Here is a 115,343-nt window from a genome sequence, read left to right on the forward strand (position 1 = left end):
GAATCGAACCCGCATCATCAGCTTGGAAGGCTGAGGTAATAGCCATTATACGATGTACGCACATCGTCTTAACGAGAGTGATAATGCCACATCTAACTGAAAACGAAACCTTTTTCTTTCATTTTTATTCTAAGTGCTCGCATAACCACCACTCCGCTAGTTTTTCAATCATGTTCGGCGTTTTCAGAGTGAATAAAATGTGACTAAACTCTCGTTAAACGGAGGGCGAGAAACAATGGAAAATCCCCCGCTATTTCTGTGACAAATTCGGTTTGATTTATAAACCAGTTTGTTGGTGTTAGCTTGTCATAAAACCCATACAAATTAAGGAATTTGGAGTGTTAACATAAACTGATTTTTAATCATGTTTTGGCGTCCATTAATAACAATCTGAATGCATAAATTTAACTTATTAGTCGGTCAAAACATTCAGTAAACTAATCCCAAATGAGTAGAGTTATAGAGACTTCTAAGCCTTTGCAGAAAAAAGTAACGAGTTCAGTTGATAATTCACGCAAAAGCCTCGTCATTCCGTCTGTCGTTTGGTACATTTGCCGCACATTTTGTCTCCCCTAAAATACCCATGCCTTCTCAGTTCCGAATTAACAAAATTGTTGAAATTGGTGATACTCTTCACCGCAGTGGTTGCGCTCCGTATAAGCTTGAAAAATATACACAATATTATGCTAAAAAGCATGGTGTGGATGTGATGATCCAAGCAACGCCAACCGCGATTAATTATCAGTTTCCAGACGATAACAACGCTGTGATTCTAAAGCGTCTAAAGCCTGCGTCGATTAATCTGAGTTTGTTGGCCAATACGATCATTCGTATTAACCAACCGAGTAGTGAGCCTGTACCAGAGCCTGTCGGTTACTCTAAATTCGTGACTGCACTTGCCAATATGGGTATTCCGCCTGCTTATTTGATGCTGGTGGGCAGTACGTTGGAAGCGGTGGGCTTTTCTGCGTTATTGGGTTTGATGGTTTGGGTATGTCAGCAAGTTCTTCATTCACGTCGTGCTATCGCGGTTGAATTCATCTCGGCACTGTTAACGGGTATTTTCGTGGCGTTTTTGGCAAGTACAGGTTTACCGATTCCTGTGTGGGCGTTGTGTATCGCCTCGATTGTCTTGTTTGTCCCCGGTTTATCCATAGCCAACGCATTAGAATGTTTGGCGTTTAATGACTTGGTTTCTGGTACCAGCTTGCTAGGGCAGAGCGCCTTAACCCTGATTAAGCTGTTTGTAGGGATTATCATGGGGCTCAACATCGGTGAAGCGATATGGGGACAAGCGGTCTCCATCGACTATACCAATGCGGTACCGATGTGGATGCACATATCTGGCTTGGTGCTGATCTCTGTTTCTATCGGTGTGATGTTCAATGCGCGACCTAAAGACATCTTACTTGGTTTACCAGTAGCGGTTCTCGGTATGTGGGGCCCGTTCTATCTAGGTTTTGATAGTGGTTGGGTTGTCGGTACTTGGGTTACGACGGTTCTTATTACTTTGTACGGAACTTGGATTGCTAAAAAGATGGAGCTCACGGGCTCTATTTATATCGTGCAAGGGATCATCATCTTGGTTCCGGGTAGCCGAGTATTAGTGAGTGCCAGCCAATCGGTGTTTGAACAATCGATTCTGCCTATCCCGAGTATTGGTTTGTCGGCGTTATTCATGTTCTCTGCAATCGTGGCAGGGCAAATCACCGCTTACTCGATTTACTCACCAAAAGTCGAACGTTAAGCCGTTCCGCTTTTCAAACCTTTAAACAAACACAGCTTAGCGGCTGTGTTTGTTCGTTTTAGGTACTGCTCTTTTTTAAGACAATTAGCTCTCCGTAAAACTTGTTAGATTTATGCTCGCTAAGCCTGACAAGAGCCATTAAAATGGAACAAATTCTATTTAAATGAAGTATTAACGTATGTCCTTACCTCCTTGTCCGCAATGCCAATCTGAATATGTCTACCCAGACCAAAACAACCTAATCTGCCCTGAGTGTGCCTATGAGTGGAATCCAGAAGAAGAGCGTTTAGAAAGAGAAGCCGCGCGTGTTAAGGACGTAAATGGCGTTGTATTGGAAAGTGGCGATAAAGTTACCTTCATTAAAGATCTAAAAATTAAAGGCAGTTCTAGCGTACTGAAAATCGGCACTAAAGCCGTGATTCGACGCATCAACGAAGGCAAAGATCACCAGCTAGATTGCAAGTTGGATGGTGGCGGTGAAATGTTGGTTACGGCGAAGTACGTTAAGAAGCAATAGTCGATAATCGGTCAAAATTGCGAGTTGCTACTGAACTAAATAGCGTAAAACCGGCGGAGAATTAACATCATATGGACATGGTTAAAGCTGCTCTTTCGCATTCAACGGCCTTTCATTACTATGTGAACGCCTGTGTTGAAGATGGGTTAGATATTTACACGGGCATTTCTGATGGCAGTGATGCCTATTTAGAAAGACGAATTGCTTATTCAAAAGGTGGGGGTTTGCCAGAAGGGTGGACGCCTGCTTCTACTTATTTTTGTTTCGAGTCTGGACGTATTCTTGGAGTGATAAGAGTTCGTCATGGCACCAGTCCGTACATTCACGATGTCATCGGACATATCGGCTACGAGACTTTGCCACAAGCGAGAGGGCGGGGTATCGCAAGTCATATGTTGTCTTGGGTTCAACGGTACGTATTGTCCGAAAGCGCTATTATTACGTGTGAGAGGGGCAATATAGCTTCGCAAAAGGTCATTGAGAAGTGCGGTGGACAATTCCTGAGTACCTTTTATTCAGAGCAAGATAAACACGAAGTCTTACGTTACCAACTAGAACCAAAATGAACATTTAAGCGTGGCATCTTTTGGTTTGATCGGGGTTACTATGTCCCGGTTTAAACGAAAATGAAGCCATAGCCAATTATTGTTGGAGGTATTTTGAAGTATTCAACAAGACCTGCTCAGTCATCAGATTATGAATTTCTGTTCGAGCTTAAGAAGGCCGCTGAGTTTGAACCAATCAAGGCCGTATTTGGCTGGGATGAACAAATTCAACGAGATATACACGCCGAAGAGTGGGCAGAAGAACGCCCTGAAATCATTGAATATCAAGGTAAAGCGATTGGTAGTGTGTTGTTGCAAGACAAAGGCGAGCACTTCTATTTTTGCCGATTCTTTCTACTGCCTGAATATCATGGCAAAGGTATTGGCAGCCAAGTTTTAACGGATTGCTTAGCTCAAGCAGCCAAACTCAATAAGCCTGTGGAGTTGTGTTATTTACAAGGTAATCGAGTTGGGGAGTTGTATTTAAGGTTTGGCTTCGAAATCACCTCGCAAAACGATCAGTTTGTCTATATGTGGCGTGAATAGACACTCATTCAAAATGATCACACCGTGTCGGTAACTTGATAGGCACCTGACACTTATCTAACGTAAAACCTTGTAAAGCTCCCTATGCTTGATGACTAAGCGATTACACTTAGAAAAGATCGAGCGTAAGGGAGTGTGCAATGAATTATTACCCGACTTCAAAAATCGTGGGTGAACAAAGGTTTGGCTTTGGGCCAAAACTAGGTCAAACAACCTATTATTCTCCTGTAGAACAGTTGGATAAAAAGCCATTCGTTCACCAAGCTATACAAGACTTACCGAGTACTGAATCTACTCTGATTAAAGTAGGAGAGAATCGTGTACAACGAATGAAGGCCAAGGGTGACGAACAACAGATGCAAGCCACGAAGAAAGAAGCGCAGTCTTTTCTTCGAACGCAGTATCGACAACAAGCTCAAGCTCGCCACCTACAAAGTGTTGAAACTCCTTATGGTTTTCAAGAGCGCATCATTCAGTTTTGGAGCAATCACTTCGCCATCTCGGTCGATAATCGAAAACTGATGCCCTTGGCCGCCAGCATTGAAAACGATGTGGTTCGCCAGCATTGGAATGGTAACTTTGGCGAGATGCTGATGGCTTCTTCTAAACATCCTGCGATGCTTCTGTATCTCGATAATCAACTCTCGATTGGTCCCAATTCAAAAGTCGGAAAGCGCCGTAATAAGGGGCTCAATGAGAACCTCGCTCGTGAGATCTTAGAACTCCACACTCTTGGCGTTGACGGTTCTTATACTCAGCAAGATGTTATTGCTTTAGCAAAAGGCATTTCAGGCTGGGGCATTAAATTCAAATCTCCTGATGCTGGTTTTCGATTCGCTAATAATCTGCATGAGCCAGGAAGTATCACACTGCTTGGAAAGTCCTATTCTCAATCCGGGGTCTCGCAAGGAGAGTCGTGTTTAAAAACCTTAGCGACCCACAAAGACACTGCTGCGCACTTGGTTGATAAGCTTTGCCAGCATTTCATTGGCGACATATCTAAAGAACTCTCAGAGCAAATGGTTGCTGAATATCTGAAAGGCGAGGGAGATTTACTGCCTATCTATCGCTTGTTATTGAACAGCGCTGAGGCGAGTAAACCTAACCCTAATCGTTTTAGACTGCCGAAGGAGTGGCTGTTTGCCGTTCTTCGTAGTGCCGATATTTCTTTAAACGAGAAACAGGCATTCAATGCACTCAACAATTTAGGGCAGCCTCCTTTTAAACCGGGTTCACCTGCAGGCTGGTCGGATCAAGACAGAGACTACAATAGCCCTTCGGCGTTGACTCAACGTATGCAAGTTGCGAATAGGCTTGCGTCTGCTGCAATAAAATCGGCTAAAGCGTCAGGAGTTAAGCCGAAAGCGGTAGTGGATAAAGTGATCGCGGGTTTATATGGCGATGCTATTGATGAACACACCCAAATTGTATTGAACAAAGCCGACAGCGCTGCAATGCAACTTTCCCTGTTGTGGCTAAGTCCGCAGTTTCAATATCGTTAGGAGTGGGTATGAAAAAGTCAGATTGTTCTCAGAATAAAGCGCCACATAGTATTAACCGCCGCCAGTTCATGGGTATTGCGGCGGCTGTTGGCGTCAGTGCGATGCTGCCATTTCCAAGCTTTGCCAAAACAGGTTCAGACAATATCTTCATTTGGGTATCACTGCGTGGCGCGATGGATGGTTTAAATGTTGTAGTGCCGCATGCCGATCCGGATTACTCTAATTTGAGACCCAACATCGGATTAAAACCTGAACAGCTAGTGAAGTTGGATGATTTCTTTGGGCTTCACCCATCCCTAAAGCAATGCCATCAATGGTATGAGAGTAACGAACTCAGCTTTGTACACGCTTGTTCAACCGCTTATCGCGAGCGCTCACATTTTGATGGACAGAAGATATTGGAGAATGGCACTTCCGACCCGTTTAACACCGTAGGGTGGATTAACCGTTTACTCACGTTGAGCTCAGAAAAATACGATGGAATAGCGATTGATTCGGGCTTACCACTCATCATGCAGGGCGAATCGACCGTTGCAAGTTGGTACCCAAACCGCTTAAAAACACGTGATAAACAAACGGAACTGCTGGAAGAGTTGTTTCAAAGTGACCAAATGCTGTCTTCAAACTTTGAAAGTGTCATGAAGATAGATCAACTGGTGGGCGACCAAGGTGTCGGCAAACAGTTTAAATCATTGATGGGTAAAACAGGCGACATATTGTCGGCTGATAACGGACCAAACATCGCAGCGTTAGAACTCGGTGGGTGGGACACTCACGCCAATCAAGGCAACGTAAATGGACGGTTGAGTAATCAGCTTAAAACTTTGGATGTTGGGTTAGCGGCTCTCAAAGCTTCACTAGGTGATCGTTGGCAGAAGACAGTGATCATCGCGGCCAGTGAATTTGGTCGAACAGCAAAAGAAAACGGCACCAAAGGCACCGACCACGGCACTGGCAACGTCATGTTTGTTGCGGGTGGTGCGCTGCCATCGTTGAAAGGAGCGGGTGGTAAGGTTATTACCAATTGGCCGGGCTTGAGCCAAAGCCAGCTATATGAAGGCCGAGACCTTAGTCCAACGACTGATATGCGTTCGGTTATCAAGGGTGTGCTCAACCGACATTTATCGATAGAAGTGAAACAACTCAACGCTATCTTCCCTGATAGTGCCGATATTAGACCGATGAATCTTGTTTAGAGTTTTACCAAGACCCAGTTAGATGCGATTCAGTCGTTTGAATCGCTCTCTATTTGTGACTCGCTTGTTTACGATTTAATCGCCAACAGTGCTCCGAACGTCACTAAGCCAAATCCACATGCTTGATTAAGCCTTTTCTTTGCTCTCAATAGATGCTTTTGCAATGTATTCGAAGTAAACAGCATAGCGACAACGCCAAACCATAAACCGTGAAGAACGATCATGTAAAGCCCATAGCCGAGCGCGACATGCTGGTTTTCTGCATCAGGTGAGATGACTTGGCTGAAGATGCTCAAAAAGAACAACATGGTTTTTGGGTTGAGCACGTTACATAAGAAGCCTTGGGCTAAATAGCACCAAACACTGGTGCTTTGCTTTGCATCTTCCATCGGTGCAAGCTTGTTGTACGCACTCAAGATACCTTTTAGCCCTAGATAAATAAGGTAGGTTGCACCTGCGTATCTAATCATGTCAAACAGCTGCTCATTCTGTGAGATTAAGTAACTGATCCCAAGCATTGAATAACTGATGTGAGCACAAATCGCTAAACTCACACCGATTGCAGTCCAAATCCCTGCTTGTCTTCCTTGATTGACACTGTTTTTCAAAACTAAAACGAAATCAGCGCCTGGACTAATAACAATCAATAGTCCCAATACTGCTAGGCTTAACCACTCCATAATGACTCCTACTCTTTATATTTGATGAGCCAGCATTGTATGGTTTTTTATTGCTGCCTATAATCGAAATGAATTCCACCTATCTGTGAGAAAAAATCATACATGAGACATTTGAAAGCATTTCATATTTTCCACGTAGCAGCGCATTCGAGTAGTTACAGTGAAGCGGCGGATAAACTCAATATCACACATGGCGCGGTGAGTAAGCAGATCAAGGTATTGGAAAATCACTTATCCCAAGTTTTGTTCTACAAACAGGGCAGGAATGTGTGTCTCACCAAAGAAGGGGAATTACTCAAAGGTTACACAGAACAAGCGTTCCAAGCCTTGGAGACTGGAGTCCATAAGCTTAATCAGCTGAATCATCAAGCGTTGGAAGTTTCATGCGAACCCACATTGACCATGCGTTGGTTAATGCCTCGACTCGGTGATTTCTATAACGAATCCGGAATTGATGTTCGATTGTCGACTGCTGGTGGGCCTGTGAACTTGAATGCGACAGGGCTCGATATGGCGATTCGCCGAGATGACTTTAAATTAACCGAGCGTTACGAACAGATACCACTAGTTGAAGAGTGGGTAGGCCCTGTGTGTTCCCCGGGTTATTGGCAGCAGGTAAAAGATAACTTAGATGATGTGAAATTACTGCACAGCAGTACACGGCCAGGTGCTTGGAGTCATTGGGGTGCTATCACTATAGATAAAGTTAATGGTGGAGAGTGGTCAAAAGCTCGAGCGAACCAAACATTTGCACACTTCTACTTTTGCTTTCAGGCGGCTGTCGATGGGTTAGGCATAGCGCTTGGGTCTTATCCACTTGTCGCCGACGATCTTGAAAGAGGTAACTTGATCGCGCCGTTTGGCTTCGTACCTTCTGGTCACCAGTACATATTGCTCACGCAAGATAGCAACCATGAAGAGCCAGAAAGCCCGTTTGTTGTTTGGCTGAAGAATGAGTTATCGCAGTGTGTTCCAACTTTATAGGAACGACATCCGACCTAGAAGTGTGCTTGTCTTATGTCAGGCTCTAGTTCGTTGTTGTGGAAATCACTCAATAGGCAAAGACAGCACGCCACCATTGAGTTCGACTTGTTTTAGCCATTCGGTTGGAATTTCGCCATCTCCTTCGTAGAAACACGCCGCTAATACCGCGCCAATTACAATCGCACGACCGCAGCTGTCACCACCACATAAGATGTTGTCGCGAATGCCTTGTTGATAACTCTGAGCACCTGCAATAATGCGAATCAGCAAGGGGAACGCGGCACTCAGTTCACAATGCAATCCAAACTTCTTCGCGGCATCTGTAATCGAAAGCTCAGGATCAGCCAGTGCTTCGTCGATTTGATCGTGTATGAACTTGCTACAAGTTTGTCGCACCATTTCTACCGATTGCAGTGGAGAGTTGCCTTGAATTGCCGCTTGAACCAATAAGGTGATGGCTTGTGCCCATTCCACGGCTTTGTCGTTGTTGTTGGTCACTCGTACCGCACTCTCTACCATTGCCGGTAAGGTGTGAGAGGTGTAAGTACACGCCACTAAAGGAATTAGCTTTGAAACAGCAGGTAGCTGGGTGTCATCAGCGCCACAGGCTGTGATTGGAGCTTCTGTTAGCTCTAGTTTATGTATGTTCAGCAAGCTCATACGAGTCGCTTTATCAATGTAACCTTGCCAACTGCCACCAAAATCAAACCAGAAACGGAAGTGCTTAATGTAACTCGCTTCGTCGTAGTGTTGATTATCGGCTAGGCTATCGACCATCGCCAATAACTGAGCACCGTATTGTGATTGGTCGCCAGCGGTTTTACCTTGGTGGGCGAAGTAGCCTTTGTCTTGATAATCGAACTGGTTTGGTGAGCGAAATTCTGGTTCAAAACCCGCCACGTGCAAGATCCTCTCTTGGTCATACAACCAATGCAGCCCCATGGAAGCGGCGTCTCCAACCAATGCGCCGACAACGGCGTAAAAAGCTCTTTCTTTATGATTGTCCATGTTGAGCGATGTCCTTGAGAAGAATCAACGTAGTTCGATACGTTAAGTATAGTGATTAGACGAGTATTTTGCTGTGTTTCTAAGAATAAATATGAAGGAATAAATCCTGATTGGTCAATAACTTAAACCAATCAGGTGAAATGGATAAGGGCGATGAATAGTCTGGTGAATTCGTATTTTTGATTGGTGGTGTTATTGATGGTTGAGATAGGCACTAGAGCGCTGCTCAATCACTTTGAAAAGACGTGAAAGCGCAAAGCACAAAGCAAAATATACGAAGCCAACAATGAGCCAGATCTCAAAGATCAAACCTGAAGAGTTTGCCATTTCAGTACCAACAAACGTCATCTCTTGGATAGAAATCAGAGACACAATCGACGTGTCTTTAACCAAGGAGATTGCTTGGCCAGCCAAAGGCGGTGTGATGGCCGTTAATACTTGCGGGCCAACCACAAATCGATACTTAGACAACGCCGATAAGCCGAGTGAATCGGCCGCTTCCCATTGCCCTTTAGGAATACTTTCTAAGCCAGCTCGAATCACTTCTGCGATGTAAGCCGAAGAGAGCAAACCAATACAGATAACACCAGACGCCAAGTTTTCCCAAAGGTTAGCAGGACCAAACAGAAAGGCTTGAACAGCGTTAATCTCGCCGTTGTGTTCACGTAAGATACTTTCTAAACCAAGTAATGGAATCAGTTGGTTAGAAACGAAGAAATAGAATATGAAGACAAAAACCAGTGGTGGAATATTTCGAACCAGTTGGATAAAAATCAGTGCAGGCGTACGAAAGAAAGCAATTTTAGAGTGCCTAGCAACGCCAAGTAATGTGCCAAAAGAGAGTGCTAAAACCATGCTCCAAACACTCAAGCGCAGTGTCGCGATCAAGCCTTGGAAAAAGTAAGGAATATTGCCTTGAGAAGGCGGAATGAAAATCAGGGTAAACGCATCTTCCCAGCGCCAATGGTAGTTAATACCAACAGCGGAACGATAATAAAGCCAACCTGCGAACGCGAAAATGATCGCAAACAACACTCCATCTAATAGATTGAGGCGTTGATACCAAGGCTTCGTGTGAAGGTTGGGCTTGGGCGTTGATAATGCGCTAGTACTACTCACGTCATTCCTGTTTAAACAATGATAATTAATATGCTGTGAGAGTGGCTATGAGTTTATAGCTATCTCGGGTGTTTCTTAAAAGACAGTACCAGCAAGGTACTGCCTTGATTGGTTCTTTAGCGTCTAATTGGCAGTTGATTACTGACCTTGAGCAATCTGGTCTTGCCAATCTAGAGTAGAGAACCAGTACTCGTAACGCTCTTTCAACCAACCGTCTTCAGTACGTGCTTTGATCCACTCGTTGAAGAATTCTGTCTTGTCAGTTTCACCTAGGCGAACTGCAAATGCTTCATTACCTTTTGATAGGCGTTCTTCGAATGGAATAAATAGCGTGTCTGCGTTTTTAATCGCTTCGTGTTCTGGTTTCGGGCTAGACGCGATAACCGCGTGTGCGTTGCCGTTTAATACTTCTTGGAATGCTTGAGCATCGTCATCGAACTGTAGAACTTTCGCTTTAGGGAAGGTTTCACGAGCTACTTGCACTGTGAATGCACCACGACGCGCTGCAATTTTTACACGGCGAGAATCAAAATCAGAGATTTGTGTAAAACCTTCTGCTAGCTCTTTATTCGCTGCCAGTTGAACGCCAGAGTGCGAGTAAGGTTCAGTGAACAATACGCTTTTAGCGCGAGCTTCAGTGATAGACATACCGCCAATGATTACATCAAACTTGTTCGAAAGTAGAGAAGGAATAATGCCATCCCATGCCGTCGGTACGAATTCAACTTTCCAGCCAGAATCTTCAGCAAGACGTTTTGCTACATCGATTTCAAAGCCAACAAGATCGCCTTGTTTGTTACGCATCGCCCAAGGAACAAATGTCGACATACCAACGCGTAGAGAGCCACGTTCGTTTATTTTGTCTAGGTTAGGCGTTTCAGAAGCAAGTGCAGGCAAACTGACGGCAAGCGCAAGTAGGGCTGTAATTGCGGTTTTAAATAGCTTCATGCTGATAAATCCTTATTGTGTTCGCCAGTTAGCTCCGAGCTTATGCTCAAGCCAAGCTGCAACGGCAGAAAGTGAAAGTGTAAGTGCAAGGTAAATGATCGCCACAGAGAACCAAATCTCAAATGGCATCGCGGTTTCAGAAACTATGTTTCTGGCTTCGGTTGTTAGGTCAAAGATAGCCATGACACTCACAATCGAAGAGTTTTTGATAAGAGAGATCACTTCATTAGTCAAAGGTGGCAAGGTGCGTTGCACCACCTGAGGAAGAATCACATCCCAGTAAGTATAGGTCTTTGATAAACCCAAAGATTGAGCTGCTTCAAATTGTCCTCTCGCAATACCATTTAAACCAGCACGGAAGATTTCGGCGGTGTAAGCACCTTGGAAAAGTGCCAAGGCCAAAACGGCAGTGCTAAAACGATCCAGCCCTAACACGGGGCCAAACACAAAATAGAGCAAATAAATTTGTACTAATAACGGCGTGTTACGAATCAACTCAACATAGCTGGTGGCCAAGGTGCGTCCAACCACAGAATTTGAGTTTCTCAATAGCGCCGTCGTTAAGCCGATGATCAGTGTCGCGACCAAAGAAATCAGAGAGATATTGATGGTAACCAGTAGCCCTTCAACTAACTCTGCAGGCCACCATTCGCCATCTTCATAGAAAGCAATATAGTCCGGCACGCGCTCCCATTGCCAGCTGTATCCCATGGTTTGTGCGCCAGAATCGAGAATCCAGACAATAGCGGCCACTAGTACAACAATTTGTATTAGAGCGGAAAGGGCTGGTTTAATAATTCGAATCAACATCAATAAGTCAGGATCTGATTTAGGAACGCTTGAGTACGTTCATGTTGAGGGTTTTCAAAGAGCGCTTGTGGGGTATTCGATTCCACAATTTGTCCTTCATCCATGAAGATAACGCGGTCGGCCACTTGTTTTGCAAAGCCCATTTCGTGGGTGACACACACCATGGTGATGCCTTCGCTCGCCAGTTCAACCATCACATCGAGTACTTCGTTGATCATCTCCGGATCAAGCGCTGAAGTGGGTTCATCGAACAAGAGTAATTCCGGCTTCATACACAGAGAACGGGCGATAGCCACACGTTGTTGCTGGCCGCCAGAAAGTTGCACTGGGTATTTGTTGGCTTGTTCTGCAATGTGCACACGCTCGAGATAGTGCATTGCTATCTTTTCGGCTTCTTGTTTGCTTTTTTTAAGCGTACGAATTGGAGAAAGAGTAAGGTTCTCAAGCACGGTAAGATGGGGGAATAAATGAAAGTGCTGAAACACCATTCCGACTTGGCCCGGTGTGTTGAACTTACTCGGGAGCACTTGTTCTAGCACGGAAAGTTCGCCACTTTCGAAAGGTTCTAGCTGATTGATGCAACGGATCAAGGTTGATTTACCCGAACCAGACGGCCCGCAAATCACCACTATCTCTCCTTGTTCAATATTTAAATCGATACCCTTTAGGGCATGAAAATCACCATACCACTTGTTAAGTGACTTAAACTTAACCATTTCCTTGAGATTGTTCAAATCGTTGTTCATACCTAGTAAAGAGACAGGTTTACCTTAACAATATAGAAATATGATTGCACATAAAATTAGGGACTTATGAGAATTTAATAGCATCTTGTAGGGCAAATTAAAAAGCAGCGCTCAAAATGAACGCTGCTTCTGTTGTACGAAAGAAAAAAGTAATGGGTTCAGTCAGATGTGAAAATTCATCGTTGTATGACCACTATCTTTACTTTCTCTCTATTTTCCCGATTCTTAGTGAATCGCAGACTCTAGAATCTCACGTGTTTTCTCTGACGTGATTGCTTGATTCTCACCAAGTTGTAGGTAGCCGTGTGATTCAAGTTGAGCGACAACATTGTCAATCGCCGTTGCTTTGTTTGTTTCGTAGCCGTCAAACATGGTTGCTACGTCTAGGCTGTGGTAGAACGCTTCGATTGCAGCGATTGTGCGTTCTGCTAAATCAGCACCCGCTTCTAGGCCAAATACGTTACGACCCATTTGCTCTAGCTTGCCACGTTTTGCTTCGATTTGGTTACGAAGTAGTGAAGGTTGAACAATCGCAAGCGAACGTGCGTGGTCTACGTGCCATAGTGCTGTGAATTCGTGGCCAATCATGTGAGTTGCCCAATCTTGAGGAACACCCGTACCAATTAGGCCGTTAAGCGCTTGGTTTGCTGTCCACATTAGGTTTGCACGCCATGCGTCGTTGTCACGCTCGTCGTATTGCTTACCCAGTACAAGTAGGTTCTTAAGCAGTGTTTCCGCGTAACCGTCTTGAACCATCGCGTCTGTTGGCATCGTGATGTATTGCTCACACACGTGTACCCACGCATCAACTAAACCGTTGATCAATTGGCGCTCAGGTAGAGACTTCATTACATCTGGATCCATAACCGCAAACTTAGGCTGTACTGCAGGGTTCATGAATGCCAGTTTCTCTTGAGTCGCTTTACGCGTGATTACCGCGCCCATGTTAGATTCAGAACCTGTCGCAGGAAGAGTCAGTACCGCGCCGATTGGCGTCGCTTCAGTTACTTGGTGTTTGCCCGTTAGGATATCCCAACCGTCGCCGTCGTATTTAGCCGCTCCAGCAACGTATTTAGAACCGTCGATTACTGAACCACCGCCAACAGCGATAATGAACTCTACGTTTTCTTCTTTAACAAGAGCGACTGCTTTGTCTAGCGTCTCTTTGGTTGGGTTTGCTTCAACGCCAGAGAACTCAATCCAAGAGTGATCTTTTAAAGACTCTACAACTTGGTCGTAAACACCGTTGCTCTTGATTGAGCCGCCACCATAGATGACTAGTACTTTCTTTGAAGTATCAACCGCTTGGCTGATAGCGTTGATTTGGCCTTGACCGAAATGGATAACAGTAGGGTTAACGTAAGTAAATTGCATCAGAGATTCCTTGTGTAAAGCGAAATTTGTTATTTTGGTTTATTGCTCAATTTCTATATTTGCATATTAGTACAGTAATCTAGGTCAATGAAGAGCTGTTCCTCCAAATAAATTGCCTATTTCTACAAACTTGATATTCTTCCTCTGCTTTAGCTTACTTACTCTTAGCACTTAGAATGGAAAGTCGCCACTTATGAAAACACTCGCTCAGTTATTACAGTCTTATGTTGAACACAAAGGTTGGGATGACCTTGAAGGGATCAGAGAAACTGAAATTAGCGGTGTGTGGTTGTATCGAAGCAGTGGCGGGAATCAGCGTCAGCCATTTACTTACCAGTCTGGCATTATCATGCTCGGACAGGGCAAAAAGAACATCTACATTGGTGAAAGGCCAGTGACTTACGCTGCAGGTGATTATCTTGTGGTGGGTGTGCCAATGCCGTTAGAGTGCGAAGCCTTGCCTGTTAATGGCGAACCATTGCTTGGTTTGTCGATAAGCATTGATTCTCAACGTTTGCATAGCTTAGTCAAAAAGCTCGAAGACCAAGGCTTTCTAGAGAGCTACTGCAACAAGCATAAACAGAACTCGAGTGGCTTAGAATCGACGCCGATGGAAGAGCAAATGCTAGAGAGCTTTACCCGGTTGGTGAAAACGCTGCATTGCGACATTGAAGCCAATATATTGGGCGATGCGATGGTGACAGAGATTGTCTACCGCGCATTAACCGGTTCAGAAGGGCGTGTGCTGTTTGATTTAGCTCATCATGATGGCCATTACGCACGTGTCGCTAAAGCGCTGTCTAAAGTGCATGAAGAATACGACCAAACCATCACTGTTCAATCGCTGGCTGACGAAGCCAACATGAGCGTGTCTGCCTTCCACTATGCATTCCGTAATGTCACTTTTGAATCACCACTGCAATATTTGAAGAAGGTTAGGCTCAACAAAGCGAAAGAGCTGATTCAACTAGAAGGCCTTCGTATTAGTGATGCTGCACGTCGAGTCGGTTACTCCAGCCCATCTCAATTTAGCCGCGAATTTAAGCGCCACTTCAATACTACTCCAAGAGCGGTTTAGTTCTTCTTTCAACGAAACTATGTGTTGAGAGCTATAATGCCAAAAGCTATGGTGACGATTGCTCATATTTGTTGAATTATATGAGTAAATGTATCTAATCATAGGCATTGTTAGATTGTAGGTATTTGATTCTCGAATATATTATTAACGTACTTATATAAAATAAGCTCTCGAAAATAATTAATTAAATAGCCTAAGAGTTTATGCACAGGTATAGGGGAGAAACTCACTAACTTAGCTATTAACGAAGTTTTAGTGTGAACAACCTATCAAATATTATCTAAAATTCTGGAATTACTCACCGTACTATCAGAGAGAGTATTCAGGATTATTGAATAGACTTAAAATTAAAGATAATTTAGCAGTTGATAAAGCCTAGTACGACGGATAATTAGTCGTTTGATGACTAATTATTCTGTAACTTGCTGATTTATAGTCAACTGAGAGTCTGATGGATATCACGTTTACCCTAAAATAATTCACTTAACATGGCGCTACTTTAATCATTCTTCCAAATACGATTGTTAAATATAAATACGTATACCTATTTTATTTAAAGGATAATACCGATGAGTAGCGATATCATTAAAATTTCAAGAAACACTGAAAACGCACCAATTAATTCTGTATCTACACAAACGGTCGCTTTTTCTCATTATAATAACTTTTCTGCTCAACTTCCGATTGACCCTAAAACGGGTGAAATAGTCATCGGTGATATTAAAGATCAAGCAGCACAATGTTTGAATAATATTAAAGCGATTGTTGAAAGCATCGACCATGTTATGGATGATGTCGTGAAGATTAATGTTTTCGTTAAGAATATTTCTGATATCGATGCTATTGATGAAGTTTACAAAAACTTCTTCCACAACAGCCTTCCAACACGCACTGTCGTGGGTGTCACTGCACTGCCAAGCAGCGATGCGCTGGTTCAAATGGATGCTCTCATTTCTAACGGTGAAGGCACTAAACCACAAGCTCCTTGCGCGCTAATTAAGGTCTCAAGAAATACGGATAACGCACCTCAAAGTGCTGTGTCTACGCAGACTGCAGCCTTTTCTCACTACAACAATCTTTCAGCTCAGTTGCCTATAGATGTAGCCACAGGTGAGTTGGTTGATGGTGGTATCAAAGCGCAAACAGCGCAATGTCTATCAAACATTAAAGCTATTTTAGAAAGCATCGGACACGTCATGAATGATGTGGTTAAAACGACTATCTACCTAAAAAATATCGCAGATGCGGAAGTGGTAAATGAAGTATGTGCTAAATTCTTCCCAAGCTACGTTCCTGCTCGTACTGTTGTTAACGCAGCTGAATTACCAATGGGTGCTTTAATTCAAATTGATACATCCATTTCACATGGCGACGGTACACCGCCGCAATTACCAGAAGACACTCGCTTACTGGTTATTGAAACCAATAATACTGTTTCTGCACCATTCATGCCTTATTCGCATACTGTTGCTTTCTCTCACTACAATCATATTTCAGCCCAATTACCTTTAGATCCGAAAACAAATGAAATCGTTGCTGGCGGGGTAAAAGAACAAGCGGAACAATGTTTAAACAATATTAAGGCGATAATTGAAAGCGTTGACCATAGCATGGACGATACGGTGAAAATTAATATTCAACTTAAGGATATTTCAGATATTGATGTGGTAAACGAAGTCTACACCACATTCTTTAATGCTGAGCTGCCTGCAAGAACGGTAGTAGGGGTTTCAGAAATCCCAATGAATGCTTTAGTACAAATTGATGCTGTCGTTTCTAACTGTGAAAGGACACCTCCACAAGACGTTGTTGCATAAATCAATTGAACCCTTCTCGATAATATCGATCAGATCTCGGTTTAGCTTCCAAATAGGGAGCAAACTCAACAGGCCGAGATCTGATCCGTTCACTTCATTACTCAAGTCCATCGAAGCGACACACCTAAGCTTATCCCGTAAACATGGTATTTATAAGGTTGAAGTGTTTTAATATGAAAAACAGACGCTTAACGTAATAAAGAAAACCAGTTTATGCAATTTCGAGCCATTTTACTGCTATGCCTTACCCTAATAGGGTGTTCGTCCAATCAAGAGTTGGTACCCGACCCAACAACCATCACGCTATTTTATGGTGATACATCCATCGCCGCAGGTGTTTTAGAGGATAAAACATTCAATTCAGTCCTTGCCGATAGGGTTGAAAGCGTTACGTTTTCGGGCTCAATATCAAAGAAAGACTCTGGCTATTTTGTCGATATGTTAGTGATTCGAGAAACAAAAGAGCCACGTTCAACACGACAGCTTAACACCTCGCTTCTAATGAAACCGGGAGAGTTAGTAGATGTTGGCGGCGTGAATAACGATGTGTTCAGGGTAATCCTCGAGTAACAAAAATAAAGTGTTCAATTAATCTGATTTTTTGCTTTACCTCAACCTAACTTCAAGTCTTAAGCTTCTCTTACTGATTAAGAAGGAGCTTATTATGCAAAATAACTACGTAAAAGAACTCGCCGTTAAAACTTACCAAGAAGACCTTCAAAAAGAGTACGTTAGATCTAAAGCTCAGCCATTCCACGCCCCAAGTTTTATCGGTGGGGTGCTGTTGTCAGTTGTGCTGGTAGGACTGTTTTAATTTATGCAGAATTTCTGATCCATTGCCAACTCTCAACATATCTATTTGCTGCACTTTAATGGCTACGGCACAATCTCTTAGGTTGAATTGTGACGCTAATGTCGAGAGGAAGTGAAGTATGGCAAGTCCAAGAGTATTAAAGTCACAGATTACTGATATTACCTGTGGCGAGAATGTCACTATCATCGAGCCAAGTAACGTTTATGGCTGTGAGCTTAAAGATGATGTGTTCGTTGGCCCCTTTGTTGAGATTCAAAAGAACACCGTGATAGGTGCGAGAAGCAAGATTCAATCTCACACCTTTATCTGTGAGTATGTGACCATTGGAAGTGACTGCTTTGTTGGTCACGGAGTCATGTTTGCCAACGACTTATTCAAAGAGGGCAAGCCAGATCCTAATCCTGAAAGTTGGGGGCGTACCTTGATAGCTGACAACGTCACGATCGGTTCTAACGCTACGGTTCTGTCTGTCAGCATTTGCGAAGGTGCAGTAATCGGCGCGGGCAGTGTGGTAACGAAAGACATCACCGAAAAAGGTATCTACGCAGGTAACCCAGCCAAGAAATTGAGAGGTTTACCGTAACCGTATTAATAAGCCGTGGTTCATGAATCATAAGGTGCGGCTTTTTAGGGAAACATTAGAGTATTTGTCATGGATGTATTTTTACACTTACTTCAACCGAATGACGCGAGTGCGCTTTTGGATTTTGAGGTCGAAAATCGAGAGTGGTTTGAGCAATTTATTCCAGTTAGGGGTGATAGCTTCTATTCAAATGCAGGTGTGACCGAGCAAATCACCAGCTTTCTAACTGAATACGAGAATGGTGAGATGATTCCTATGTTGATCAAAGATGCCAATGGCACTGTCTGTGGAAGAATCAACATCCGCGATATCGACCAGATCGCCCATAGTGGAGAGCTAGGGTATCGAGTAGGTCGTTCCTTTGCTTCAAAAGGCATTGCGTCTAACGCAGTAAAGCAGTTTCTACTCTATTTGGAGGAACAGACCAACCTTAAATATGTTGATGCCTATGCGTTAGTGGGCAATATCGGTTCCAACAAAATCTTATCCAATACCGGTTTTGAATTGGTCGAGTATGTTGAGAGCTACGCGGTGTTTAAAGGAGAACATCAAGATGCTAATTTTTATCGTAAGGTTTTAGCTGACTAGGTGACTATCAGTGCCTTATACATTAGAAGCTGGCAGCGTCCTTCTAGCCAGCTTCGAGTCTTTTTATTTAAAGGTTTAAGGTTACTTCTAGGTTTGGCCACTTCTAGATTTACGGTTACTTCTGAGGTTTGTTATGTTCGATTACGCTAATCGCGATAGCCAAAAACAGGATATCTTTCACTAGGAAGAAGTTAGTGACTAAGATGCCATCCGATACTTTCCAAGCGTTTGGCGTTGTAACCAGGAAGCTAAGTGTCACAACAAAGATAGCCGATGCAGCAATGCCTGAGTAGAAAGCTACTGTCGGCTTCTTAAATCCAACGATCAATCCAATCGCGACGATGATCTCCGCGCCACCCACCATGTTAGACACAGCTTGTACTGAGAACAGATTGTAAAGCCAGTTCATTGCAGGATGGTTTGCGATTAAAGGCTCGATAAGCATTGATTCGGTTGGCGTAAACTTGTAAATACCAATCCAAGCTAACACCAACGCTACGCCAATCACGCCTAGGTTATATCCCACATTACTCTGTTTTAAATCATAGGTTTGAACATGCATAAAAGTACTCAATTTAATAAACTCCCTGAATATGACCGCAATAGCTCAGATTAAATTTCGCATTGAGAATAATAATTAATATATTTATCTAAAAACTTAATAGGTAGCGACTTATTGTCTCGATAGGAACTCAAAGGCTAGTGATGTTGAGAACCAAAGCAATGGGTAGGCGATAGTGCTGTTCAAAAGGTAACGCGAGCTTTCTAATTTTTGTTTTCAATATTCATGATTTGGATTAGATTACGCTGATGTTCACCCTAATTATAAGAAGAGTATAACCAGTGAAAATTCATAGAATTAACCCGACCAAACGTTGGTCTGATGTAACTGTTTTTAACGGTATTGCAAGCTTTGTGGAAGTGGCAGAGACGGATACAACAGCAGGAATTAAGAGTCAGGTTCAGCAAATCTTCGAACAAGCCGAAGAAATGATGAGTTTGGTAGACAGCGACAAATCTCGCGTATTGTCAGTGACTATTTATCTCACGGATTTCGCTAACTTTGATGCACTCAATGAAGTTTGGGAAGCGTGGTTCCCTGAAGGTTGCGCGCCAAGCCGTGCATGCGTGAAAGCAGAACTTGCTAATCCTGAGCTACTGGTTGAGATGTCGTTTATGGTTGCTGCGGGTGAAAAGTTTCAATAAGCCGAACTATCGATTGAAATAAGCTTCGTAGATAGAAGTAACGAACAGATAAAACAAAGCCACTCAGGTGAATCACTTGAGTGGCTTTTTAGTGTTCTACGCTACCCGAAACTAAATCGGGTCAGGTATTAAGCGATACCTTGATCTCTTGCCATCTGCTTCGCGATCTTCGGCGCGTGCCATAGACACGGGAGCAAGATAAACGATACCGGAACCGCTGTGATTACAATGAACGACTGTAGAGCGGAGATGCCGCCTGAACCCATCGAGATAAGTGTGATCGCTACCGCACCCATGATGATACCCCAGAAGGTACGTACCGCTGCGTTTGGCTCTGTCGTACCCGTCATTACCACACTGATGGTGTAAGTCATTGAGTCACCTGTTGTCACGATGAACGTGGTCGTCAGCATCAGGAACAGAATTGCAATCAAAGTCGGGAACGGCAGTTGAGCGGTAATGGCCAGTAGCACAGCAGGAAGGTTAAAGCCTTCGAATGCACTAGAGATCACACCTGGGTTCTCTAATTCAAACGCTAGACCACTACCACCAACGATGCTGAACCAGAAACACGTTACAAGCGGTGCAACGATGCTAATAGAAACGATCATTTGGCGAATAGTACGGCCACGTGAGATACGAGCAATGAAGATCGCCATCATTGGGCCATAACCTAAGAACCAACCCCAGAAGAACACAGTCCAGCCACCTAGCCATGCTGTATCTTGGCGGTATAGCGCCATTGGGATGAAGTTATCAACCATTTCGCCCATACCTTGCAGGTAGCCATCAACGATGAAGCTCGTTGGGCCAACAAGAAGGATGTAGCCGATTAGACACACAGACAAGATGATGTTGTAACGGCTTACCAGTTGGATACCTTTGTTCACGCCGCTCAAAGCAGAAAGCGTGTACATTGCGATAGCAAAGATAATAACAACACTTTGAGTTGCAAAGCTGTCTGAAATGCCAAACAGTTCGCTCAGTGCGTAGCTGATTTGTAGGCCAAGGAAGCCGATAGGGCCGATAGTACCTGCGGCTACAGCCACGATGCTGCATGCGTCGACAACGTTACCAACCCAACTGTTAATCGCTTTGTCGCCAAGTACTGGGTAAAGCAGAGTGCGAGGCTTAAGAGGAAGGCCTTTGTCGTAATGCAAGTGCATTAACACGATGGAAGACAAACCACCTAAGATTGCCCATGCAAGGAAACCCCAGTGCATGAAAGATTGTGATAGAGCATTGAACGCCATCGCTTGAGGATCTGCGTTGCCATACAGTGGCGGAGCTGAAACAAAGTGAGCGATAGGCTCTGCGGCTGCCCAGAACACACCACCGCCGGCTAGCAGCGTACATAGGACGATAGACATCCATTTAAAGGTGGTCATTTCAGGTAGGGCAAGCGTTCCTAAGCGAACGTGGCCGGTGCGACCTAGTGCAAGCACTAAACCGATAATGAAGTTGAGAAGTAGTAGGACTTGCCAGAAAGCACCGAACCACTTAGTTGAATAACTAAAGCCGATGTTTACAAGTTCGGACAACACGGAGGTGTTGGTGAAGGCTAGGATGACAAAGAGGGTTAAAAAACTGCCACTAAGCCAAAAGACTGGGTTTCCGAGTTCCAGTTTTTCACCCAAAGATTGAGCTTTATTGAAATCGATAGAAGTAGATTCTGCGTTGATGTTTTCGTTGGCGACTTGCGTCAAGTTGGACATTATTTCTTCGCTATATTTGGCTCTTTCGAGCCTATGTATTTCTCCCACACTTGCATTGGAAATGTGAGGTTCGTCAAAAAAATCCGCGATACTACCACAATTGTTAAGAAAAAGTGGGCAAATTTAGAAAAGAAATCAGTTCTACGGCGAAATCAATCCCTTTTGGTTAGTTTTAAAACGAAATTTCAGAACGAACAAATAAAGCAGATATGAATAGAGTTTTGTAATTAAGGATACGAATTAGGCGATATTTTTTAGCGTACCGAAATAAATTTAATATTAGTTGTTCGTGCAAAATAAGTGTCGACTCATTGCATGCTATAAACAAATTAATGCGAGTCATTTTATAAATATCGAATATTTTAGGTGTTAAATTGGCACTGTTACCTACAGTTGTTTTGCGAAGAGATTTAAGTGATGAGAAATATGACACTTAAATTAAGCATATTGAAACAATAACTTAAGGGACAGCTAACATGCACCTAAACCAAGGAAGAGTGGCCAAGAAAGTTTTTACACTCAGTACTCTCACCGCGTCATGCTTAATGGCGTTCAATAGCTACGCGGCTGTGGATTGTTCAACGTTAGAAGCGTGGGATTCCGCCACGGTGTACACCGGTGGTGATCAGGTTTCACATGACGGCAGCGCGTACTCAGCGAATTACTGGAATCAAAATAACAACCCGAGCCAATTTGAGGGTGACTATGCACAATGGAAAAAGATTGATGTGTGTAGTGGTGGCGGAGGTGGCGGTACGCCAAATGAAGTACCAACGGCTTCATTAACGGCACCCTCTGCTTCTGACGTGATTACTGAAGGCGATAATGTTGTATTGAGTGCAACAGCACTAGATTCTGATGGCAGTGTGGCTTCGGTTGAGTTCTTTGTTGATGGCGCATCTGTTGCGGTAGTCACAGCGGCACCTTTCGAAGCGACTTGGGCTGCAACGTCGGGTAATCATCAGGTTTCTGTTGTTGCAACGGATAATGAAGGCGCAGCAAGTGTTGCAAGTGCGGTTTCTGTTTCTGTTGATTCAGCACAACCAGGGAATGAAGCACCGACAGTTTCAGTTGCACTTTCAGTGACATCTGTTGATGTTGGTGGTGTAGTCACACTGACAGCAACGGCAGCAGATAGCGATGGCACGGTTGATAAGGTTGATTTCTACGTAGCGGGTGCTCTTGTGGGCACTGCTGCAACGAGCCCTTACACGTTAGATTACACAACAACTCAAGCGGGTTCTTTAGCGGTTTACGCGAAAGCAACAGACGACCAAGGTGCGACTGCAGATTCTGCGTTGGCATCTTTGACCGTGAACGGCGCTCCAACAGTGAGCACATGTCGCCCTGATGGCTTATATCAAACTCAAGGTGTCGATGTTCCTTACTGTACAATTTACGATGATGAAGGCCGTGAGAAAATGGGCGCAGACCATCCCCGTCGTGTCATTGGTTACTTCACAAGTTGGCGTGCAGGGGATGACCCACAAGCTGCTTACCTAGTAAATGATATTCCTTGGGAACAACTCACACACATTAACTACGCTTTCGTGAGCATCGGTTCAGATGGCAAAGTAAACGTCGGTGATGTAAACGATCCAAATAACGCAGCGGTTGGTAAAGAGTGGCCGGGTGTGGAAGTTGATCCGGCATTAGGCTTCAAAGGTCACTTCGGTGCATTAGCGACAGCGAAGAAAAAACACGGCGTGAAAACGTTAATCTCAATCGGTGGTTGGGCTGAAACAGGTGGTCACTTCGCGACTGATGGCAGCCGCGTGGCTGATGGTGGTTTCTACACCATGACGACCAATGCTGATGGTTCTATCAACCATCAAGGTATCGAAACATTCGCGACTTCAGCGGTCGAAATGCTGCGTAAGTACCAGTTCGATGGTCTAGATATCGATTACGAATACCCAACTTCTATGGCTGGCGCAGGTAACCCATACGACAAAGACTTCATGGAGCCGCGTCGTCAATACCTGTGGGCGTCGTACCAAGTGTTGATGAAAGTGCTACGTGAGAAGCTCGATGCGGCGTCTGCGCAAGATGGCAATCACTACATGTTAACGATCGCAGCGCCTTCTTCTGGTTACCTATTACGCGGTATGGAAACATTCGATGTAACCAAGTACCTCGATTACGTAAACATCATGTCTTACGACCTTCACGGTGCGTGGAACGATCACGTAGGTCATAACGCAGCCTTGTTTGATACGGGTAAAGATTCAGAGCTAGCGCAGTGGAACGTATACGACACGGCGGCTTACGGTGGTATTGGTTATCTGAACACGGATTGGGCTTACCATTACTTCCGTGGTTCTATGCCAGCAGGCCGTATTAACATCGGTGTGCCTTACTACACTCGTGGTTGGCAAGGCGTAACGGGTGGTGAGAATGGTCTTTGGGGTCGAGCAGCACTGCCAAACCAATCTGAATGTTCAGCGGGTACGGGTGAAGGCGAGAAAAACAACTGTGGCCATGGCGCTATTGGTATCGACAACATGTGGCACGATACCGATCCAAAAGGTAACGAAATGGGCGCGGGTTCTAACCCTATGTGGCACGCGAAGAACCTAGAGAAGGGTATTTGGGGCTCTTACGCTGAAGCTTACAAGCTTGATCCTGTGAATGATCCTTCAGATGTTCTAACGGGCACTTACACGAGAAACTACGACAGTGTGGCGGTTGCCCCTTGGTTGTGGAACGCAGAGAAGGGCGTATTCCTTTCAACAGAAGATAAACAGTCTATCGACGTGAAAGCGGACTACGTTATCGACAAAGAGATCGGCGGCATTATGTTCTGGGAACTAGCAGGGGATTATAACTGTTATGTTCTCGATGCGAATGGCAACCGAAGCTCTATCGATACGACTGAGCAAGCGTGTAACAGCGGTAACGGTGAGTTCCACATGGGTAACACCATGACGAAAGCTATCTACGATAAGTTTAAGTCTGCAACACCATATGGAAACAAAGTAGCGACGGGTGCTATTCCAACAGAAGCGCTAGATATCGCGGTATCGGTTGGTGGCTTCAAAGTCGGTGACCAAAACTACCCAATCAACCCTAAGATCACGTTCACGAACAACACAGGGCAAGCTCTTCCGGGTGGAACTGAGTTCCAATTCGATATCCCAGTATCTGCACCTGATAACGCGAAAGATCAATCGGGTGGTGGTTTGACCGTGATTGCTTCAGGTCATACTCGCGCGGATAACATCGGTGGACTAGATGGAACCATGCACCGAGTGGCGTTTACGTTGCCGACATGGGAAGAGCTTCCTGCTGGCGGTGTGTATGAGTTAGACATGGTGTATTACTTGCCAATTTCTGGCCCTGCTAACTACGCGGTGAATGTCGGTGGCGTTGATTACGCGTTTAGCTTCGAGCAGCCAGATCTACCATTAGGTGATATCAGTTCAGGTGGCGGTAACCCTGGCGATGGTGGCACCAATCCAGGTACATGTGATACGGCAGGTTTAGCGGTTTACCCAGACTTACCTCAGAAAGATTGGGCGGGTAATCCAAGCCATGCAAACACAGGTGACCAAGTGGTTCACAACGGCAGTATTTACCAAGCAAACTGGTGGACAAGTTCTGAACCGGGCAGTGATGGTAGCTGGACTCAGGTTTGTTCTTAATCTAACGCTAGATTATGTATTCATAGATAACGAATGAGAATGATTTTAAGTTTATTTATCAATACCTTAGTTTGATTTAAATACATGACTGAAGCGTAAAATTAAAACGCCGAACTGAATCCAGTTCGGCGTTTTTGCTATAAGTCACAGATTGCGTATAGAAACCTCTCAGAATATCGACACTCGTTCAGTAAAAAAGATAAGTATGATATAAAACAGTCTGCCTATAACAAAAAATAGCGTTACCTAAAATTAGAAAGCTATGGGGTAATCTTGAAAGTCAGACGTAAATACATTCTTAGTTTCTCAATTGTGCTGGCCGTAGTTTCTCTGCTCCTCTCTGCTGTTCAATTCAACCGGACGAAAGAATCATTATTAGATTCCAACCAATTCTTCTTTCGTACTATTGTGAACGCGAGTTACGACATCGTAGACACCACAGTCAACGAAGCGATCAAAACCTATCTAAAAGGTGTGACTGATACCGTCGCCTCTCACGCACTGCGTGTCTCTCCAGAACAAGAAGTTGAAGAAGTCATTCGAATTGCCAACGAATTGGTGATTGGAGAGTCTGGTTATATCTACCTGATGTCACCACAAGGTATTCATCTATATCACCCGTTTTTACAAGGGAAAAATCGCGCGCATTTAACCCATATTCAACAACAACTGAGCTTACAGTCTGGAATGACCCAATACTCGCACGCCAATCCACATGAAGTTGGCAAGCGTGCGAAGGTCGCATATTCAGTGAGGCTACCGAGTGGCAATACATTGGTGGCGACCACCTATAAAGATGAACTGATGTACCTGGTTGATCTCGAAGCACTTAAAGACAAATTGAGAAAGTACTCGTATGGCGATAGTGGCTATGTATATATCGTTGATTTACAAGGCACGTTAGTCCTTCAACCTAACTTTGAACACGAGCACTTAAAAACCTTGATTGATGACTCTTCAGAGTTGCTTATCGATAAAGTCGTCGATGAACCTGAAGGTCACTTTAGTTACTCTATCTCTACGGCAGATGGCACGACGAGTAAAAACATCTTCTACAAGTTTTATCCGTATCTTAATTGGGTTATTTCTGCTGGTGTCTTAGAACAAGAGCTCAACAAGAACCACAGCTTATTGTTGGCAAGTTTGATGACGTTGGTTGTTAGTCTACTGAGTATCATTGTTGTTCTGGTGCTTTACCTGCGGCATCGTCATCTCAAAATATTGGATGTTGCGAGCCTCGATTACCTCACAGGCCTTCCTAGCCGACGGAGTTTTATCGAGCAGCTAAAACTGAAAATTACTCAAAGGTCGCCTTATCCGCTAACAAATGTCGGTGTCATTTTGCTGGATATTGACCATTTCAAGCGGGTGAACGATCAATATGGTCATGCTCAAGGCGATAGGGTTATCTGTGAGGTCGCAAAATCACTGAAGAGATTTGTTAACCGTCGTCGTTTGATTGCACGCTATGGCGGTGAAGAGTTTATTTTGGTGACGTTTGATTGTGATGAACATGAGTTATTCGAATTATCAGAGGCGTTACGGTTATGTGTTGAGCAACTTCAAGGCTTAGTGTCGCCAGTAACAATCAGCGCTGGTTGTTGCCATGCTCAAGCACTGACTGACATTGAAACCGCTATCGATAAAGCCGACAAAGCGCTTTATCAAGCAAAAGAGAGTGGACGTAACAACACTCAAGCGTATCGAGAGAACGAATATCACGTTGCTTACATGTGATCGGTTGAAAGCCTCATTGAATTGAAAAGTTTTGTTCACACAAATCGAGCTCTTGAGAACGACAAACACAAAAAAGCCCAAATAGATCGCTCTATTTGGGCTTTTTCAGAATTATTTGAAAGGCTAATCGTTAATTTAAGCTTTCGCTGCTTTCATCGCTTCCGTTTTTTTTTCCTTTTGCATTTTTGCAAGGAAGTAGATGTTTACACAAGCGATAAAGCCGTTGGTGGCTGCAACTGGCCATGCGTCAATCATGATGCCGTATGCTGTGAAGAGTGCACAGCCAATAAAGTTAAGGACACGCAGACGAACGATATCTTTCATTGTTAATGAAATTGCGACCATAATAGACGCAGCGTAACCTAAAATTTCAACCATATTGAATTCCATTGTTTGACCCTCTTAAATTTGCCGATACTTTGTCGGTACCAATTCTTCTCTTCATGAGATGATTGAGGAAGCTCCGTGCCTCGAATGGTCTGGTTTTGTTTAACGGGGAGAACTATACCAACTCTGTTTTTGTGATTAAACCCCCAAAACAGACAGAGGTGAAGGTTAGCGATTACGCAAACGTTTAATGACCTTTCTATTAACATAATTACTATTTATGTTGGAGGTTGAATTGATAGTTATTCTTATATAGGTAAGGAAGCCTCGAATGATAAAACGATCCATTTGTGCAACAAAAAGCATAAAAAAAGCAGCACTATTGGCTTTGATGGCTATTGGGCTGACCGCATGCTCTACACAAGAAATACCATCCACACACAATTATGGTGTGGTCACTAGCGGTGACTTTGGTTTCATGAAACACGGCGTGATGACGTACTCCTGGCACCCTGAGTCAGAAAAGGTTTACCTTTCTCAAAAATACGACGAAACCGTGGTAACCGATTTAGTGCGTGATTCGATTCAAGAACAGCTCTCAAGTAAAGGTTATCAGTTAAAGCAGGATGGTGTCGGTGATGTTGTTGTAGGCTTTGGATTAGCGGAAGAATCGGAACTGAACGATGAGTCTATCTTCGATGCGATTAAGCTATCTACTGGTGTGCCATTTTACGATGGTGAAGGTAAAGTCGCGGAGAAAGGGTCGTTGTACATTGCGTTTTTCGTACCTAACTCAGAGGTCGTACAATGGCAAGCATTAGCACAGTCTGGCATCCAACCTGATTTAGAGCCAAGCGAGAGCAAACAGCGTATTACTGGCTTTGTTGAAATGTTATTTAGACGCATGCCTGAGCGATAGCATTAGGCGTTGAATGCATTCGTGGAGTAAATATTAGTTGTGGAAAATATGGTCAGATCGCAGATTATACTTTTTTATTTGTAACGAATGGTACAAATACGTAAAGCAACGTAAAGTTCGCGCTTCTTTTGCTAGCATTTGTCTATACTGCTCAAAACGTTAACTTAGGTTTGATTCAATGAAACTGTTTTCCAAATACTCTCTCCCTCTATTAAGTATATTCATTGTAAGTAACGCCGCGATGGTAAGTAATGCAGCTATCGCAGCACCTTCTATAGTACCAAGCCCACCTAGCCTAGGCGCAAAAGGGTATGTGTTAATTGATTTTAATTCTGGTGATGTGCTGGTAGAAAAAAACGCACATACGAAGTTAAACCCAGCAAGCTTGACCAAACTGATGACCAGTTATGTGGCAGGTCAAGAGATGAAGCGAGGCAACATCTCTGCTGATGATCAGGTACGAATCAGTGAGAACGCGTGGGCGAAGAACTTCCCAGACTCTTCAAAAATGTTCATCGAAGTAAACACCGATGTAGCAATGATGGATCTTTATCGTGGCTTGATTATTCAATCCGGTAATGATGCTAGCGTTGCGATTGCAGAGCATGTTGCAGGCTCACAAGATGCATTCGTTGACCTGATGAACTCTTGGGCTACCTCTCTGAAGCTAGAAAACACCCATTTTGCCAATGCACATGGTTTGGATGCAGACGACCTCTATTCGACTCCTTACGATATCGCGTTACTCGGTCGTGCCATTATTCGTGATTTACGGGATGTGTATGGCTTATACAGCGAACGCTCTTTCAGTTACAACGGCATCACTCAACATAACCGTAATGGCTTGTTGCGTGATAGAAGCTTAACCGTTGATGGCATGAAAACGGGCTACACCTCTGGTGCTGGCTACAGTTTGGCGAGTTCAGCGACACAAGGTGAGATGAGACTTATCGCGGTTGTGATGGGCGCATCAAGCGTTAAGAGCCGTGAATCAGACAGCAAACAGCTGTTGAGCTACGGTTTCCGTTTCTTCGATACACTAAACCCGCATAAAGGCGGCGATCAAGTGGCTGAAGAGAAGGTATGGTTTGGTGAGCAAGACACATTGAAATTAGGTGTGGCAGAAGACACGTTCATTACGTTGCCTAAGTCAGACAGTAAAAAGCTGACTGCATCTATCGAGCTTAACTCTGAACTGAAAGCGCCAATTGCAGAAGGTCAAACTCTAGGTGTGGTTCATTACACCGTTGATGGCGAAGATGTTCAAACTCAGCCTTTGATCGCGCTTGAAGCGGTTGAACAGGGCGGTTTGTTCAAACGTTTAATAGACTACGTTAAGCTGTTCTTCGCGAGCCTGTTCTAAATAGAGCCTGTGGCGATAAGCCGCGCTGAAAAGTCGAAATATTATGGGTGTTGTGAGTGAATCACAGCGCCCTTTGTTATTTCTACATCAATGAAAACGCCGCGCCGCACTATCTTTATTAGCCGTAGCGGGCGGTTTCGATTACTATACGCAAAATTTAGCAGTGTAGTCACTTATGACGATAGATATAAAGAACGTAACCGAACCCGAAGTAACCTGTGCAAATTGTCAGGCATGCTGTTGTCGTTTAGAGGTTATGATCATCACAGATACGGGCGTACCTGAAGAGCACATCGCTTATGATGAATGGGGCGGTGAAACCATGAAGCGCTTAGACGACGGCTGGTGTTCTGCGGTAGATAGAGAAACACTGATGTGTACTATCTACGAAAACCGACCATGGATCTGTCGCGAGTTCGAAATGGGCTCTTTCGAATGTGTTGACCAGCGCAAAGATGTGATGGGCTAGGCGTCTGCAGTATTGAACTCAGTAACTAAAGTACGCTAATGAACTGTGATAATCACATTAAAATTAAATATCAGGGTTCTATACCTTAAGCAGTTGTAGAACCTTGATGCGTTTTATGAGATCAAATATTGAGTGAGATAAGAGTCTTAGCTCGATAAGTTAGAGTTTAGAACTCGGAAGGCACTTCAAACTCCATCCATTCACCGGTTGTCGGGTGAATCAACTTTAAGTAGCCAGCGTGCAGGTGTAAGCGCTCGCGTTTGTATCCGTATAAGTCGTCACCACGAATAGGTACAGCAAGCCCTAATGGATGAGCACAGTGCACTCGCAGCTGGTGGGTTCGCCCTGTTTTAGGGTACAAGTGAACCTTGGTTTTGCCATTGTGAGTGCTAACCACTTGCCAATGGGTCTCTGCATTTCGGCCGTGTTGGTGACAAACCAGTTGTCTTGGTCTGTCCGTGATGTCGCCGCGCAAAGGAAGGCTGATATTGCCAGATTCGCCCGTTATCTCGCCATCTAACAAAGCGGTGTAGCGTTTCTCTACGGTTCTATTAATGAACTGCTTCTGAATATGCTTGTTTGATTCCGCCGTGAGCGCCAAGATCAACAAACCTGACGTCGACATATCCAACCTATGGATAATCAAAGGACCAGTCGCATCCGGGTAACGCGCTTTTATGCGGGTATAAACTGAATCTTCGATGAACTTACCGGGAACCGACAAGAACTCTTCAGGCTTATTGACGACTACGATTTCATCGTCTTCATAAACAATATTAAAAGACTTACCAACCGCAGGGTTCACGATAAGCGGGTTATCTTCTAGCTCTATGCCACTTAACTGGTGTTCGAGGATCTCAAAGCTTTTACTCTGACAAACAGGGTAGAGGTTTGCGTGTTGTCGAATGATGTCTGTAGGCGGTAATCCCCACCAAAACTCAGATAATGCTAACGGCTTGAACCCGTGTTCAAACGCAAAGTTAAGCAGCTTAGGTAGGCAGCAGTCACCAGAGCCTTCAAGCGCGTCTTTACCATCGAGCAACTCGAGTAAATTCTTAGATTGCTTGGCTTGATTGATAAAGCGATAGTGAGAGAGGCGTTGAGTTTCCAACTGTTGTGAAACTGCTTGGTGATCTTGCTTACGGTTTTTCAGTTCGCTTTCAATCAAATCAATTTGTGATTGGCGCTCTGCGATCTTCTGTTTCCACTCAATACGAAGTGCTTTTAGGTCACGTTTCTCTTGGCTACTTTGATTGCCCAGTTGTTTGAGCAAATTCGCCGCTGACTCTAGATTCCCTAATGCTTTTTCTTGATTGGCTTGTTCTCTGAGTTCGTTACGCTGAGCTTTGTTTGCGGCCATTGCTAACTGAAAGGCTTCGATAGCTTTTGCTGATTCGATTTTTAACCCTTCAAGCTCGGCCAATAATGTGTCTAGATTGTGCGACTGTTGCAGCTTTTCAATGTCGTCCGAGAGCTGCAATTGTCGAGCAAGGTTCGCACTGTTTTGAGATTGAAACTGTTTTGAATCGAAGGCTGGTGGAACAAAGTGAATGTTGTTTAACTGAGAGACCAAAGCCGGATCTAACTGCAAGCCTGAAAACGCAGAAAGGTAACCTAACCCTTGTGTGGTTGGATTCTGAACAAGAAGCACAGCGTAGAGATTACCTTGCGAGGTTTCATTCACACCACAGTCGACAAGTGATTGCTGAAGCTGCAGCATAGCGAATTCACACACAGGGTGCGGGGTATAGTAATACGGAAACGTAAAACGAGTCGGTAGCGCTAAATCGACATTCGTGTTTGCTAGGTGCAGAGGTGTGTATTGAGCGACGTTTGTTGGCATTAAGATCAGACTCTATGGCTGTTCAGTTAGAGTTCGGTATTGTTGTCGAAATGAAGACAAATGAGAAGCCAAAGCAGAAGATAAATCGGCTTTGGCTTCATTTAGTTTCTTGTGTTTACTCTAGCAAGCACGTGTTTGAGTGAAACTCGATCAGTTCGAGTGTTCTAGCTCTACTTGCTCAGCTTTTTGGTAAGCAGGGTGGCTCTTTAAAAGTTCACCGTATTTAGCGATGTTAGGGTAAAGCGCAGTTGCACCAAAGTTACCCACGATTTCTACGATGAACGACATCATAAAATCTGCACCTGTTAGTGTGTCTGCAACCAAGTAGGTTTTACCTTCAAGTGCATTATTCACGTAAGTGAGGATCTTTTGGTTTTCGTCGTCTGCATAACCGCCTAGGAAGTTAGTTTCGCAGCCGTCTTTCATCACAAAGATCTTAAGTAACATTGGCAAAATACCTGAACTCTCAGCGAAGTGAAGCCATTGCGAATACTCAACGTAGTTTGCGGTGCCGCGTGTAGGTGCGAACTTACCCTGACCGTATTTGTCGATTAGGTATTCCGTGATAGCACCAGATTCAGTGATCACGACGCCATCGTCTTCAATGACAGGAGATTTACCCAATGGGTGCATGGATTTGAGTTCTGGTGGTGCAAGAAAAGTGACACTGTCTCGTTGGTAGGGTTTGATTTGGTAATCTACCCCAAGCTCTTCCAATAGCCAGATGATGCGCTTTGAGCGCGACTTATTCAGGTGATGCAAAGTAATCATGATTCTACCTAGTTAACGGGTTCAGTTTATTGAATTTATTTAGCTTCGTTCGTTTTGATAACAAGCTTACCGAAGTTCTGACCTTCCAATAGGCCCATGAATGCTTGTGGCGCATTTTCTAGACCTTCAACCAGGTGCTCACGATAGTGCATCTTGCCTTGAGACAACCATTCTGTCATTTGAACAGCAAATTCGTTGTAACGGTGTGCGTAGTCATCAAAGATGATGAAACCTTGCATCTTAATTCGTTTAACCAGCAACATACCCATCAGGCTAGACATACGATCTGGTCCTTCAGGCAGTGAAGTCGCATTGTATTGAGAAATAAGACCACACACAGGAATACGAGCACCTGTGTTAAGCAGAGGCATTACTGCATCGAATACCTTGCCGCCAACGTTTTCAAAGTAAACGTCGATGCCGTTGTCACACGCTTTAGCCAATTGCTCCGCGAAGTCGTCAGCTTTGTGGTCGATGCATTCATCAAAGCCAAGAATCTCTTTCGCGTACTGACACTTCTCTTGACCGCCTGCAACGCCGATAACACGACAGCCTTTTAGTTTGCCGATTTGTCCAACGGTTGCGCCTACAGCACCTGTTGCTGCTGCAACGACTAGCGTGTCGCCTTCTTTAGGTTGGCCGATATCAAGCAAGCCCATGTAAGCAGTAAAACCAGGCATACCCATGATGCCAAGCGCGTAAGAAGGGTGCGTTGGTTCTTTACCTAGTTTGATAAGGCCTTCACCGTTAGACACACCAAGATCTTGCCAACCTGTGTAAGCCAGTACCCACTCGCCAATTTCGTAATCAGCGTGGTTTGATTCTTCAACCTGACATACGGTTGCGCCTACCATCACTTCATCAATCGCAACGGGATCTGCGTAGGATTTAGCATCGCTCATACGACCACGCATGTATGGGTCTAGAGAAAGGTAAACTGAGCGAAGTAACATCTCGCCGTCTTTGATGCTTGGCGCAGCTATTGTCTCTAAACGGAAGTTGTCTTGAGTCGGTGCGCCAACTGGGCGAGAAGCCAATACGATTCGGCGATTGTCTTGTTGAGTCATTGGATGTCCTTAATTGTGTATTTTATACATTTAGAATTAGACCAGTCGTCTAGTCTTGTTGTCTAAAAATCCCGCCGTCATCAAATTGATAAGAGGGCGGGTGATTTTTTTAAGTTAAAGCCAATAAAGCGCGCTGCGCGTTATTAGCTTTCACCTTTTAAAATTCGTTCGGTAAGGCTCAAAGCTGACTGTAAGCTATGTGAGCTTTGGCTCAGCTTGCTCAATAAGCTGGCGCCTAACCACATTGAGTATAGGTTCTGAGCTGCTTCTTGGCTCTCTTCAACCTTTATGGAGCCATCTTCAATACCGCCGACAATGCACTGTTCGATGGTATTCGTCACTTTTTCTGCACCCTTTAATAGCGCTTGGCGCATAGGATCAGAAAGATCAGAAACTTCCGCGCTGAGTTTAACGACCAAGCATTTATGAGCATTGCAGGTGCCGTTTTCAATCTGTGACCATCGAGTGAAATAACTGACAATTCTCTGGTAATGGTTGCCTTCACCATGAACCAAAATAGTTTCAACTCTGCTGATGTAGGTCTCAAAATAGTGCTGGATCAGAGCCTCGCCAAATTGCTCTTTCGATTTAAAGTAGTGGTAAAACGACCCTTTCGGCACGTCCGCTTCTTTAAGCAATTGCGATAAGCCAACGCCGTTAAAGCCGTTGTTCACTATTAATTGGTAGCCAACATCTAAAACATGCAGGCGTGTGTCATTCGTTTTTTCGTTCATGGGCGGTACTATAAGTTAAATTAGACCAGTCGTCTAGTGGTCGGTTTTCGAGGGTATATTTGGTCGTTGTTACAGTAGCTAAATAGCTCAATATCTAAAGAGGCTTCAAATGTTCAGATATAAAAAAGCCCCGACATAGCGCGTATGTTGGGGCTTAAATCAATCACTTCGATTATTTGATAGAGATGAGTTCTACATCAAAAATCAGAGTCGATGATGGTGGGATAGGGCCTGAACCGCCTTTACCGTAAGCTAGAGTGCTTGGAATAAATAGACGAACTTTTTGGCCTTCAACCATGTAAGTCAAACCTTCTTGCCAGCCTTTAATTACTTGCTTAAGAGCAAATGAGATTGGCTCGCCGCGCTCAACAGAGCTGTCGAAAACAGTGCCGTCGATTAGCGTACCGTGGTAGTGAACCGTTACTTTGCTGTTCTTAGTTGGGTGCTCTGTGCCTGTACCTTCTTCAAGAACAAGGTATTGAAGACCGCTTTCAGTCGTAATCACGCCTTCTTTAGTGCCGTTTTCAATTAGAAATTGTTGGCCTTGTTCGAAGTTTTCTCCGCCAGACTTATGATTCGTCCAAGTACGGTAAATCATGAAACCCGCCAAAAGAAAGACAATGACCGGGATGACAAATTTAGACATAGTAAAACCTATTTATATTGAGTGCTGAATTTCGTAGTTAATACAAAATGTGTTAATCAGTTGACTAAAGCCGTGATTATGGTTGAGTCAAAAGGTAGTTGATCGTTTTTGCAATGCCAGCAACGTCTTGGTGACCTGCTGTTAGTACTTGGTATTTACCGTTGATGATAAAGGTTGGTACTGAGTTGATCTGACCTTTTACTGAGATCTCTTCTGCTTGCTTAACGTAGTCGAAAAGAGCGACTTGCTGTTCTTTATTCAGCTGGTATGGGCTAACCAAACCACGAGAAGTAAACGCTGTCTCTAGTGCTTGTTGACGCTGCTCAGGTGTTGCATCTGCACCCATTTGAACGGCACCAAATAGGTCGTCCATGAATGCGTGGTCAGGCGTCGCATCAAGCTGCATCACTGCTGTGTAGTAGATCATTGCGCTGATTTGAGCGCTTTCGTTGAACGTCACGTGCATCTTGCCAATAGTTTGGTCTGTTAGAGATTCAATCTCTGGAATGGCACTTTCCATTTGACGGCAGTGACCACAGTTAAGAGAGAAGATTTCAGTGATCGGAGACAAGTTAAATTCTGTTAGAGCAGTAGGAAGCGCTTCGTATTGAACGCCTTTTTGTGGCTCGTCTGTTTCACTACAACCCGCGATAATGAGTACGGCAGCGAGTGCTGTGATGAATTTAGTAAATGGTTTAAACATAATGTTTGCTCTAGCGTTGAGAAGTCGTGAGATTCTAACTATTTAGTACGAATTGGAAAACAATTATAAGGTAAATAAATGCAAACAGTTCGAACTAGCGGCTGAACACAAGCTAGTAGACGGTTAACTGTGATCAACAGCACTTTTTTGGGTTCTGCTTTCTTTTCGTCTAAAGTTTTTCCCTCGGTGCCGATATAGACATTAGTGAATGGTTTATCTGCATGAGTGGTTGGTGAAGTAATGAGATATTTAGCGATAATGTTAAGCATAGCTTTGGTTGGGTGTGAAGCCACGTCACCAACTGACTTACTTGGCGGTGACATGCTAGAGACTGCACCACAAACCGATTACGACTTGATGCATCCTGAATGGGGTGTGGTTCAAACGACTCATGTAGCAAGCAATCGTGGGTACTCTATCCAGAGTAGCACTCATCAACACAGAACCATCACGACCAACTACGGACGTGGCGTTTCGACTAACGACCCACTGGAAGTCTTTTTAAGACAAAACCGCATCGATTTTGAAGTGTTGCCGGGTAACCATGTGATGGTAAAGCTTGAGCAGCACGTGAACTTTAAAACAGGTTCAGCATTCCCTGAGCCAGCGTATAATCAATGGCTAGATACGCTAGGCAGCTACCTTGCTCAACGCCAAGATATTGATGTGGTGATTGAAGGGCACACCGATAACACGGGCACAGATCGAATCAATGATCCGCTTTCAGAGCAGCGAGCAAAAGAAGTGAAGGCTCGATTAGAGAGTAACTACGTATCAAGTCGTTCCATCTATACTCGTGGCTTCGGTGAGTATGTTCCAGCTTGTACGAACGCTTCTGCGCAAGGCAAGGCGTGTAACCGCCGTGTTGAATTGATGCTGATTGTCACGAAGTAGTCGTTTGAACTTTCGCGCCCAATTTGAAGCGATTAACGCCAAATAACAGACATAAAAAATCCCTCACATTCGAGGGATTTTTTGTATCTGACTTTTGTTGCTTTATTGCTTATGCAAACTGCTTTTCTAAGTAAGTCACGATATCTGAAGATTCGTACATCCACTCAGTTTTACCGTCTTTTTCGATACGTAGACAAGGCACTTTCACACGACCGCCGCCAGCTTCAAGCTCAGCACGGTGTTGCTCGTTGTTTTTTGCATCACGAAGTTCAAATTGAACCGACTGACGTTTCATCGCGCGGCGCACCTTCACACAAAATGGGCACGCTTCGAATTGGTATAACGTGTGCGTTTTTGCTTGCTCATTTACTTTGCTTTGTTCTTCTTGAGAACGCTTCACACCACGTGGGCTGAAAACAAAATTCAATAACAAGATGACACGACCTAAGAACCAACGGATAAACTTCATAACTCTCTCTACATATTTAAAATTAGCGTTACAATTTGCAGCATTATATACACAAGTTTTGTCAGATGCTCGCAACAAACCGCTAATATCTATTTTGTCCGTTCGATCGTATGAGACTTAGCCACATTTAGCCCTAAACGCTTAGACAGTCGAGTCAGATTTGCTCGGTCTGTTTTCAGAACTCGCCCTGCTTGTGCCCAGTTAAAGTTGGCATCTTCCAACACCTCAGTAATGATACTGCGTTGAAAATCGTCCGTTGCACCACGTAGCCCTGCAGAAAGGTCGATCGTTGGTGTCGATAATGGTGTGTTTTTCACCTGAGTCGTCGCAATTGGCTGATCTTGGTCTAGAGGACCACAATCTTCCTTGGTGATTGTCACCAGGTTTTTATTGGTGCTGCGCGCTAACGCTTTCAATGCGGAACGACTGATCACATGCTCAAGTTCACGCACGTTACCCGGCCAACCATAACGGTTTAGGAAAGAAAGAACGTCGGAGCGGAACTTAACTTGGTTGATACCAAGCTTACGACGCGCTTGTTCTAAGAAGAAACCCGCTAATAGGCTGATGTCGTCACCACGATCTTTCAGTGCTGGCACCGCGATAGGATACACACTCAATCGGTGGTACAAATCGGCTCTGAATCGACCGTCTTCAACTTCTTGTTTTAGATCTCGGTTTGTCGCTGCCAATACTCGCACATCAATGGTTTGAATGTTGTCTTGGCCAACCGGTTGGATTTCGTTGTTTTGCAGCGCACGTAGGAGCTTACTTTGAGCGGCCAAAGGCAATTCACCAATCTCATCAAGGAACAGTGTGCCACCATCGGCTAAAGCAAATTTACCTAAGCGGTTTTTGTCTGCGCCAGTGAACGCGCCACGAACGTGACCAAACAGTTCACTCTCTACTAAGTTTTCAGAAATTGCAGCACAGTTTACGTAGACGAGTGGGTTACGTTTACGTTGAGATTGGTGGTGCAGGGTGCGAGCCACAAGCTCTTTACCAACCCCGGTGTCACCATGAATCAAGATATTAAACTCAGATGGAGCTACAACAGCGATGTCGTTCTTAAGCGCGACCATGGTGTCACTGTTACCAATCAACTCACCGCCGTCACGTTCCCACGCTTCTACGTTCAATTCTTCGAGTAATTGCTTTGACTGTTTTGCTTGATGCTCAAGTTGCGAGAAGGTCAGTGCCATCTGCATGGTTGAGGCTGCAATAGCTGCCAGTACTTCAAGGTTACGCGCCGGAATATTCGCGAAGACATCAGGTTTCAAGCTGTCTAGAGTCAGAATACCTAAGAGCTTATCGCCAAATAGCAAAGGCAAGCCCATACAAGCATGCATTGGTAAATCGCCATCATGGTCAATAAGCAAACCATCGAAAGGATCGGGTAAGGAGCTGTCAGCATCGAAACGAACAGGAGAGCGAGACGCGCAGATCTCTTCAAACCGTGGGTGTTCTGAAATGATAAAGCGACGACCGAACGTATCTCGGCTGAGCCCTTGCATTGCGATAGGTACTAGCGTGTCGCCTTGAAGGCTTAAAAGCGCGACACAATCACACGTTATGGTTTTGCGAATGGCATCGATCAGGCGATTGAAACGATCTTGATCGTTGACACCACTTGCGAGGCCAATGGTCATTTCCATGAGGGTAGATGCGGAGATATCTTGCATAAAAAACTCTAACTGTGTGTGTTTATCTACATAATAGAGTCTTATTGACTTAAAAAAAAGGTCTTTTTGACATTTTTATAAGATGAGTTTTGAGAAGAAAACCAGTAATGACGGGGATTGATAAAGTTGGCACTGATTGTGCAGAAGATACAGAGAAGCCCAATTATAGCGCTGATTAAACAGACTATTCTTGATCTCAATCAATCAGGTTGCATTAATCAGGTTTCGCGATTTTTTGAAATGAAAACGAGTCAAAATAACTCAGTTTCTAAAAATAACTAAGGTTTCAGAAAATCGATAAGTCATTCTTAATTTTTAGTAGTCAAAATGACATATAGGTCATAAGGCTCAGTGTTCGGAGTAAATTCATGCTTAACAATGCACATATCGAAATCATCAAATCTACTATTCCTCTACTTGAGAGCGCAGGCCCAGCTTTAACTCAGCATTTTTATCAACGTATGTTCACGCATAACCCTGAGTTGAAAGATATCTTCAATATGACTCACCAAAGAACAGGTCGCCAAGGCGTAGCACTGTTTGAAGCTATCGCGGCATATGCAAAGAACATTGAAAATCTAGCAGCGTTAACAACTGCCGTTGAACGTATTGCTCAGAAACACACAAGCTTTAACATTCAACCAGAGCACTACCAAATTGTTGGTTTGCACCTGATTGAGACATTACGTGAACTAGCTGCTGACGCCTTTACTCCAGAAGTGGAAGAAGCATGGACAGCCGCTTACCTATTCTTGGCGCAAGTATTCATCGATCGTGAAGCTGAACTTTACCTACAGCGAAAGCAAGCTGTTGGTGGTTGGGAAGCAGCGCGTGCGTTTGTGATTGCAGACAAAATCGAAGAGTCAGCGCTAGTAACAAGCTTTATCCTTCAGCCAAAAGACGGCGGTGAAGTTCTGGATTACACACCAGGTCAATACATCGGTATCGAAGTGAAACCAGAAGGCTCTCAATACAGCGAGATTCGTCAATACTCACTGTCTGATAAGCCAAACGGCAAGCAATACCGTATTTCTGTTAAACGTGAAGGACAAGGCCAAGAGACACAAGGCGTTGTATCTAACCACCTACACGATACGGTTGCTGTTGGTGATGAGGTTAGCCTATACGCACCAGCGGGTGACTTCATGTATCAAGAGCGCAGCAAGCCAGTAACACTTATCTCTGCAGGTGTTGGTGTAACGCCAATGCAGTCTATGCTTGAGTTCCTAAACACGGAAGATAAAAACGAGCCAGTACTTTACCTTCACGCTTGTGAGAACGTAGGCCAACACTCTTTCACGACTCGTGTTAAAGATATTGTTGCCGACAAAGGTTGGGAAGCGAAAACGTGGTACATGAACAAAGATGAATCTGCATGTGAAAACACGCATCAAGGTCAAATGGATCTAGCGTCTATCTCTGATACTAAAGGCTTTGAAGAGAGCGATTTCTACATCTGTGGTCCTGTTGGTTTCATGAAGAATATCGTAGAGCAGCTAGATGCAATGAAAGTTGACCGTTCACGCGTTCACTACGAAGTATTCGGCCCTCACGCTAACTTCTAATAGGTCTCGGCATTTCTAGTAACACTCGCCTGAACTATTAATACCTTGCCTATTCAAAGGCCTCACAGTGTGAGGCCTTTTTGGGTTTGGTTGGTTTTGTCTGACATCATCGACTACTGCAGAACACGATGGTTCAGCTAAGATCTTTTCGCTTCTATCTAAGAACGTTTCATCTTCTTGGACATGTAGTCGGAATCGAAAAACTCAGGCCAGTACATTTTTACGTAACCACCGGCAACCCAAATCACTAGAATGGTGGCGATGGTTAGCTCAAAGAAACCAAACTTGTGTAGCCAATACCATTGTGGGTATTCCGCGCCGAAAAATGTAGTTAGACGATGCATGGCAATAGCGCTGATCACAGATGGGAAGGTGACGGCAGCAATCGAAGGTTGGAACTTCAAACGCATCAGGCGGATGTAACACAAGTAGATCAGCAGTGTCATGGTGATAGCAATACCAGCCAACGCGCCTGTTAGAATCGGGTCTGGGTTGTCGAAGTTAACCAAGTAAGCCGCTAAAGACAGGTTCACAGGTGCTGCCATGATGGCTAAGGTTGGTCTTGCTCGGCGGGGCAGGTTTCCTTCGAATACCAAGCGGTACAATACCACTGGCAGCATTAGGAAATAGATACCGATACAAGTGGCCGCAAGTGTTTCTGAAAAAACGGTGTGCCCAAATTGTGAACCTGCTAAGGAACTGCTGATTAACCCAACCGGATACAGAAACCAACTCGGTACAATGTTCGACATTTTGAAGTTGATGATCTGGAAACTAAAGAACAACACCATCATGGTAAAATGCAATAACAACGCGCAGAACCAGACTGGGTAAGCAATGACTGGAGAGATTTCGGCTAAATAGTCGCATAGAATCAATAACGCCATGCTCATTGGTGCCATCAAGCTTCCACTAAGCGGATGACGAATGTCATTGATGAAAGTATTAAAGCTGGTGAGATAACGAAGTAAAACGGGTAGCAATAACAGTGCGCCAAATGCAGCAAGGTAAGGGCGAATGATCTCACCAACCCCAGGCAGATATAATGCCCAAGCTTGTCCTAGTCCAATAACGCCAAGTGCCAAAGACGCCTGAGATGGCGGCACATTTTTTACTTGGGTTAACCTTCTCCAGTTCAACGACTTGCTCCGACTTAGTTAATTACAGAATATTGGACTATTTGCCTTAGTTAGAGTGTGTAGGTCTTCCATCAATAGATTTTGAGGGCACTCAACTAATTTTGAGTGGATGATACCAAGTTTAACGTTTGCTTTTTTGATTTTGATACGGAATCGGGAGATTAAGCACGTTGAATGTGTGCTTTTGTTTCATGAGTCATTTGTAATTAACGTACTTCCTCTTGTTGAGGGAGATCTTGTTGTCTTAGTTTTTCGTTTTTCAGCGTACGGTTAAGCAGTTGACTGTAAATTGGCTGCCCACCTAACATTTGAGCAATGATTACCGCACCTAAGCAGGTGATGATCAACGGCAGGATCAGGTAGTAGTTATTGGTCATTTCGATAACCAACAGTATGCCAGTGATAGGCGCTCGCACGGTGGCGGCAAATAATGCTCCCATGCCAGCAATTGCAAACATACCCGGTTCAATATTCAGTTCGGGAAAGAATGCCGCTGCGATAAGCCCGAACGCATAACCAAAGAGTGTTCCTAGCGCAAGCATTGGTGCAAAGATACCGCCTGGCGCACCAGAGCCGAAACAAAGCAGGGTAGTGAGGACTCGGCCTAAGAAAATCAACAACAACACATTGGCGCTGTAGCTGCCATTCGTGATGTTCGGGATGATACCAATACCACCACCAGTTAATTCAGGTATATAAAGGAGCAACAAGCCAAAGCAACCGCCAAGTAGGGTGCCTGTCATCAAGTAGCGTTTACGGTCATTCTTGTGGATCGCCACAAACAGGTCTTGGGAAAGCGTAATCAGTTTATTGAAAATCACACCAAACAGGCCGAACAACACACCTAATAATAAGAATAACCAAAGTGCGTCGAGTTCAGGCGGCTGGTACTGAGGCATTGTGATAACGGCAGATTGGCCATTGATAGAACGAAATACAATGTTGGCTGAAACTGCTGAGATGATGACAGCTTTGATTGATATGAGTGAGTAGCGAAACTGTGGTCTCATCTCCTCAACCACAAACATGATTCCTGCCAGTGGTGCGTTAAATGCGGCGGCTAAGCCACCAGCGGCACCTGAAGCCAACAGTGAGTGGCGAGTGTCATCGTCTTTGACTCGAAAGATATCGGTGACCATGCGACCAATACTGCCGCCCATTTGAACGGTTGGTCCTTCTCGACCTAAAACCATACCAGAGCCTAATGCGCCCATACCGCCAAAGAATTTTACTGGCAATACTCTCCACCATCGAACAGGGCGCATACCGTCCATCGCACCTTCAATTTCGGGGATGCCTGAGCCTGCAGCCTCTGGAGCAAAGCGGTGAACGAGGAAGTAACCAATAAAGGCAAATGCAGCACTAATAAGGAAAGCGGCCAACCAAAGGGGTAAATAGCTACCGATTTCATCTTTAAGCCAATCGGTACGAGTTTCTGTGATGAAATGAACCGCGACTTCGAAATAGGTACCCACTACACCCGCAAGTACACCCACAATACAAGAAAGAAAGAGAACTGAAGCTGGGGTCTTATCTCTTGAGAGAAATTGATTAATAGCATCCCTTGGCATTTTTGCTAATAAGGACTGCTTAATTTTCTCTCTTGTGGTCATAGAAATAAGTTTCCTGAATGAGTTAAGGCGGGGTTGCATTAAATTATACGCTTCCTCCGCATATCCTATAGCAACAAAGATGAAAAGTTGAATTTCATTTATGGAATGTACGTGTTACATAAATGGAATCTATGGTCAATAGTGGAATCACCGTCACAATTTTGAACGATTCTCTGGCGGCGGCTTGAATATCCCCAAAAATGAACCATATTTAAATCGTAAAGCAACATAACGAACCGCAAGGAGAAGTGAGGTTTTACACACAATTTGGATGGATTCAGAAACAAAGTTTTAGTTCCTCGTTAAATGTTCAGGTCGATATTTAAGGCTTCCTGATTCGCGAACTCACGATTGAGTAACGAGGGTGAGGCGTACTGAGTAAGTACGCCTTTAGTTCGTCTGGAGCATCCCATTTCCACATTCTGCCTCTACTGTTTATCTCTTCTGATTATTTTCGCGCCAACCTCTATTAACGAATCTCAGTGTAAACAATCGATTGGGGTCAACTTTTTGGTGATTGAGTATATACTCCCTTAAAAAGGAGAACTGATATGACTAAAAAAGTTCCTACGAACATCATTACGGGTTTCTTGGGTGTTGGTAAAACGACAGCCATCTTGAACCTGCTAAAAAATAAACCTGAGAATGAAAACTGGGCTGTTCTGGTTAATGAGTTCGGGGAAATCGGTATTGACGGTGCATTAATGACAGATCAAGGCGCTTTGATTAAAGAAGTGCCGGGTGGCTGTATGTGTTGTACTGCGGGCGTGCCTATGTCAGTGGGTATTAATGCCTTACTTCGCCAAAAGCCAGACCGTTTATTGATTGAGCCGACAGGGCTTGGTCACCCTAAACAGGTTATAGCGACACTGACTTCCGATCAGTACACACCATATGTCGATTTAAAAGCGACGCTTGGTTTGGTTGACCCACGAAATCTGTCTAATGAAAAGTACACCTCGAATCAGAATTTTAATGATCAACTAAATAGTGCAGATGTGATTCTTGGTACTAAGGTTGACCTTGTTCATTCTGAAGACATCGATGTGTTCAATGATTGGGTGACGGATCAAACGCCAGCAAAAGTCTTCCATAAGCTAATTCACGATGGTGAAGTGCCATTGGAAGTGTTAGACATTGAAAGAGTATACGGCAATGCTTCATCTCATATTGAAGCGCATCATCACGATCACGCTGAACAAGAGCCTCAATTCCAACTTCCTCCTGGTGAAGCTTTCATCCGTAAAGAGAATAAAGGACAGGGCTATTTCAGTTGTGGTTGGTTGTTTGGCGCAGAGCATAAGTTCGACTTCGATGCGCTATTCTCTATGTTGTCAGATCTAACGGCCGAGCGTGTAAAAGCTGTCGTGAACACCGACCAAGGTTGCTACGCATTCAATGTGGCGAATCAAGTCGTGTCTGTGAACGAAATTACGCTTGATGGCTTTGAATCTCGACTGGAAGTGATCGACTCGCAGCTCATGCCATGGGGCGATCTCGAGCAGATTCTACTCAAGCTGTGTGGCATCAAATAGCCCTGTTTTTGCTGTTTGAACCAAGGATCTTGGTGTTTACCTCGTTGAAGGCGGGATAAACACCAGATTAAATGAGAAAGTTTGCGTTATATCACGATAAATGTGAGATAAATCACTCTAATTACTTTATAGTGCTCGGCTGAAATAAGAATGTAGGCTGTCTGCTTAAGGAACCCGTAACAATGTCATTTTCCTCTCAAGGTTTTGCTCCTGAATTAGTCAAAGCGTTGACTGAGTGTGGTTATGAAAAACTCACTCCAATTCAACAAAAAGCGATTCCAATGGCTCGTAAAGGCCATGATATTTTTGCTACTGCTCAAACCGGTACGGGTAAAACAGCGGCATTTTCATTGCCTGTTATTCAGCACCTTTTGAACAGCGGTAAAAAGGCGTCTAGAGGAACGGCTCGCGGCCTTATTCTTGCTCCAACTCGTGAGCTTGCTGCGCAGATCGCTCAAAACATTAAAGACTACGTTAAATACACAGATCTAAGTGTTTCTGCGGTTTACGGTGGTAACAAGATGTCTTCACAAGTTCGTCAACTAGAACTGGGTGTGGATATTTTGGTTGCAACACCTGGCCGTTTAGAAGAGCACTTAGAAGCGGGTAACGTGTCTATTGCTAACCTAGAATTTCTAGTATTTGATGAAGCTGACCGTATCCTTGATATGGGCTTTATCAATGCCGTTCGTAAGATCATGTTGGATGTAGAAACATCACCGCAAATCATGATGTTCTCTGCAACGACTTCTACTCAGTTAAACCAACTGTCTGTTGATATTCTGCGTAAACCAAAACGTATTAGTGTTGAGCGCGAAAACTCAACGGCTGCTACTGTCGGCCACGTGGTTTACCCAGTGGATCAAGAGCGTAAAACAGAACTGCTTTCTGAGCTGATTGGTCGTAAAAACTGGCGCCAAGTGCTTGTTTTTGTTAACTACAAAGAAACAGCGAACGATGTAGTTAAAGAGCTTAAGCTAGACGGCATTAAAGCAGTACTGTGTCACGGTGATAAAGCGCAAAGTGCTCGTCGTCGTGCTCTAGACGATTTTAAAGAAGGTAAAGCGCGTGTAATGGTAGCAACCGACGTTGCGGCTCGTGGTCTTGATATCGAAGACTTACCACACGTAATTAACTACGACATGCCTTTCCTAGCAGAAGACTATGTTCACCGTATTGGCCGTACAGGTCGTGCAGGTAAGCAAGGTCACGCTGTCTCTTTCGTTAACCGCGAAGAAGAGCTGACTGTCGTTCAAGTTGAAAAACTGATTCAACAGCGCATTCGTCGTGTTGAACAACCGGGTTATGAACCGAAGAAACGTGATGCTTACATCGAGAAGCTGAACACTAAATCGGCTTACAAAAACCGTCAGGGTCGTAAGAACAACGCGAACGAAGAGCCACAAGATCAAGCAAGCGCTGAACGTCGTTTGACTATGATGAAGCGAATTAAAAACCGTCGTAAGTAATTACGGTTGGTGATTGAAAAGAGCCACTGTTATGTGGCTCTTTTTGTTTGTATTGATCGCAATATTGTTTATTGTCATTACTGCTTCGTTTCAACCTCGCTTCATTTCAAGCCCGATCAAGAAACAAGAACTAATAAATAAAAACAAGTCGATAAGGTAATAATATGGATAGCGCACTACTTTGGGCTTTTATTCCCACGTTTTTCTTCGTGTCAATCACGCCCGGTATGTGTATGACTTTGGCGTTGACACTTGGAATGAGTGTTGGATACAAGCGTACATTATGGATGATGATCGGTGAACTGGCTGGTGTCGCTGTGGTTTCTATTGCCGCGGTATTGGGTATCGCTTCGATCATGTTGAATTACCCATGGCTATTTACGGGCTTTAAATTTGTTGGTGCGGGTTACCTGTTTTATTTAGGCGTTCAGATGTGGCGTTCGAGAGGCAAACTGGCGATCAGTACTGACAACCAAACAACAAAAGTCAGCAATGATTGGGACTTGGTGGTTCAAGGTTTTGTCACTGCAATTGCGAACCCAAAAGGCTGGGCGTTTATGATTTCTTTGCTGCCTCCTTTTATTAACAGCAATAAAGACTTAGCACCGCAGTTGTTCATTCTCGTGTCAATCATTCTGGTTTCTGAGTTTGTTTGCATGACCTTATACGCGACAGGCGGAAAGAGCTTAAAGCATATGCTGGGCAAAGCCGACAATGTTAAGTTGATGAACCGCATTGCAGGTACGTTGATGATGGGCGTTGGTGTTTGGTTGTTCGTGAGCTAATTCTGGTTAGCCTACAACGAGCAGAGATCCCCGACTCAGTCGTTCCTCCTTCTCGAGGGTGACGCGTACGTGGGATGATGACGACTTAGGATTACGGTGAGTTTTGAAAATTCGGATTCTTACTTAAACCGAAGAATGCATAGAATATAAAAAGAGCGATAGGGCATTTGGCCTTATCGCTCTTTTTGATTTTACTTAGCTAGCGAACAGAGACTAGATAACAGAAATGTTTCTGATCTTAGCCTGCGTTGTATATTTAAACCGCGATTTCACCGCCGTCTTCTCGACGAATCACAACCGTAGATGCTCTTGGGCGGACTTTGCCTTGAGTTTGTGCGGTTGCATCTTCAGACGATGGCCAGTTTGCCGGGTGTTGAATGTTCACAAACAGTGACTTGAAATCTGGGCTGATGGTAAAGCCAGTCACTTCACAACCGTTTGGACCCACAAAGAAGCGTTTAAGCTGTGCTTGGTTGTTTGCATCAATCACCGCACTGTTGCCGTTGTCATCCGTTAACTGAGATGGAACCACTGCCAGCATTTGGTCATTGGTGTAGCCAGTTACTTCGTCTGCGCCGTTATCTGTCTGAATCCACAAGATGCCACGAGCATCAAACGCTAAGCCGTCAGGGCTCGCGAACTGGTTCATGTCTGTTAGACCAGAGCGGTTAATAGACTTGTCTTCCACTGCTGGTGAACCAAATACGAAGATATCCCAATCGAACTCGCCTGCCGTTTTGCCTTCATCCCAACGGATAACATGACCGAACTTGTTGTCTACGCGAGGGTTCGCAGAGTTCGCTTCTTTACGCTTGTTGTTATTAGTCAGCGTTAGGTAAGCCGTACCCGTCATTGGGTCAACAGAGCACCATTCAGGGCGATCCATTGGCGTTGCACCAACAAGGTCGGCAGCGCCCGCTGTATTGATGATAAGCGCTGCTTGAGAGTCAAATGAATCACCTAGCTTGCCGCCGTTTGTAGTCTTGCTGCCCAACGTTAGTGGTAGCCACGTACCTGAACCGTCATCGTTGAACTTAGCCACATACAGCGTGCCTTTATCCATGTACTTGTCACCCGCACTTAGGCGATTACTCGGCTCTGCGTCACGCGGGTCCCATTTCTCTTCAGAAACGAATTTGTATAGGTATTCAAAACGAGAATCGTGACCAGAGTAGAATACGATCGGCTCGCCTTCGGTCAACTTACCAAACGTACAGCCTTCGTGACGGAAACAACCCAGTGCAGAACGTTTCTTAGCGCGAGAGTTTGCTGTGTATGGGTCTATTTCAACAATGTAGCCGTGACCGTGTGCTTCGTTACGGTAATCGTCCATTGCTGACTCACCTGTTGGTGTTACGTCAAAGCGAGCAAATTCGTCTAGGCGTTCTTGTTTGTTACCTGAAAGCGTGTCCCAACCGTAACGTGTTTTGTCAGTAGCGATACCAATACGTTCTTGCGCTGGTGTTGTCTCGCCTTTGTTAACGAAATAACCCGGCCAGTTTTCTTCACACGTTAGGTAAGTGCCCCATGGTGTGTAGCCATTACCACAGTTGTTCAACGTGCCACGAGCTTGGCTGCCGTCTTGTGAGAACTTGGTTTTGGTAAATTCACTGTGAGCAACAGGACCAGACAGATCCATTACGGTCGCGCCTGTGTAGCGGCGGTTAAGTGGATCGTTATCGACCATCACCCATTGGTTGCCTTCAAGTTTTACACGAACCACACTCACGCCGTGTGCGTTGATCTCTTTACGTACTTCATCAAGGCTAGGGCGGTTGCCTTCATCGTATGTAGGACCATTAGCGTGCAGTGCTTTTTGGTCGATGTATTCGTGATTAATCACCAACAAACCGTCGTTGCTGTTGCCATTAAGCGGGAAGAAGTGCATGCCGTCGTGGTGCATGCCCAGTGAGTTTGCTTGATCTTGTGCGTTGTTGGTTCCATCTTTTAACCAAGCATTGCCTTGCTTGTTAAGTGGAGTACCCCAAGGAACCAATACTTGTGCTGTATAGCCTTTTGGCACAACGACACTGTCTGTCAGTGAGCCTTTAACCGATTCGAATGCAAGTGTAGCAGTGCTTTTTTGCGGTGCGCTAGATGATGCTGTCGCCGCGTGCGCTGTGCTGTGGCCTGCTAAACCAAAAGCACCAAACGCCGTCATTGCACTGATGCCTAAACCGCCTTTGAGAACATTTCTTCTTGAAAGGTTCGCATCTAAAACTTCTTCGAAGGGTTTGTTTTTGCTCTTATTAAAACGAGTGCTATCAAATGTTTCCTTGCTCATCTTTACTGCTTCCTATTGGCTGATTTTATTATTCGTTATTCATGACTTACCCACCTACTAACTAATTGGTTAATAAGTTGGGTCAATGTGTGACTAATCGTGAAGCAGTTAAGTGACAGATTTTTATAGATTTGATTAAGGTTTTGTTTCTGTAGCACGATTTTTGCCATTAACACCCTTGTGTAATACAAAACTCTTGGGGATTGATGTGGAACTGTGTATAAATGCTTTATCAAACGAAAAGAGAGGCAGTTATGAAATTAGATAAAATCGAAAACAAAAATCGTCGCCTACGCAAAAAGCTATACCTAGGTGAATTCGCGATTCTGGGTTTTGAAGTAAGCTGCAAGACATCGATTACTGATTTTGATCAATACGATGTGTTCATTGATGAGTTCATTGATTTCATCGACAGCATCGGTCTGTGCTTTGGTGGCGGCGGCCTTGAGCTGTTTGAAGGTTTCTTATGCTCAATTGAGCGCTACCGTTCAGTAACAGAAGCAGAACAACTGCAAGTTGCTCAATGGCTTGAAGCTCGTGCTGAAGTAAGCAAAGTGGAAGTTAGCGAACTGATTGACGCAAACTACGCGTTCTAATTTGATGTTGTGTTGTTAGCTCGATTGAAAGGCCAAATACGGCTTAGGAAAGAGTAACAACAGTACGCTAGAATAAAGGCCGAATCGTTAAATCGATTCGGTCTTTTTGCGTTTTATTCGTTCCATTTCTATTCTTTATCTTCTTTTCTATCCCTTCTGACGTAAATGATAAATTGATATTTTTCGATTAAATATTAGTACTTTATCGCTATTTTTATTTGCAGTAATAAGTTTGGATAAACTTGTGAGAGTTTTATGAGAATTCAATGAAGTTGCTGATAGATTTGATCGTCATTCTTAGAGTCAACAACACCACAGTTCGTTCTGGCAAAGGTAACGGTATATCGCTGTTATTCGTTTTGTTGGCAACGATAGGACTCGATAAAGGATGGAATCAAAATGAATAAACGTACTCAAATCAGCTTAGTGATCAGCTCGGCTATGTTGGCCTTCGGAGCGGCTCAAGTTCAGGCTGCTGAGCTTGAAGTCACTGTCACTAATGCAACGAAAGGGATCTACTTTACGCCTATCTTAGCGGCGGCTCATGACTCAAGCTTGTTCATGTTTAGAACGGGTGAAACGGCTTCTTCGGAACTAGAGTCCATGGCCGAAGGTGGCGATATTTCAGGTTTATCTGGTGTCATTGCCAACGCGGGAGGCGTGGTGGTTGAGAACCCAGCGGCCGGCATCCTCAATCCAGGCGTCGCAACTACGTTTGATATCAGTACTGGTGATTTAGAGTACCTATCATTGGGTGCAATGTTGCTGCCGACAAACGACGGCTTTGTTGGTCTAGATAGCTGGAAGATCCCAACTCAAGCGGGCACCTACAAAGCGACTCTAAATGGTTATGACGCAGGCACAGAAGCCAATGATGAGCTGGCGGGCAGTATGCCGAACCCTCCATTCATTACCTTTGGCGCTGGTGGCACAGGTGTAGAAACGGCAGTATCAAACGCTAAGGTTCATATTCATCCAGGTAACATTGGTGATGGTGATGCGGCGGGCGGCATCAGTGACCTCGATGGTTAAACCCTGTTGCAACTATCACCATTGTTGTGAAGTAAGGGGGATGTATGAAAGCTAGAATTCTATTTATCGCTGCATCAGTAGCTGTGTTAGCGGGTTGTCCGGACGATGACGACGATTACTATCGCTATGATGTGAGTGTTACTAACCTCACCCCCAATCAACCAATGTCACCACTCGCGGTGTTGACTCACAATACGAATTTTGATCTGTTTGAAGTTGGGCAAAGTGCCTCTGTCGATCTGGAATACTTGGCGGAAGGGGGTAGTAATGCACAATTGCTTGCGCTCAGTGACAGTGACGCCAATGTTTATCAAGGCATCTCAGGCAATGGACTGATTCTTTCAGGTGAGCAAGACACGGTGTCGATTCGTGTCGACCCAAATCAAGAAGGGTATATCTCAGTTGCTTCCATGTTGGTGAACACCAATGATGCGTTTGTCGGCGAATCCGGATTATCACTCAAGTCATTAGCGGTGGGTGATACCTTTACCATGAACATGAATGTTTGGGATTCTGGAACTGAGCTGAACGATGAGCTTGCTGCAACCATTCCGGGACCAGCAGGCGGTGGTGAAGGTTTTAATACCACACGAGACGACACCGATGTAGTGAGTTTCCACTCTGGCGTAATTAGCCAAGATGACGGCCTTACGACTTCTACTTTAAGTGCCAATCATCGTTTCCTTAACCCCGGAGCAAGAATCACCATTACTCGAACTGAGTAACAGGGTCAAAGTACGATGAAAGAATTCCTGCTCTGTTCCGGTCAATTGAAAGGTGGGCAGACTCAGAATAGAGCAGGGATAATGAACAGTGCTGCGGTAAATTTGATGGCAAACATATTGTTAGTTGAAGACGATGATGACTTGGCTGAACTGGTGCAGATGCATCTTAAGTTCCAAGGGCATAACGTAATCAGAGCTAATGTGATTGAAAAGGCTCAGGCGCTCTATAAAGAGGGTCATTTCGATTTGATCGTACTGGATCGTGGCTTACCAGACGGTGACGGACTCGATTTCTGTCGAATGTTGCGTCAGCAAGAGGATTGGACGCCAGTACTCATGCTAACCGCAAGAGACGCTGAGTTAGATAAGGTGTCAGGCTTAGAAGCCGGTGTTGATGACTACATAACGAAACCTTTCAGCGTTCTCGAGTTTCAAGCAAGAGTGAGGAACGTGCTTCGCCGTTTAAGCCATGTCGAATCAGCGACTCAAGAGGTTGTGACAGCAGAATCGATTATGAATTTTGGTGTGCTCACTATTCAACCTGAACGCCATCAGGTGTCACTCAATAACCAAGACGTACCGCTGACAGCTACCGAGTTTACCTTACTTCATTTCTTAGCAACCCGCCCGGGGCGTGTGTATAGCAAAGACGAGCTGCTCGATCATGTTTGGAATACTCATCACTCTGGCTATCACCATACCGTGTGTAGCACAGTCAACCGTCTAAGAACCAAGCTTGCGATGCCGAATAGTGATGATGATTTCATTAAAACCGTTTGGGGTGTTGGTTATAAGTTTGAGTCGAAAGCTTAGGCCTATGTGTCGCGTCCGAAGTTTACTAAAAGGCCAGTAAGACCTAAGAGCCATCGAGGAGAGAACATGAGTTTCAAATCGCGTTTAGTGTTGTTCACCAGTTTGTGGTTTCTGCTCGTGAGTGTGGTGATTGCTTATACCTATAATTGGCAAAAAGAGACCATAGAACAAAGAACTAAGCAGAGCTTACACAAAGAGCTCGCGGTTCATATGCGCGATGATAACCCTCTGATGATAGGGACTGACTACAACCCCAAAGCCCTTAAATCCATATTTCATACCTTGATGTTGATTGGTCCCGATTTCGACATTTATTTTCTCGACAGCCAAGGAAATATCACGACGCACGCTGCGCCAGAAGGCACTGTGTTGGCAAGCCAGATAGACTTAGCACCCATTAGACAATTTTTAAATGACGAGCCTTATCCGATTCTTGGCGAAGACCCTATCAATCCTGATTCTCGTAAGGTGTTTTCCGTTGCTGCGATTGAAGAGTTGGGTTCAACAGTTGGGTATCTGTATGTGTTGATTGGCAGTAATCGCCATACCGTGATTGCTAATTCGCAAGTCGACACACCTTATATGGCGCTAGCAGGACTTATGCTGATCTCTATCTTAGGTTTTGCGATTGGGGCTTACCTGCTCGTGAAGCGCAGCCTCTTAAACCCTATCGAAGAAGTTACAAACAAGCTGCAACAACAAGCAGAGCAAGATTTTCGATTGGACCCGAACTTCATTCATCAAGTACCAGAATTGGTGCCGATTGCACGCTCGTATCAGTTGATGGCGAAGCACATTCAACAGCAATTTTTGCAACTTGAATATCAGTCGTCACACCGCAGACAAAGCTTATTACAGCTCAGTCATGATTTGAAAACGCCATTGTCGAGTGTATTGGGGTATCTAGAAACGTGGAGGATTCAAAACCCACATTCGGATCCACTCATAGATGTGGCATATCGCAATGGCAACAAGTTATCTGAACAGCTCCATTCGCTGTTAGATAGCGCCAAGAAAGATAACCCGGTACCCACATATCAATACGCTTCAATCGATTTCAATGGGCTGATGAGCGAATGCTTAGAAACGATACAAAGCAAATATCGCCATAAAAATGTTGAGTTGAACATTAATATGCCTATTGGAATCAAGGCTGTGGGTGACAGTGATCTGCTTGAGAGGTTGATTTTGAATCTGTTAGATAATGCATTGAGGCATAGCCCAAGTGGCACTGTGGTGTCGTTAGATGTTGGTTTTGAAGCGGATTCCAAACGGGTGAAGGTGGTGATTCATAATGAGGTTGAACTGGAAGCGCCGAATGGTTCTTTGGGAATAGGAACCAAGATCGCGCAGTCGATACTGATGTTGCATCACAGTGTGCTAGAAACAACAAAGGCAGAGAACTCCTTTCAGCAAAGCTTTTACTTGCCTTCGGTATAGCTCTATCTGCCTTCGATTTAGCTTGATGTGTACTTACGTAGAAGTAACGTTAAGCGTCTTTTCTGTCTTCGTTACCTTCGTTCACTTTCGCGTAGAAGTGAAGTAGCTCAGTTAATTCTTTAACCCAGCCAAACGCATCTTTAGGTGCGTTCTTTAAGATCTTTTCTACTTTCTCACAGTGCACTTCGATTGCGATTGCTTCTTCAAGGTTGAAAGAAATTGAGTAGAAGTGCCAAAGCAGTAGGCGAGTCATTCGCTCGATGTTCTGTTGCGAGTTATCCGACTCTGAGAAGGCTAGGTTTACTTCACCAAGCGCGATAGCTGTCATTCGAAGCATTGCGTCAAATTTCGCTGATTGCATGCGTTCTTCGCTGGTGACTTCTTCTTGCTCGAACGTAAACAATTCCGTCATTGCATCTTCAGGTACAAGGCGATGAATCATTCTTAAACTAAATTCTTCTAGTTCATGGCGAGGCATGGTGATTAAGCAATTTAAGGTGTAGTCGCGTTGCATGGTGTTCTCTTGGATCTGCAAAAAGGTCGGACAGTTTAATGGAGAAGCGAGTTTAGAAAAAGCAGATTTTAGATAAGCCTGCGTTGGCAGGCTTATCTGTGTACTACAAGCCCTAAAATCGATGCTTAGGGGAACTGTATTTAGGTTTGAACGCAGTATCAGGCTTTGCTATGGCTTGGCGGTTGGTACTGCATCGACTGGTCGTTTCTCATGAATATGTTGCTCGCGACCAAACTGCCGATGCAAATAGAACCAAGGGCGAGCCAAGTCATCGCATCAGGATTCTCGTTGAATAGTGGGATCGCCAACAAGGTCGCCACTGCGGGTGTTGCACTGCCAAAAGCGGCAGAGCGTTCAGCCCCTAAGGTATTAACCGCATAAAGGTAAGTGAACGCAGCGATTAAACCCGCCCCAACGCCTTGCACTGTTGAATGAACGGCAAGCTCCGTGAAGGGCCAATTAGCGATTGGTGTGTCCATTAGGTGGCTTGGGAGGGTTCCAGTCAGGATTAGGACGAGTAAAAGCAAAGTAGAACAGAGAGAAATAAAACCGGCACTGACTAACGCATTAAGATTAGCGACACGGGCTGAGATGGTGAACATCGCCCACATTAAGCTTCCGCATAAAAACAACAAATGACCTTTGGTGTATTCGAAGTTGAAGCTGCTTAAGCTACTCCCTAAAAACAACAGTATGCCGAGCAAAACCAAACCTAAACCAACAACACGATGTCGGCTGAGTGGCTGCTTAAAAAAGAGTACCGCAATTCCTGTAACGAACAGAGGAAGCGTGCCCGGAACAAGAGCACTGCCATGAGATACCGGAACAAACTGCATGGCCGTTCCGGCAACAAGCAGATAAGGTAATCCGCTACCTACGAACATACCCGTTAGATACCGTTTAGGGACGACGGCAATTGCGCTGCGTGCTTTCCACATCAAAGGCAATAACACCAAAGCCGGTATGAGAAATCTTGTGAGAGCGATATCGGCAGGGGTTAAATCTGAATTTGCGCCGCCTTTAAGAGAAAGAAAAAAGCTCGCCCAAATGAGTAGGGTGACAGTAATAGATAAGTAGCCAAGATTCATAATATAGAAGGAGAGTGGGTGATGACTCATTATGGAACAGTTGGTGTGCCACAGGTTGGCAAGTTTTGGCTAAACTTGAACTATCGTTGATGATTTCTGCTAATATTCACCAAATAATTAACGGATTTAACTAATGTTTGGCATTTACTATGGATAGAATTGATAGGCATCTTCTCGAACTGCTACAAAAAGATGGCAGGTTAACCACGGCTGAACTTGCTGATGAAGTGGGTTTATCACCTTCGCCTTGTGCAAGACGAGTCAAAAGGCTAGAAGAAAAGGGCATTATTGACGGTTATCGTGTGAGCTTGTCACGAGAACAAGTCGGCATCGCAATGAGTGTGTTTGTTGAGGTGAGCCTAAACAACCACCAAGAAGTGTCGATAGATAAGTTTGAGGCGGCTGTTGTAGAGATGGAAGAGGTGATCAGTTGCCACGTTGTATCTGGGGCTTATGACTATTTGCTAGAAGTGGTTAGCCCGAACTTGATGGCCTACGAGGCATTTACAAGAAAACTTCAAAGGCTCTCTAACGTGAAAGATATTCATACCCACCTTGCGATAAGACAAGTAAAAGGCAATGCACCACTGCCAATTTATACCGATTAAGCCAAACTCTGAGCAGTAACACGAAGGCAGAATGAGCTGAAAACGAAATGGTTTACTCCTGAAGTAGAAGCGCGGTCAATATCAAAAATCATCCATTAAGTGTCAGGCTTCAGGCAATAAAAAACGGAGCACCTCGTGAAAGGTACTCCGTATATGATAGGTGCAAAACTTAGTGATACTTAAAGTTAGAGATTGAACAATCCCCAGTTTGTGCATTAATTCTGAATGAAAAAGCATGTGAATGATAATCCACGCCGTCATTCCAAATTGTCTCTCCAAATATCTTACATAGCTCTAGCTCACTTACTGAACCGAACTCTTCCATGTGTTTAGCTACAGATAAAAGTTTACCTCTTATCTCTGCAGTCCATTCCGTGTTACTCAAGCAGTTGAAAGCCATAGTCTTTTGCATATTACCTAGCCCAAATGTTTCTTGTTATTAAGTTATATGAAGATTCATGATAACAATTTTCTGGGGTTTGTAAATCTATTTTGTGATGAATATCTCACATACTCGCTTGCATTGGTCGGAAATTGAACTTCATTGTTGATAGATAGCACATTACTTTTACAACCTATTGATAAAGCTTTGATTAACGAGTTCTTAGAATATTATGAATGGGATTGAGCATATTTATCGGAAAAGTCCAGTCGAACGAGTGAGAGAATCTAATGGTGATTTCAGTTTGATGCATCGTTTGCTGGTTGGTTTATGTGGCGCGCTTCATCAATCATCGTCGCTTCTCTGCGGTATTTTGAAGACAGCTGACGGAATTTTTCACTGAGTGTATGGAGATCTCGGGAGAGTGATTGTGAGCTTTGTACGTGCACCTTTGCGCTTTCTGCCTGGCGCGGGAGTCTTGCTTTGGTGCAGTGTTTGGCGACGGCTTGCCATGAATACGCTAGAGAGTCAGCGCCTTCAAGTTCACTAGACACAACATACGCCTGTTGTAGCAAAACCTCGGAGACGTCATACGCGGTATTCATATGACTATTGAGCTGCACATTAAACCTTTCTTCATACTTTGCCCAAAGCTCAATGATCTGCTTTTCATTAAAGTGTTTAGATAACAATGTCTGTGACTCATAGGTTGAAAGAACTTGGTTGAACTCTTTGGTGTACTGATTATAGCGACCTTCAAAAGAGAGCTGACGATCCAACAGTGTTTGCCAGTTTTCACGGTCACAATGATTCGCTAGAGCGACATTGGCACTAAAAGTTGCGCTTACAATGATAACTTTCCCCCAAAAACTCATGACTTTCCTCTACTTACCGTGCGCTCTATTGAGAGTATAGATGAGCAGCAGCATGAGTTGATGTACACTTGAGACATACCTATAACGGAAGAGCTGGTGGATTTGATGAAAAAAGCGCTGATCGCTTTACTTGTGTTGTTGATATTGGGCGGAGGGGGAGGAGCGGCATACTACTTCTTAGTCATGAATAAAGACCCAATCCCACAAGAGAAAACGGAAGAGCCGGCGTTAGAAGCTACCGAGCAATCTGAATCTGACCTTGTACCCATCATGGATCTTCAGCCTGAACCCGAGCAGACGGAATTTTACGTTTTGGAGAGAAAGCTTGAAGTGGTCGAGCAACCTGAAATTGATGGCTTGATAACAGATTACCTCTATAAAGGGGAAAAGGTGGTGGTACTCGAGAAACAAGGCGAATGGGCACGCATCTCAGACTATATAGTCCTTAAAGAAGGCGGCCCACAGACGGCGGAATGGGTCTCTATGTCAGGCTTATCGAATGATGAAGTCATTATTTCGGAAAAAGAAAGCAAAGAGATATTGGATTCCTATTTGGTTAAGTCTGATGACCTCAAGCTCCATCAAGAAAAATTCCGTAATTCGGTGGCTAAACTGATCTCTGAGGGGGAGTGTGCCCCAAGTGATTTTGAAGAATTAGGCGGATGGGTGAAATCTGTTAAGTACAGCAATCGAGATGTCTATTTTATTTATTGCGGCGGACTGTCTCTTGAAAATAAAATTTATTTAGATGTAAATACAAACGAAATATTTACGAAGTAAAAATCGCCCCATTTTAAGTGTTGGACGTATTAATATTCTTTAGGGTTACCGTTCATAAGTAAAATTTTTGAAATCTTACTTTATCGCAGAGTGGGCTTCTTTATTGGCACCTCATTATATTTAATCCGATATAAGCAGTATCTGGCTATTCCGTTTAAACAATGGGTCTACAGTTTTTATGGTATGAGAGTATTGTTGTCGGGATTCCGTAAAGCAGGTGCTGCCGATTCTTGATAAGGAAGATGTCGATAAAGAGAACGTCGATCCAGAAGCTTCGGAAAACCAAGCTTAACGTTTTGCCTCTTACTTAACAGTAGGAATACCTTAACAGTCGAAATACGAAGCACCAGACAATAAAAAAAGCCACTGAAATCAGTGGCTTTTTCGTATCAACTCATATCAGAATTATCTGGTAGAAGTTGATGGAATCTCGATTGTTAATCGATTTCTTTGTCTTTACCCATAGATAAAATCCAAAGAGATACGGCTGCAACACCTGCAAAGCCACCAAGAATGATAACTGGCATAGCGCTGTAACCTAGGATGTGCCAAATTACGCTTTCTAAAGTACTCATTCAATCGCTCCTTATTGCCAGCCTTCAACGCCGTGCATGTCTGGTAGTTTGTGTGCAATACCTTTGTGACAGTCTACACACGTTTTTTCACCAGAAGCTAGCGCAGTCGAGTGTTGTTTCGCACTACGGGGGCTCTGCTCTGAGAAGTCCATGTAATCGAACTGGTGACAGTTACGACACTCAAGTGAATCGTTCTTCTTCAATCGAGCCCATTCGCGTTCCGCTAGGTGAGCACGACGTGCTTTGAACTTTTCTTCAGTATTGATGGTTTTCGCAATAAAGTGTGCGTATAGCTCTTTAGATGCTTGAACCTTACGAACAATTTTATCTGTCCATTCATGAGGAACGTGACAGTCTGAACAGATAGCACGAACACCAGAACGGTTAGAGTAGTGAATTGTCTCTTGGATTTCAGCAACGATAGGTGCGTGACAGCCAGAACAGAATTCTTCCGTGTTGGTTGCCTCCATACCCGTGTTGAATGCACCCCAGAACAAAAGACCACCCGAGAAACCCAAGAACAAAACAACGCCTACGGCTGCTTTGCTTGGTGTCGCAAGTCTTTTCCAAAACGCTTTAAGTAATTTTATCATATATAGCCTCTCTTACAGTCCGGCTACGATTAACGCAGTGAATCTACAGGTTTGAACTCGTTCTCAACTAGTGGCTTAGCATTAGCTTGAGGTACGTGACACTGTAGACAGAAGTAACGACGAGGTGATACGTCTGCAAGTACCGCATCTTCACGGTTCATGTAGTGAGTTACACTCACTTTAGTAGCACCCATTTCTTTTGCGTTTTTCCAGCTGTGGCAAGAAAGACACTTGTTAGCGTTAAGAGAAACTTCATAGCTACGAATAGTATGAGGCACTAGAGGTGGTTGGTATACGTAGTCACTCTCAAGTACTTGGTCACGAGGGAACTTTTTGAAGTCATCTGCTGCGCGAGTTGCTTCAAGTTCACTTGCACCACGTAGAGATTCTACGCCACCAATGCCGCCTGGGTTATCCAGTTCAGCTTCAGCTTGAACTGCACCAGCTAGCAAAAGACCAGCTGATAGTAGGGCAGTAATCAGTTTTTTCATGGTTAATTTCTCCGCCTAAAGGCTAATTCTTTGAGTGGACTACTTCTTTCAAAAAGTAACGAAAAAAGCAGTCGCAATATTAAAAACGTCAGATCTACGAGCTAAGTGGTAAGAACATATTGTCCTTAAGCGACCTTAGTGATCTTAACTGGACACTTCTTGTAATCCGTCTGTTTAGACAGAGGATCCGTTGCATCCAAGATCAACTTGTTGATCAGAATTCTTGCATCAAAGAATGGTACGAATACCAAGCCTTGTGGTGGACGGTTACGACCACGAGTTTCAACACGAACGCGTACTTCACCACGTTTGTTTTCGATAAGAACTTCATCACCACGGCGAAGACCACGAGCTTTAGCATCAGCAGGGTGGATGTAACAAAGTGCATCCGGTACTGCTTTGTAAAGTTCTGGTACACGACGAGTCATAGTACCTGTGTGCCAGTGCTCAAGAACACGACCTGTACATAGCCACATATCGTATTCATCGTTTGGTACTTCAGGTGGCGCTTCGTATGGTGCATTGATGATCAGTGCTTTACCATCTGGTTTGCCGTAGAAGTCCCAATCAGAACCTTTCTTAGCATATGGATCTGAACCTTCTTTAAAGCGCCATAGTGTCTCTTTACCGTCAACAACAGGCCAACGTAGACCACGAACTTGGTGGTAGCGATCGTATGGTGCTAAATCGTGACCGTGGCCGCGACCAAAGGCTGCGTATTCTTCGAATAGACCTTTTTGAACGTAGAAACCTTGAGCTTGTGCATCGTCGTTAAGCTCTTGAGCTTCAGACAGTGGGAATGCATCAACGTTGCCGTTTTTGTAAAGCACGTCGTACATGGTTTTGCCACGGTACTCAGGCATTTTCGCAACCAGTTCTTCACCCCAAACTTCTTCAATAGTGAAGCGCTTAGAGAATTCCATGATTTGCCATAGGTCAGACTTAGCTTCACCTACAGTTTTCACTTGTTGGTACCATGCTTGTGTACGACGCTCTGCGTTACCGTAAGCGCCTTCTTTCTCAATCCACATTGCTGTTGGAAGGATGAGGTCAGCCGCTTGAGCTGTTGCCGTTGGGTACGGGTCAGAACATACAATGAAGTTATCTGGGTTACGGTAACCTGGCAGACGTTCAGTGTTGATGTTTGGACCCGCTTGCATGTTGTTGTTACACATTACCCAGTAAGCGTTGATTTTACCGTCTTTCAACATACGGTCTTGAAGAACAGCGTGAGCGCCGGGTACCGGTGGAATGGTGCCTTCTGGAAGTTTCCAGATATCTTCTGCAATTTTACGGTGTTTAGGGTTAGCAACCACCATATCGGCAGGTAAACGGTGAGCGAATGTACCAACTTCACGCGCTGTACCACACGCTGACGGTTGGCCAGTTAGTGAGAATGGGCTGTTACCTGGAGTAGAAATCTTACCTGTAAGAAGGTGGATGTTGTACACAAGGCTGTTCATCCATACGCCACGAGTATGTTGGTTCATACCCATAGTCCAAAGTGACATTACTTTGATGTTTGGATCGGCATATTGCTTAGCCAGCTTGATAAGGTCTTCTTGAGGTACACCTGACATTTCAGACGCTTTCTCAACTGTGTATTCAGCAACAGACGCTTTGTAGTCTTCGAAAGAGATAGCAGTCATTTCGCCTGAGTTAGGGTTTGCGGCTGCTTTCTGTAGTGGATCATCGTCACGCAGACCGTAACCGATGTCTGTCGTTGCTTGCTTGAAGTTCGTGTGCTTGTTCACGAAGTCCCAGTTAACGGCATCGTTTTGAATGATGTAGTTAGCAATGAAGTTAGCAATTGCTAGATCTGATTGAGGTTCGAAGATGTAACCCGTGTCTGCAAGCTCGAAAGAACGGTGGTAGTAAGTAGACAGTACGTTTACTTTAACGTGTGGGTGGCTTAGACGACGGTCTGTAATACGAGTCCATAGTACTGGGTGCATTTCTGCCATGTTTGAACCCCACAGTACGAATGCGTCTGCGTGTTCAAAGTCATCGTAACAACCCATTGGCTCATCAATACCGAAAGTGCGCATGAAGCCTACTACAGCAGAAGCCATACAGTGACGAGCGTTTGGATCTATGTTGTTTGAACGGAAACCCGCTTTCATCATCTTAACGGCTGCGTAGCCTTCCATTACTGTCCATTGGCCTGAACCGAACATACCAACACCTGTTGGACCGTTCTTCTTCAATGAAGCTTTCCATTTCTCAGCCATCACGTCGAACGCTTTGTCCCAAGATACGGGTGCGAAATCACCATCTTTATGGAACTCGCCATCTTTCATACGAAGAAGAGGTTGTTCTAGACGGTCTTTGCCGTACATGATTTTTGAAAGGAAGTAGCCTTTGATACAGTTAAGGCCTTTGTTTACAGGAGCTTCTGGATCGCCTTGAGTCGCAACCACTTTACCGTTTTGAGTACCTACTAGTACTGAACAGCCCGTACCACAAAAACGACAAGGCGCTTTATCCCACGTGATTTTTGTTTGATCAGAGCTAGCGATCAGGTTGGTTGCTGTTGCCGGTAGTGTTACACCTGCAACGGCTGCCGCTGATGCAGCTGCGTTTGCTTTCACAAACGCACGTCTTGTCATTTTCATACTTCACCCTCAAGTTGAGAATTGTTGCTTCCAGTTTCTAAATCCGTTTCGTCGAGTCCAGTTTCGATTTGGTGATAAACCAAAGCTGTCCCCAAAACGTTCTTAATGTTGTTTATTGCTTCGATGGTGTCCGTTACAAAACCTTGGTTTTCAGTTTCTAGGACCACGATGATTTTGCCTTCAGGGCTATCTCCGTAGATTTCAGCGTTATCGAATTGATCGATCTCCGCTTTGATCTCATTTAGATGCTCAGGGCTCACATGCACGACTAAACTTGATATATGCACTTCATTTAGTGCCATAAATTGCTCTCGTTATTTTTGTTTTATGCATTACTCACAAGAATAGCCGAAGTAGGGCAAATTGCTACGCAGGCCCCACAACCGCTACACTCATCTAACTTGATTTTTGGTAGAGCAACACTGCCTGCTCTAAGTTGAAATTGAATGGCCATAGGTTCACACATGTCACCACAGCTTCGGCATTCAACATTTTGTTGCGCTAAACACTTATCAGAGATTTGTGCTTTTGCTTGCCAAGGCTCTCCTTGCTTTGGCTTAAAAATGGGTTCGGGACAAACATCTGCACATTGATAGCAGAACGTACACTCATCAATAGAGAAATCTACAGTGGGAAAACCACCATCGCCTACAATGATTATCTTAGTCTCACAACTCTCGATGCATTTACCGCAGCGAGTACAGTCATCTGTAAAGCTTTCTAGGCTGTCAATCCAAGGCAAACGAATCTGGCTTGAGTCAACTTTTCGTCTAGAAAAAAGACGGCGTTTTGATAGATCTACCACTAGATACCTATAGATGTTACTAAGATGTTGTAATTGTAGGTCATTATTCTATTAATATCTTGTAATGAGTCCTCACAAGTAGTGTAGTTTTAGAAACAATTGTATAAATACCCCCTAAGGGCTAATTGGGGGCATATATTGTCTTAGATCAATAAATTACGGAGCGAGTGATCACATATTGAATGGAGCTATGATTTTTGATGTGTGACAATACGATATCGCTGGCAAGTCATTTATCAATAGGAAGGCACTTTTGCTTATAAAACCGGTTTCATCTGTAACAAGTACGATAGCAAAATCTTTGCTCTCTATACTGCTGTTGTCGGTTGCTACGACTGGCTTTGCCATCTTTACTTTGGCTTCAAGTTTGAATGATGCGGAAGCGGTTAACGTGGCCGGTTCAATGCGAATGCAAAGCTACCGTTTAGCCCATGATATTCAAATAGAATCTGTCGATTATGAATCTCATATTCGTGAATTCGAAAGTTCTCTTTACTCGCCATCCATGACTAATTTGGTCAGTTGGAATGTTCCGACAGACATCACAGAAGATTACTATTTAATTATCGGCCGTTGGCATGAGCTAAAACAGGTCTTGAATAGCGAAGAGCGCGATCACTATCTCGTGTTGGTTGAAAACTTCGTGGCTGAAATCGATGGCTTCGTTTATAAGCTGCAAGAGTTCTCTGAAGACAAGTTAATAAAGTTAGCGTGGGCTGGTGGTATCGGCCTTGGTGGGATTCTGGTCATATCTCTTTTTGTTGTTCACTTTGTACGTAAACAGGTTGTTAAACCGCTACATGCTCTTGTCGGTGCGAGCCAAAGAATCAAAAACAGCGACTTCGAGGTAGAACTCAAGGTGACCAGTAACAACGAAATGGGCATTTTGACCAAAACCTTCAACTCGATGGCCAAAGATTTAGGCGTGCTTTATCGAAACCTTGAAGATGTGGTGGATGCAAAGACGATTGAGCTGCAAAATGCGAACCAGTCGCTGCAGGCACTTTATAACTCGTCACAAGAGCTCACGGTGACGCGTATTGCTCCTGAAAACTTCCGAGCTATCTTGCAGCATCTCGTGAGCTTGGAAGGGATTGGATCACTGAGGCTCGAGATTGTCGATAACTCAGGCCGTTCATTGATTATGGATGAAGGTTACGATTCGAATTTAGACTACGAAAAGTTTGAGATGAAACTCGACGATAACGAACTTATTCTCGGCTATTTATACTGTTCATATCACCACGGGCACTCAACTAAAGCTCTGATCGAAAGCTTCATTCAACTGCTATCGAGAGCGATCTACTACAATCGTGCTCAAAAGAAAGCTGAACAGCTTATTATCATGGAAGAGCGTGCCACGATTGCACGTGAACTCCACGATTCATTGGCTCAATCACTGTCGTACTTGAAAATTCAAGTTACACTATTAAAGCGTGTGATTGGCAAACTGCCAGAGCAACAGCACCGAGAGCAATCTGAACAAATCGCGTCTGAGATCGGAAACGGCTTAGCCGACGCTTATACCCAGTTAAGAGAGCTACTCACCACATTTAGGTTGACCATTAAAGAGGGCAACTTTGGAGACGCCTTAAGTACCATGCTTGAGGCGCTCAGCGAGAGAACCGATGCGAAGATTAACCTCACTAATAATCTCTCATCGATCGAGCTTGATGCGCATAGTCAGGTTCACTTGCTTCAATTGATTCGTGAAGCAACAATAAATGCAATAAAACACGCCAATGCCGACTTGATAGATGTATGCTGTATCGATGAGGACGGTGAAGTATTAGTCGTGATAAAAGATAATGGAGATGGCTTTGACTCAAGTAGTTCCAAGGTGAACCACTACGGGATGAGCATTATGCAGGAGCGTGCGGCAAGACTGAATGGCGACTTGACGATTGAAGCGGCGCAAGGTGAAGGCTGTACAGTCATATTGAAATATAAAAGTTTGAAGGAAGTTAAAGTTGACGATTTGTAAAGTAATGCTGGTTGATGATCATCCATTGATGCGCAGAGGTATAAGCCAATTACTGAGCTTTGAAGACGAATTCGAAGTGATTGCAGAAGCAAGTAACGGCACTGAAGCGGTTGCTCTTGCTCATGAAGAAGAACCTGATTTGATCCTTTTGGATCTCAATATGAAGGGCATGTCTGGTTTAGATACCTTGAAAGCACTTCGCACTGACGGTTCTAGCGCAAACATTGTTATTCTAACGGTTTCTGATAGCCCTGCAGACATTGAAGCGATTGTAAAAGCAGGCGCTGATGGCTACTTGTTGAAAGACACTGAACCCGATGAGTTAATTGAACTGCTTAAGCAAGCACACAGCGGTGACAAGGCTTACAGCAGTGTGGTTGCTCGTTACCTAAATGATGCTGGAAGCCGCAATGATATCTTCGAACAACTGACTGAACGCGAAATGCAGATCCTTCAAGAAGTCGCGAAAGGTTACCGCAATAAGCAGATCGCTGATCACCTGTTCATTTCTGAATCGACAGTTAAGGTACATATGAAGAGTCTACTGAAAAAGCTGCAAGTGCCTTCCCGTACCGCTGCCACGGTTCTGTATCTAGAACGCTATGGTGAAATGAAGTAGGGCTTGGGTCCTTTGAGATAACACTATTTCAAGCCTGACTGTTTATACATGTCTCGATAGTTTTGACGATGTGAGAAAGTGACATTAAAAAAGGCGCTGAACTTACTAAGTTCAGCGCCTTTTTATTAGGGCATTTTATATCCAAATAATCATGTCTGTTTTACTGACAATTAAGCTGCCATTGGTACTAGAACAAGCGTACCGAAGATCACCGTGATAAGACCACAGATTACTGGTACTGAAGTACGTTTAACGACTTCAAACGGGCTGATTTTACCCATGCCAGAAGTCGCTACAATTACACCCGAAACAGGAGAAATTGTACGGCCTAAGTTAGACGCTTGAAGCATTGGGATGATTAGGAACGCAGGGTTCAAGCCCATTTTCGCAGCAAGTGACGGAGCCAGTTCTACGAATGCATAGAATGGCGCGTTACCAGAACCTGTCGCGATAGCAGCAGCAACTGTTAGACCAGTCAGGATAAGCATTAATGCGATACCGCCAGCGCCAGCTGATTCAGCAAGGCCGATTAGGTTATCAATTGCACCGATAGACATTAGGCCCTGAGCAAATACACCCGCCGCAACCAACAGCATTACTACGCCTTTAAATGCTTCGGCCATACCTTGGTAGCAAGAATCTAGGTCTTCTAGTGTTTTTTCGCCGTCAAACTTCTTCACAACGTAATCGATAACAGCGCCCACGAAAATTGAACCTACTACGATGGTGTAGATATCAAGTGAAAGGCCCGGAATGGTACGACCGTTGAATAGAAATACTCCAAAAATAGGTAAGAATGGAAGAGCAGCATAAAAAGCCGGCGCATTCGTTTCAATTTCTGAAACGTCTACTTTTTCCATTGGCGTGTTTTCTTTCTTATCTAGGTATTTGTTCCAGAAGAAAGCCGCACCCGCCATCACGATGATCGCACAGATAGAAACAGGCAGTACCGTTTGAACAGCAAACACATCAAGAGACATACCTGATTTTTCTGCTGCGATAACCACATCACCCGACGTTGGTGAAAGAATGATTGCTGCAGGTGATGCACAAACCGCCACCGCTGCTGGACGAGAAATACCCATTGCCGTCATCATTGGGAATAGGGTCGCCATCAATAGCACGCCAAGGCCTGTTGCAGAACTTACTGCTAGAGACATTAGACACGCTACGATGTAAGCCGCAACAAGAAGTACGTATGGAGATTTGATAGCAGCAAGCGGTTTAGAGAATTGTTTTACTACCACATTGTTTGCGCCGATATGCGTCATGTAAGAAGCAAAGCCACAAAGAAGCATGATTTGCATGCCTAGGCCGCCTCCACGGTACTGAAGCATGTACTTAACGAATTCTAGTGAGTCGGTAACCATGTTACCTGTTGAAGCGACCTTAGCGGGTAAGACTGTGTGACCTATAAGGCCAGTAATAAGAAGTAGGGCAAGGCCAGCTGTCAGTAATACACCTGCCGCTTTATAGCCTTTCACAATAAAGTAACCAACAGCGATAGTAATCACTAATCCGATCAAGAGCTCTAACATAGAAATCTCCACAAAGTTTAAAAAAATATAAGAAAGTGTTTCAGAATATGACAATGAATGTACAGAAAACTGCACTGTGGCACGAGGCATAGTTGAGGTTGATATGATCTAAGACAAACATTTTCTTTGATGTTAATTGTGGTTGTAAATCATGAACAACTACTGTTGTTTAGATGTTAATAAACAAATTATCTATCTCAATAGAATATAACTTGGATCACCTTTATAGTGAGGAGTTGTATACAAAGGTGTGGATTTATAAATCTATGACTTTTGGAGCCTAACGTGCAGAACTAAAAAGAAGTGTGTATTTTTACATGATATCGGATTAATTTATGAACTGATGCCTACTGGGAATGGAAAGTTAAGTAGGCTTCAGCGAGAGTTGAATTGATGTGGAAATGCATAGCTCCTAACGTATTGGCTTAAGTACAGCTACTGACCGAAATAGTTGATAGTTAAACGATTAGTTAATGTTCAATTCAGGATCTGCATTCGAGTAAGTGGGCAGGTCGGCGCATATCACTTTTTTACAGAAGTGAATCATTCCGCGCTGAGTGACCAATAATAATTCATCATTATTTAGTGGGATATAAGCCATGGCATCTGAAGAAAGCACTGCACCTTCACTGATCATCACCTTTTCGTAAAATGTGAGCTCTCTATTTGGTATGATTTGTTCATGTTGAGTCTCGTCTAAAGAAATGTCGTGTTGGGTTACCACGTAAGTACCTGACGACGCAAAGCCAGCTTCTTTCGTAGAGACATATAACAATTCATAGCGGCTTTGTTTCCTAATTGGATCTCAGATAGAAACGGCCAGTATGGGTGATTATTAGGCTATTTCTATCGTTTTAGGCATACCTAACCCTGTGAGCTTATTCAACGCTTTAATCATGGCGTAGGTTTCACCAACCTGAGCATTATAGTTTCTTAAACTTAATCGCCCACCAAACAGTGTCTTTACACGGAACATAGCCGTCTCTGAAAGTGACCGTTTATGGTAACCGTACTTCTTTTTCCAATGTTTATTTGAGCCGTATAATTTCTGGCAAGCTACCGCCAGATTACGGGGGTGACCTCGTAACCAAAAAGCAGCACCTTCTCTCGGTGGAATAAGTGGAACAGCTTGTTTAATACGTATTGCTTCGTAGCATTGTCTTGTATCGTAAGCTCCATCACCAGATATCTCATTGATTCTACGACGAGTTTGATTCAGTAAATTAGGAAGAGCTTCACCGTCAGTGACATTCGATAAACTTAACTCAGCCGCAATGATTTCATGAGTGCCAGTGTCTACGGCTAAATGGAGCTTACGCCAAACTCGACGCTTCCCGTCAGTACCATGTTTTTTTACTTTCCATTCACCTTCACCGTAGACCTTTAGCCCTGTTGCATCAATGGCTAAATGCTGTATTGCGCCTCGGGTCTTTGTCTTGAATGACACATTAACCGTTTTGGCTCGTTTACTGATGCATGAATAATGAGGACATGACAACGGGAGTTGAGCGAGTTTGAAAACAGAATCGATGAACCCTTGTAACGCTCTCAACGGCATCGCGAATACTCGTTTAACCATGAGGGCGGTCGTAATGGCTAAGTCACTAAACAATCGAGGTCGACCTCGTTTATCTTGCTTGAGTTGCTTCCACTGTTGAATCGCTTCCTCATCAATCCAGAATGTCAGTGAACCACGATTGATTAGGGCTTGGTTATATTGTTTCCAGTTAGTTGTTCTGTAGCGAGGCTTTGGCATTGCTCTAAGTATGTGAGTGAACTTAGATGATCTGATCGTAGCTTTAAGCATTAGTTCCCTGATTTAGGAAACAAAGCCCCGTTTATGCTGCGCAGTTTAAAACACAGAGTTCGTATTCGTCGCTAGATGCAATGAAAAGAAACCATCTGCAATATGGTAGTTCATTCACCCAAGAAGAGCCTGTAATTGTAGAGGAAAAGCGGGGATATAACCTGTATACAAAAGTGCTAAAAATTCCGTCGTACTTACCTTTTACAAAAGAGAGGGAGGCGGAATGTATCGTCGATGAATTTGACCCGAAAGAAAATTGCCCACCACTGTATGAATGGATTACCAACACTTCCGGTAGTTTTCCAACTGCGGAGAATCCAATGCCTCAAAAGACAGAAGACCTTGAGGTGACGGCAGATATATACGTACCAAAAGAGTTTAACTGGAATAGTTTTATAGGGTTACCTGTCGCTATTTTTATTCATGGTGTTACAGCAGAGCGCGGCACTGCTTCTTTAATGGCTGCGGAATATACTGATAAAGGTTATGCCGTGGTTGCGATCGATATGCCATATCACGGTGAGCGGATACGTTATGACTCAAGCCCTGAGCACGTGGAAATTAGTGCCCGAGCAAACAAAGCCTTCTTCATCAATATTGATTCCCCTTTAGCGCTTCGTTCTAACCTCCAGCAGTCTGTTTCTGATTTTCTGGGTCTACGCTATGCGTTGAGCCAAGAAGGTTGGGTTGATAACAATAACGTTCATCTAATCGGACAATCGTTGGGTGGGATCATGTCGGTAATGGTGAGTGAGTTTAGTCAAGCAAGCCCTGATTTTCACTCGGATACTAATCCTAATTTTGAATTCAATACGGTGAACTTTGTTGTTCCGGGGCAGGGGCTAACCAACTTGGTTCTGTCTTCTCAAACCTTAGGCCCTGAAATGTCTGAAGGTGTTAAGAAGTCTCCTGATGTTCAGCGTGGCATTGCTGAAACTGTCATACCAGATACATGCATAACAGAAGCAACGAATCAACAATGTATTGAAGCACTTAGAGAGTTTGTAGAGCTTTCATCTGATAACGCGCTGCTTGTTAATCAGCTAGAGAACGACATCTTCGATTTAGTTGTTACCGACCTTAAACAAGGAGTTCAAGCAACAATTGATAGTGCAGACCCTGCTAGTTTCATCTCTCGTCAAGTTAAGGCTGAGCAACCGACTCTTTTGTTAGCTGCAGTTGGAGATTGCGGCGAAACCTGTGACGTTGGCGTTGATTATGTGCCAGACAGCGTAATTCCGAATACCGCGCCAAATAATATTCGAACTGGCACTGAGCCCTTAATTACTGCCCTTGGTTTAGACCCAATAACGGGTACAAAGCGTGATCAGATCGAACTCGGTGGAGTCATAAGAACGACAACCGGTGGACATGGTACGTACTTATTCCCGTATGAAGGCCCCGTTGATGAAAATGGCCTACCGGGTATGCCAGGCGGAAATATGTCAGATGTACGTGAAGCCGTGACAACCCAACAGTTAGCTGTTGCTTCGATGGTGATGACTGACGGTTCGCTTGTTGTCATTAATAACGAAGATCATATCGAAACAGAGGTGCCTCAAAATGAAGAATAAACTTTTTTTGGGCACTGCAGTTGCTCTTGTTCCTTGTCTGATTAACGCGGCCGGTTTTCAACTTAACGCACAGTCCGTAACAGGGTTAGGTCGTGCATTCGCGGGTGATGCTGTTATGGCCGATAGTGCGGCAATTGTGGCTAAGAACAGTGCTGCGATGGCTTACATCGAGCAACCAACACTCTCTGTCGGCGCTATCTATATCGATAGTGGTATTGATGTGTCGAGTGTTAGCTACACGCCAATGATTGGTGATACTGAAATGTTAGATGACCAATCATTAGACGCAGGGACATTAGTTCCGAATATTCACTATGTGCATCCTATCGAAGGTTCTAAGTTTACTTTGGGCGCAACAGTCCATTCCAATTTCGGTACTGACGTTGAGTTTGACGAGTCGTTCGAAGCGGATGAGTTCGGAGGGAAAACAGCGCTTTCCAGTATCAATGTTGGCTTCGCTGTGGCTTACGAGTTGTCCGAACAAATCAACTTAGGTGCCGGGATAGATGTTATCTACGGTGAGGGTGAGATATACCGTCAAAACTTGTTAAATGTAGATGCAGACGGTTTCGGTCTGGGTGCAAATGTTGGTGCGACTTACCAAGTCAACGAACATAACAAGTTCGGTATTAGTTACCGTTACAGCCCAGATATCGAAGTAGAAGGTGACATTACCAAAGGCGGTGTCCCTGCCGACAAGATGAACGTACCTCTACCAGACACTCTAGAGTTTTCCGGTTGGCACCAGCTCAACGAACAGTGGGCTTTTCACTACAGCCTGCAGTGGGTGAACTGGTCTGAATTTGATTCGCTAACATCTGACTCTTATGACGACTCAATTAAAGAGTATCAATGGAAAGACGCAGGACATGTTTCTGTCGGTGGTACATACACCATGTCAAAAGACGTCGTTCTAAGAGCTGGCTACATGTACGACATTTCCCCGACTGACGAACTCACATCGCTCTCTATTCCTGATGTTAACCGTCACTGGTTAACAGTCGGAGGGACGTATAACTTCACCGATGCCAGTTCTGTGGACGTTGGAGTCGGATTTATCATCGGAGAATCACAAGATATTGACGAAAACCTGACGACGATTCCAGCAACGAGTTCCAATATAACTGCTGATGTGACTGCCGATGCTCTCTTGCTTGGTGTTCAATATCAACATCGTTTTTAACTTTTACTTTGGAGTTCAGAACGTAAAAATTTAGGAATCATATAAAAATTGCAGGGCTCGACAGTGAGTTGAGCCCTTTTCTCATTATTAGCTGTTTTAGCATTATTTAAATAGCTGGAAGCTCATTAAGTAAGAAATAGCTGCTTAGAAAAACGTTTTAATTCAGACGAATTCAAACGGTTATGGTTATTAAAAATGAAATTTACAAAGCTTAGTAAAACAATCTGTTTGGCACTGTTTGCCTTACATATCTCTCCATCGTTTGCCCAAGACTCAAACTTGATTCCTGTGACTATCGAAAAAGCGCACAAACAAGCATTCACATCTTCAATCAACGAGGTTGGCAAAATCAGGGCAACGGATTCTGCTGCATTGACATTCAGTGCCTCCGACAAAATTCTCAATATCCATTTCAAAGATGGAGATTCAGTTAAAAAAGGCGAGTTGATCGCTCAATTGGACAATACCAAAGCGAAAGCCGATCTAGACAAAGCAAGAAGCTCTCTAGCGTTAGCAAAGTCGAAATTAAAGCGAGTACAAGAATTACTAAAGAAACAGCCTGACTCTATGTCTCAACAAGATGTTGAAGAACTGGGAGAGCAGGCGAATTTAGCTGCGGCTGATTTCCGTCAGAAAGAAGCGCTAATGAATGACTATTTATTGGTTGCGCCATTTGATGGGCAATTAACCAACTTTACCCACTCAGTGGGCAGTAAGATTGATGGCGCAACCGCGTTGGTGAGTTTGATCAAACTCGATCCTGTCGAAGTTCAGTATTCCATTGGACAATCGGATCTAGGCAACGCAAAACTTGGACAGAATGTCTCTATTCAAGTTGATGCTTTTGTCGATGAAGCATTTTCTGGTGTGGTGGATTACATTGCCCCCGCGGTTGATGAGAGTTCAGGTCGCGTAGAAGTACACGCGCACGTGACCAATCCAGATCATCGTTTAGTTCCGGGCATGTTTGCCAAAGTAAGCCAAATGACGAGCGAAGACACGACTCAAATGGTGGTTTCCCAAAATTCCGTTCAAGCAAAAAATGCACAACGTTTTGTATGGATTGTGAATGGCGAAAAAATCGAGCAACGCATTGTTGAATTGGGCGTGAACACTAACGATGGGTACGTCGTTGTAGAAAGCGGATTGAAACTGGGTGATAAGGTCGTAGTGACGGGGCAACAGAACCTTAAGAAAGCGTCTCTAGTTAAGGTAATGAACCCTAATGCGGAGCAGAAAACAGTTGAGCTAATAACGGAGCCAATAAACAAAGAGGTCACTAAGCAGACCGTTAAGCCCGAGGTAGAAAAGACCGAAACACAGATTGATGAAGCACATCCGGTTGAGCCTTCGGTTGATTGGACGGAAGCAACAAAAGGTGTAGACGAAGCGATCAACGAAAATAACGAGCGTGCGGAAACTAATGCGGCCGCTGAGCAATCATCGAGCGAAAGTCTAAACAAGGAAACTCACAGCAAGGAAATCCAAAGCAAGGAAGCTGTAACAAAGGAGAACCTGAATGAAGCTTCCTGAGATTTGTATCAAGCACCCTGTGTTTGCGTCTGTTCTGAGTATTACTATTGTTTTGCTTGGGCTTTTGTCGTTTCAAAAGCTCTCAATCCAATACTTTCCTGAACATAAAACACCGTCGGCGACTGTAACCGCGGCGATCAATGGCGCGAGCGCTGAGTTCATGTCGCGCAATGTGGCAGATAAACTGATCACGGCGGCAACGGGCTTAGACAGCGTGAAAACCATGACGACCGACTGTCAGGAAGGAACGTGTAATCTAAAAATCATTTTTGAAGATGACATTAATGACGTCGAATACACGAGCTTGATGAACAACCTGCGTAGCAGTGTTGAAGCGATTGGTGATTTTCCTCCTAGTATGACGGACAAGCCAACGGTAACGGATGACTCTTCTGATACCAGTATGCCGAGTAACATCATCACGTTTGTGAATACCGGCAAGATGTCTAAGCAAGACATGTATGACTACATTAGCCAGCAAGTCGTGCCCCAGTTTAAGCACATACAAGGTGTGGGGGGGATTTGGGGGCCGTATGGTGGCAGTGAAAAAGCGGTTCGTGTGTGGTTACAACCTGATCGAATGATGGCGCTTAACATGAGTGCGTCAGACGTGGTCGGTACATTAAGCTCATACAACGCGACATTTACCGCGGGTACTATCAAAGGTCAGGTACGAGATTTCTCCATTAACCCAGTCAACCAAGTGACCAGTGTTGATGATGTGCGAGATTTGGTGGTTCGTGTCGATAACGGCAAGATCATTCGTGTCGGAGATATTGCTGAAGTCAAAATGGGGGAAGAGAGCCTTACGCCGAGCATTCTTCGTGTAGATGACAATTTAGCGATGTCGATTCAGGTACTGCCACTGAAAAGTGAAAACCCAGTTACAGTTGCAAATAAAGTTAAGAAACAGATTGATGTGATTCAGCCTCAGTTGCCAGAAGGCATTGAGATGAAGATGGTTTATAACCAAGCTGATTTCATTAAAACCGCAATTGACGAAGGTTTCATGACTTTGGTTGAGGCGATTGTTCTTGTTTCAGCCGTTGTCGTGTTGTTCCTTGGTTCAGTTCGTGTGGCGTCTATTCCTATTATCACGATCCCAGTCTGTGTGATTGGTGTGTTTGCAGTTATGCATGTGCTCGGGTTTAGTATCAACGTGCTGACTATCTTGGCCATCATTCTTGCGATTGGTTTAGTCGTCGATGATGCCATTGTAGTGGCTGAAAACTGTTACCGACATATCGAAGAGGGAGAAACCCCTTTTAATGCGGCAATCAAAGGGTGCCGAGAGATCGTCTTTCCTGTGATAGCGATGACGCTGACTTTAGCGGTCGTGTATCTCCCTATTGGTTTGATGTCGGGCTTAACCGCCGATCTATTTAGACAATTTGCTTTCACGTTAGCAGCAGCAGTGATCATCTCTGGGTTTGTGGCTTTAACGCTCTCGCCCATGATGTGTGCTTACTTAATGAAGCCAGTTACAAAGCCGGCAAGGTGGTACAAAAAAGTTGATGCGAAGCTGAATGTTCTGTCTGACTTGTACACCAAGGAACTTAGCAAATGGTTTGAGCGTAAAACACTGATGAGTGGTATTGCCTTGGCATTGATTGCTCTATCTGCTTTGGCGGTTTGGACAATGCCTCAAGTGTTGCTTCCAACGGAAGATACTGGTTTTGTTGAGGTCACTTCAACGCCTCCTACAGGAGTCGGACGTCAGTATCACCTAGACAACAACGAGCAACTTAACAGTGTGTTCAAAGGTGATCGTTCGGTAGAGGCAAACTTGTCTTACATCGAAGGGACTCCGACTAATCACGTTTTATTGAAATCATGGGGCGAACGTGACCAGTCAGCTGATGAGTTGGTGAACGAGTTTATCGCTAAAGCGCAAAGTTCGGTCTCTGCTTATGGCATGTCTTTCAAGGTTCGCTCGGCTGATAACTTGAACATTGCCACTAATATGATCCTAGAGTTAACGACGGTTAACCGTGATACCACCGTATTGTCGGAAACGGCGAATGAGGTGGTGGAGGCGCTTGAGAGTTATGAGGGCGTGACCAACATTAAAAATTCGATGTTGCGTGACCAATTGCGTTATGACTTGTCGATTGACCGCAATGCTATCGTATTGTCTGGTGTGGATTACAGTAATGTCACCAATGCGCTATCTACTTTCTTAGGATCAGTGAAAGCGGCAGATCTACAAGCGGATGATGGCTATACGTACCCAATTCAAGTTCAAGTAAATCTTAGTGATCTTGGCGATTTCAAGGTGCTCGATAAGCTGTACGTGGATTCACAGTCGGGTCAAAGGCTTCCTTTATCTCAGTTTGTATCAATCAAGCAAGTGACATCGGAATCTAATTTCAAGACGTTCATGGGTAAAGACAGTGCTGAAATCACCGCGGACTTGATGCCCGGATATACGGCGAGCGACGTGAAGGCATACATTGATGACACGGTACCAAGTCTGTTGAAACCTGCTCAGAGCTACGAGTTCAATGGCGTAGTTAAAGACCTGGTTGATTCAACCGCGGGCGCACAAGTGCTGTTCGTATTGGCGTTGATTTTCATCTTCTTGATCTTGGCGGCGCAGTTTGAAAGCTTTGTTGACCCAATGATCATCTTGCTAACGGTTCCATTGTGTATTGTGGGCGCGATTTTGACGCTTTCGGTATTTGGTCAAAGCCTCAATATTTACTCGAAGATAGGATTGCTGACACTGGTTGGTCTCGTGACCAAACACGGTATTTTGCTGGTGGAGTTTGCCAACGAGAAACGCAAATCTGGCGCGAGTGCGAAAGAAGCGGCGATCAGCAGTGCACGTTCAAGGTTACGTCCAATCTTGATGACCTCACTGACGATGATCCTCGGTTCATTGCCATTGGCACTGGCGGATGGCCCGGGTTCCTTAGGTCGAATCAATATTGGTTTGGTTCTGGTCGGTGGCTTGTCTGTCGGAACTTTTTTCTCATTGTTCTTAGTGCCAGTCGCGTATGTCGGTATGGCGAACCTAAAGCAAATGGATTTGTTGACTCGATTGAGAACGAAACCAGCGTAGCGAGATGTTTTAGGTTTAGCTAGATACTTCAAGGCCCTCATTGTGAGGGCCTTTTGCTGTTGTGGGCTAGATTAAGTGAGGAGAGCGGTTAGAAGTCGTAGTTTAGATTCATTGAGCTGTAGATTTCGGCGTTACTTTGGTCTGATGCGTCAGTGGTGTTGTAGATGTATTCGGTATCAAAAGTTAGCGCCAAATTGCCTATCAAGATGTTCTTTAGATAGCCTTTAAGATTGTAATTGGTGTTCTCTTCACCGTAAGCCATGTTAGCGGTTGCCCCGATAGAAAACGTCTCTGTGAGCGTCAGAGAGCCATCAACACTGGCATTCACGATTAGTTCATAGTTCTCTTTGTTCGGGAACTCTTCATCGGAGGATTGCCGTTGACTGATTCGGTAACCCGGACCAGCAGAGCCTTGAAGTTTGATTCTTTCAGTATCATAAAAGTGGCGACCCAATCCTGTAGCCGTTATAAATTGCTTACGATAAGTACCAAAGTGGTCGTGTTCAAAACGTGTTGTTGCGACCAAATAGGTGACTTCGTTCAAGTCATAGCTGATGCCATAGTTGGTGGTATAGCGATTGGTGCCGTCTTCATCGTTTTCAGCATCGGTATAGTAGGTATCAAACTGAACTCGTTGGCCCCAGTTCTCTTTTTTGTATCCAACAGAGATTCCAGAGTTGATCGACAAAGATGAGCTGGTGTTTTGTGAGTAGATAAACCCGAGTTTGGTCAGGGTTGTAAAAGGGGATTCTTGAGCTTCTTCTTGTAAGTCAGAACCTTCGCTTAATACGACGTCGCCCTCGAGTTCTACTTCTTCAACTTCTTCGGCAAATACGGGCATAGAGATAGCGATTAGAACTAAAGGTAGCTTTATTAAGGATCGTGTGTATGAAACTGTGTTGGTTAATGGGCGCGTTGTTTGTGAGATAGCGTGTGTCGACATAATGGTTTGGTATATAAGGTGATTGAACACGATGAACGCAAGGTTAGTCGTGAAGAGTCGTCAATGATTGAATCGAAAATGCGAGTGAGTTACGACGCAATAGGCAAAGGCGAAAAGATCGTTTTTTTCGCTGAGAACCCATTACCTCGATGAGGATTAAAATCTTCAATGTGGACAAAGAATTCAAGTGTCTCAGAGGGTTTATCGTCTTCGATTAATAAGAACTCGAGTAGTCCTTGTTCTACATGGCATGAAACGATGGTTTCGCTCGATTGATCTGCTGAAATCTGTTCAACGTTGACCAAGACGCTCGTCTCGGGTAAGACATTGAAAGCATCTTGCGCACATTTAAGAATACAGCTGCACACGTACTCACGATATAAGGTATTGCTTTCAGAAAGAGACATCGTTTCAAGCTTTACTTCGCCTTGGCACAATACCTTTTTTTCTTTAGGGATCACGTTGTGCTTATTAACCTGAATGTTGATTTCTAACAGGTGGCCATTCTTATAGGTATTGAAGTTATGGTTAATCAGTTTGGTGTCGACCACCGCTACGTTCATCAGGTTTTGCTGAGCTTTAGAAAGGGCAGACAACTTTGCTTGGCTATCGTTATTCAAAACGCCTTTCGATAACTGATTGCTTTTTACCCAGTAGCTGTAGTTCTGAACCCAATGTACAAATTCCGTTTTATATTGCTCTATGTCTTTTTCTGCTGCTCGCTCGACATTGCTTGTGAGGGTGTGAAACTTAGACTTGTTACCCAACAGAATATCTAGCCAGTATGGCTTGTATTCATCAAGCGCTTCTATGGCTTTGACTTTATGATCGAAGCGAACCGTTGGCATTGCAGGCGCAGGTTCCATGGCAATCGACTCCCAATTTACTTTTGGTGTCGGAATGGTATGGACGGATTGGATTAAGTGGAGGTGCTGATTGAATAAGCTTACTTCACTAACCGCGTTCTCAAGTTGTTTGGTATTCATCTACATTCCTGTCGACGGTTGTTCTTGTCATTTGGCGCCTAGTTTATGGTCAAAGCGCGAGAACAGTATTTAAATGAATGTGAATGAACTTTCGTGAGATTACTTGATATTGATTTAGGAATATTTGGGGGGAGAAAGTTGGGTTCATTATTGAGCTAACAGCACAGAAACACAGAGAACAAGGCGCTCTCTGTGTTGGTCATCTACTGTTATAGAAACTTGCTGATGAGTATTATCTCTGGCGTCTTGCGACCAAAGTAAATCTGTAATCGTTAGATGTGAAGTAGTTACGGCTGTACTCGAACACTGTGTTATTGGCGAGGTAACCTCGAGTACGTTTTTCAATGATAGGCTGAGTTGGGTCAATCCCTAACTGTTTAGCAACGTCTTCAGGCGGAAGAATCGGCACCAGTTCTTGCTCGCTTCTATCAATCACCATGCCTTTGGTGTTCTCAATAAAGTCGTACTTTGATGTCTGCATCACTTGATAGGTGAGATCTGGGAATAGGGCAACAGGTAACCAAGTTTCTTCAACCGTGATTGGATTGTTGTCTATGAAGCGAACACGCTTTACGTAGAAAACTAATTCGCCTTCTTTAATATCTAGATGTTCAGACATCGCCAAAGAACAGGGCTTCATTTCAAAGGCTAGAACATCACTGTGTGTAACCACATCCAAATGCGCCCACTTTTCTTGAAAGCTCGACTGTTTGTAGATGTCGTAATTGATCTTGTTCTCTTTGACGTAAGTACCGCTGCCTTGAACGCTTTCAAGCTCATCGTTTTCGATCAGTAGTTTCAGTGCTTGCCTAACCGTTACACGGCTTACCGAGAATACTTCACGCAATTGCGCTTCTGTTGGGAGTGCTTCACCAACTTTGTATTCTCCAGAACTGATCTTTTCTCTTATTGCATCGGCGATTTGGCGATACATAGGGAGTCTTGCCATTTTTGCCTCATTTGTGCGCTAGGACAACTAGACTTTGATTAACAACCTGTACCTTAAATACGTAAATTTGCTCTATATAAGCTTTGCTTTAAAGGTTAGTGTGAGCATCGTATCGGCGTTTTGTAGTACATATAATACAAATTAAACGATACATAACAAGCTTTCTTAAAGGATTTACCAATACAGTTTAAATACAAATTAAATACAAATATGTATTGATGAGATCGTGATCACGGATTAAATGTCTTGAAGTTGTATTATTCATCTCGTCGGCAGGGACGACTGTCGTACTAATCCGTGACTATGGGACAAAGGTTATGAAACTTACTACTCTAACGAATAAGTCGCTCGTAAATCTGCAAACTACGTTTAGCAGTCGAGAAGAAGCGATTTACGCACTTGCTGACCAACTGAATCAGCAAGGCAAACTGCACAACAAACAAGAGTATCTTGATGCAGTATTTGCTCGTGAAGAGCAAGGCCCGACAGCGCTTGGCGAAGGCCTAGCAGTACCGCACGGCAAGACTGACGCGGTTAAAGAAGCTGGTTTCGCTGTTGCAACATTGAAAGAAGACATGAAATGGAAAGGCCTAGATGAAGACGAAGATGTAAATCTTATCTTCCTAATTGCGATTCCAAATGCAGAAGCGGGTTCTACCCACATGCATCTGCTCACTGCATTGACAACTACATTGGTTGACGACGATGTTCGCGAAGCGGTATTAAAAGCGACAACGGCTGAAGAAATCTTTGCGCTTCTTGATGGCGACAATCAACAAGAAGAAAAACAAGACAACTTAGATACAAATGCGCCGACAATTGTATGCGTTACTGCTTGCCCTGCAGGTATTGCTCATACTTATATGGCGGCAGAATACCTAGAAAAAGCCGGCAAAAAGCTTGGCTACAAGGTTCATGTTGAAAAGCAGGGCGCAAACGGTATTGAAGATCGCTTAACTGCGGAACAACTTAATAATGCTGTAGCGTGTGTGTTTGCTGCTGAAGTTGCGATTAAAGAATCTGAGCGCTTTAACGGCATTCCTCGTGTTGAAACACCAGTTGCAGAACCGATTAAACACGGTGAGCGCATTCTTAATGAAGCGATTGAAGAGTCGAAAAAAGGTAATGGTGCAGAACGCACAGTGGCTACTGACAACAAGCCTAAAAAGTTGCCACTGAAAACTGAGCTTAAACAAGCACTGCTTTCTGGTATTTCTTACGCAGTTCCTCTGATCGTTGCTGGTGGTACTGTTCTTGCGGTTGCTGTTCTTATCGCACAAATTTTTGACCTGCAAGATCTTTACGCAACAAAAGATTCTTGGCTATGGATGTATCGCAAACTAGGTGGCGGCCTACTGGGTACATTGATGGTGCCAGTACTGGCGGCTTACACAGCTTATTCACTAGCAGACAAGCCCGCACTTGGCCCTGGTTTTGCCGCAGGTATTGCAGCAAACATCATTGGCTCTGGTTTCCTAGGCGGTGTTGTTGGTGGTTTGATTGCGGGTTATGTGATGCGTTGGGTAAAAGAGCATGTTCGCTTAGGCCCTGCATTTAACGGCTTCCTTACTTTCTACCTTTATCCGGTGATCGGTACTTTGGTGGCAGGTAGCTTGATGCTGTTTGTTATCGGTAAACCTGTAGCGTTCCTAAACCAAGGTCTAACGGACTGGTTGAACGGTATGTCAGGCACCAATGCGCTGTTATTGGGTGCGATTCTTGGTCTGTTTGTATCATTCGACTTAGGTGGTCCGGTAAACAAAGCCGCTTACGCATTCTGTTTAGGTGCAATGGCGAACGGTGTTTATGGCCCATACGCAATCTTTGGTTCAGTAAAAATGGTATCGGCGTTCACCGTAACGGCTTCAACCATGATTGCTCCACGCCTATTCAAAGACTTTGAGATTGAAACCGGTAAATCAACTTGGCTACTTGGCTTGGCGGGTATTACTGAAGGTGCAATCCCAATGGCGATTGAAGATCCAATCCGTGTAATCGGCTCATTCTTACTAGGCTCTGTAGTCACAGGTGCAATGGTGGGTGCGGCAGGTATTGGTCTATCGACTCCGGGCGCAGGTATCTTCTCTATCTTCTTGTTACACGATTCCGGTTTGGGCGCATTCTCTGCTGCGGCAATCTGGTTCGGTGCTGCGATTGTCGGCACAGTAATTTCAACCATTACTCTTCTGATGTGGCGTGGTCACGCTGTAAAAAAGGGTAAGTTTGAAGCAAGCACTGCAACACAGAACTAACTGAATTTTGAGTTAGCTCCTAACTCACTGTGAAATCAATATATAAAAAATAATAAACAACTTGGCTGTCCTAAATACCTGTGCTCCTAACGGTTTTATTCACACAGATTCTGGGCGTGGTTTTCTGCACCCTAAATTTAGTGGCAGCCAATTTTAACCCCTTGAAAAACTTTAATTTAGTCGTATTTGAGTTCGAATTTTAGATTTACTCGAAGCGACACATTTAGGTAAATGATTATGACTACATCACGCGTACATATTACTCCACACATGCACTGGGATCGTGAATGGTATTTCACAACAGAAGAGTCTCGTATTCTTCTAGTGAACAACATGGAAGAAATCATGAACCGTCTGGAGAGTGATCCAGAATACAAATACTACGTTCTAGATGGTCAAACCGCCGTTCTAGAAGACTACTTTGCGATCAAACCAGAGAACACAGAACGCGTAAAAGCATTGGTTGAAGCGGGCAAGTTAATTATTGGCCCTTGGTATTCTCAAACCGACACAATGCAAGTTTCTGGTGAGTCAATTGTACGCAACATGATGTATGGTATTCGTGACTGTATGAAGTTTGGCGATGCAATGAAGATTGGTTACCTACCAGATTCATTCAGCATGAGCTCACAGCTGCCAATGATCTACAACGGCTTCGACATCACGCGTGCAATGTTCTGGCGTGGTTGTTCAGAGCGTCATGGCACCAACAAAACAGAATTCTTATGGCAGTCTAATGACGGCAGTGAAGTAACGGCACAAGTGCTTCCGCTGGGTTACGCGATTGGTAAATACCTTCCACAAGACGAAGAAGGCTTGCGTGCTCGTTTAGATAAGTACTTCCCAGTGCTAGAAAAGCCATCGGTGACTAAAGATATCTTGCTACCGAACGGCCACGACCAAATGCCGATTCAAAAAGACATCTTTGAAGTAATGGACAAGCTTCGCGAAATCTACCCAGATCGTGAATTCTCAATGAGCCGTTACGAAGAAGTGTTCGAGAAAGTAGAAGCGGCGCGCGACCAACTCGACACAATCAAAGGCGAGTTCAACGACGGTAAATACATGCGTGTTCACCGTACGATCTCTTCTACGCGTATGGACATCAAACTGATCCACGCAGAAATCGAAAACAAGATTGTAAACATCTTAGAACCGCTAGCGTCTATCGCTTGGACATTAGGTTTTGAATACCACCACGGTTTGATTGAGAAAATGTGGAAAGAGAGCATGAAGAACCACGCTCATGACTCTATTGGTTGCTGTTGTTCAGACAAGGTACACGCTGAAATCTTAAACCGTTACATCCTTGCGGACGACATGGCGACCAACCTGATTCACTTCTACAAGCGTAAGATTGTTGACCACATGCCAGATCGCGAAGGTTGCGACAAACTGGCGATGTTCAACCTTTCTCCATACGAGCGTGAAGAAGTGGTTAACACCACTATCACTATCCGTGCTCAAGAGTTCTCTATCTTTGATGAAAACGAAAACCTAGTTGAGTACTTCATCCAAGACAAGCGCCAAATTGACCCGGGTAAAGTAGACCGTCAAATCGTTCACTACGGTAACTACGACCCGTTCATGGAGTTTGATATTCAAATCAAACGCATTGTGCCAGCGATGGGCTTCACCACGTTACACATCCAAGGTAACGAGAAGGGTGCAGTAAAAGTTGCAGAACAAAAAGACTACTTACTAGAGAACGAGTACTACCGAATCAATGTAAACGACAACGGTACTCTGACTATTTTCGATAAAGAGACAGAGCAAGTATTCGACCAAGTACTTCGTTTGGAAGACGGTTCTGATGACGGTGATGAGTACGATTACTCTCCATCTCGTCAAGAATGGTTACTGTACTCAGACGAGTTCCCGGTCGAAACATCGATTGACCACCAAGGCTTCCAATCGGTAGCGAACATCGCTTTCCTAATGAACGTACCTGCAAACCTTGCAGAGCGTGAAGAACGCACGGGTCAAAATGGATTCGTTGAAGCGCAATGCCAAGTGGTATTGAAGCAAGGTTCTCGCCGCATTGAAGTACGTATGGAGCTAGACAACCAAGCCGACGACCACCGTGTACGTGTGCTAGTACCAACGCCATTCGTTTCTGAAACTGTGGTTGCGGATAACCAGTTCGGTTGTATTACTCGACCAACCAATGACCCAGCAATGGCGGTTTGGGAAGAAGAGAAGTGGAAAGAAGCACCGGTTCCGGTTTACCAACTGATGAACTTCGCTGCATTAGAAAACGGCAAAGCGGGTATGGCGATCATGTCGAATGGTCTGCGTGAATTTGAGGTGATTGCATCTCAAGGTGACGAAAACCGAGATACCTTCGCACTGACACTGTTCCGTGGTATCGGCGTGTTGGGTAAAGAAGAGCTATTGCTTCGCCCAGGCCGTCCATCAGGCATCAAGATTCCGACACCAGATTCGCAAGTGCGCGGTAAGTTAGTGTGTGAATTCACGTTGTGCGGTTTCTCTGGTAACCATATTGACGCGAACATCATGGCGCAAGCACGTGACAATGTCACTCAAATCGAATGCTACAACAAGATCCCTTACAACGCGATGAAGCTCAACGTGGGTGAGCAGAACCTACCTATGAGTTTTAGCCTTCTGTCTAAGCAACAATCAGGCGCGGTGTTGAGTGTGCTGAAGAAAGCGGAAGACGAAGATGCACTGATCATGCGTGTCTACAACCCGGCAGAATCGGGTTCAGTATCGGATTCAATCTCTTTTACTCAAGCGGTTTCAAGCTGGAAAGAGACAAGCATGGACGAGCGCGTACGCGAAGGTGATGTAGCATCTGAAGAGTTCGGCCAGATAGCACCTTGCCAAGCAAAAACATTCCAAATCAAATTCTAATTTCGATAACCCGCTCACCTTGGTGGGCGGGAATGGTGAACGACAATGAAAATTGTAATTGCCCCTGATTCATTTAAAGAATCACTCGACGCTCATCAAGTTGCGTCTTGTATTGAGCGTGGATTTGCCGATGTTTTCCCTTACGCAGAGTTTGTGAAAATTCCACTCGCCGATGGCGGAGAAGGCACGGTAGACGTGTTGCTAGAGGCGCTCAATGGTAAGAAGCAACGGCTGCACACGACGGATCCAATCGGGCGTGAATGTACGGCTTATTGGGCTTCGTTGGAACAGACTGTTGATGGCGCCAACGTAAAAACTGCCTTGGTGGAATTTGCTCAAGCATCGGGTTTAGACCTATTAACCGTAGAAGAAAGAGCACCGTTAACCGCATCTTCGTTTGGTACTGGGCTATTGATCAAAGATGCACTAGATCAAGGTGTTGAACAAATCATTATTGGTTTGGGCGGCAGCGCAACCAATGATGCAGGTGCTGGCATCTTACAAGCGTTGGGAGGCAAGTTATTAGACAAGCAAGGCAACGAGCTATCTGGTGGCGGCGCCGAATTAAGCCGGTTAGCAAGCATCGATCTTGAAGGACTGCACCCTAGATGCAAAGAAGTGACGTTCGTGGTCGCGTGTGATGTGAATAATCCATTATGTGGCGAAAGCGGAGCCAGTACTGTGTTTGGTCCGCAAAAAGGCGCATCAAAAGCTCAAGTTGAACAACTTGATACTGCGATCGGGCACTTTGCCGATATCGCTCAAGCACATACGGGTACTAATCATCGCGACACAGCTGGATTTGGTGCTGCTGGTGGTACACCTCTGGGGTTAAGTCTTGCATTCAATATCCAAATTAAAGCGGGTATTGAGGTGGTATTAGATGCCTTGGATGCAGATAAGGTTCTTGAAGGTGCTTCACTGGTCGTGACCGGAGAGGGGCAGATGGACAACCAAACCCTGCAAGGTAAAACACCTTTCGGCATCGCTCAGCGAGCTCAAAAGTTGAGTATTCCAACCATTGGAATTGCGGGCTCTTTGGGGCAAGACGTTGAAAAACTTTACGGCTCAATGTCTAGCTTATTTGGAACCGTACGTTCACCTCAGTCTTTAGACCAAGTTTTATCAGAAGCGAATCAAAACCTGACTCGCACTGCCCGTAATATCGCCGCCACGCTCAAGCTTGGTAGCCAGATTTTTAATGAGAAGTAATTATGTCTCTATTTAAACTCGACAACGTTATTCAAAACTACGCATGGGGAAGCAAAGACTCCATTAACCAATTGTTTGGTATTGTGAACCCAAACCAGGAACCTCAAGCAGAAATTTGGATGGGTGCTCATCCAAATGGTTGTTCAAAGGTAGGCGATACCGGTGAATCGCTTTCTCACATGATTGATGAAAACAAAATCGATGTCTTAGGCGGATACACGGCGGCTCGTTTCGGTGAATTGCCTTTCTTGTTTAAGGTGTTGGCCGCTGAAACACCGTTATCGATTCAGGTTCACCCGAACAAGCGAAAATCAGAATTAGGTTTTGAGCGTGAGAATGCACTTGGTATCCCTTTGAATGCGTCTAATCGCAACTACAAAGATCCAAACCATAAACCTGAGTTGGTTTATGCGTTGACCTTCTACAAAGCGATGAATGGCTTTCGTCCAATCGACGACATTATTGCCTTGTTCGAAGAAGCGGATATTCCTTCGTTAGCGATTGAGCTTAATGTACTAAAAGCTAATGCCGACAGTGATTCTTTGAAGTCGTTCTTTAGCGCCATTATGTCTCTTGAAGGTGACCGCAAAGCGTCTGCGCTTAATGAGCTTTATGCTGCACATGCGCGACCAGCCAAAACGGTCATGGGGCGTGAAGCTCTTCAATACAGCATCGAATTCAAACAGCATTATCCAGGTGATATTGGCTTATTTGCGCCATTAATGCTTAACACGGTTGAGCTGGCGCCCGGTGAAGCGATGTTCCTGTTCGCAGAAACCCCACATGCTTATGTTCAAGGTACGGGTTTAGAGATTATGGCAAACTCAGACAATGTGCTGCGTGCCGGTCTCACTCCCAAATATATCGATGTCCCTGAGCTTATCGACAACACAATCTTTGAGCCGATTAAGCCAGAAGATATCCGCCTTAAGCCTGTATTGAAAGAGGGCAAGATGAGTTATCCGATTCCAGTGGATGACTTTGGCTTTGATATCTTGTCTGCGACTGATGAGAGCAAGTCACAGTATCTACGTAGCGCGGAGATCTTGTTCTGTGTGGAAGGAGAGGCGACCGTCACTTCAGAAGGGCGGTCAGTTTCTCTTAAGCCCGGAGAATCGGTCTTTGTAAGTAGTAATTCAAGTGTTTACCAATATCAAGGGAATGGCATTTTGGCTCGTGCTTTTAACTAGTGCCCCCGTGCTAGCGATCAGCAAAAGAAATGTCAGAGTGCCACTGTAAAGTGGTACTCAATATTGGATTGATGGTTGTTACCTATCTGTCTTTGACAGTCATGATTATTGACCATACCCGCTACTCTGGCGGGTTTTTTCATTATTAGAATGAGCAGATATAAGCTTGTAGAAAAGACAAACCCTGCGATCAGAGCAGGGCTTTTTATTGAATTAGTACTGAGTGACTGGTTAGGCAATGTGCGTCATTTTATTAAGCACAAAGGCTTCAATACAACCTTCAGTCGCAGCCATGTAGTCAGCGATGTGTTGGCTCGCTAAGTGTTTCTCTAGATGAACTTCAGACTCCCAGTTCTCATGAAAAACGAAGTGAGCAGGGTTACTGTTATCTTGGTGCAGATCGTAGTTAATACAGCCGTCTTCAACACGGGTTTTATCGATCAATTTAATCATCTCAGCTTTTACAAGCTCAGTTTTGTCTTCTTTAGAGACGATCGTTGCAATAATAGTCAGTTTGCTCATTTTCAATTCCTTCGCTTTAAACTCGGTAAGTTTAAGTAATATAAGTATAAATTCAGAATGAAGAAAGAGTTCTGAAATCCAATAACTATGGTTCTTACCATCCACAATTCAAACTCGAGAGCATAGGGCCAGAGCCGAGTAGGTTATGCTTATTAAAAAAAGCCCTCATAGCAATATGAGGGCTTTTGAATAAGAATCAAACTGTGTTGTTACTGGGGTGTTAAGCGTACTGTCTTACCTTAAGCGTATTGCTCAACCGTCATTGCCCAATTTTTCTTCTGTTGTTCGAAATTCATTTTGATTTGCTGATAACGAACCTTAAGAACAGAGTGTTCGTACTTCTTCACAACGTCTTCGCGCTTGCTTTCAAGTAGCTGTTTTTTAACTTCGTAATATTCGTTCATGTTTGATACTAGAGCATCAAACTCTTGTTGAAGCTTCTCTGCGATTTGTTGCTTGTCGGCACGATGCATGATTTTTTGCTGGGTGCGTTTAAGTAACATTGACGCTTCAGCTTTCTCAATACGAGCTTGAGGGGTTTTCTTAAGCTTACTTGCCAGTCCCATCAACGAAGCACTCTTAATCAACCATTTTGTTGGATCGTATTGCCACCAGTAGATGCCGTTACGGTAGTCGTTCTCAAAGATGTGGTGGAAGTTGTGGTAGCCTTCGCCGAAAGTGAGTACTGCTAACACACCGTTATCACGCGCTGTGTTTTTGTCAGTAAAAGGTTGGCTACCCCAGATGTGAGCAAGAGAGTTAATAAAGAATGTTGTGTGGTGGTTAAGTACCAAACGAACTGCACCTACGATTAACAACATGCCAATCAGGTCACCGTAAATCACGCCTAAAGCGATAGGAACACCGAAATTCATTAGTAATGCTAACAGAACATAGTGCTTGTGCTGCCACATAACAATCTTATCTTTTTTAAGGTCACGGCAGTTTTCGTAGTTTTCGTACATTGAGGTGCTGTAATTACGAATCATCCAGCCAATGTGTGAGTACCAAAATCCACGTTTTGCAGAGTATGGGTCTTTGTCGTTGTTATCGACATGCTTGTGGTGAACACGGTGATCAGAAGACCAGTGTAGCGCGCTGTTCTGCAGGGCAAATGCACCACCTAATGCAAACAGGAATCTTAGGCTTGAATGCGCTTCAAACGCTTTATGTGACCATAAGCGGTGATAACCTGTCGTGATTGAAAGGTTACAGAACGTAAAGCAGATTGCTAGCCATATCCAGTGCTCCATGCCATAGCCAAAAAAGTAGCCATAAACGGGAGCCGCTACAACAGCAAGCAGCATACTAAAAGAGAACACAAAAATATTGAGCCAGATTAATGGCGGCTTTTTTGTAGATTGTTTGTCGGCACTATTCATTAGCAAATTTCCATTGGGCTTACATCTGTGCGCTAGAATATCAGCGTACACGTGTAAGTCAATATTGAAAGTGTAAACGTGTATTAGTATGTTTTGCTTAAATATTGTATAAAGGTAGTGTGAAATGTAGTAGCAAGTCATAAATGGAAGTACTAAGGGCTAATAAATGGAAATTAAGGTAGCTGAATATAAAGATTATGAGCGGATTGCCCAATTACACGCGGATAGCTGGAAGCTATATTACCGTGGCATTCTTGCTGATGATTACCTAGAACATGATGTTTTGGAGGACAGATCTGTTATTTGGCAGACTCGTTTGATTAATCCTCCTTTCAACCAACATGTTTTATTGCTTGAGGAAGGCGGTTTACTGGTTGGTTTTGTCTGCGCGTTCGGTAATCACAACTTTGAGCGTGGTACGTTCATCGATGCGTTACATGTAGATAATAATTATCGTGGACAAGGTGTAGGCAAGCGTCTGTTGTCTGAATTGTCGAAGTGGTTGCAGCAATACTATTCGGACTCAGGGCTTTACCTAGAGGTGATGTCTGAGAACCACCAAGCGATTGCTTTTTATCAGGCGATTGGTGGCAAAGAAGAACTAGAGCAAGTTTGGAACGCACCATGTGGCAGCCAAGTGAATGAAAAAGTGATTTCTTGGAGCTCTCCCGTTGAACTTGAACAGAAAACAGCGAGCGTTGTGTATTCTTAGTCGATTCTTGTTGAATACTGTTTTTTTGCTGAGTAGCAGGTTCTTAACGAAGCTATTTTAAAGCAGAAGAACAAAGACAAAAGCCCCGAGTATTAAGTTGCTCGGGGCTTTTTTGATTGAATTAGTGGTCGTTTTAATGATTCGCAAAGATGCGTGAAATATTGGGCGATTAATCACACCATGTGATCTTATTCCTACCGCCTTTTTTCGAAATGTAGAGTGCTTGGTCAGCGTCGTCGATAAGCTGCTCGACAGAACCAAGGGCTTGATGGGCATGTTTCACACCGATTGAAATTGTTACTTCTAATCTAAGGCGAGTAGGGGATTCTAAAAGGGCATTAACCAGCGATTCAATTGAAGCCTCGGTTTCTCCTTGGACCAGCACCAAAAACTCTTCACCGCCGTATCGAAAGCAGTTACTGCTAGTCGGTAGTCGTTTTTGAATCTCATCGGCCAGTTCTTTAATCACCATGTCACCCATTTGATGGCCGTAGGTGTCGTTAATCGATTTGAAATGATCAATATCTATCATGAGCGATGTAATGGATCGCTGACGGTCTATGCTCGGTTCTATCACCTGATGAAGATAAAGGCGGTTGTAGCAGCCCGTTAGTGCGTCTTGATAGGAAAGGGCCTCGAACATATTAGATTGCTTGCGAAGCTGAATCGCTTGTTTGCGGAGTTGCTCGGATTGAGCGAAACGTTTGTGTACTTCCAGGTCACGTCTAACACAGGCCGCTGAGATTAGGATGTAAGCCGAGATATAAACGGAAATTGTTTCTATTTCATGCTCTGGCTCCGCTTCATAAAGCAGTGGCGCAAGGCCGATGAGATAAGCCAAAAAGATAAACGACAGCGTAGATATACTGTATCTGGCTGACAATCTTGAAAACGTACCAATGTAGATCATCACTAAAATGATGCCACCTTGGTAATCGAAGTTGTTCAGCTCGATGGCTAGTCGACCGATATAGACCAAGAAAAGTGAGCTAATTACAAGGAAGGCACTTTCTACGAGTTTCAAAACGTTGGGTTTGTTTGTAATACAGTATCTGGCGGCGGCCATCATCAATAAAAAAAGTATGACTCGGAAAATGATAGGCGTAATGCACTCGCTACCAAAGTGGATGTAGTCGGTGACGATAAAAGCACAGAATATTGAGATAGGGATGTAGATGAAATTTATGTACGGCAAATAAATTTCATTATCGAAATAGGTTTTAAATCTTTGATTCTTGAACCCAGAATAAGAGCGCATTGAGAAATTAGCCGAGATTGATACACAATAATTTGCGTAGTATGTCACAGTCTTTGGGATTGTAAACGACCATTTCTATAGATTTGTCAGTATGTTAGCTAGATCAACAAACGGTAGCGGGCAATATTCACGCTCTATTATCGATAGAGCGTGAATATCTAGAGGCTGGTGTAAGAGTGGTAAACAGAAATTAAAGCAGATTATAAAAACTAATCGCGATTAACGCTTGTTCTTCAGGTAACGCTTACGACGCTCTTCTTTTTTCTTAATCTGTTGTTCCGCTTTCAGCGCAGCCGCTTCTTCAACTTCGATCAGCTCTTGTGTGATCATTTCTGGCAACTCAAGCGTTACCTTACCTAAAGTGCCATTACGCAATTCGTGAAGCAGGATTTCTGAACATTTGTGAATGTCGATATGACCACCGGCACGAAGTGCACCACGCTTACGGCCAATCGCTTCCATCAGTTCGATGTCAGACTCTGGCAGCTCTTCAATTTGGTAACGCTCTTGCAAAAGGTTAGGGTACTGCTTTGCTAGGTATTCTACTGTGTAGAATGCCACTTCATCGTATTCCATTGCTGTATCTTTTACAGCACCTGTTGCAGCCAAGCGGAAGCCACTGTGTGGGTTTTCTACTTTAGGCCAAAGGATTCCTGGAGTGTCTGAAAGGATCACGCCATTCTGCAGGTTGATACGTTGTTGACGACGAGTTACCGCAGGTTGGTTACCAGTAACCGCGATCGTACGTCCAGCCAAGCAGTTGATAATGGTCGATTTACCCACGTTCGGGATGCCCATGATCATTGTACGAATATTCTTGCCCATCTGTTCACGGTGCGGTGCCAGTTTACGTACCAGCTCCATAACGTGGTTAACTTCTTCTTTTACGCTAGTCGTAATCGCAATCGCTTTAACGCCTTGCTCCTTCTCGAAGTGCTCAATCCAACGTTGAGTCAGTTCAGGATCTGCAAGGTCACGCTTGTTCAGCACTTTTACACAAGGCTTATCGCCGCGCAGTGAAGAGATCATTGGGTTTTCACTACTGAACGGGATACGAGCGTCCAGTACTTCGATGATCACATCAACTTGTGGGATAACTTCTTCGATTTCTTTACGGGCTTTATGCATGTGACCCGGAAACCATTGAATAGACATAGAGATAAACCTTGATAAATATATTTGCTGCACATTGTAAGGGTTCGATAGGGCGTGTAAAGCGCTATATCGCCTAGAAGAACTACAGAAAAAGACATTTGCGCAAAGATTCTTGGGAGTTCAATTGAAATTGACTATTAAGTTACAATTTAGAACGCAGTACTTATGCGGCTAAGTCTTTGATTCAACTGCTAACAACTTGAAATGAGTTAGTGAGACAACGCGTTATCTGAGTCTCCTATTCAGAGATAAATAATGCGAGTATTTGCTTGGTTTGCCTCAAAGGCAAATCGAATATTACTAGGGGAACTCTATGTTGGAGGTTGGTTTGATTGTACAGATTGAGCTAGGCTTTTTATTAGCTGCTTACGTTCAGCTTGAGCAATGTATATAAATTGGTCGTTGTAGCTTTTGTCTGCGTTGATATATTGTTCGAAGTTAACTGGTACTCCAGCAACCGAAAGCTCTAAATGCAAGTGAGGTCCAGTTGTTCGGCCTGAATTCCCAGTAAGACCGATTATCTGACCTTTAGTGATGTATTCCCCAGCTAAGACATGTCTTTCTGAAAGATGAAGGTAGCGCGCATAGTTTCCATCAGTGTGTTTTATGGTTAAGTAGTTACCTGCGAAACGGTTATATCGAGACTTCAAAACGACACCGTTGGACAACGAATGAATCTCTGTGCCAATAGGTGTCGCGTAATCCGTTCCAAAATGAGGTGCAATTCGATTCGTTATAGGGTGTTTCCTGTTTAAATCGAATGATGAACTCACTCGATAATGCTTAGCAAGAGGGAATACATAGTCATTGTTTATTTTATATCCATTTTCGTTATAGATATTATCATCCGCCCCTCTCATAGCAAAAAATTCTATATCACTACCTAAATAGTAAAAAGCACTGACATATTCTGTTTTTGTACCATCATGTTGGGTTTTTATTGAAAACTTATCACCGTTGTTAACTGATTTAATAATGTCAAAATTATCACCTAATAGACTCAATAGTGATTTTAATTCATTGTTCGTCAAACCAGAGGATAGTATAGAACTGACAAAAGAGTATTTCACAACCCCTGAAACCATTTCAGATGTCGGAGCTGGGGTTGGAATATGAATGCTTTTGGGCTTGGCTATTTTAGGTGCCTGTTTTTTATCAGTATTTGAATGATTGTAGCTTAGCGATATGGCTGTTGAAACGATCAAAAAAACCATCAAAAGGCCAAAGGAAAGGGTACGGCGACTTAAATGGCTATTTATTTTCAAATACATAAATTATCAATAAAATTCGGTTAATGGATAAAAATAAGAATTAGATCATAATATTTATTTGTTTTTTTTGCATGTTATTTTAGTTCATTCCTTCGTAATGACTAGCTAAAGGTATAGGGTGTGTTTTTAGAGAGATAAAAAACAAACATTTCACCTTTTGATTTAGCTAAACTGTACTTTATAAGTAGTTATTATGTCATGTTGAGAAAATCTTAGACGATAATATAATCGCGGAAAAATATACTCTGCCAGAAAACTATGTTCACTAAAAATACGTTGAAATCAACATTAGGTCTTATTGTTACGTCGCTTATCTTAAGCGCATGTGGCGGTGGGGAAGGCGGAGGTGATAACACCCCGCCAGCAAGGAATACCGGAAGCATCTCAGGTAACGTTTTTGACGCTCCTGTGAGCGGTGCGAAAATTGAGGTGTTTGAATACAAGGATGGAAACCTAGGTAGGAAGTTAGCAAGTACGACTTCCGATGCTTTTGGTGACTACAAGGTTGAATTTGAATCTTCATCGATGCCACTTTTCATCGTAGCTAAAGAAGGCAGTTATACCGATCCCTTAACGAAAAATACAGTGTCTGTCAGTAACGGCAAAACACTGCGTTTAGAAGCCATGCTCAATTACAAAGAAGGGCGTGATCAAAACTTAATGCTGACCCCTTTGACGAACATCGTTTCAGGTTTAACTCAATACAAAGTAGGCAAGGGAGTGTCAGGCTCTACTGCTATCTCAGAAGCATTAAATAGCATTAACGATATGTATGGTTTCGATGTCAATGAAACTACACCGATAGACATAACCAAAGGTGGTCAAAGTAGTTTTGCTACATCCGGTCACCAATATGGTGCTTTGTTAACCGCTTATTCTTCTTATTCGTACGACCTAATTCAAAAATACGGTGATACTCAGAGTAATATTTACACATCGATGCATTTGGCTGATATCCAATATCGAGATGTCATTGCCGATGGTCTTCTTGATGGGCTGGAAATAAGTACTGTGTCGGGAGGGGTAACCCCTTTAACCTTCGGTCAACAAAAAGTCTCTAGTGATATTTACACTCACGATTTGGCACAGCATGTTCTAATTGTCGTCAATGATCCTAACTTAAATATTTCAGGAACAGACGCAGACGACTATGTTGAGTTTAGCCGTAAGATTAATGACCAAGGCACCAATAGCGGTACTGGCGGTGTGATCCCTCCTCGCGATGAAACCGAAATTGATACCGAAGCGCCTACAGTGTCTAGAACAGACAGTGATGTATTGGCAGGTCTCGATAAAGTGGATATTAAGCTCAATGATGAAATTGGTGTTCAAGGTGTTTCAGCGTACCTTGAATACCAACTGGACGGTGTCTGGTCTCTCGAGAGTCAGTGTGACGATGAACAAACTTCGGATAGTGAGTTTTGTTTCTTGGAGTTCGACGGCTTTGAATCTGGTCTTAGAGAAACAAGTATTAAAGTAAGTGTAGACACAAAAGCCATTGACGCGGTAGAAGTTGATTCGGATACGGGACTCTCAAATGTAACTGCGGCACGTTTGGTTTTTTATACGACTGACGTCTTAGGTAACGAATTAGTTCAAGGGCGAGATGTTGGCCATTATGTAAACTTTGAATGGGACAACAATGCGCCGGTAATTGAAGTAACCTCGGCTAGTTCTATAAACAACAGTGCAAAAGAGTATGTGCTTAAAGGCACTGTAAAAGAAGACTCGCAAGAGATTGATTCGGTAACGGTTTCATTTAAAGGCGGTTTAGATGATAGCGTTTCTTGTGGTCATATAACTTTAGAGTCAGGCAGTGCCTGTGAATTCAGTAAGGGATATTCAACCGATGAATTCGTATCGATAACAACATTTGAAATTAAAGCCACCGATAGCAACGGGAATATTGGTAAGGAAGTTCACGAAGTCGTTCGTGATGATCAAGCGCCGGCGCAAGTGATTAGCTACCCAGAGAATGCTCCAATGAATTATGTCAACGTTAGTGTTGATGGGGAACGCGTAACTAAAGAAGATGTTTATACGCAAGACACCTACACATCAGAAACGGTTCAATCCACTCGTGATTATTTGAAGATTGATTACATTTACGCGAGCAAGGGGATTTTAAACTCAATTCCCGATGTCGATTTTAGTGACTTTAATGTCAACGACCTCAAAGATAACAAAATTCCATATGTTCGTGTCAGAGTCTCAGATGGCAACGGGGATATGGGGTTAGGATCTAGTGCCGACAAACTTAAGCTAGTTGTTAAGTATTTAGTAAGCGCAAACAATGATAATAACTACGTGCTTCAGAAGGTAACCGATACCGTAGCCTCTGCCGCTAACATACCCCACGAAACTATCTCTGATACTGAAGGACACGTAAATGAGGTTATCTATTATGTTCCTTTTGTAAAAGAAATACTTGGTGACAACTTCGCTTCGACGTCCGAGAACAGCAGTCAAAAACTAGTGATTCAAACTATTGACGAGTCTGAAAATGAAAGTGCTGAGCAAGAAGTTTATTTTCGTAGTAGCTTCGACTTGCCGACAATAACGATCGTTACTCCATTTATCGGGGCTAGTGTGCAATTGGAGGGATTAAACTCGAAGGGAGAGTTTACCTCGCTAGGAAGATGTACCACGATTCAGCACTTAGAAAGTGATGGAACAAATAAAGCACTCGATGTTGCTGGATGTGAAACAACAACTGATGTAGTTAACTACGACTTTATGCGAGTGCGGTTAATCGGTATTGATGGTAATACGCAACCGTATTACTACAAGTGGGAGAGTGATCCAGGTACACAATCAGAACAAGTGAACCTAAATAGCGCGAATATAGGTGCCTACTTTAAACTTAATGGTTCTAAGACTTTTTATATTACCGAGCTAGCAACATACCAAACCGGACTGTTTGACTCTCAATGGAATCAAGTTGAAGCTGGAAACAAGACTCCAGAGAATGCCGCACGAATTTTAGACGACGTACAATATGCTCTCGCTGGTGGAAGCGATTCATTCTTTGGTTTCGACCCAACGATCGTTTCGTATGCAACGAATCAAATATTGAAAGGTGCTATTCCGGAAAAACTGCCTAATAATTATATTCATCGGTTTTTAGTAGAAGCGATTTATGACATTACCCAAATAAACAATATGCTACTAAGTAACTCTGTTGATTTTGCTTCCGCTATCTATGATGACTTGCAGTACGATGGCCAAGCTAACGGTATTGGTAGTGGGGGTGAAAAAATAGTTCTAGATTCATATGAATTTAGCTCAAAGTCTTACCGTAATGACTTAGCGCAATCATACTATAACATTATGACTGAAAAGTATGGTGTAGCAGCTAACCTAGCTCAGCGATACGCCGATCAGATATCAATGGCGAACCCAAGCCTCGATGGCGAACAGATTATAGACGGTGATGGCGAAAGTATTGATAAATCACCGCCTCAACCTTCGCTAAGTATCGAAAATGGCCGAGAAACATGGGTTGGAAATAAACGGTACGTTGCTGGTGTTTTAGATTCACGGATTATTTTGGAAGATCCGTCAGGCATTGTCGTGGAAGAAGGCAGTCAGCCATTATTTGTTACAGTGTGGTATAAGAAAACTGAACCGAATACGGAAATCCCAATTGATCTGAATATTCGAGAGTCAGGTGGTGATAATTATAAAAAAGAGTATTTATTTACCCTTAATACCGAGTCTTCAAATCTCAAAGGGATTGTCGAGTTTGCACTTGTGACCAGTGCAATGGATGAGCATGGAAATAGCTATGGTTACAATGGAGAGGAACCACATACGGAAACTTTGTATGTGGATAATGATTATCCTTTAGCGACTTATATTCCCCCGAGCGATGGTAATGGTGATCCGATTGACGAAAATGTCTATTTGAACACCAATTATGTTCAAGAACTCACTTTCAACATTGACGATATTGTAGGAGACAAATTGGACGAGCGAGGGCTCACTTTCTACAACTCGGCAACCGGTGTTAATAATGATTATGACGCTAACTCACATTTTTCAAGTAATACAGAGGATCATTTTAAGGTAAAACTATGCTCTGGAGACAAATGTAGCAGTCAAGGTAATATTATTAGTCCAGAAGATGGTAATTGGGTAGTGTATGTTAATGCTGAAGACAATCTGTCTAATATAGTTAACCGCCAGACGACCAATGCCCCTCAATTTAGTGTATTACTTGATTCAAAAGGTCCGGTAGTAAACGGATCTAAAATTATTAACCACTTAGGTGGTAATACTAGCTGGGTACCTGATATTACTTGGAGCTTGAGTCCAGGGAGTTTGGTTGAAGTCGATATGAAGTCAGAGTCTGGCAGGCGTTTCACTTTGCAACATTACGAAACAGAACCTGAAGAGAGTACTGAGCCGTATCTATTAGGCATGCAGCCTAACGTAGAGGTGAGACTAGTTGCGGAGGCATTTAAATATAATGAGAAAAACTTCTTCTACGTAACAGCAACAGACAGTTCTTTTCCATCGGGAACACACAGTGGTGAATTTGAATTCTTGGTCGACAACAAGGGACCAGTAATTGAATTAGCTGACCCTTGGGTTTTAGACACTAATTCAGGTGAAAGCTATGTTCTTGGTACCGCATTTACTGTAAAGCTTACATCAGTATCTGACGACTCTGATGTATCTAAGGTTGAACTTTGGCAACAAGGTCAAAACGCTGCAATACGTTCAATTGACCCCAAAGATCCAACGCAGCCCTTTGATATCGAAATTACAGAAACGCAAAGTGACACTATAGTGATTGGCGAAGACAGAAAGGCTAACCTGTACCTCAAAGCCCTAGACGAATATGGGTTTGAATCTGAAACAGAAATTAGAACTGTTCTGCTAGATCGTGAAGGCCCATCACTAAAGTTAAATGCGTTTGATCCGGAAAGTTTCTATCTTGGTGATTATGTATTCAATCTTTCAGCCCAAGATTTAAATGATAGGGGAACACCATCATCAGACGGTGTTAACAATGAAACATTAGAGTATTGGACTTTCAAAGAAAACCCCTCTGATGCAAGCACCTTAGTTGGTGAAGATATGAAGATTCCTTTAAGAGGTGAAAACGATGGTGATAGTGCGATTCGCACTATCAGATTAGGTGGTTCCGACATTAGAGGGAATACGACAAGCATAGATTATGTGGTTAAAGTTCAAAACTCAAAGCCCACTATTAACTCGGTTACTTTCACATATGAAGATGGCACGCCAGTTTCTTCTGGTGGCCAGATACAAATTACTCGTGTTGAACCTGTAATTATAAGTATTGATGCTGAAGATGAGAGCGGGATCCCGCTAGTTGAAGGTACTTATAAATATGGGGAACAAACCAACAATATCTCATTTTCTCAGAAAGGTGGCCTTTGGGAAGCTAGGTTGACAGAGGCAGATCTAACGGAAGATGGTGCCTATCAGTTGGAATTCAAAGTATATAATAACGTTCGCTATAGCTCTGAACAAGAAAGGCCTGTTTCCGAACGGTCAGAAAGTATCAATGTGCAACGTCAAGGTGTTGCTCTGTCAATCGTAAAACCGACTGACTTCCAAAGTCATATATCGGGAAGTACCCTTAATGTTGAATTTGGCCCTGCGGGTGAGGTAAAAGCAAAAACATTAGAATGTTGGGTTAGAGAGAATTACACCTCAGACGGTGTGCCGGAAGATGGTTCGAACAATGCTTATTCAGGTGTTATAACTAATCCTCAAGAAAATTATAAGTGTAGCATTACAACTGATGTGAATATGTCTGTTTCACCTGTGGTTTTGATAACGAAAACAGTAGGAACGAATGATACTGAAACAGTCAATAAATTCAGCTTTAATATGATGGATATCGATGCCCCTACGGTTGAACAAGACACATATCAATTTACTGGCAATGACGTTGGTTTGAACGCCGAAGGTAAGAAAGTTCTGAGCTTAACATTGAGCTTCAAAGACAATCTTTCTGGTGTGGATATTAGTGATGGTAACGAACCGTTATTGGTAAGAAATCGATTAAATGTGTCTTTTGAACCAAATAGTTGTAGCTCTAAATTGGGTATAACGACATGTACGTATAGAGAGTTGTATGCCGATATCCTCTCTCCGGGGGCGTTACAGCACTTATACACGATTAAGAACTTGTCTGATGTCGCCGGAAACTTAGGTTCGGATCATGCGTTAGAATTATTGCTTCCAGCCCAAGGCGATTTAGAAATCGCTATTACCAGCCCTGCTGAAGATACTATTATTCGAGGTGAGACCCTTGAAATGAAATTCAAGGTGAAGGTTGGACAAAATTCTGATCTTGAAAATGTCATCGCAACTCTAGATGGTGCGTCATATAATTTGAATGATAACCCAGAGAACTTTGGCCCTTTCACTAAGTGTGAGGATGACTATTCTTGCTCGACGTTTACCGCGCCATTAGATGACAAACTAGATGGTCAATTTATCAAGCCTAAAATTCAAATTATTGATGTATGGGGAGAGTCTATAAGCGATGAAGTCAGCGTAATGGTCGATAATAGCCTACCAAATGTTGACGACACTGTATCCCTCAATGAATCTCCGGATGATTCTAGCTTAGTTAGATTTCAGTTTTCTGTGTGGGATGAAGGTAGCGGTATAGCAAAGGTTAAGTACACAATAGTTAATCCTAAATATGTATTTGATAAAGATGACATTGGCGACAATTCACACCTTTATTTTGATCTTCCAAAAACTGAGTTAGAAGAGTTGAATTCTTTACGAGTCAATGTCGAAGCAACTGACAATGTAGGTTGGACTCAAAATAAGACGACTGATATTGACATTAGGATACCAACTATTGATTTGGCTTTTGATGGAATAACGAGTTTACAAGGGGGTAAGCTTGCTTTTACTAATGATAGCCAAGCGTTCACCATTACCTCTGAAGAGGGAGAGGATGTAAAGGCTGCTTCCTATGCTATAGATTTGGTTCCAGTTTCAGGTAACACGATTAAGTTTTCTGGGGAAATAGCCTCTTCAACAGCTTCAGATACGATGACTTTTGATATCGATGCTCAAGCTGAGTATATGCAAAAAGTAACCGTAACCGATTCTATCGGGCGAGTTATTATTGACCTTAATGTGCTCAACAAGACTTACGATGCTGAAGGCATCGCATCCATTGTTGATTACCAAGCACCGGTCATTTCAAGTATCACCAGTACTCAGGATTCGATGATTCCAGAGGAAGGGCTATATTATTTGGATGTAAGAGCATACGTCTTCGATAAAAATCTAAGCAGTGTTGGTTCTACTGCGGAAAACGGTACCGATGCCCCGGTAAACCCACAATCAATTGAAGAACCGACCAAAGACGGTGACCCTTACTTGATACGTTATCTTTTATCTCCTGGCGATTATCTAATAAATGTAACGGCAGACGATTTAGTTGAACACCAGACCGAGAAGTCACTAAATACAAAAGTTGAAGCAGCAAGTATTCCAGAGCTAACAATATCAACGGCAGCATCAATGCCTTTGGCTGGTGGCGTTGATATTCCACTTTTGTTTACCTTCACTGAAGAGGTTAATCAATTTGAATTTTCAGATGTAGAGATTTTAGCAAGTGATGGCAATGATACAGGCGAGTTGAAGCAAGCATCATGGAGTACAACAGACAATATAACTTGGTCGGTCAATTACATAACGCCTGAAAAACAGAACAAAAACATAACCATACGAGTCGGTGATAATAGTTACGAAAGCGTAAATACTATCCCCGGTACAGGGGATAGTTTGGTTTTGGGGATTGAGGGTGTGTTACCAACCCTGTCTAGCGTGACATTTGATCCAATGCATCAGCAAGTAGGCAAAGATGTACAAGTAGCCCTTGAATTTGATAAGGAATTACAAGAAGTAACGGCCATGCTTGGTGGTAATCAAATCAACTCACTAACTGCTACGGCTGATAAGAAAGTTTGGAAGGGTAACGTTCGAGTGCCTGATACTAATGAATTAACAGTGGCTTTGATTACAGAGCAATACAAAGACCTAGTGGGTAATGTGGGCACGCAAGACAGCACACACTCGCTGCCTATCACGCCAACGTTGGACATCACACCGGTGGGCAGTGTGGACGGCAGCAATGCCGCGAACTTGGCCTTCTCAGGCACCTCGACCCGTTTTGATGGTCAAGAGCTTCGCCTGGCAGTGAAAGCGCAAGACAATGAGACGGTATTGAAAAATGGCGTTACGACCGTAGCAAGCGGTGGGGCTTGGAGCAGTACGGTGGACATCAGCGATCAACCGAACGGCAGCTACACCGTTATTGTGACGGGCACCAACGCTGCAGGCGTGCAAGTAAGCGAAAGCGCAAGCTTTACGCTCGCGCAAGCGGTACCGACGTTAACGAGCGTGACGTTTAACCCAAAACACCAAGCGATAGGTCAGAGCGTATCGGTCAGTCTTAAGTTCGATAAAGCGCTGCAAGCGGCCAGTGCCGAGTTAGGTGGTACGGTCATCTCGCTGACGCAGAGTGCGGACGCCAGCGTGTGGACGGGCAATGTCGATGTATTAGTCGCGACGTCGTCTGATTTGACGGTGGATTTGGTGGTGAAAGATTACCAAGACTTATTGGGTAACGTGGGGGCGCAAGACAGCACACATTCGCTGCCGATTACGCCAACTATTAGCATCTCTGCGATCAACAGCGGTAACGATGTTAACGAATCAGAGTCACCCACATTGATTCTCGATGGTACTACGGTTCGTTTTTCTGAAGGTGATAAGTTGAGCCTAAGTGTCACAGACAGTGGGGGAGTTAAAGTTTCAGATGCTGAGGTGCTGGTTAGTGAAAACGGAGTTTGGCAATATGAACTGACTCTTGATCCAATCGAAGGTGGGTCTGTGACGGTGTCACTACATGGTGCCAATGCACTTGGAGCCGATGCTACTTTGGTTGAATCTACATTTACATTAAATAAGGATGTGAACGCTGCAGTGGTCGTAGTGCCAAGTTTATTACGACAACTGCTTATTTACGACAAGGGCACAAAACTAGCAGCGTAACGCTAATCGTTATATGGAAGATTAGACAAAGGTCTGCCTATTCGGCAGACCTTTTTTGCAAATGTATCTCAGGTTGTAGGAATTTGATTATGCACAGTGGACTTAATCATTTTTATTACCCTCAATTTTATTAAGAAAATTATTGTATACCAGTGCCCAATATTGATTAGTTTAGTGATGCTGAGTCATTGAAATGAAAATTATTTTGTTTTTCCTATTTCATTATTTAGTCATATTTTTAGTCAGATAACTAATATAACTGGTGATGTAATCAGAATGGCAATTGTATAGATATTTTGCATAGTAGTTTTTGGTGTTATCTCTATAAAAGTGCCATCTTGATATTAAATGCATAATATATATAGTGTTTATATCACATCGTTATTTGATGTGGTGTTCTGCATTTTGGTACTTTAGTACCACCCTTTTAAGCCAATTTAGTGTTCCAAAATAAATCCTATTTATATTGGCTAAGTTTATGTGGGAATTTATTCCCACTTTTTTTTCTTTTACAGATGAGAAAATGCTCAATATAACCTTCTAAATCGATGAAATGCTTCCACCAGATATGTGTGTTTGGTCTAGTTCATATTTACTTAAGTACGCAATTAAATGATTATTATGTGACATCCGTTCAAATTGATTTGCCTTTTTAGTTGGTCAGACGAAATGACTATTTATCCTGTTTAATTAGCTTTATTGCTAGTGTTATGGTTTTTGACGATACTCCTTCTAATCTATTGAAATTTATAACCATTACGCGTAGAATTTATTTAACCAAATCGTTTTTTTAAGCCTTATCAGCTTAGTTATCACCGCAACTATATATATCTGTAGGTTGTGGAGAATCCAAATGCACTTAGTTTGCAAATTTATATCTAGTTCGTCTCTCAGTACGAACGACCTTCAATATGTCTTAACACCGGATGAGTGTGTCGGGCTATTTTCGCGCGTGCGCACCCCTAAAGACATCTTGGCTCAATTACCAAGCACTCTGCTTCAGCAGATTACTGCGTCGGCTAAAAAAAATGTCCACAGCCTGCTCAAGGCTATTCGAGTAGAACTTGTAAAAGCGAACTGGGTTTGTCTTTCATCCAATGTGAGACGTCGTCCACTAACGAGTAAGCAGCTAGCAAATTTCCCCCGACTGAAGTTACATGTCGATCGGGTGATCAATAGTACTGCAGAGCGCGTTCACAAAGCTAACTACCAGCAAGTTGTCGATGATGTACCTTTGGCACGTCACTACAACTTCTCGCCGGTTGAACCTTCCCCTGAACATAAAATCGTCGTTGAGTTTGCTGGTCAGTGGTCGAGTAATGCTGGCTGTCTGATGTTAGGAACTACCGATACTCAAAAAGAAAAAGTGACGGTAGGTAAGTCAGATCGAGAAAATAAACACCGAAGCCTCGCTACATTTAAAGATCTTGAATTAGAGCGTAAAACGCTATATATCAAAATCCCTTGTTCCGATCAGCCTCAGCCAATTTTGCTTAAATTAACCGAAGACCTGCAACCCGTTGATAAAGTGACTCAGATGGATGAGTGGGATAACGTGTTGGTGCCGGTGGTTCCTGTTCATAAAGGTGATTCAGGGTATGTATCGATTGATCGTGGTTACGTTTATGTCGTTTGGCAATCAGAAGTTTGGAGAGAAATCCAAATTCAAAATGACGGACGCTTTTCTGATATCGATCTATCGCTCTATCAAAGCACTAAGTCCTCGCCTCAAAGATCGGTCGATATCAGCTTATATGATGAAGACTCCGAAGCATTTCTGTCAGGGGAAGCGTTTCAGTTGTACCAAGACGGTAAAAAAGTCTACGAGGGTGTGTTGAACGAATATGCTTGTGCCCGTGTTTTTGGTCTTACTGCAGAAGAAGTTGAGGTAGTGGTTGCTGATTGGCCTAACGAAGGCGAAACATACACAGAATTACTTCAAACCGAATTGAGTCCATTTAAGGCTGGAAGTAAAACAAAGAGAGAGCCACTTGGTGTTCCTTTGCCTCATATTTGGCTTCCATACAAAATAAACGGTAGCGTACAAAGTGATGTTGCTCTTTATTATTCTCGGGCTCAGCTCAATTTTCAGCAACTCAATGAGTTAAAGAGCGGGAATAATGAAAAAGCGGTTAAAGTAAACCTCAGTGATTATTCTTGTACTCACAACTTTGATGCGAGCTCCGAACCTGTGATTTCGTTGCCGGATTTAGATACTCAAGCTCCAAGCAAATCAGATTACAATGTCGTCAATCAAAAAGAGCAGGGTGTCGCTGCCGCTGTTGTTAACTCCCCAAGCGAAGGCATCGTAATTACCTATAAAAGTAACCCCCAGTGCGATCAACCAGATGATTATTTCCAATTGACGTGTGTTGATGAAACATGGAGCCAAAAGATTTTTTTGCGTGAGGCCGAGTTTGTGGGTCAGTCTTGTAAAGAAATTGTGTTTAGTGGTTGGCTACCAGAAGTCAAACGGGTCAATCTAACCCGTCATTGTCGATCTCATAACTCAGATAAAACGGTATTAATGTCAGTAATTTATCAAGACATTGAACTCACGGAACTATTATAAAATGAAACTAACAACGTTAAGTATCACGCTTCTTTCGACAGTTATGTTATTAACAGGCTGTGGTGACGAAAGTAATCAAGCTTCGAATGTTGCAACAACACAATCCGTAGAAAAAGAACCTACTCAGAAGGCTTGTTACGATGTTGGTGAAACAACGTCATTGGAACGCAAAGATGTAACAGGACCACGCTGCCAATGGCAAAGTGAGCACAACTTTATTGTTTACTCTGAAGATCTGTCCTGGCCTGAATACCCAGGTACACTTCCCGTAAAACCAGGCTATGCCGTTCGCAGAGCAAAAGAGTGGCCCCGTGAAGACTTGTCTGATGCGAGCTCTTATGACAAACCTCGAATTCAGTTTTGGTGGAATAATGTCAGCTCTCGAGACCCTCTCGTAAATGATTACGAAAATGGCTACAAAATTTGGAGCGTGAAAATTGATGGGACAGATTTACGTTTAGTTACGGATGATATGCCAAGTACGGCGTCGCCACAGACCTTTATGATGAGTCGCTCACCCAATAATCGTTATGTGGCATATGCATACAGTTATGGTGAGCCTCTGATAAAAGCGATCTTTGACTTAAAAACGCAGCAGACCATTCAACTGGGCAGTGCGCGCACCAAGCCTTATTTAGTCTGGGCGGACGACTCTAGCTACATCTATTTCTCAGACGGTTTTAAGCGTTTTAAATACACACTCGCGACAGGAATCAAAGAAGAGGTAGACGTACCGTTGTCTGAAAATACGGTCATTGTAGACGGTAAGTTAATCAATGCCGCGGGCTTGGGGGTTGGGGTTTATGACGCCAAGACACTCAAACGCTTATACACTATTTTACCTGAAAAAGAGTTTGAAGACTCCGTAGATATTGAGAAGCGTATCTACCGCCAAATTGCGATCAGCCCTAATGGTAAGTATGTATGGGGAATCAACTCGTATCGTAAGGTGCTGATAAACGTTGAAGATAAAACGTGGCTTGCGTTTTCTAAGGAAGGCGATGAAAAGAAAGTTTACGATAAGGTGGTAAACATTAGTAATGATGGCCGAGAAACCCAGGTAGGAGCAGCAATAATAACCATAAAACGTTATGGGTCTGATTATCGCTATGAATTGACCGGAAAAGGTCGACAGTCATGGAAGGTGATTCAATCTGGTCAAAACACGATAACACCAGTGTTATATAATGCCGATGCTAATGACGGGCGCTTTCTGGAGGTAGAAAACGATGAGTAATGACTTTAAGTATTTACCAACAGATGTCTATTTGTTCGGTGTCGATTATCCTAATATTGGGGATGCACAGAACCCTCAATATAGAGCGATTAATATCGAAAAAGACCTGACCTCATTAGAAGAGTTGAAAAATATCCGCCCTATGTCACGACTTCCCATTGCCATAAATTTAGGTGAGGAAAGCGCGGCTCTTTGGGCGACAGACGATTTAGGTCGTTTACATGTGCTGGGTGATTCAACGCAGAAAAACCAAAAAACCAATATCAATCAGGTTTTGGCACTGCGTTCGCCAGTACATAAGTTAGCACAGAAGACGTACAAGCTGTCTTTTCCCGAATGGTCAATGCTTACAGAGTTGGCGATTGGTGCGCAGAGTAATGCTCGCCCAATCAAAAAGGCGTGCGCAGATCTTGCATCTATCTTAGGGAATCTAAAAGCGTATGGCGGTGAGCAAACGCTAAACTCGCTAGAAAAAAAAGTGGAATACGCCGTCACAGAAGTAAAGCGTTCACAGCTCGCACCTAAATATGAAGCGGGCACTCAAGCACTATCTGATGAGCAAGTTACATATAACAAGTGGTATGACTCTGTTCCTGAAGATAAACCCATTCGTGGCTTTACCGTGCCGACTTTTTCATTTCTCGCTGTAGTTTTTTCAACCGATGATTATGACCTAGCTGTTGTTGATGTAAAGCGTTTCGACGAAACAACGAGTACACACAAAAGCTTACAAGAAGAGGGCGTTGTAACGCAGGCTAAACTTGATAAAACCAGCGGTTCGCATCGTCCAATCGCGTTGTTTCCGTTGGCGTCGGACGTTTTTACTGATGGCATGTACACCATTGAAGTGGTTTTCGACCAAGAGTTTGCAGGTAAAATTCCCGAATTTGTCCAGAATGCTACTAATGTAACTAAAGAATATGATGAGGTTGGACTTATCTCCAGAGTCACCTACGAGCTACGAGAGTACATCACGCTTAGCCAAACGACACCGTTTGGTAAGATCGCGGTTGTTGCTGGCGACATGATCTCACTTGAAGAGTCTTTGATATACCAATTTCCTACGCAGTTTAAAGCCCTACAAGCCTTCCGAATGGGAGAGCTTGAAAACCTAGAGAATAGCGGAACGACGGCGAGTATGAGTGCTGCGTTGTGGGAGGTTGGCACAAAAGTTACACCAAGTTTGGTTAATGCTGGCATTAATATTCATCAAAATCCATCAAGTAAACATGACGTGATTGGGAGTTTAGCAAACACGTTTTGGGGACAAGTAGATAAGGGCACGTTACCCCCAGCCATGATTTCTGCATTGGAATTTTCATTTGGGGTGTCGGCTACCACAGCAGCTTACCAAGCTCTTCAAGATTTACGCCAAGCGGCATCGGAATCCGAGCGTGCAGCACAAGTGGGTTTAAAAGCGCTTCTCAAAGAGAAAGGGTTTGATAAAAGTAAGTTCTTTACCAAGGTTATTGAACCTGCGAGAAATGGTAGTGCCCACGTTGTGGCGGGGAGTGCTGCAAGAACTTGGTTGACAGGTAACGGCAGTATCAAAAGCTTTTTGTCGCCCTTTGCTGGTGCAGGGCTCAATGCAATCAACACCTTCTATGAGATAAAAGAGATCACTGACAAAAGCGAGCAATTACGCTTAGCAGAAGAGAAAGCTAAACTCAGGAAAAGTTATTTTGAGCAGGTATCACGCGATTATCTGAACTGGGTACCAGTCTGGAAAGAAAGTCTGAAGAGTGGGGAATTACTACTTAAGCAAATCATAGATAAGTTAGGCGACAATGTAACGTTTACTGACGTCATTCCTAATGACGTTGCTGAAGACAGTGCAATGTTTGTTAAAGACCATAAAGGTGCTGGTTTACGCTTGGTTTTTCCTTTTGATAACAATCAGGTTCAAGCCCCTCACTTGTCATATTTGGCTGCTGTCGATAAAGAATTATCTAAGATTCCAAATGCCGTTGTTGAAATCGAAGGGCATGCCTGTCAAAACGGTGATTCAGAATATAACCAAAACCTTTCGCAGCAGCGAGCGCAGCATGTTGCTGAGTTCTTTTCTTCAGTTAGTGACATTCGATTTTTTGGCGAACGTCGACCGATAGTCGAGGTACCAAACAACGAAATCAAACGCGAAAACGCGCAACTTAATATTAACCGACGTGTTGAGGTTCGAATCTACCTACAAGAGTTTGCGGCGAGAATTCCACCGAGTCGACTCGGCTTTAAGGCTATGGAGCAAGCGCGTTTAGCTCAGTTAAATGCGAACTTGGGAGAAGAAGCAATTGCAAAAGAGCTCAAGCTAGCTATCTTCGAGATGATCGTTGGTATGGCTTGTTATGTTCCGATAATAGGACAGGCAGCAAGAGGCTTTTTCGTTGTCAAAGAAGGCGGGAAAATGCTGATGAGTGGCGCCCAGTTGCTAGACTCTGCGCTCTTCGATTATTACTTGTCTTCCTACAACGAAGTTAGAAAAAGCATATCTGCAATTGAACAACTTAGCCATGAAACCACAGAGATTATTGATTCATTGGCTGAAATTAATACTCAATTGACCGAGATGTATTTTACGTCTTCAGAGGCGTTAGTCGAGCACCTAGGAAAAGCTACGGGTGCAAAGGAGTTGATTAAGCGCTATCAACGCCGTGCACTTGCTATTAATGGTTTGGTGCTTTTGATTCAGAGAGCTTGTGCTGAGGGCGAACAAGAGTTCACAGAACAGTGGCGAATATTAGCTATCGATGAATACATTCAGCGATATATCGAAACCGACGGCTGGATATTAAACACAGAGTTAAAAGAAAACTTGTGTAACTTGTGGCTCCAAGAACTCATGCGTCGTGAGGGACACAAGCAATTAGTTGAAAGTTACGGTGAAGAAATCGCTGAACAAATCATCACTCGCAACAAAGCCAACTATATTGCTCCAAAAAGGAAAGATGTTTCTGGGGCGTTTAATGTAGCGTTTCCAGTGCAAGACAAGCTCTATAATCGCGATCAACAACGAGGCTTAGTGGAGTTTGCGACACAGTTTAATGTTGAGTCTAAAAAATTATCAGAAGAGGACCTAGGGTTCGTTAGGTTATTAGTCTCTGAGCCTCATGACAATTCTAAATGGGTCACCTTTGATGATTGGGAGAAGGCACGATTAAAAGCAAATAAAAAGGTGCGATTATCGCCTTTCCACCGTTTGAAGTGGCAAATGGTGTTAGGCAAACAAAGTCTAAAACAGATGACGTCAAATGTGTTTCAGTGTGAGATGTCTTATCAGCGCACTGACGGTTTACTTAATACCAGTGGGCCTAAGTTTAATTTGATGTTCAAACCGATGAAACACGAGGAATTTAGTGTAGACCCCAAAGGCGAGTTGGCCGAATTTTTTGAGGCGGAAAAAGTAGACAGCAAAGTCCTTATTGGTTGTGAGTTTGAGCCGTATTTTTACTTTGGTGATGATGTCTTCTCTGGAGTGAAGCCTTTGATCGCCAAGCATGATTTAGTTGATTATAGTGGCTATTTATCGAAAGTTGCTCTCGGTCCGATTTTTGGGCAAGTGATAAAAATTGACTCCCAACAAGATGTACTCAAAGAATATGTACACAGCGGTGGCTTCAAAAACATGACCTATGAGTTCACTCTATCTGGAAGCAATTATAAGCTACCAGTACGAGTGGACAAAACAGTCGGACGATTTATTACTTCACCTAGACAGATTCCTGTAGGGGTTGATACAAACCATAACCATACACTCTCTGCGAAATCGGGTTTTATAGCGAACGGAAATAGTGTGTCAGAGAAAGACTTGTTAACGCTAGATTTTGTCTTACATAGTAAAGTTCATAAAGGCCCGACAAAGCCTATTATCGATGACATCAAGCACAGTGCGATTGCGGTCAACTACGGAAATAAACGACAGTTTATGAACGAGGAGAGTATGTTCACTACTGCGGATGAGCTCAAAGGCTTTGATTGGACTTCGAATAAGTCATTCGCTATGGAAGTTATGCTCATTGGTGGTAAGCACAGAAAAGAGTCGTATCAGGGCCAAAACCTCGAATGGCAGAGTGTTCCAGTTTCACTAAAGCTCTCTACTACTTTTGATAATGAAGCCGTATTCGGCTCTGAAACTACCGCTGGCCCTGAATATCTAAGTAACCTTACTTACATCGGGATACTAAAGAAGGACGGGTCTAAATGGACGCTAAATGACAGTGATGTGATTAACAAAAATATAGACTCAGATTTCGTTTCTGAGGCTTTATCCAACATATATATGGATGAAGATTTCGATGGTAAGGTAGTCTACGTGTCTCGTTTCGAGTTCGCATTTAAAGCGCTGAACGGTCAAGAAATCAAGGGGCTTCGACCATTTGGACCCGTTGTTTCGACATTTGGTCGATTCCACGAAGCAGTTCTAAAGGTGTCCTCTCTAGCACAACGCAACACAGCGGAAATGACGCCGTTCAAACTTGGAAGCTTTGAGATGTCGTTGGACAGGCAGTACAAAAATGTAGATGAATTACCTTATTTTTCTGATTGTGAAGACCCAAGCTATAAAGTTGACAAAGATATGTACATCAACTGGGCAAAACTGAAACCAGCAGAGCGTACAGAGCGTCTGGTAACCTGGATTAGAGACCCATACTTAGCAACTATCATTGAAGCGTCCATTCTCAATAAATAAAAAAAACCGCCTTAGGGCGGTTTTTATTGTCAATCGGAACTTAATCAATCGATCTGCTCAGTTTGCTCATCCACGGAGCTCAACCCGCCGCAGAAATATCGTATTTCTTCATCTTGTGATTGAGTGTACTTAACGGGAGCGATAGTTGTTCAGCCGCTCGTTTCGTGTGCCAATTACAAGAGTTTAAGCAGTCGATAATCACAGTTCGTTCATATTGACTGACGACCTCTTTTAGGCCAACTGCGACATCGTCATCTCCTAGAGGTTCAGGTTCGAACGTGGTTTGAATTGCCGATGTAGTTGGAGCAACAACTTGGCGGTGTTCTACGTCTTCAGGGATCTGTTCACCAAACTCAATCTGAGTAATAGTTTCGAAATCTGATAATAAAACCGATCGCTCAATGATGTTTTTAAGCTCACGCACGTTACCGGGGTAGGTATAAGTAAGTAGTTGGTTTCTCACATTAGCACTCAATCCCGGTGATTGAGGCAAGCCTAACATCGTCGTGGTGTGCTGAACAAAGTGCTCGGCAAGTGGGATAATGTCCGCTTGTCTGGATCTCAGTGGTGGTAAGGTGATGGGAAATACGTTCAAGCGGTAGAACAAATCGGCCCTAAAGCCTCCGTCTTTAATCTGTTGCATTAAGTTACAGTGTGTCGCAGCAATGACTCTAACATCCACTTCAATCTCTCTGCTGGCGCCTACAGGGCGAACTTTACGTTCTTGTAGCACACGTAGCAGTTTAGCTTGAAGTAGCATTGGCATATCGCCAATTTCATCTAGGAATAGGGTACCACCGTTTGCTGCTTCAAATAAGCCAACTTTGTCCTTGTCTGCACCGGTAAATGAGCCCTTTCTGTGCCCGAAAAGTTCGGATTCCAGAAGTTGTTCAGGAATTGCGGCACAGTTCTGAACGATTAATGCTTGGTCAGAACGATTCGAGTTTTCGTGAATGTATTTTGCAATGACTTCTTTACCCGCACCCGTCTCGCCTCTAAGTAAGACGTCGACAGGCAGAGAGAGCACCTTATCAAGTCGGCTCAATACATTGACCATCTCTTCACTTTCAGCGATCGGACCTTGATAGGTTTTCTTTGTCCGCTTTTTTAGCTGAGTATTTTCACGGACCAATGCTTGGTTATCGGCGCTTAAACTCTTAATCACTTGTCCATATTGCTCTAACCAAATGGCATGGCGAATATTACTTGCCGCCATTCGGCAAAACTCGGTAAGTGCGGTTTCGTTATCGATAACGCTTAAATCGAGCAAAACCAATAATCCAATGGTTTTGCCTTCATCATCAATCAATGGCCAAGCAAGTAAGTTGTTGCTTTTTAGACCTAACGTTTGCTCGGTTTGATAGATGCCTTCGCAGTCATAACCATTGTAAGTGTATAGCTCATTGATCAAGACAACTTCGCCGTTACGTACGGCGAAGTTGAATGGGTCGGCTTCACTTACTGTGTCTAACTGCAGAGGCTCCCAAGGATGTGAGGCAATGACTTTTTCATGGTGGTGTGCGGTGCTCGGAATCAAGGCTTGACCGGTTTGGTCAAGCACGTAAATGATGCCATGTTTCGCGAAAGTCATTTGCCTTGCTGCTGTGAGAACGGCATCCAAAGTTTGAGCTAACTGGCTGCGATCAGCCAGAGATTGGCTGATCGCAAGTAGGGCGTTACTAAGCTCACTATGGTTAGCTGAACGCATAAGTTAGAGTTCCTTGCTCGTCCACAGAAACGTCAATTTGAGTATGTGAATCATCCTTGTCATTCACCAGTAGTTGAGTCGAAAGCTGCGGCAATAGTTGACGGTTAATAACGGCATCAATATTTCGAGCTCCCGTCTCTGCAAGGCGGCAGTTGCCTAATACGAATTCTACTAAGTTATCCCCATAGCAAAGTGCCAGTTTGTGGTGGCTTTGCAGGCGCTCAGACACTTTCTTCAGTTTATGATGGATGATATCAGTCATTGCTGCGTCTGAAAGTGGAAGGAATGGCAACACGGACATACGAGCCAACAAGGCTGGCTTGAAGTGTTGATTCAACGTTGGGCGAATGGCTTCAGCGACGATATTGGCATCAATGTCTTTCGCTTGGTGAACCAAAGACTCAATCTCATGTGTCGCGAGGTTACTCGTCATGATGATGAGCGTATTTTTGAAGTCGATGGTACGACCTTCGCCATCATTCAGTGTGCCTTTGTCGAAAACTTGATAGAACAGGTTGAGTACTTCTGGGTCTGCTTTTTCAACTTCATCTAAAAGAACAACAGAGTAAGGGCGCTGACGTACTGCTTCGGTTAGCATACCGCCTTCGCCAAAACCAACATAGCCAGGAGGAGAACCAATAAGGCGAGACACAGTGTGTTTCTCTTGGAACTCAGACATGTTGATGGTCGTCATGAAACGTTCACCACCAAACATTTGGTCGGCGATAGCGCGAGCTGTTTCTGTTTTACCTACACCACTTGGGCCAACCAATAAGAAAACGCCCGTTGGTGCATCTGGGTTGCCCAATCCTGCTTTTGCGGTTTGAATACCTTCAGCAAGCGCATCAATGGCAAACTCTTGACCTTTAATGTTTTGAATTAGATTTTGCTTCAAGTTTAAGGTCGCTTGCGACTCATCTTGAAGCATCTTACCCATAGGAATGCCTGTCCAATCAGAAATAACATGACTAATCTCGTCTGGACCTACTTCATAGTGAACGAGCGGATTGGTACCGCGCACGTTATCTAAACGTTCGTTACAAGATTGAATAGCTTCGCGAGTCTGCTCTTCAGAATATTCATGACAATTTGGTTTGTCACTTGTTAGTGCGTCATCATCTTGAAGCGTATTGTCAGCTATAGGAGCGCTGTCTTCTTCAGTCGAAGGAGTAGTAAGGCTATAAAGATGACTACGCAGTTCTATGATCTCTTGAATAAGAGATTGCTCTTTTTTCCATTGAACCTGAAGGGTAGCTTGTTCTTCTGTGGCCTTTTCAATCTTCTCTTTTAGCTCAGGAATTAAAGCGGCACTGTGTTTGTCACCAGTTTGCTGAAGTTGGTCACGTTCTAGAGCTTCGAGCTCGCGATTCGCAGCGGCAATTTCTTGATGTAATGTTTCAACAGGTGCCGGTGTTGCATTAAGGCTAATATTGACGCGAGCACAAGCCGTATCTAACACGTCGATTGCTTTATCTGGCAGTTGACGTCCAGTGATGTAACGATCAGCTAAGTTTGCTGCGGCAGTGATTGCGTCGTCACGTACGTATACGTTATGTGACTTTTCATAGGCTGGTCTTAAGCCTCGGATGATCAATGCTGCTTGAGTAGCCGACGGCTCATCAAGTTTTACCAGTTGGAAACGGCGCGCCAGAGCTGGATCTTTTTCGAAATATTTTTTGTATTCAGACCATGTGGTGGCAGCAATTGTTTTTACTTCACCACGTGCTAGAGCGGGTTTAAGTAGGTTGGCAGCATCGCTGCCTCCAGCTTGATTGCCTCCCCCAACTAGCGTGTGAGCTTCATCTATAAATAAAATGATTGGAGTCGGTGAATTCTTCACTTCATCTAGTACTGCGTTAAGGCGTTTTTCAAACTCTCCCTTAACACTTGCCCCCGCTTGAAGTAAGCCCATGTCTAGGCCGTATAGTTCAACACCTTTGAGGCAGTCTGGGACATCTCCTTCGGTAATTTTTAATGCAAGACCCTCTACCACCGCTGTTTTACCAACTCCCGGCTCACCTACGGCGATTGGGTTATTTTTTCTGCGTCGCGCCAAGATGTCGATTATTTGTCTGATTTCTTGATCACGGCAGAATACTGGGTCGATCTCGCCCTTTCTTGCTTTGCCGGTAAAGTCGGTGGTGAATTTACTTAATGCCGAACCATCTTCACGTGCGTCGGTTTTTTCTGATGTCGTTGCTAAAGATTCTAGAGAGTTTGTTGTGAGTTCAGAAAAGTTACGCTTTAAGGTATCTGGGTTTACACCGTCTAAGATTGAAGCGTAGCCGTGCTGACCATAGCGTAGTGGGTTACTCACGAGTGTAAGAAGTAGGGCGCCAGAGCGAATCTGAGTTTCGGATAGATCTAAAGATGAGACCAACCAACTTTCTTGAAGCCATTCGATTAAAAGCGAAGAAAAAACGGGCTTGCTGCCGTTGCCTGTTGTGTTGGTATCTAAAGTCGAACGAATGGATTGCCTTAAAATGGTCTCTGAGCAATCGAAATGACTTAATAAGATATCAAAATCACTATTTGGCCTTTCTAATAAGCTTAATAGATAGTGTTCAATTTGCACTTCATTGGCTTTTTCCGATACGGCTAATGCAGCGGCATCCTCTAAAGCGACTTTTACAATAGGGTGCAGACGTTGTATTAAAGAGGAAAGGTTTATATTTATCATTTTAGTTCTATTAGTTATGTATATGGGATGCAGCAATTATACTAAAATTGATAACTGGTTTTTTATTCGGTGATGAATTTACTATTGTTTATTGGTTACTTTTATTGTTTGTTTTGGCTTTTTATCTGACTAATATTTAAAATCCCGTTAAAAATAATAAATAGTCTAGGTGTTATGATTTAATTACTAGTTTTTTTGACTTTATTTCTAATCTTCGAGATAGTTATTTTGCCTTTGTGTTTTAAATTCAATTTATTAGTATCCACGTTCAA

The 115,343-nt window shown here is 43.7% G+C and carries 87 protein-coding genes and 5 pseudogenes; 47 read left to right on the plus strand and 45 right to left on the minus strand.

Annotated elements, in window-relative coordinates; genetic code table 11:
* The first annotated feature begins 583 nt into the window (after positions 1 to 583).
* The 6 genes from AB6D06_RS12130 to AB6D06_RS12155 all read left to right on the plus strand — a co-directional run bounded on the left by AB6D06_RS12130 (position 584) and on the right by AB6D06_RS12155 (position 6,053).
* Positions 584 to 1,747 carry a threonine/serine exporter family protein gene (locus tag AB6D06_RS12130; protein WP_017058966.1) on the plus strand — a complete coding sequence of 388 codons (1,164 nt, stop codon included), beginning with the start codon at positions 584 to 586 and terminating at the stop codon, positions 1,745 to 1,747.
* Between the two features lie 178 nt (positions 1,748 to 1,925).
* Entirely contained in the window at positions 1,926 to 2,264 is a 339-nt protein-coding gene (locus AB6D06_RS12135; protein WP_004731484.1) for a zinc ribbon domain-containing protein YjdM, read from the plus strand.
* Between the two features lie 71 nt (positions 2,265 to 2,335).
* Positions 2,336 to 2,830: a GNAT family N-acetyltransferase gene (locus AB6D06_RS12140; protein WP_372101155.1), complete on the plus strand. Its 495-nt coding sequence runs from the start codon at positions 2,336 to 2,338 to the stop codon at positions 2,828 to 2,830.
* Between the two features lie 93 nt (positions 2,831 to 2,923).
* Positions 2,924 to 3,355, plus strand: coding sequence for a GNAT family N-acetyltransferase (locus AB6D06_RS12145; RefSeq protein ID WP_017081499.1), 432 nt, complete (start codon positions 2,924 to 2,926; stop codon positions 3,353 to 3,355).
* 140 nt (positions 3,356 to 3,495) lie between these two features.
* The gene (locus AB6D06_RS12150) at positions 3,496 to 4,857 is read left to right on the plus strand and encodes a DUF1800 family protein (RefSeq protein ID WP_372110323.1); all 1,362 of its coding nucleotides are present in this window, start codon (positions 3,496 to 3,498) and stop codon (positions 4,855 to 4,857) included.
* An 8-nt stretch (positions 4,858 to 4,865) separates the two neighbouring features.
* On the plus strand, positions 4,866 to 6,053 hold the full coding sequence (locus AB6D06_RS12155; RefSeq protein ID WP_102333476.1) for a DUF1501 domain-containing protein: 1,188 nt from the start codon (positions 4,866 to 4,868) through the stop codon (positions 6,051 to 6,053).
* 68 nt (positions 6,054 to 6,121) lie between these two features.
* Here the strand turns inward: AB6D06_RS12155 and AB6D06_RS12160 are convergent, their stop codons facing one another.
* Positions 6,122 to 6,733, minus strand: a complete 612-nt coding sequence (locus AB6D06_RS12160) for a LysE family translocator (protein ID WP_372110325.1) — start codon at positions 6,731 to 6,733, stop codon at positions 6,122 to 6,124.
* Positions 6,734 to 6,835: 102 nt separating this feature from the next.
* Here AB6D06_RS12160 and AB6D06_RS12165 point away from each other — a divergent pair, with 102 nt between their 5' ends.
* Entirely contained in the window at positions 6,836 to 7,717 is an 882-nt protein-coding gene (locus tag AB6D06_RS12165; RefSeq protein ID WP_017062668.1) for a LysR substrate-binding domain-containing protein, read from the plus strand.
* A 63-nt stretch (positions 7,718 to 7,780) separates the two neighbouring features.
* Here AB6D06_RS12165 and AB6D06_RS12170 read toward each other — a convergent pair whose 3' ends face one another.
* From AB6D06_RS12170 to AB6D06_RS12195, 6 genes are all read right to left on the minus strand, one after another.
* Positions 7,781 to 8,725: an ADP-ribosylglycohydrolase family protein gene (locus AB6D06_RS12170; protein ID WP_102320749.1), complete on the minus strand. Its 945-nt coding sequence runs from the start codon at positions 8,723 to 8,725 to the stop codon at positions 7,781 to 7,783.
* 192 nt (positions 8,726 to 8,917) lie between these two features.
* Positions 8,918 to 9,844 carry an amino acid ABC transporter permease gene (locus AB6D06_RS12175; RefSeq protein WP_136975954.1) on the minus strand — a complete coding sequence of 309 codons (927 nt, stop codon included), beginning with the start codon at positions 9,842 to 9,844 and terminating at the stop codon, positions 8,918 to 8,920.
* Positions 9,845 to 9,982: 138 nt separating this feature from the next.
* Positions 9,983 to 10,792, minus strand: a complete 810-nt coding sequence (locus AB6D06_RS12180) for a transporter substrate-binding domain-containing protein (protein ID WP_017067595.1) — start codon at positions 10,790 to 10,792, stop codon at positions 9,983 to 9,985.
* A gap of 12 nt (positions 10,793 to 10,804) precedes the next feature.
* On the minus strand, positions 10,805 to 11,602 hold the full coding sequence (locus AB6D06_RS12185) for an amino acid ABC transporter permease (protein WP_372110327.1): 798 nt from the start codon (positions 11,600 to 11,602) through the stop codon (positions 10,805 to 10,807).
* On the minus strand, positions 11,602 to 12,348 hold the full coding sequence (locus tag AB6D06_RS12190; protein WP_029224268.1) for an amino acid ABC transporter ATP-binding protein: 747 nt from the start codon (positions 12,346 to 12,348) through the stop codon (positions 11,602 to 11,604). Before AB6D06_RS12190 ends, AB6D06_RS12185 begins: the two co-directional genes overlap by 1 nt.
* Before the next feature lie 225 nt (positions 12,349 to 12,573).
* Positions 12,574 to 13,722: an iron-containing alcohol dehydrogenase gene (locus AB6D06_RS12195; RefSeq protein WP_372110329.1), complete on the minus strand. Its 1,149-nt coding sequence runs from the start codon at positions 13,720 to 13,722 to the stop codon at positions 12,574 to 12,576.
* A 193-nt stretch (positions 13,723 to 13,915) separates the two neighbouring features.
* Here AB6D06_RS12195 and AB6D06_RS12200 point away from each other — a divergent pair, with 193 nt between their 5' ends.
* The 6 genes from AB6D06_RS12200 (at position 13,916) to AB6D06_RS12225 (ending at position 18,602) form a co-directional block, all read left to right on the plus strand.
* A complete protein-coding gene (locus AB6D06_RS12200; RefSeq protein WP_017062661.1) occupies positions 13,916 to 14,800 on the plus strand; it encodes an AraC family transcriptional regulator in 885 nt (294 codons plus the stop codon).
* Positions 14,801 to 15,369: 569 nt separating this feature from the next.
* The gene (locus tag AB6D06_RS12205) at positions 15,370 to 16,617 is read left to right on the plus strand and encodes a RidA family protein (protein WP_372110330.1); all 1,248 of its coding nucleotides are present in this window, start codon (positions 15,370 to 15,372) and stop codon (positions 16,615 to 16,617) included.
* Positions 16,618 to 16,830: 213 nt separating this feature from the next.
* Positions 16,831 to 17,187 (plus strand): hypothetical protein, encoded by a 357-nt coding sequence (locus AB6D06_RS12210; RefSeq protein ID WP_017062659.1) that lies wholly within the window; start codon positions 16,831 to 16,833, stop codon positions 17,185 to 17,187.
* A 94-nt stretch (positions 17,188 to 17,281) separates the two neighbouring features.
* Complete coding sequence (locus AB6D06_RS12215; protein WP_017062658.1) at positions 17,282 to 17,431, plus strand: hypothetical protein; 150 nt, start codon at positions 17,282 to 17,284, stop codon at positions 17,429 to 17,431.
* A gap of 118 nt (positions 17,432 to 17,549) precedes the next feature.
* Positions 17,550 to 18,014, plus strand: a complete 465-nt coding sequence (locus AB6D06_RS12220) for an acyltransferase (protein WP_017062657.1) — start codon at positions 17,550 to 17,552, stop codon at positions 18,012 to 18,014.
* 69 nt (positions 18,015 to 18,083) lie between these two features.
* A complete protein-coding gene (locus tag AB6D06_RS12225; protein ID WP_017062656.1) occupies positions 18,084 to 18,602 on the plus strand; it encodes a GNAT family N-acetyltransferase in 519 nt (172 codons plus the stop codon).
* A gap of 115 nt (positions 18,603 to 18,717) precedes the next feature.
* Here the strand turns inward: AB6D06_RS12225 and AB6D06_RS12230 are convergent, their stop codons facing one another.
* Entirely contained in the window at positions 18,718 to 19,164 is a 447-nt protein-coding gene (locus AB6D06_RS12230; protein ID WP_372110375.1) for a DUF417 family protein, read from the minus strand.
* A 281-nt stretch (positions 19,165 to 19,445) separates the two neighbouring features.
* On the opposite strand from AB6D06_RS12230, the gene AB6D06_RS12235 reads away from it, so the two are divergent.
* A complete protein-coding gene (locus AB6D06_RS12235; protein WP_017062654.1) occupies positions 19,446 to 19,808 on the plus strand; it encodes a RidA family protein in 363 nt (120 codons plus the stop codon).
* Between the two features lie 128 nt (positions 19,809 to 19,936).
* Here AB6D06_RS12235 and AB6D06_RS12240 read toward each other — a convergent pair whose 3' ends face one another.
* On the minus strand, positions 19,937 to 21,523 hold the full coding sequence (locus AB6D06_RS12240) for a BCCT family transporter (RefSeq protein WP_372110332.1): 1,587 nt from the start codon (positions 21,521 to 21,523) through the stop codon (positions 19,937 to 19,939).
* A 476-nt stretch (positions 21,524 to 21,999) separates the two neighbouring features.
* Here AB6D06_RS12240 and AB6D06_RS12245 point away from each other — a divergent pair, with 476 nt between their 5' ends.
* Positions 22,000 to 25,167 (plus strand): chitinase C-terminal domain-containing protein, encoded by a 3,168-nt coding sequence (locus AB6D06_RS12245; protein ID WP_017065692.1) that lies wholly within the window; start codon positions 22,000 to 22,002, stop codon positions 25,165 to 25,167.
* A gap of 273 nt (positions 25,168 to 25,440) precedes the next feature.
* The gene (locus AB6D06_RS12250; RefSeq protein WP_372110335.1) at positions 25,441 to 26,904 is read left to right on the plus strand and encodes a diguanylate cyclase domain-containing protein; all 1,464 of its coding nucleotides are present in this window, start codon (positions 25,441 to 25,443) and stop codon (positions 26,902 to 26,904) included.
* A gap of 135 nt (positions 26,905 to 27,039) precedes the next feature.
* Here AB6D06_RS12250 and AB6D06_RS12255 read toward each other — a convergent pair whose 3' ends face one another.
* Positions 27,040 to 27,294 (minus strand): YgjV family protein, encoded by a 255-nt coding sequence (locus tag AB6D06_RS12255; RefSeq protein ID WP_017068159.1) that lies wholly within the window; start codon positions 27,292 to 27,294, stop codon positions 27,040 to 27,042.
* A 268-nt stretch (positions 27,295 to 27,562) separates the two neighbouring features.
* Between AB6D06_RS12255 and AB6D06_RS12260 the strand changes: the two genes are divergently transcribed.
* From AB6D06_RS12260 to AB6D06_RS12270, 3 genes are all read left to right on the plus strand, one after another.
* Positions 27,563 to 28,150: a DUF4136 domain-containing protein gene (locus tag AB6D06_RS12260; protein WP_065583917.1), complete on the plus strand. Its 588-nt coding sequence runs from the start codon at positions 27,563 to 27,565 to the stop codon at positions 28,148 to 28,150.
* Positions 28,151 to 28,328: 178 nt separating this feature from the next.
* Positions 28,329 to 29,513: a D-alanyl-D-alanine carboxypeptidase family protein gene (locus AB6D06_RS12265; RefSeq protein WP_017072216.1), complete on the plus strand. Its 1,185-nt coding sequence runs from the start codon at positions 28,329 to 28,331 to the stop codon at positions 29,511 to 29,513.
* A 175-nt stretch (positions 29,514 to 29,688) separates the two neighbouring features.
* Positions 29,689 to 29,982 (plus strand): YkgJ family cysteine cluster protein, encoded by a 294-nt coding sequence (locus tag AB6D06_RS12270; RefSeq protein ID WP_080582263.1) that lies wholly within the window; start codon positions 29,689 to 29,691, stop codon positions 29,980 to 29,982.
* A gap of 166 nt (positions 29,983 to 30,148) precedes the next feature.
* Here the strand turns inward: AB6D06_RS12270 and AB6D06_RS12275 are convergent, their stop codons facing one another.
* The 6 genes from AB6D06_RS12275 to AB6D06_RS12300 all read right to left on the minus strand — a co-directional run bounded on the left by AB6D06_RS12275 (position 30,149) and on the right by AB6D06_RS12300 (position 35,746).
* Entirely contained in the window at positions 30,149 to 31,825 is a 1,677-nt protein-coding gene (locus AB6D06_RS12275) for an RluA family pseudouridine synthase (protein ID WP_102333491.1), read from the minus strand.
* A gap of 150 nt (positions 31,826 to 31,975) precedes the next feature.
* Positions 31,976 to 32,596 carry a glutathione S-transferase family protein gene (locus AB6D06_RS12280; RefSeq protein ID WP_372110337.1) on the minus strand — a complete coding sequence of 207 codons (621 nt, stop codon included), beginning with the start codon at positions 32,594 to 32,596 and terminating at the stop codon, positions 31,976 to 31,978.
* A gap of 35 nt (positions 32,597 to 32,631) precedes the next feature.
* Positions 32,632 to 33,663 carry an NADP-dependent oxidoreductase gene (locus tag AB6D06_RS12285; protein ID WP_017062644.1) on the minus strand — a complete coding sequence of 344 codons (1,032 nt, stop codon included), beginning with the start codon at positions 33,661 to 33,663 and terminating at the stop codon, positions 32,632 to 32,634.
* 143 nt (positions 33,664 to 33,806) lie between these two features.
* A complete protein-coding gene (locus AB6D06_RS12290) occupies positions 33,807 to 34,397 on the minus strand; it encodes a TetR/AcrR family transcriptional regulator (protein ID WP_017062643.1) in 591 nt (196 codons plus the stop codon).
* 172 nt (positions 34,398 to 34,569) lie between these two features.
* Positions 34,570 to 35,043, minus strand: coding sequence for an FKBP-type peptidyl-prolyl cis-trans isomerase (locus tag AB6D06_RS12295; RefSeq protein ID WP_017062642.1), 474 nt, complete (start codon positions 35,041 to 35,043; stop codon positions 34,570 to 34,572).
* A 76-nt stretch (positions 35,044 to 35,119) separates the two neighbouring features.
* Positions 35,120 to 35,746, minus strand: a complete 627-nt coding sequence (locus tag AB6D06_RS12300) for a thioredoxin domain-containing protein (RefSeq protein WP_017062641.1) — start codon at positions 35,744 to 35,746, stop codon at positions 35,120 to 35,122.
* Between the two features lie 258 nt (positions 35,747 to 36,004).
* Between AB6D06_RS12300 and AB6D06_RS12305 the strand changes: the two genes are divergently transcribed.
* On the plus strand, positions 36,005 to 36,640 hold the full coding sequence (locus tag AB6D06_RS12305; RefSeq protein WP_372110339.1) for an OmpA family protein: 636 nt from the start codon (positions 36,005 to 36,007) through the stop codon (positions 36,638 to 36,640).
* A gap of 109 nt (positions 36,641 to 36,749) precedes the next feature.
* Here AB6D06_RS12305 and AB6D06_RS12310 read toward each other — a convergent pair whose 3' ends face one another.
* Positions 36,750 to 37,109: a glutaredoxin gene (locus AB6D06_RS12310; RefSeq protein ID WP_017062638.1), complete on the minus strand. Its 360-nt coding sequence runs from the start codon at positions 37,107 to 37,109 to the stop codon at positions 36,750 to 36,752.
* An 89-nt stretch (positions 37,110 to 37,198) separates the two neighbouring features.
* Complete coding sequence (norR, locus tag AB6D06_RS12315; RefSeq protein ID WP_017062637.1) at positions 37,199 to 38,791, minus strand: nitric oxide reductase transcriptional regulator NorR; 1,593 nt, start codon at positions 38,789 to 38,791, stop codon at positions 37,199 to 37,201.
* Positions 38,792 to 39,159: 368 nt separating this feature from the next.
* Between norR and hmpA the strand changes: the two genes are divergently transcribed.
* On the plus strand, positions 39,160 to 40,356 hold the full coding sequence (hmpA, locus tag AB6D06_RS12320; protein WP_017062636.1) for an NO-inducible flavohemoprotein: 1,197 nt from the start codon (positions 39,160 to 39,162) through the stop codon (positions 40,354 to 40,356).
* A gap of 158 nt (positions 40,357 to 40,514) precedes the next feature.
* Here hmpA and AB6D06_RS12325 read toward each other — a convergent pair whose 3' ends face one another.
* Both AB6D06_RS12325 and clcA read right to left on the minus strand, forming a co-directional pair.
* A complete protein-coding gene (locus AB6D06_RS12325) occupies positions 40,515 to 41,462 on the minus strand; it encodes a TDT family transporter (RefSeq protein ID WP_372103292.1) in 948 nt (315 codons plus the stop codon).
* Positions 41,463 to 41,701: 239 nt separating this feature from the next.
* Positions 41,702 to 43,108, minus strand: coding sequence for a H(+)/Cl(-) exchange transporter ClcA (gene clcA / locus AB6D06_RS12330; RefSeq protein WP_372110341.1), 1,407 nt, complete (start codon positions 43,106 to 43,108; stop codon positions 41,702 to 41,704).
* Between the two features lie 551 nt (positions 43,109 to 43,659).
* On the opposite strand from clcA, the gene AB6D06_RS12335 reads away from it, so the two are divergent.
* From AB6D06_RS12335 to AB6D06_RS12345, 3 genes are all read left to right on the plus strand, one after another.
* Positions 43,660 to 44,643, plus strand: coding sequence for a GTP-binding protein (locus tag AB6D06_RS12335; RefSeq protein WP_372110343.1), 984 nt, complete (start codon positions 43,660 to 43,662; stop codon positions 44,641 to 44,643).
* Between the two features lie 182 nt (positions 44,644 to 44,825).
* Positions 44,826 to 46,112, plus strand: coding sequence for a DEAD/DEAH box helicase (locus AB6D06_RS12340; RefSeq protein ID WP_017062632.1), 1,287 nt, complete (start codon positions 44,826 to 44,828; stop codon positions 46,110 to 46,112).
* Positions 46,113 to 46,276: 164 nt separating this feature from the next.
* Positions 46,277 to 46,897 (plus strand): LysE family translocator, encoded by a 621-nt coding sequence (locus AB6D06_RS12345; protein WP_017064486.1) that lies wholly within the window; start codon positions 46,277 to 46,279, stop codon positions 46,895 to 46,897.
* A gap of 256 nt (positions 46,898 to 47,153) precedes the next feature.
* Here the strand turns inward: AB6D06_RS12345 and AB6D06_RS12350 are convergent, their stop codons facing one another.
* Positions 47,154 to 49,181, minus strand: a complete 2,028-nt coding sequence (locus tag AB6D06_RS12350; protein WP_102428558.1) for a PhoX family phosphatase — start codon at positions 49,179 to 49,181, stop codon at positions 47,154 to 47,156.
* 254 nt (positions 49,182 to 49,435) lie between these two features.
* On the opposite strand from AB6D06_RS12350, the gene AB6D06_RS12355 reads away from it, so the two are divergent.
* The 6 genes and pseudogenes from AB6D06_RS12355 to AB6D06_RS12380 all read left to right on the plus strand — a co-directional run bounded on the left by AB6D06_RS12355 (position 49,436) and on the right by AB6D06_RS12380 (position 53,787).
* Positions 49,436 to 49,777 (plus strand): YggL family protein, encoded by a 342-nt coding sequence (locus tag AB6D06_RS12355; protein WP_017062629.1) that lies wholly within the window; start codon positions 49,436 to 49,438, stop codon positions 49,775 to 49,777.
* Positions 49,778 to 50,043: 266 nt separating this feature from the next.
* On the plus strand, positions 50,044 to 50,184 hold the full coding sequence (locus AB6D06_RS12360) for a hypothetical protein (RefSeq protein ID WP_017067451.1): 141 nt from the start codon (positions 50,044 to 50,046) through the stop codon (positions 50,182 to 50,184).
* A pseudogene (locus AB6D06_RS12365) lies at positions 50,177 to 50,844 on the plus strand (spondin domain-containing protein). The gene AB6D06_RS12360 and the pseudogene AB6D06_RS12365 overlap by 8 nt, the downstream one beginning before the upstream one ends.
* A 9-nt stretch (positions 50,845 to 50,853) precedes the next feature.
* Positions 50,854 to 51,534 carry a spondin domain-containing protein gene (locus AB6D06_RS12370; protein WP_017062627.1) on the plus strand — a complete coding sequence of 227 codons (681 nt, stop codon included), beginning with the start codon at positions 50,854 to 50,856 and terminating at the stop codon, positions 51,532 to 51,534.
* An 81-nt stretch (positions 51,535 to 51,615) separates the two neighbouring features.
* On the plus strand, positions 51,616 to 52,347 hold the full coding sequence (locus tag AB6D06_RS12375; protein WP_017067448.1) for a response regulator transcription factor: 732 nt from the start codon (positions 51,616 to 51,618) through the stop codon (positions 52,345 to 52,347).
* 66 nt (positions 52,348 to 52,413) lie between these two features.
* Positions 52,414 to 53,787 carry a HAMP domain-containing sensor histidine kinase gene (locus AB6D06_RS12380; RefSeq protein ID WP_017062625.1) on the plus strand — a complete coding sequence of 458 codons (1,374 nt, stop codon included), beginning with the start codon at positions 52,414 to 52,416 and terminating at the stop codon, positions 53,785 to 53,787.
* Between the two features lie 49 nt (positions 53,788 to 53,836).
* On the opposite strand, the gene AB6D06_RS12385 is transcribed toward AB6D06_RS12380, so the two are convergent.
* Both AB6D06_RS12385 and AB6D06_RS12390 read right to left on the minus strand, forming a co-directional pair.
* On the minus strand, positions 53,837 to 54,301 hold the full coding sequence (locus tag AB6D06_RS12385; protein WP_017064489.1) for a hypothetical protein: 465 nt from the start codon (positions 54,299 to 54,301) through the stop codon (positions 53,837 to 53,839).
* A gap of 158 nt (positions 54,302 to 54,459) precedes the next feature.
* The gene (locus tag AB6D06_RS12390) at positions 54,460 to 55,389 is read right to left on the minus strand and encodes a DMT family transporter (RefSeq protein ID WP_372110376.1); all 930 of its coding nucleotides are present in this window, start codon (positions 55,387 to 55,389) and stop codon (positions 54,460 to 54,462) included.
* A 149-nt stretch (positions 55,390 to 55,538) separates the two neighbouring features.
* Here AB6D06_RS12390 and AB6D06_RS12395 point away from each other — a divergent pair, with 149 nt between their 5' ends.
* Positions 55,539 to 55,997 (plus strand): Lrp/AsnC family transcriptional regulator, encoded by a 459-nt coding sequence (locus tag AB6D06_RS12395; protein WP_017062622.1) that lies wholly within the window; start codon positions 55,539 to 55,541, stop codon positions 55,995 to 55,997.
* 169 nt (positions 55,998 to 56,166) lie between these two features.
* On the opposite strand, the gene AB6D06_RS12400 is transcribed toward AB6D06_RS12395, so the two are convergent.
* Together AB6D06_RS12400 and AB6D06_RS12405 are read right to left on the minus strand one after the other, a co-directional pair.
* Positions 56,167 to 56,409 carry a hypothetical protein gene (locus AB6D06_RS12400; protein ID WP_017062621.1) on the minus strand — a complete coding sequence of 81 codons (243 nt, stop codon included), beginning with the start codon at positions 56,407 to 56,409 and terminating at the stop codon, positions 56,167 to 56,169.
* Between the two features lie 269 nt (positions 56,410 to 56,678).
* A complete protein-coding gene (locus tag AB6D06_RS12405; RefSeq protein ID WP_136979883.1) occupies positions 56,679 to 57,254 on the minus strand; it encodes a hypothetical protein in 576 nt (191 codons plus the stop codon).
* A 96-nt stretch (positions 57,255 to 57,350) separates the two neighbouring features.
* Here AB6D06_RS12405 and AB6D06_RS12410 point away from each other — a divergent pair, with 96 nt between their 5' ends.
* On the plus strand, positions 57,351 to 58,034 hold the full coding sequence (locus AB6D06_RS12410; RefSeq protein ID WP_372110347.1) for an SH3 domain-containing protein: 684 nt from the start codon (positions 57,351 to 57,353) through the stop codon (positions 58,032 to 58,034).
* A gap of 437 nt (positions 58,035 to 58,471) precedes the next feature.
* On the opposite strand, the gene AB6D06_RS12415 is transcribed toward AB6D06_RS12410, so the two are convergent.
* From AB6D06_RS12415 to napF, 6 genes are all read right to left on the minus strand, one after another.
* Positions 58,472 to 58,609, minus strand: a complete 138-nt coding sequence (locus tag AB6D06_RS12415; RefSeq protein ID WP_010430103.1) for a TIGR02808 family protein — start codon at positions 58,607 to 58,609, stop codon at positions 58,472 to 58,474.
* 11 nt (positions 58,610 to 58,620) lie between these two features.
* Positions 58,621 to 59,202 (minus strand): NapC/NirT family cytochrome c, encoded by a 582-nt coding sequence (locus AB6D06_RS12420; RefSeq protein WP_009845456.1) that lies wholly within the window; start codon positions 59,200 to 59,202, stop codon positions 58,621 to 58,623.
* A gap of 29 nt (positions 59,203 to 59,231) precedes the next feature.
* On the minus strand, positions 59,232 to 59,693 hold the full coding sequence (locus AB6D06_RS12425) for a nitrate reductase cytochrome c-type subunit (RefSeq protein ID WP_017062614.1): 462 nt from the start codon (positions 59,691 to 59,693) through the stop codon (positions 59,232 to 59,234).
* Between the two features lie 125 nt (positions 59,694 to 59,818).
* On the minus strand, positions 59,819 to 62,308 hold the full coding sequence (gene napA, locus AB6D06_RS12430; RefSeq protein WP_136978659.1) for a periplasmic nitrate reductase subunit alpha: 2,490 nt from the start codon (positions 62,306 to 62,308) through the stop codon (positions 59,819 to 59,821).
* A complete protein-coding gene (locus tag AB6D06_RS12435; protein ID WP_017062612.1) occupies positions 62,305 to 62,610 on the minus strand; it encodes a chaperone NapD in 306 nt (101 codons plus the stop codon). Before AB6D06_RS12435 ends, napA begins: the two co-directional genes overlap by 4 nt.
* 23 nt (positions 62,611 to 62,633) lie before the next feature.
* A complete protein-coding gene (gene napF / locus AB6D06_RS12440; protein ID WP_017067052.1) occupies positions 62,634 to 63,113 on the minus strand; it encodes a ferredoxin-type protein NapF in 480 nt (159 codons plus the stop codon).
* Positions 63,114 to 63,366: 253 nt separating this feature from the next.
* On the opposite strand from napF, the gene narQ reads away from it, so the two are divergent.
* Positions 63,367 to 65,097, plus strand: coding sequence for a nitrate/nitrite two-component system sensor histidine kinase NarQ (narQ, locus tag AB6D06_RS12445; protein ID WP_017062610.1), 1,731 nt, complete (start codon positions 63,367 to 63,369; stop codon positions 65,095 to 65,097).
* Positions 65,084 to 65,716: a response regulator gene (locus AB6D06_RS12450; RefSeq protein ID WP_017062609.1), complete on the plus strand. Its 633-nt coding sequence runs from the start codon at positions 65,084 to 65,086 to the stop codon at positions 65,714 to 65,716. The genes narQ and AB6D06_RS12450 overlap by 14 nt, the downstream gene beginning before the upstream one ends.
* 170 nt (positions 65,717 to 65,886) lie before the next feature.
* Here the strand turns inward: AB6D06_RS12450 and dcuC are convergent, their stop codons facing one another.
* The 3 genes and pseudogenes from dcuC to AB6D06_RS12465 all read right to left on the minus strand — a co-directional run bounded on the left by dcuC (position 65,887) and on the right by AB6D06_RS12465 (position 69,010).
* Positions 65,887 to 67,254 (minus strand): anaerobic C4-dicarboxylate transporter DcuC, encoded by a 1,368-nt coding sequence (gene dcuC, locus AB6D06_RS12455; protein WP_016788598.1) that lies wholly within the window; start codon positions 67,252 to 67,254, stop codon positions 65,887 to 65,889.
* Positions 67,255 to 67,720: 466 nt separating this feature from the next.
* Positions 67,721 to 68,050: pseudogene (locus AB6D06_RS12460) on the minus strand (hypothetical protein); the annotation flags it as partial.
* 39 nt (positions 68,051 to 68,089) lie between these two features.
* Entirely contained in the window at positions 68,090 to 69,010 is a 921-nt protein-coding gene (locus tag AB6D06_RS12465; protein WP_372100937.1) for an IS5 family transposase, read from the minus strand.
* A gap of 68 nt (positions 69,011 to 69,078) precedes the next feature.
* On the opposite strand from AB6D06_RS12465, the pseudogene AB6D06_RS12470 reads away from it, so the two are divergent.
* The 4 genes and pseudogenes from AB6D06_RS12470 to AB6D06_RS12485 all read left to right on the plus strand — a co-directional run.
* Positions 69,079 to 70,635: pseudogene (locus AB6D06_RS12470) on the plus strand (lipase); the annotation flags it as partial.
* Positions 70,625 to 71,818 carry an outer membrane protein transport protein gene (locus AB6D06_RS12475; RefSeq protein WP_372100939.1) on the plus strand — a complete coding sequence of 398 codons (1,194 nt, stop codon included), beginning with the start codon at positions 70,625 to 70,627 and terminating at the stop codon, positions 71,816 to 71,818. The pseudogene AB6D06_RS12470 and the gene AB6D06_RS12475, both read left to right, overlap by 11 nt.
* Before the next feature lie 195 nt (positions 71,819 to 72,013).
* Positions 72,014 to 73,351, plus strand: coding sequence for an efflux RND transporter periplasmic adaptor subunit (locus AB6D06_RS12480; protein ID WP_229647835.1), 1,338 nt, complete (start codon positions 72,014 to 72,016; stop codon positions 73,349 to 73,351).
* Positions 73,338 to 76,415 (plus strand): efflux RND transporter permease subunit, encoded by a 3,078-nt coding sequence (locus AB6D06_RS12485; RefSeq protein ID WP_229647834.1) that lies wholly within the window; start codon positions 73,338 to 73,340, stop codon positions 76,413 to 76,415. The genes AB6D06_RS12480 and AB6D06_RS12485 overlap by 14 nt, the downstream gene beginning before the upstream one ends.
* Before the next feature lie 88 nt (positions 76,416 to 76,503).
* On the opposite strand, the gene AB6D06_RS12490 is transcribed toward AB6D06_RS12485, so the two are convergent.
* From AB6D06_RS12490 to AB6D06_RS12500, 3 genes are all read right to left on the minus strand, one after another.
* Positions 76,504 to 77,256: a DUF481 domain-containing protein gene (locus tag AB6D06_RS12490; protein ID WP_229647862.1), complete on the minus strand. Its 753-nt coding sequence runs from the start codon at positions 77,254 to 77,256 to the stop codon at positions 76,504 to 76,506.
* A 191-nt stretch (positions 77,257 to 77,447) separates the two neighbouring features.
* Entirely contained in the window at positions 77,448 to 78,344 is an 897-nt protein-coding gene (locus AB6D06_RS12495) for a hypothetical protein (RefSeq protein ID WP_229647833.1), read from the minus strand.
* A 232-nt stretch (positions 78,345 to 78,576) separates the two neighbouring features.
* Positions 78,577 to 79,293: a GntR family transcriptional regulator gene (locus AB6D06_RS12500; RefSeq protein ID WP_010430026.1), complete on the minus strand. Its 717-nt coding sequence runs from the start codon at positions 79,291 to 79,293 to the stop codon at positions 78,577 to 78,579.
* Positions 79,294 to 79,610: 317 nt separating this feature from the next.
* On the opposite strand from AB6D06_RS12500, the gene mngA reads away from it, so the two are divergent.
* The 4 genes from mngA (at position 79,611) to manA (ending at position 86,824) form a co-directional block, all read left to right on the plus strand.
* Positions 79,611 to 81,545, plus strand: coding sequence for a PTS 2-O-a-mannosyl-D-glycerate transporter subunit IIABC (gene mngA, locus AB6D06_RS12505; RefSeq protein ID WP_229647832.1), 1,935 nt, complete (start codon positions 79,611 to 79,613; stop codon positions 81,543 to 81,545).
* Positions 81,546 to 81,782: 237 nt separating this feature from the next.
* Complete coding sequence (gene mngB / locus AB6D06_RS12510; RefSeq protein WP_229647831.1) at positions 81,783 to 84,422, plus strand: mannosylglycerate hydrolase; 2,640 nt, start codon at positions 81,783 to 81,785, stop codon at positions 84,420 to 84,422.
* A 45-nt stretch (positions 84,423 to 84,467) separates the two neighbouring features.
* The gene (locus AB6D06_RS12515; RefSeq protein ID WP_229647830.1) at positions 84,468 to 85,634 is read left to right on the plus strand and encodes a glycerate kinase; all 1,167 of its coding nucleotides are present in this window, start codon (positions 84,468 to 84,470) and stop codon (positions 85,632 to 85,634) included.
* 2 nt (positions 85,635 to 85,636) lie between these two features.
* Entirely contained in the window at positions 85,637 to 86,824 is a 1,188-nt protein-coding gene (manA, locus tag AB6D06_RS12520) for a mannose-6-phosphate isomerase, class I (RefSeq protein ID WP_017070588.1), read from the plus strand.
* Between the two features lie 231 nt (positions 86,825 to 87,055).
* Here manA and AB6D06_RS12525 read toward each other — a convergent pair whose 3' ends face one another.
* Both AB6D06_RS12525 and AB6D06_RS12530 read right to left on the minus strand, forming a co-directional pair.
* Positions 87,056 to 87,346 carry a putative quinol monooxygenase gene (locus tag AB6D06_RS12525; protein ID WP_102428841.1) on the minus strand — a complete coding sequence of 97 codons (291 nt, stop codon included), beginning with the start codon at positions 87,344 to 87,346 and terminating at the stop codon, positions 87,056 to 87,058.
* Between the two features lie 239 nt (positions 87,347 to 87,585).
* Positions 87,586 to 88,728 carry an acyl-CoA desaturase gene (locus tag AB6D06_RS12530; RefSeq protein ID WP_372110353.1) on the minus strand — a complete coding sequence of 381 codons (1,143 nt, stop codon included), beginning with the start codon at positions 88,726 to 88,728 and terminating at the stop codon, positions 87,586 to 87,588.
* Positions 88,729 to 88,894: 166 nt separating this feature from the next.
* Here AB6D06_RS12530 and AB6D06_RS12535 point away from each other — a divergent pair, with 166 nt between their 5' ends.
* Positions 88,895 to 89,440: an N-acetyltransferase gene (locus tag AB6D06_RS12535; protein WP_229647828.1), complete on the plus strand. Its 546-nt coding sequence runs from the start codon at positions 88,895 to 88,897 to the stop codon at positions 89,438 to 89,440.
* A 169-nt stretch (positions 89,441 to 89,609) separates the two neighbouring features.
* Here the strand turns inward: AB6D06_RS12535 and AB6D06_RS12540 are convergent, their stop codons facing one another.
* The 3 genes from AB6D06_RS12540 to AB6D06_RS12550 form a co-directional block, all read right to left on the minus strand.
* A complete protein-coding gene (locus AB6D06_RS12540; protein WP_229647827.1) occupies positions 89,610 to 90,635 on the minus strand; it encodes a GGDEF domain-containing protein in 1,026 nt (341 codons plus the stop codon).
* A 282-nt stretch (positions 90,636 to 90,917) separates the two neighbouring features.
* Entirely contained in the window at positions 90,918 to 91,853 is a 936-nt protein-coding gene (ylqF, locus tag AB6D06_RS12545) for a ribosome biogenesis GTPase YlqF (protein WP_029405588.1), read from the minus strand.
* A 311-nt stretch (positions 91,854 to 92,164) separates the two neighbouring features.
* Complete coding sequence (locus AB6D06_RS12550; RefSeq protein WP_229647822.1) at positions 92,165 to 93,124, minus strand: peptidoglycan DD-metalloendopeptidase family protein; 960 nt, start codon at positions 93,122 to 93,124, stop codon at positions 92,165 to 92,167.
* 258 nt (positions 93,125 to 93,382) lie between these two features.
* Between AB6D06_RS12550 and AB6D06_RS12555 the strand changes: the two genes are divergently transcribed.
* From AB6D06_RS12555 to AB6D06_RS12570, 4 genes are all read left to right on the plus strand, one after another.
* The gene (locus AB6D06_RS12555; protein ID WP_229647821.1) at positions 93,383 to 102,190 is read left to right on the plus strand and encodes a tandem large repeat; all 8,808 of its coding nucleotides are present in this window, start codon (positions 93,383 to 93,385) and stop codon (positions 102,188 to 102,190) included.
* Between the two features lie 853 nt (positions 102,191 to 103,043).
* The gene (locus AB6D06_RS12560) at positions 103,044 to 104,762 is read left to right on the plus strand and encodes a hypothetical protein (RefSeq protein ID WP_372110356.1); all 1,719 of its coding nucleotides are present in this window, start codon (positions 103,044 to 103,046) and stop codon (positions 104,760 to 104,762) included.
* A gap of 1 nt (position 104,763) precedes the next feature.
* Entirely contained in the window at positions 104,764 to 105,999 is a 1,236-nt protein-coding gene (locus AB6D06_RS12565; RefSeq protein WP_372100955.1) for a TolB family protein, read from the plus strand.
* Positions 105,992 to 110,683 (plus strand): OmpA family protein, encoded by a 4,692-nt coding sequence (locus AB6D06_RS12570; protein ID WP_372110357.1) that lies wholly within the window; start codon positions 105,992 to 105,994, stop codon positions 110,681 to 110,683. Before AB6D06_RS12565 ends, AB6D06_RS12570 begins: the two co-directional genes overlap by 8 nt.
* Before the next feature lie 79 nt (positions 110,684 to 110,762).
* On the opposite strand, the pseudogene AB6D06_RS12575 reads toward AB6D06_RS12570, so the two are convergent.
* The 3 genes and pseudogenes from AB6D06_RS12575 to tssH form a co-directional block, all read right to left on the minus strand.
* Positions 110,763 to 110,927: pseudogene (locus AB6D06_RS12575) on the minus strand (helix-turn-helix domain-containing protein); the annotation flags it as partial.
* Between the two features lie 80 nt (positions 110,928 to 111,007).
* Positions 111,008 to 112,391, minus strand: a pseudogene (locus AB6D06_RS12580) (sigma 54-interacting transcriptional regulator); the annotation flags it as partial.
* Positions 112,378 to 115,071, minus strand: coding sequence for a type VI secretion system ATPase TssH (tssH, locus tag AB6D06_RS12585; RefSeq protein WP_372110359.1), 2,694 nt, complete (start codon positions 115,069 to 115,071; stop codon positions 112,378 to 112,380). The pseudogene AB6D06_RS12580 and the gene tssH, both read right to left, overlap by 14 nt.
* Positions 115,072 to 115,343: the final 272 nt, after the last annotated feature.

The organism is Vibrio sp. 10N.239.311.G01 (assembly GCF_041465805.1).
Classification (GTDB): Bacteria; Pseudomonadota; Gammaproteobacteria; order Enterobacterales; family Vibrionaceae; genus Vibrio; species Vibrio crassostreae_C.

Bases quoted from the DNA above. Each gene is read 5' to 3' on its own strand.
- AB6D06_RS12495 (WP_229647833.1), bottom strand. From the start codon at position 78,344: ATGAATACCAAACAACTTGAGAACGCGGTTAGTGAAGTAAGCTTATTC.
- AB6D06_RS12345 (WP_017064486.1), top strand. From the start codon at position 46,277: ATGGATAGCGCACTACTTTGGGCTTTTATTCCCACGTTTTTCTTCGTG.
- AB6D06_RS12415 (WP_010430103.1), bottom strand. From the start codon at position 58,609: ATGAGTACTTTAGAAAGCGTAATTTGGCACATCCTAGGTTACAGCGCT.
- AB6D06_RS12185 (WP_372110327.1), bottom strand. From the start codon at position 11,602: ATGTTGATTCGAATTATTAAACCAGCCCTTTCCGCTCTAATACAAATT.
- AB6D06_RS12150 (WP_372110323.1), top strand. From the start codon at position 3,496: ATGAATTATTACCCGACTTCAAAAATCGTGGGTGAACAAAGGTTTGGC.
- AB6D06_RS12285 (WP_017062644.1), bottom strand. From the start codon at position 33,663: ATGACTCAACAAGACAATCGCCGAATCGTATTGGCTTCTCGCCCAGTT.
- ylqF (WP_029405588.1), bottom strand. From the start codon at position 91,853: ATGTCTATTCAATGGTTTCCGGGTCACATGCATAAAGCCCGTAAAGAA.
- AB6D06_RS12570 (WP_372110357.1), top strand. From the start codon at position 105,992: ATGAGTAATGACTTTAAGTATTTACCAACAGATGTCTATTTGTTCGGT.
- AB6D06_RS12485 (WP_229647834.1), top strand. From the start codon at position 73,338: ATGAAGCTTCCTGAGATTTGTATCAAGCACCCTGTGTTTGCGTCTGTT.
- AB6D06_RS12295 (WP_017062642.1), bottom strand. From the start codon at position 35,043: ATGTCTAAATTTGTCATCCCGGTCATTGTCTTTCTTTTGGCGGGTTTC.
- AB6D06_RS12165 (WP_017062668.1), top strand. From the start codon at position 6,836: ATGAGACATTTGAAAGCATTTCATATTTTCCACGTAGCAGCGCATTCG.
- dcuC (WP_016788598.1), bottom strand. From the start codon at position 67,254: ATGTTAGAGCTCTTGATCGGATTAGTGATTACTATCGCTGTTGGTTAC.
- AB6D06_RS12200 (WP_017062661.1), top strand. From the start codon at position 13,916: ATGAAAACACTCGCTCAGTTATTACAGTCTTATGTTGAACACAAAGGT.
- AB6D06_RS12140 (WP_372101155.1), top strand. From the start codon at position 2,336: ATGGACATGGTTAAAGCTGCTCTTTCGCATTCAACGGCCTTTCATTAC.
- AB6D06_RS12425 (WP_017062614.1), bottom strand. From the start codon at position 59,693: ATGAAAAAACTGATTACTGCCCTACTATCAGCTGGTCTTTTGCTAGCT.
- AB6D06_RS12475 (WP_372100939.1), top strand. From the start codon at position 70,625: ATGAAGAATAAACTTTTTTTGGGCACTGCAGTTGCTCTTGTTCCTTGT.
- AB6D06_RS12220 (WP_017062657.1), top strand. From the start codon at position 17,550: ATGGCAAGTCCAAGAGTATTAAAGTCACAGATTACTGATATTACCTGT.
- AB6D06_RS12420 (WP_009845456.1), bottom strand. From the start codon at position 59,202: ATGATAAAATTACTTAAAGCGTTTTGGAAAAGACTTGCGACACCAAGC.
- AB6D06_RS12360 (WP_017067451.1), top strand. From the start codon at position 50,044: ATGAAGTTGCTGATAGATTTGATCGTCATTCTTAGAGTCAACAACACC.
- AB6D06_RS12230 (WP_372110375.1), bottom strand. From the start codon at position 19,164: ATGCATGTTCAAACCTATGATTTAAAACAGAGTAATGTGGGATATAAC.
- tssH (WP_372110359.1), bottom strand. From the start codon at position 115,071: ATGATAAATATAAACCTTTCCTCTTTAATACAACGTCTGCACCCTATT.
- AB6D06_RS12350 (WP_102428558.1), bottom strand. From the start codon at position 49,181: ATGAGCAAGGAAACATTTGATAGCACTCGTTTTAATAAGAGCAAAAAC.
- AB6D06_RS12245 (WP_017065692.1), top strand. From the start codon at position 22,000: ATGCACCTAAACCAAGGAAGAGTGGCCAAGAAAGTTTTTACACTCAGT.
- AB6D06_RS12260 (WP_065583917.1), top strand. From the start codon at position 27,563: ATGATAAAACGATCCATTTGTGCAACAAAAAGCATAAAAAAAGCAGCA.
- AB6D06_RS12310 (WP_017062638.1), bottom strand. From the start codon at position 37,109: ATGAAGTTTATCCGTTGGTTCTTAGGTCGTGTCATCTTGTTATTGAAT.
- AB6D06_RS12135 (WP_004731484.1), top strand. From the start codon at position 1,926: ATGTCCTTACCTCCTTGTCCGCAATGCCAATCTGAATATGTCTACCCA.
- AB6D06_RS12465 (WP_372100937.1), bottom strand. From the start codon at position 69,010: ATGCCAAAGCCTCGCTACAGAACAACTAACTGGAAACAATATAACCAA.
- AB6D06_RS12180 (WP_017067595.1), bottom strand. From the start codon at position 10,792: ATGAAGCTATTTAAAACCGCAATTACAGCCCTACTTGCGCTTGCCGTC.
- AB6D06_RS12535 (WP_229647828.1), top strand. From the start codon at position 88,895: ATGGAAATTAAGGTAGCTGAATATAAAGATTATGAGCGGATTGCCCAA.
- AB6D06_RS12255 (WP_017068159.1), bottom strand. From the start codon at position 27,294: ATGGAATTCAATATGGTTGAAATTTTAGGTTACGCTGCGTCTATTATG.
- AB6D06_RS12275 (WP_102333491.1), bottom strand. From the start codon at position 31,825: ATGCCAACAAACGTCGCTCAATACACACCTCTGCACCTAGCAAACACG.
- AB6D06_RS12380 (WP_017062625.1), top strand. From the start codon at position 52,414: ATGAGTTTCAAATCGCGTTTAGTGTTGTTCACCAGTTTGTGGTTTCTG.
- AB6D06_RS12225 (WP_017062656.1), top strand. From the start codon at position 18,084: ATGGATGTATTTTTACACTTACTTCAACCGAATGACGCGAGTGCGCTT.
- AB6D06_RS12370 (WP_017062627.1), top strand. From the start codon at position 50,854: ATGAAAGCTAGAATTCTATTTATCGCTGCATCAGTAGCTGTGTTAGCG.
- AB6D06_RS12355 (WP_017062629.1), top strand. From the start codon at position 49,436: ATGAAATTAGATAAAATCGAAAACAAAAATCGTCGCCTACGCAAAAAG.
- AB6D06_RS12565 (WP_372100955.1), top strand. From the start codon at position 104,764: ATGAAACTAACAACGTTAAGTATCACGCTTCTTTCGACAGTTATGTTA.
- AB6D06_RS12500 (WP_010430026.1), bottom strand. From the start codon at position 79,293: ATGGCAAGACTCCCTATGTATCGCCAAATCGCCGATGCAATAAGAGAA.
- napA (WP_136978659.1), bottom strand. From the start codon at position 62,308: ATGAAAATGACAAGACGTGCGTTTGTGAAAGCAAACGCAGCTGCATCA.
- AB6D06_RS12405 (WP_136979883.1), bottom strand. From the start codon at position 57,254: ATGAGTTTTTGGGGGAAAGTTATCATTGTAAGCGCAACTTTTAGTGCC.
- AB6D06_RS12205 (WP_372110330.1), top strand. From the start codon at position 15,370: ATGAGTAGCGATATCATTAAAATTTCAAGAAACACTGAAAACGCACCA.
- clcA (WP_372110341.1), bottom strand. From the start codon at position 43,108: ATGACCACAAGAGAGAAAATTAAGCAGTCCTTATTAGCAAAAATGCCA.
- AB6D06_RS12240 (WP_372110332.1), bottom strand. From the start codon at position 21,523: ATGTCCAACTTGACGCAAGTCGCCAACGAAAACATCAACGCAGAATCT.
- AB6D06_RS12395 (WP_017062622.1), top strand. From the start codon at position 55,539: ATGGATAGAATTGATAGGCATCTTCTCGAACTGCTACAAAAAGATGGC.
- AB6D06_RS12300 (WP_017062641.1), bottom strand. From the start codon at position 35,746: ATGTTTAAACCATTTACTAAATTCATCACAGCACTCGCTGCCGTACTC.
- AB6D06_RS12195 (WP_372110329.1), bottom strand. From the start codon at position 13,722: ATGCAATTTACTTACGTTAACCCTACTGTTATCCATTTCGGTCAAGGC.
- AB6D06_RS12390 (WP_372110376.1), bottom strand. From the start codon at position 55,389: ATGAATCTTGGCTACTTATCTATTACTGTCACCCTACTCATTTGGGCG.
- AB6D06_RS12340 (WP_017062632.1), top strand. From the start codon at position 44,826: ATGTCATTTTCCTCTCAAGGTTTTGCTCCTGAATTAGTCAAAGCGTTG.
- AB6D06_RS12265 (WP_017072216.1), top strand. From the start codon at position 28,329: ATGAAACTGTTTTCCAAATACTCTCTCCCTCTATTAAGTATATTCATT.
- AB6D06_RS12210 (WP_017062659.1), top strand. From the start codon at position 16,831: ATGCAATTTCGAGCCATTTTACTGCTATGCCTTACCCTAATAGGGTGT.
- AB6D06_RS12130 (WP_017058966.1), top strand. From the start codon at position 584: ATGCCTTCTCAGTTCCGAATTAACAAAATTGTTGAAATTGGTGATACT.
- mngB (WP_229647831.1), top strand. From the start codon at position 81,783: ATGACTACATCACGCGTACATATTACTCCACACATGCACTGGGATCGT.
- AB6D06_RS12560 (WP_372110356.1), top strand. From the start codon at position 103,044: ATGCACTTAGTTTGCAAATTTATATCTAGTTCGTCTCTCAGTACGAAC.
- AB6D06_RS12190 (WP_029224268.1), bottom strand. From the start codon at position 12,348: ATGAACAACGATTTGAACAATCTCAAGGAAATGGTTAAGTTTAAGTCA.
- manA (WP_017070588.1), top strand. From the start codon at position 85,637: ATGTCTCTATTTAAACTCGACAACGTTATTCAAAACTACGCATGGGGA.
- AB6D06_RS12435 (WP_017062612.1), bottom strand. From the start codon at position 62,610: ATGGCACTAAATGAAGTGCATATATCAAGTTTAGTCGTGCATGTGAGC.
- AB6D06_RS12335 (WP_372110343.1), top strand. From the start codon at position 43,660: ATGACTAAAAAAGTTCCTACGAACATCATTACGGGTTTCTTGGGTGTT.
- AB6D06_RS12515 (WP_229647830.1), top strand. From the start codon at position 84,468: ATGAAAATTGTAATTGCCCCTGATTCATTTAAAGAATCACTCGACGCT.
- mngA (WP_229647832.1), top strand. From the start codon at position 79,611: ATGAAACTTACTACTCTAACGAATAAGTCGCTCGTAAATCTGCAAACT.
- AB6D06_RS12155 (WP_102333476.1), top strand. From the start codon at position 4,866: ATGAAAAAGTCAGATTGTTCTCAGAATAAAGCGCCACATAGTATTAAC.
- AB6D06_RS12400 (WP_017062621.1), bottom strand. From the start codon at position 56,409: ATGCAAAAGACTATGGCTTTCAACTGCTTGAGTAACACGGAATGGACT.
- AB6D06_RS12375 (WP_017067448.1), top strand. From the start codon at position 51,616: ATGAACAGTGCTGCGGTAAATTTGATGGCAAACATATTGTTAGTTGAA.
- AB6D06_RS12525 (WP_102428841.1), bottom strand. From the start codon at position 87,346: ATGAGCAAACTGACTATTATTGCAACGATCGTCTCTAAAGAAGACAAA.
- AB6D06_RS12170 (WP_102320749.1), bottom strand. From the start codon at position 8,725: ATGGACAATCATAAAGAAAGAGCTTTTTACGCCGTTGTCGGCGCATTG.
- AB6D06_RS12160 (WP_372110325.1), bottom strand. From the start codon at position 6,733: ATGGAGTGGTTAAGCCTAGCAGTATTGGGACTATTGATTGTTATTAGT.
- AB6D06_RS12270 (WP_080582263.1), top strand. From the start codon at position 29,689: ATGACGATAGATATAAAGAACGTAACCGAACCCGAAGTAACCTGTGCA.
- AB6D06_RS12215 (WP_017062658.1), top strand. From the start codon at position 17,282: ATGCAAAATAACTACGTAAAAGAACTCGCCGTTAAAACTTACCAAGAA.
- AB6D06_RS12305 (WP_372110339.1), top strand. From the start codon at position 36,005: ATGTTAAGCATAGCTTTGGTTGGGTGTGAAGCCACGTCACCAACTGAC.
- norR (WP_017062637.1), bottom strand. From the start codon at position 38,791: ATGCAAGATATCTCCGCATCTACCCTCATGGAAATGACCATTGGCCTC.
- AB6D06_RS12280 (WP_372110337.1), bottom strand. From the start codon at position 32,596: ATGATTACTTTGCATCACCTGAATAAGTCGCGCTCAAAGCGCATCATC.
- AB6D06_RS12555 (WP_229647821.1), top strand. From the start codon at position 93,383: ATGTTCACTAAAAATACGTTGAAATCAACATTAGGTCTTATTGTTACG.
- AB6D06_RS12530 (WP_372110353.1), bottom strand. From the start codon at position 88,728: ATGAATAGTGCCGACAAACAATCTACAAAAAAGCCGCCATTAATCTGG.
- AB6D06_RS12550 (WP_229647822.1), bottom strand. From the start codon at position 93,124: ATGTATTTGAAAATAAATAGCCATTTAAGTCGCCGTACCCTTTCCTTT.
- AB6D06_RS12480 (WP_229647835.1), top strand. From the start codon at position 72,014: ATGAAATTTACAAAGCTTAGTAAAACAATCTGTTTGGCACTGTTTGCC.
- hmpA (WP_017062636.1), top strand. From the start codon at position 39,160: ATGCTTAACAATGCACATATCGAAATCATCAAATCTACTATTCCTCTA.
- AB6D06_RS12385 (WP_017064489.1), bottom strand. From the start codon at position 54,301: ATGCAACGCGACTACACCTTAAATTGCTTAATCACCATGCCTCGCCAT.
- AB6D06_RS12490 (WP_229647862.1), bottom strand. From the start codon at position 77,256: ATGCCCGTATTTGCCGAAGAAGTTGAAGAAGTAGAACTCGAGGGCGAC.
- AB6D06_RS12290 (WP_017062643.1), bottom strand. From the start codon at position 34,397: ATGAACGAAAAAACGAATGACACACGCCTGCATGTTTTAGATGTTGGC.